Source organism: Dyella sp., assembly GCF_051954575.1.
Classification (GTDB): Bacteria; Pseudomonadota; Gammaproteobacteria; order Xanthomonadales; family Rhodanobacteraceae; genus Dyella_B.
This window is the reverse complement of the sequence record NZ_JBQCHP010000107.1, coordinates 1-110,050: the sequence shown is the minus strand read 5'-3', so window position 1 is coordinate 110,050 and position 110,050 is coordinate 1. Positions and strand designations below refer to the sequence as shown.

General features: G+C 63.1%; 76 protein-coding genes. 37 read left to right on the top strand and 39 right to left on the bottom strand.

The window, feature by feature from the left end; all coding sequences use genetic code 11:
* The first annotated feature begins 19 nt into the window (after positions 1 to 19).
* The 10 genes from ACTHNE_RS14740 to lpxC all read left to right on the top strand — a co-directional run bounded on the left by ACTHNE_RS14740 (position 20) and on the right by lpxC (position 11,820).
* Complete coding sequence (locus ACTHNE_RS14740; RefSeq protein WP_440269649.1) at positions 20 to 1,387, top strand: UDP-N-acetylmuramoyl-tripeptide--D-alanyl-D-alanine ligase; 1,368 nt, start codon at positions 20 to 22, stop codon at positions 1,385 to 1,387.
* The gene (mraY, locus tag ACTHNE_RS14735; protein WP_440269647.1) at positions 1,377 to 2,459 is read left to right on the top strand and encodes a phospho-N-acetylmuramoyl-pentapeptide-transferase; all 1,083 of its coding nucleotides are present in this window, start codon (positions 1,377 to 1,379) and stop codon (positions 2,457 to 2,459) included. The genes ACTHNE_RS14740 and mraY overlap by 11 nt, the downstream gene beginning before the upstream one ends.
* Before the next feature lie 3 nt (positions 2,460 to 2,462).
* A complete protein-coding gene (gene ftsW / locus ACTHNE_RS14730) occupies positions 2,463 to 3,701 on the top strand; it encodes a putative lipid II flippase FtsW (protein ID WP_440269646.1) in 1,239 nt (412 codons plus the stop codon).
* A complete protein-coding gene (gene murG, locus ACTHNE_RS14725; protein ID WP_440269645.1) occupies positions 3,698 to 4,771 on the top strand; it encodes an undecaprenyldiphospho-muramoylpentapeptide beta-N-acetylglucosaminyltransferase in 1,074 nt (357 codons plus the stop codon). Before ftsW ends, murG begins: the two co-directional genes overlap by 4 nt.
* Positions 4,768 to 6,207: a UDP-N-acetylmuramate--L-alanine ligase gene (gene murC / locus ACTHNE_RS14720; protein WP_440269644.1), complete on the top strand. Its 1,440-nt coding sequence runs from the start codon at positions 4,768 to 4,770 to the stop codon at positions 6,205 to 6,207. Before murG ends, murC begins: the two co-directional genes overlap by 4 nt.
* On the top strand, positions 6,204 to 7,145 hold the full coding sequence (locus ACTHNE_RS14715; RefSeq protein ID WP_440269643.1) for a D-alanine--D-alanine ligase: 942 nt from the start codon (positions 6,204 to 6,206) through the stop codon (positions 7,143 to 7,145). The genes murC and ACTHNE_RS14715 overlap by 4 nt, the downstream gene beginning before the upstream one ends.
* Entirely contained in the window at positions 7,142 to 7,888 is a 747-nt protein-coding gene (locus ACTHNE_RS14710; protein WP_324943549.1) for a cell division protein FtsQ/DivIB, read from the top strand. The genes ACTHNE_RS14715 and ACTHNE_RS14710 overlap by 4 nt, the downstream gene beginning before the upstream one ends.
* On the top strand, positions 7,885 to 9,117 hold the full coding sequence (gene ftsA / locus ACTHNE_RS14705) for a cell division protein FtsA (protein WP_324943546.1): 1,233 nt from the start codon (positions 7,885 to 7,887) through the stop codon (positions 9,115 to 9,117). Before ACTHNE_RS14710 ends, ftsA begins: the two co-directional genes overlap by 4 nt.
* A 124-nt stretch (positions 9,118 to 9,241) precedes the next feature.
* A complete protein-coding gene (gene ftsZ / locus ACTHNE_RS14700; protein ID WP_324943542.1) occupies positions 9,242 to 10,423 on the top strand; it encodes a cell division protein FtsZ in 1,182 nt (393 codons plus the stop codon).
* Positions 10,424 to 10,905: 482 nt separating this feature from the next.
* Complete coding sequence (gene lpxC / locus ACTHNE_RS14695; protein WP_324943539.1) at positions 10,906 to 11,820, top strand: UDP-3-O-acyl-N-acetylglucosamine deacetylase; 915 nt, start codon at positions 10,906 to 10,908, stop codon at positions 11,818 to 11,820.
* Between the two features lie 211 nt (positions 11,821 to 12,031).
* Here the strand turns inward: lpxC and ACTHNE_RS14690 are convergent, their stop codons facing one another.
* Positions 12,032 to 12,511 carry a DUF721 domain-containing protein gene (locus tag ACTHNE_RS14690; RefSeq protein ID WP_324943537.1) on the bottom strand — a complete coding sequence of 160 codons (480 nt, stop codon included), beginning with the start codon at positions 12,509 to 12,511 and terminating at the stop codon, positions 12,032 to 12,034.
* A 71-nt stretch (positions 12,512 to 12,582) separates the two neighbouring features.
* Between ACTHNE_RS14690 and ACTHNE_RS14685 the strand changes: the two genes are divergently transcribed.
* Positions 12,583 to 13,470 (top strand): M23 family metallopeptidase, encoded by an 888-nt coding sequence (locus tag ACTHNE_RS14685; protein ID WP_414649751.1) that lies wholly within the window; start codon positions 12,583 to 12,585, stop codon positions 13,468 to 13,470.
* Between the two features lie 281 nt (positions 13,471 to 13,751).
* Positions 13,752 to 16,481, top strand: coding sequence for a preprotein translocase subunit SecA (secA, locus tag ACTHNE_RS14680; protein WP_440269642.1), 2,730 nt, complete (start codon positions 13,752 to 13,754; stop codon positions 16,479 to 16,481).
* A 78-nt stretch (positions 16,482 to 16,559) separates the two neighbouring features.
* Here secA and ACTHNE_RS14675 read toward each other — a convergent pair whose 3' ends face one another.
* From ACTHNE_RS14675 to ACTHNE_RS14650, 6 genes are all read right to left on the bottom strand, one after another.
* Positions 16,560 to 17,408, bottom strand: coding sequence for a symmetrical bis(5'-nucleosyl)-tetraphosphatase (locus ACTHNE_RS14675; protein WP_324943528.1), 849 nt, complete (start codon positions 17,406 to 17,408; stop codon positions 16,560 to 16,562).
* A gap of 52 nt (positions 17,409 to 17,460) precedes the next feature.
* The gene (gene apaG / locus ACTHNE_RS14670; RefSeq protein ID WP_324943525.1) at positions 17,461 to 17,844 is read right to left on the bottom strand and encodes a Co2+/Mg2+ efflux protein ApaG; all 384 of its coding nucleotides are present in this window, start codon (positions 17,842 to 17,844) and stop codon (positions 17,461 to 17,463) included.
* A 98-nt stretch (positions 17,845 to 17,942) separates the two neighbouring features.
* Positions 17,943 to 18,734, bottom strand: coding sequence for a 16S rRNA (adenine(1518)-N(6)/adenine(1519)-N(6))-dimethyltransferase RsmA (rsmA, locus tag ACTHNE_RS14665; protein ID WP_324943521.1), 792 nt, complete (start codon positions 18,732 to 18,734; stop codon positions 17,943 to 17,945).
* On the bottom strand, positions 18,731 to 19,735 hold the full coding sequence (gene pdxA, locus ACTHNE_RS14660) for a 4-hydroxythreonine-4-phosphate dehydrogenase PdxA (RefSeq protein WP_440269641.1): 1,005 nt from the start codon (positions 19,733 to 19,735) through the stop codon (positions 18,731 to 18,733). Before pdxA ends, rsmA begins: the two co-directional genes overlap by 4 nt.
* 23 nt (positions 19,736 to 19,758) lie before the next feature.
* The gene (locus ACTHNE_RS14655) at positions 19,759 to 21,114 is read right to left on the bottom strand and encodes a peptidylprolyl isomerase (RefSeq protein WP_324943515.1); all 1,356 of its coding nucleotides are present in this window, start codon (positions 21,112 to 21,114) and stop codon (positions 19,759 to 19,761) included.
* 113 nt (positions 21,115 to 21,227) lie between these two features.
* Complete coding sequence (locus ACTHNE_RS14650) at positions 21,228 to 23,693, bottom strand: LPS-assembly protein LptD (RefSeq protein ID WP_440269640.1); 2,466 nt, start codon at positions 23,691 to 23,693, stop codon at positions 21,228 to 21,230.
* A gap of 82 nt (positions 23,694 to 23,775) precedes the next feature.
* On the opposite strand from ACTHNE_RS14650, the gene msrB reads away from it, so the two are divergent.
* A complete protein-coding gene (gene msrB / locus ACTHNE_RS14645) occupies positions 23,776 to 24,192 on the top strand; it encodes a peptide-methionine (R)-S-oxide reductase MsrB (RefSeq protein WP_324944121.1) in 417 nt (138 codons plus the stop codon).
* Between the two features lie 47 nt (positions 24,193 to 24,239).
* On the opposite strand, the gene ACTHNE_RS14640 is transcribed toward msrB, so the two are convergent.
* Genes ACTHNE_RS14640 through ACTHNE_RS14630 form a run of 3 tightly spaced genes read right to left on the bottom strand, consistent with a single transcriptional unit; the run spans position 24,240 to position 26,342 of the window.
* Positions 24,240 to 25,160: a histone deacetylase family protein gene (locus ACTHNE_RS14640; RefSeq protein WP_324944118.1), complete on the bottom strand. Its 921-nt coding sequence runs from the start codon at positions 25,158 to 25,160 to the stop codon at positions 24,240 to 24,242.
* 8 nt (positions 25,161 to 25,168) lie between these two features.
* The gene (locus ACTHNE_RS14635) at positions 25,169 to 25,738 is read right to left on the bottom strand and encodes a cob(I)yrinic acid a,c-diamide adenosyltransferase (RefSeq protein WP_324944115.1); all 570 of its coding nucleotides are present in this window, start codon (positions 25,736 to 25,738) and stop codon (positions 25,169 to 25,171) included.
* A gap of 7 nt (positions 25,739 to 25,745) precedes the next feature.
* Positions 25,746 to 26,342: a hypothetical protein gene (locus tag ACTHNE_RS14630; protein WP_324944113.1), complete on the bottom strand. Its 597-nt coding sequence runs from the start codon at positions 26,340 to 26,342 to the stop codon at positions 25,746 to 25,748.
* Between the two features lie 247 nt (positions 26,343 to 26,589).
* On the opposite strand from ACTHNE_RS14630, the gene ubiH reads away from it, so the two are divergent.
* The 3 genes from ubiH to ACTHNE_RS14615 are packed head-to-tail and all read left to right on the top strand — an operon-like array spanning position 26,590 to position 29,852.
* The gene (gene ubiH, locus ACTHNE_RS14625; protein WP_440269639.1) at positions 26,590 to 27,822 is read left to right on the top strand and encodes a 2-octaprenyl-6-methoxyphenyl hydroxylase; all 1,233 of its coding nucleotides are present in this window, start codon (positions 26,590 to 26,592) and stop codon (positions 27,820 to 27,822) included.
* Positions 27,819 to 29,021, top strand: coding sequence for a UbiH/UbiF/VisC/COQ6 family ubiquinone biosynthesis hydroxylase (locus ACTHNE_RS14620; protein WP_440269638.1), 1,203 nt, complete (start codon positions 27,819 to 27,821; stop codon positions 29,019 to 29,021). Before ubiH ends, ACTHNE_RS14620 begins: the two co-directional genes overlap by 4 nt.
* 36 nt (positions 29,022 to 29,057) lie before the next feature.
* Complete coding sequence (locus ACTHNE_RS14615) at positions 29,058 to 29,852, top strand: dienelactone hydrolase family protein (protein WP_440269637.1); 795 nt, start codon at positions 29,058 to 29,060, stop codon at positions 29,850 to 29,852.
* 320 nt (positions 29,853 to 30,172) lie between these two features.
* Here ACTHNE_RS14615 and ACTHNE_RS14610 read toward each other — a convergent pair whose 3' ends face one another.
* Positions 30,173 to 31,177, bottom strand: coding sequence for a polyprenyl synthetase family protein (locus tag ACTHNE_RS14610; protein WP_440269636.1), 1,005 nt, complete (start codon positions 31,175 to 31,177; stop codon positions 30,173 to 30,175).
* Positions 31,178 to 31,310: 133 nt separating this feature from the next.
* On the opposite strand from ACTHNE_RS14610, the gene ACTHNE_RS14605 reads away from it, so the two are divergent.
* From ACTHNE_RS14605 to ssb, 6 genes are all read left to right on the top strand, one after another.
* Positions 31,311 to 32,087: a DeoR/GlpR family DNA-binding transcription regulator gene (locus ACTHNE_RS14605; protein ID WP_324944100.1), complete on the top strand. Its 777-nt coding sequence runs from the start codon at positions 31,311 to 31,313 to the stop codon at positions 32,085 to 32,087.
* A 159-nt stretch (positions 32,088 to 32,246) separates the two neighbouring features.
* Positions 32,247 to 33,755 (top strand): glycerol-3-phosphate dehydrogenase, encoded by a 1,509-nt coding sequence (gene glpD, locus ACTHNE_RS14600; protein WP_324944097.1) that lies wholly within the window; start codon positions 32,247 to 32,249, stop codon positions 33,753 to 33,755.
* Between the two features lie 221 nt (positions 33,756 to 33,976).
* A complete protein-coding gene (locus ACTHNE_RS14595; RefSeq protein WP_324946893.1) occupies positions 33,977 to 34,822 on the top strand; it encodes an MIP/aquaporin family protein in 846 nt (281 codons plus the stop codon).
* Positions 34,823 to 34,833: 11 nt separating this feature from the next.
* The gene (gene glpK / locus ACTHNE_RS14590; RefSeq protein ID WP_440269635.1) at positions 34,834 to 36,330 is read left to right on the top strand and encodes a glycerol kinase GlpK; all 1,497 of its coding nucleotides are present in this window, start codon (positions 34,834 to 34,836) and stop codon (positions 36,328 to 36,330) included.
* A 294-nt stretch (positions 36,331 to 36,624) separates the two neighbouring features.
* On the top strand, positions 36,625 to 37,911 hold the full coding sequence (locus ACTHNE_RS14585) for a carbohydrate porin (RefSeq protein ID WP_324946889.1): 1,287 nt from the start codon (positions 36,625 to 36,627) through the stop codon (positions 37,909 to 37,911).
* A 158-nt stretch (positions 37,912 to 38,069) separates the two neighbouring features.
* Positions 38,070 to 38,597, top strand: a complete 528-nt coding sequence (ssb, locus tag ACTHNE_RS14580; protein ID WP_324946887.1) for a single-stranded DNA-binding protein — start codon at positions 38,070 to 38,072, stop codon at positions 38,595 to 38,597.
* A gap of 220 nt (positions 38,598 to 38,817) precedes the next feature.
* Here the strand turns inward: ssb and ACTHNE_RS14575 are convergent, their stop codons facing one another.
* Both ACTHNE_RS14575 and ACTHNE_RS14570 read right to left on the bottom strand, forming a co-directional pair.
* Complete coding sequence (locus tag ACTHNE_RS14575; RefSeq protein ID WP_440269634.1) at positions 38,818 to 49,380, bottom strand: autotransporter-associated beta strand repeat-containing protein; 10,563 nt, start codon at positions 49,378 to 49,380, stop codon at positions 38,818 to 38,820.
* Positions 49,381 to 49,461: 81 nt separating this feature from the next.
* A complete protein-coding gene (locus ACTHNE_RS14570; RefSeq protein ID WP_324945338.1) occupies positions 49,462 to 50,277 on the bottom strand; it encodes a sulfotransferase family protein in 816 nt (271 codons plus the stop codon).
* A 393-nt stretch (positions 50,278 to 50,670) separates the two neighbouring features.
* On the opposite strand from ACTHNE_RS14570, the gene ACTHNE_RS14565 reads away from it, so the two are divergent.
* Positions 50,671 to 51,366, top strand: coding sequence for a response regulator transcription factor (locus ACTHNE_RS14565; RefSeq protein WP_324945336.1), 696 nt, complete (start codon positions 50,671 to 50,673; stop codon positions 51,364 to 51,366).
* Positions 51,332 to 53,314: a sensor histidine kinase gene (locus ACTHNE_RS14560; protein WP_324945333.1), complete on the top strand. Its 1,983-nt coding sequence runs from the start codon at positions 51,332 to 51,334 to the stop codon at positions 53,312 to 53,314. The genes ACTHNE_RS14565 and ACTHNE_RS14560 overlap by 35 nt, the downstream gene beginning before the upstream one ends.
* 121 nt (positions 53,315 to 53,435) lie before the next feature.
* On the opposite strand, the gene ACTHNE_RS14555 is transcribed toward ACTHNE_RS14560, so the two are convergent.
* On the bottom strand, positions 53,436 to 54,899 hold the full coding sequence (locus ACTHNE_RS14555) for a phytoene desaturase family protein (RefSeq protein ID WP_324945329.1): 1,464 nt from the start codon (positions 54,897 to 54,899) through the stop codon (positions 53,436 to 53,438).
* 199 nt (positions 54,900 to 55,098) lie between these two features.
* Here ACTHNE_RS14555 and ACTHNE_RS14550 point away from each other — a divergent pair, with 199 nt between their 5' ends.
* Positions 55,099 to 55,629: a TetR/AcrR family transcriptional regulator gene (locus ACTHNE_RS14550; RefSeq protein WP_324945326.1), complete on the top strand. Its 531-nt coding sequence runs from the start codon at positions 55,099 to 55,101 to the stop codon at positions 55,627 to 55,629.
* A 138-nt stretch (positions 55,630 to 55,767) separates the two neighbouring features.
* Positions 55,768 to 56,358, top strand: coding sequence for a LysE family translocator (locus ACTHNE_RS14545; protein ID WP_440269633.1), 591 nt, complete (start codon positions 55,768 to 55,770; stop codon positions 56,356 to 56,358).
* On the opposite strand, the gene ACTHNE_RS14540 is transcribed toward ACTHNE_RS14545, so the two are convergent.
* The 8 genes from ACTHNE_RS14540 to ACTHNE_RS14505 form a co-directional block, all read right to left on the bottom strand.
* A complete protein-coding gene (locus ACTHNE_RS14540) occupies positions 56,355 to 57,131 on the bottom strand; it encodes a 3-keto-disaccharide hydrolase (RefSeq protein WP_324945320.1) in 777 nt (258 codons plus the stop codon). The two genes, ACTHNE_RS14545 and ACTHNE_RS14540, sit on opposite strands and share 4 nt — an antisense overlap.
* 14 nt (positions 57,132 to 57,145) lie before the next feature.
* Positions 57,146 to 58,048 carry a hydroxypyruvate isomerase family protein gene (locus tag ACTHNE_RS14535; RefSeq protein ID WP_324945317.1) on the bottom strand — a complete coding sequence of 301 codons (903 nt, stop codon included), beginning with the start codon at positions 58,046 to 58,048 and terminating at the stop codon, positions 57,146 to 57,148.
* A gap of 2 nt (positions 58,049 to 58,050) precedes the next feature.
* Positions 58,051 to 59,106 carry a sugar phosphate isomerase/epimerase family protein gene (locus ACTHNE_RS14530; RefSeq protein ID WP_440269632.1) on the bottom strand — a complete coding sequence of 352 codons (1,056 nt, stop codon included), beginning with the start codon at positions 59,104 to 59,106 and terminating at the stop codon, positions 58,051 to 58,053.
* Between the two features lie 241 nt (positions 59,107 to 59,347).
* Positions 59,348 to 59,935: a gluconate 2-dehydrogenase subunit 3 family protein gene (locus ACTHNE_RS14525; protein WP_324945310.1), complete on the bottom strand. Its 588-nt coding sequence runs from the start codon at positions 59,933 to 59,935 to the stop codon at positions 59,348 to 59,350.
* A gap of 11 nt (positions 59,936 to 59,946) precedes the next feature.
* On the bottom strand, positions 59,947 to 61,641 hold the full coding sequence (locus ACTHNE_RS14520; protein ID WP_324945307.1) for a GMC family oxidoreductase: 1,695 nt from the start codon (positions 61,639 to 61,641) through the stop codon (positions 59,947 to 59,949).
* A 16-nt stretch (positions 61,642 to 61,657) separates the two neighbouring features.
* A complete protein-coding gene (locus ACTHNE_RS14515) occupies positions 61,658 to 62,548 on the bottom strand; it encodes a sugar phosphate isomerase/epimerase family protein (RefSeq protein ID WP_324945305.1) in 891 nt (296 codons plus the stop codon).
* A 25-nt stretch (positions 62,549 to 62,573) separates the two neighbouring features.
* Complete coding sequence (locus ACTHNE_RS14510; RefSeq protein WP_324945302.1) at positions 62,574 to 63,776, bottom strand: MFS transporter; 1,203 nt, start codon at positions 63,774 to 63,776, stop codon at positions 62,574 to 62,576.
* A complete protein-coding gene (locus tag ACTHNE_RS14505; protein ID WP_440269631.1) occupies positions 63,773 to 64,966 on the bottom strand; it encodes a Gfo/Idh/MocA family protein in 1,194 nt (397 codons plus the stop codon). Before ACTHNE_RS14505 ends, ACTHNE_RS14510 begins: the two co-directional genes overlap by 4 nt.
* A gap of 487 nt (positions 64,967 to 65,453) precedes the next feature.
* Here ACTHNE_RS14505 and ACTHNE_RS14500 point away from each other — a divergent pair, with 487 nt between their 5' ends.
* Positions 65,454 to 66,530, top strand: coding sequence for a LacI family DNA-binding transcriptional regulator (locus ACTHNE_RS14500; RefSeq protein ID WP_324947883.1), 1,077 nt, complete (start codon positions 65,454 to 65,456; stop codon positions 66,528 to 66,530).
* A gap of 70 nt (positions 66,531 to 66,600) precedes the next feature.
* On the opposite strand, the gene ACTHNE_RS14495 is transcribed toward ACTHNE_RS14500, so the two are convergent.
* From ACTHNE_RS14495 to ACTHNE_RS14475, 5 genes are all read right to left on the bottom strand, one after another.
* Positions 66,601 to 67,878, bottom strand: a complete 1,278-nt coding sequence (locus ACTHNE_RS14495; RefSeq protein WP_440269630.1) for a TolB family protein — start codon at positions 67,876 to 67,878, stop codon at positions 66,601 to 66,603.
* Positions 67,879 to 67,995: 117 nt separating this feature from the next.
* On the bottom strand, positions 67,996 to 69,414 hold the full coding sequence (locus ACTHNE_RS14490) for a hypothetical protein (RefSeq protein ID WP_440269629.1): 1,419 nt from the start codon (positions 69,412 to 69,414) through the stop codon (positions 67,996 to 67,998).
* A gap of 364 nt (positions 69,415 to 69,778) precedes the next feature.
* Entirely contained in the window at positions 69,779 to 70,969 is a 1,191-nt protein-coding gene (locus ACTHNE_RS14485) for a glycoside hydrolase family 27 protein (RefSeq protein ID WP_324947877.1), read from the bottom strand.
* Positions 70,970 to 71,208: 239 nt separating this feature from the next.
* Positions 71,209 to 73,059 carry a beta-galactosidase gene (locus tag ACTHNE_RS14480; RefSeq protein WP_440269628.1) on the bottom strand — a complete coding sequence of 617 codons (1,851 nt, stop codon included), beginning with the start codon at positions 73,057 to 73,059 and terminating at the stop codon, positions 71,209 to 71,211.
* A 41-nt stretch (positions 73,060 to 73,100) separates the two neighbouring features.
* On the bottom strand, positions 73,101 to 75,986 hold the full coding sequence (locus tag ACTHNE_RS14475) for a TonB-dependent receptor (RefSeq protein ID WP_324946202.1): 2,886 nt from the start codon (positions 75,984 to 75,986) through the stop codon (positions 73,101 to 73,103).
* Positions 75,987 to 76,892: 906 nt separating this feature from the next.
* On the opposite strand from ACTHNE_RS14475, the gene ACTHNE_RS14470 reads away from it, so the two are divergent.
* Positions 76,893 to 78,425, top strand: a complete 1,533-nt coding sequence (locus ACTHNE_RS14470) for a lytic polysaccharide monooxygenase (RefSeq protein WP_324937830.1) — start codon at positions 76,893 to 76,895, stop codon at positions 78,423 to 78,425.
* Between the two features lie 65 nt (positions 78,426 to 78,490).
* Here ACTHNE_RS14470 and ACTHNE_RS14465 read toward each other — a convergent pair whose 3' ends face one another.
* The 4 genes from ACTHNE_RS14465 to ACTHNE_RS14450 all read right to left on the bottom strand — a co-directional run bounded on the left by ACTHNE_RS14465 (position 78,491) and on the right by ACTHNE_RS14450 (position 83,219).
* Entirely contained in the window at positions 78,491 to 79,699 is a 1,209-nt protein-coding gene (locus tag ACTHNE_RS14465) for an AGE family epimerase/isomerase (RefSeq protein WP_440269627.1), read from the bottom strand.
* Positions 79,696 to 80,676: a carbohydrate kinase family protein gene (locus tag ACTHNE_RS14460; protein WP_440269626.1), complete on the bottom strand. Its 981-nt coding sequence runs from the start codon at positions 80,674 to 80,676 to the stop codon at positions 79,696 to 79,698. Before ACTHNE_RS14460 ends, ACTHNE_RS14465 begins: the two co-directional genes overlap by 4 nt.
* A gap of 159 nt (positions 80,677 to 80,835) precedes the next feature.
* Positions 80,836 to 82,080 carry an L-fucose:H+ symporter permease gene (gene fucP / locus ACTHNE_RS14455; protein WP_324937881.1) on the bottom strand — a complete coding sequence of 415 codons (1,245 nt, stop codon included), beginning with the start codon at positions 82,078 to 82,080 and terminating at the stop codon, positions 80,836 to 80,838.
* Positions 82,081 to 82,169: 89 nt separating this feature from the next.
* Positions 82,170 to 83,219, bottom strand: coding sequence for a LacI family DNA-binding transcriptional regulator (locus ACTHNE_RS14450; RefSeq protein ID WP_440269625.1), 1,050 nt, complete (start codon positions 83,217 to 83,219; stop codon positions 82,170 to 82,172).
* Positions 83,220 to 83,456: 237 nt separating this feature from the next.
* Here ACTHNE_RS14450 and ACTHNE_RS14445 point away from each other — a divergent pair, with 237 nt between their 5' ends.
* The 5 genes from ACTHNE_RS14445 to ACTHNE_RS14425 all read left to right on the top strand — a co-directional run bounded on the left by ACTHNE_RS14445 (position 83,457) and on the right by ACTHNE_RS14425 (position 89,993).
* Positions 83,457 to 85,787, top strand: coding sequence for a GH92 family glycosyl hydrolase (locus ACTHNE_RS14445; protein ID WP_440269624.1), 2,331 nt, complete (start codon positions 83,457 to 83,459; stop codon positions 85,785 to 85,787).
* A 274-nt stretch (positions 85,788 to 86,061) separates the two neighbouring features.
* The gene (locus tag ACTHNE_RS14440; protein ID WP_324937840.1) at positions 86,062 to 87,825 is read left to right on the top strand and encodes a sensor histidine kinase; all 1,764 of its coding nucleotides are present in this window, start codon (positions 86,062 to 86,064) and stop codon (positions 87,823 to 87,825) included.
* Complete coding sequence (locus ACTHNE_RS14435; protein ID WP_440269623.1) at positions 87,822 to 88,262, top strand: response regulator; 441 nt, start codon at positions 87,822 to 87,824, stop codon at positions 88,260 to 88,262. Before ACTHNE_RS14440 ends, ACTHNE_RS14435 begins: the two co-directional genes overlap by 4 nt.
* 205 nt (positions 88,263 to 88,467) lie before the next feature.
* Entirely contained in the window at positions 88,468 to 88,851 is a 384-nt protein-coding gene (locus ACTHNE_RS14430; protein WP_440269622.1) for a response regulator, read from the top strand.
* Positions 88,852 to 88,880: 29 nt separating this feature from the next.
* Positions 88,881 to 89,993, top strand: coding sequence for an ATP-binding protein (locus ACTHNE_RS14425; RefSeq protein ID WP_440269621.1), 1,113 nt, complete (start codon positions 88,881 to 88,883; stop codon positions 89,991 to 89,993).
* A gap of 80 nt (positions 89,994 to 90,073) precedes the next feature.
* Here the strand turns inward: ACTHNE_RS14425 and ACTHNE_RS14420 are convergent, their stop codons facing one another.
* From ACTHNE_RS14420 to pgmB, 7 genes are all read right to left on the bottom strand, one after another.
* Positions 90,074 to 91,513, bottom strand: coding sequence for a sigma-54-dependent transcriptional regulator (locus tag ACTHNE_RS14420; protein WP_440269620.1), 1,440 nt, complete (start codon positions 91,511 to 91,513; stop codon positions 90,074 to 90,076).
* Between the two features lie 80 nt (positions 91,514 to 91,593).
* Positions 91,594 to 92,655, bottom strand: coding sequence for an alpha/beta hydrolase (locus tag ACTHNE_RS14415; RefSeq protein ID WP_440269619.1), 1,062 nt, complete (start codon positions 92,653 to 92,655; stop codon positions 91,594 to 91,596).
* A gap of 88 nt (positions 92,656 to 92,743) precedes the next feature.
* Positions 92,744 to 94,387, bottom strand: coding sequence for a trehalase family glycosidase (locus tag ACTHNE_RS14410; protein ID WP_440269618.1), 1,644 nt, complete (start codon positions 94,385 to 94,387; stop codon positions 92,744 to 92,746).
* Between the two features lie 200 nt (positions 94,388 to 94,587).
* Complete coding sequence (locus ACTHNE_RS14405; protein ID WP_324937852.1) at positions 94,588 to 96,837, bottom strand: glycosyl hydrolase family 95 catalytic domain-containing protein; 2,250 nt, start codon at positions 96,835 to 96,837, stop codon at positions 94,588 to 94,590.
* Positions 96,838 to 96,872: 35 nt separating this feature from the next.
* Positions 96,873 to 98,135: an MFS transporter gene (locus ACTHNE_RS14400; RefSeq protein ID WP_324937853.1), complete on the bottom strand. Its 1,263-nt coding sequence runs from the start codon at positions 98,133 to 98,135 to the stop codon at positions 96,873 to 96,875.
* Positions 98,136 to 98,376: 241 nt separating this feature from the next.
* Complete coding sequence (locus ACTHNE_RS14395) at positions 98,377 to 100,926, bottom strand: TonB-dependent receptor (RefSeq protein WP_324937855.1); 2,550 nt, start codon at positions 100,924 to 100,926, stop codon at positions 98,377 to 98,379.
* Positions 100,927 to 100,993: 67 nt separating this feature from the next.
* Positions 100,994 to 104,008, bottom strand: coding sequence for a beta-phosphoglucomutase (pgmB, locus tag ACTHNE_RS14390; protein ID WP_440269617.1), 3,015 nt, complete (start codon positions 104,006 to 104,008; stop codon positions 100,994 to 100,996).
* Positions 104,009 to 104,307: 299 nt separating this feature from the next.
* On the opposite strand from pgmB, the gene ACTHNE_RS14385 reads away from it, so the two are divergent.
* Both ACTHNE_RS14385 and ACTHNE_RS14380 read left to right on the top strand, forming a co-directional pair.
* Complete coding sequence (locus tag ACTHNE_RS14385) at positions 104,308 to 105,273, top strand: LacI family DNA-binding transcriptional regulator (protein WP_440269648.1); 966 nt, start codon at positions 104,308 to 104,310, stop codon at positions 105,271 to 105,273.
* 15 nt (positions 105,274 to 105,288) lie between these two features.
* A complete protein-coding gene (locus ACTHNE_RS14380; RefSeq protein WP_324937859.1) occupies positions 105,289 to 105,501 on the top strand; it encodes a hypothetical protein in 213 nt (70 codons plus the stop codon).
* A gap of 224 nt (positions 105,502 to 105,725) precedes the next feature.
* Here ACTHNE_RS14380 and ACTHNE_RS14375 read toward each other — a convergent pair whose 3' ends face one another.
* The gene (locus ACTHNE_RS14375; protein WP_324937861.1) at positions 105,726 to 107,345 is read right to left on the bottom strand and encodes a sensor histidine kinase; all 1,620 of its coding nucleotides are present in this window, start codon (positions 107,343 to 107,345) and stop codon (positions 105,726 to 105,728) included.
* 426 nt (positions 107,346 to 107,771) lie between these two features.
* Here ACTHNE_RS14375 and sucC point away from each other — a divergent pair, with 426 nt between their 5' ends.
* Both sucC and sucD read left to right on the top strand, forming a co-directional pair.
* Entirely contained in the window at positions 107,772 to 108,932 is a 1,161-nt protein-coding gene (gene sucC / locus ACTHNE_RS14370; protein WP_324937863.1) for an ADP-forming succinate--CoA ligase subunit beta, read from the top strand.
* Between the two features lie 13 nt (positions 108,933 to 108,945).
* Positions 108,946 to 109,821 (top strand): succinate--CoA ligase subunit alpha, encoded by an 876-nt coding sequence (gene sucD, locus ACTHNE_RS14365; RefSeq protein WP_284331928.1) that lies wholly within the window; start codon positions 108,946 to 108,948, stop codon positions 109,819 to 109,821.
* Positions 109,822 to 110,050 lie beyond the last annotated feature (229 nt).

The following is a 110,050-nucleotide window of genomic DNA, read 5'->3' as shown; positions in this document are numbered from 1 at the left end:
CGGTGAAGGAGCCCCACGCATGATGCGCCTCTCCGAGATCGCGCTGTGGACCGGCGGCCGCCTGCTCGGCGCCGACCTGCAGGTCGACGGGGTGGCGATCGACACCCGCCGGCTGCAGGCCGGCGAACTGTTCGTCGCCATCAGGGGCGAGCGCGTCGACGGACACGACTTCGTGCGCGAGGCCGCCCTGCGCGGCGCCTCGGCGGCGCTGGTCACGCGCCGCGTCGACGTGGACCTGCCGCAGGTGCTGGTCAACGACACCCAGCTTGCGCTCGGCGACCTGGCCAGCGCGGTGCGCGCCCAGCGCGACGTTCGGGTGATCGGCATCACCGGTTCCAACGGCAAAACCACGGTGAAGATGCTTACCGCCTCCATTCTTTCGCGCCATGGCCGCACGCACGTCAACACCGGCAGCTACAACAACGAGATCGGCCTGCCTCTGACCCTGTTGTGGATGCCGGAAGACACCGAATACGCCGTGCTCGAAATGGGCGCGGGCAAGCCCGGCGACATCGACTATCTGGCTGCCATCGCACGGCCCGATATCGGCCTCGTGAATCTCATCGCGCCGGCGCATCTTGAGCGCATGGGTACGATCGAAATGGTGGCCGAAACCAAGGGCGCGCTGTATCGCGCGCTGCCGGCCGACGGCGTGGCGGTGATCAATGCCGACGACGCCTTCGCCAGCTTCTTCAGCGGCCTGGCCGGCGGGCGCCATGTGCTGCGTTTTGGCCTCGATCACAAGGCCGATGTCGGCGCGGAAATCCTGGAGCAGCGCGTGGATGGCTCGCGCTTCGTGCTGAGCACGCCGCATGGCGATGCCGAAGTGCACTTGCCGTTGCCGGGCCGCCACAACATCGCCAATGCGCTGGCGGCCAGCAGCATCGCCCTGGCGCTGGACGTGCCGCTGGACACCATCGTCGCGGGGCTGGAGCAGGCCAGCGCAGTCGAAGGGCGCTTGAAGCGCATCGCGATGCCGGATGGCTGGACGTTGATCGACGACAGCTACAACGCCAACCCGAGTTCCATGCACGCGGCGATCGATACGCTGGCCCTGGCCGGTGGCGAGCGCTGGCTGGTGCTGGGCGACATGGCCGAGCTGGGCGCGGATGCGCGCGCGCTGCATGCGAGCGTCGGGCGCCATGCGCGCGAGCAGGGTATCGATCAGCTGTACGCGGTGGGGCCGCTGAATGCGGCTGCGGTGGAGGCGTTCGGCACAGGCGGCAGACATTTTGCCGACAAAGCCGCGTTGATCGACGCGTTGCGCGCCGGGCTGCAGGCCGGCGTCACCTGCCTGGTGAAGGGCTCGCACTCCTCGGGCATGGACCAGGTCGTGGCTGCGCTCAAGAGCGCTCATCCGAAGGAGGGCGCGCACGATGCTGCTTGAGCTGGCCGAGTGGTTCGCACGGCATTTCGCCACGCCGCACCTGTTCCAGTACATCACCTTCCGCACGATCATGGCGGCGCTGACCGCGATGGCGATGTCGCTGCTGTTTGGTCCCGCTCTGATCCGCAAGCTGACCGCGCTCAAGGCCGGCCAGGTGGTGCGCAAGGAAGGTCCGCAGACGCATCTGTCCAAAGCCGGCACCCCGACCATGGGCGGGGTGATGATCCTGCTGTCGGTGGCGATCGCCACGCTGCTGTGGGTGGATCTCAACAACCGCTACGTGTGGCTGGTGCTGTTGGTGCTGCTCTGCTACGGCGCGATCGGTTTCTACGACGACTACCGCAAGCTGGTGCTGAAGGACAGCCGCGGCCTGGCCTCGCGCTGGAAGTATTTCTGGCAGTCGGTGTTCGGCCTCGGCGCGGCGTGGTTTCTTTTTCACACGGCGACCATTCCGGCGGAAACCGCGCTGTACGTGCCGGTGTTCAAGCACGTGGCGGTGCCGCTGGGCGTGTTTTTCATCGTGCTCGCCTATTTCATGATCGTGGGCTTCTCCAACGCGGTGAACCTTACCGACGGCCTGGATGGCCTGGCGATCATGCCGACGGTGCTGGTGTCCGGCGCGTTGGGTGTGTTCGCGTATCTGGCCGGCAACCGCGTGTTCTCCGAATACCTGGGTATTCCCTCGATTCCCGGTGCGGGTGAACTGGCGATCTTCTGCGGTGCGTTGTCCGGCGCGGGCCTGGGCTTTCTGTGGTTCAACACCTATCCCGCGCAAGTGTTCATGGGTGACGTCGGCGCGCTGGCGATCGGTGCGGCGCTGGCGGCGATCGCGGTGATCGTGCGGCAGGAGATCGTGCTGCTGATCATGGGCGGCGTGTTCGTGATGGAAACCGTGTCGGTGATGATGCAGGTGGCCAGCTTCAAGATGACCGGCAAACGCATCTTCCGCATGGCGCCGATCCATCACCACTTCGAATTGAAAGGCTGGCCCGAGCCCCGGGTCATCGTGCGCTTCTGGATCATCAGCGTGGTGCTGGTGTTGATCGGTTTGGCAACGTTGAAGGTGCGTTAGCAGATGTTTGGTTTCGGCACATCGCAAGCAAAGCGCCGGCAGGGCCCGCGCGGCAAGTTCGACTTGCCGTTGCTGGTGGCCCTGGTGGCGCTCGCCTGCGTGGGTGTCGTGATGGTGACCTCCAGCTCGATCGCCGTGGCCGATAGCGCGCACATAGGCGACTTCTACTACCTGAAGAAGCACCTGCTGTTTCTTTCGCTCGGCGCCGTGGCGGCGGGCGTTGCCATGCGCACCGAGCTCAAGGAAGTGGAAAAACATGCGTTCTTCCTGATGCTGGTGGCGTTCATCATGTTGCTGGCGGTGTTCGTGCCGCACTTCGGCATGAAGATCAACGGTGCGCGGCGCTGGCTCAACCTGATCGTCACCTCGTTCCAGCCGGTCGAGGCGGTGAAGCTGATCCTGGTGGTGTACCTGGCCAGTTATCTGGTGCGTCACCGCGAAAGCATCGAAACGCGCTTCTTAGGTCTGATCAAACCGCTGGCGGTGTCGGGCGTGATGGTGCTGCTGCTGCTGGCGCAGCCGGACTTCGGCTCCGCTACGTTGATCATCGCCGTCACCATCGCGATGGTGTGGCTGGGTGGCGCGCGGCCGGTCTTCCTGTTCCTGATGGGCTTGCCGCTGATGCCGCTCTTGGCGATTGCGGCGACCAGCGAAAGCTATCGCATGAAGCGCCTGACGTCTTTCATGAACCCTTGGGCGCATCCGTTCGACGACGGTTTCCAGCTTACGCAGTCGCTGATGGCGATCGGCCGCGGCGAATGGCTGGGCGTGGGGCTGGGCTCGAGCGTGCTGAAGTTGTCGTACCTGCCCGAAGCGCATACCGACTTCATCTTTGCGGTGATCGGCGAGGAGCTGGGCCTGGCCGGCATCGTGGCGGTGATCGGGCTGTTCGCGATGGTGGTGTGGCGCGGCCTGCACGTGGGCCTGAAGGGCGTGGAGATCGGCCAGCGTTTCGCCGGCTACGTCGCCTTCGGCATCTCGCTGATGATCGGCTTGCAGACGATGGTATCGGTGGGTGTGAACCTTGGCGCGCTGCCGACCAAGGGCCTCACCTTGCCGTTGATCAGCTACGGCGGTTCGTCGATCGTGCTGACCTGCGCGATGGCAGGCGTATTGCTGCGTGCGACGTTCGAAATCTATCGCGCGCTCGATGCGCGGCAGATGGCCACGCGCGTACCGGCGTCCGCCGTGCCGGATGCGAACCCGAACACCGCGCGCGAGTGCGAGGCGGTGGCGGCATGAACGCGCAAGCACCCGTGCTGATCATGGCTGGCGGCACCGGCGGCCACATCTTCCCCGGCCTGGCCGTGGCCGAAACGCTGCGCGCGCAGGGCGTGCCGGTGGTGTGGCTGGGTGCGCAGGGCGGCATGGAAACCAAGGTGGTGCCGGCGCATGGCATCGAACTGCACACCATAGCCGTGGGCGGCCTGCGCGGCAAAGGCATGAAGACGCGCCTGCTTGCACCATGGATGCTGTTGCGCGCGTTGTTGTCGTCGCTCGCGGTGCTGCATCGACTGAAACCGCGCAGCGTGCTGTCGATGGGCGGCTATGTGGCCGGTCCCGGTGGCGTGGCGGCGCGGTTGTTGCGTCGGCCGCTGCTGGTGCACGAACAGAATCGCGTGGCGGGTTTCACCAATCGCAAGTTGGCGCAGCATGCGCGCCGGGTGATGGCCGGTTTTGCCGATGCCTTGCCGAACGCGCAATGGGTGGGCAATCCGGTGCGCGCGGCGATTGCGTCGCTGCCGTCGCCTGCGCAACGCATGGCCGAGCGCAGCGACAGGCCGCGCTTGCTAGTGCTCGGCGGCAGCCTCGGCGCACGCGCATTGAATACCTCCTTGCCGCAAGCGCTCGCGCATATGCCGGTGGAGCAGCGGCCGGATGTGCTGCATCAATGCGGCAATCGCGGCATCGATGAAGCGCGCAGAGCCTATGCCGATGCAGGCGTGGAGGCGCGCATCGTGCCATTCATCGAAGACATGGCCGGCACTTATGCATGGGCCGATCTCGCCGTGTGCCGTGCCGGTGCGCTCACGCTTGCCGAACTTACCGCCTGTGGCCTTGGCGCCGTGCTGGTGCCGTTCCCGCACGCGGTGGACGACCACCAGACCCGCAACGCCGAGGCGCTGGTCGCCGCTGGCGCGGCCGAATTGATTCAGGAACGTGATTTGAAGACGAATGATCTGGCGCAGCGTTTGACTGCGCTGCTGAGCGATCGCACCAGGCTGATCGCGATGGCGGAAGCCGCGCGTACGCTGGCCAAGCCGGACGCTGCCGTGGACATCGCGCGCGCCTGCGTGGAGGTGGCTGCATGACGCCGCGACGTTTGCTTGCGCACGAAGACTTGATGAGCACCTTCCGCCGCGTGCACTTCCTCGGCATCGGCGGTGTGGGCATGAGCGGCTTCGCCGAAGTGCTGCACAACCTCGGCTATGCCGTGTCCGGCTCGGACCGTAGCGAATCGCCAACGGCGCAGCGCCTGCGCCAGCTCGGCATCGACGTGCGCATCGGCCATGCCGCGGCGCATGTCGGCGATGCGGATGTGGTCGTCACGTCGAGCGCGATCAAGCTCGACAATCCCGAGCTGGTCGCCGCGCGCGAAGCGCGCATCCCGGTGATTCCGCGCGCGGAAATGCTGGGTGAGCTGATGCGCTTTCGCCGCGGCATCGCCATCGCCGGCACGCACGGCAAGACCACCACCACCAGCCTGGTCGCCAGCGTGCTGGCCGAAGCCAACTACGATCCCACCTTCGTGATCGGCGGGCAGCTCAATGCCGCGGGTGCGAATGCGCGCCTCGGCACCGGCCAGTACATCGTGGCCGAAGCGGACGAATCGGACGGTTCGTTCCTGCTGCTGTCGCCGGTGATCGCGGTGGTCACCAACATCGACGCCGATCACCTGGAGAACTACCAGGGCGACTTCGCGCTGGTGCGCAAGGCATTTTCCGATTTCCTGCATCGCCTGCCGTTCTACGGCCTGGCCGTGCTGTGCGTGGACGATCCGGAAGCGGCTGAGCTGGCGAAGATCACCGCGCGCCGCGTGATGACCTACGGCATCGATAGCGCACATGCCGATGTGCGCGCTGCCAACGTACGGCAACAAGGTTTCGAGATGCATTTCGACCTGCTGCTGCCGGGCATGGCCAAGCCGATGCCGATCACCTTGAATTTACCGGGTCGCCATAACGTGCTCAACGCGCTCGCGGCAGCGTCGATCGGCTGGCAGCTTGGCGTGGAAGCGGATGCGATTGCGCATGCGCTGAAAAATTTCCAGGGCGTGGGACGGCGTTTCCATCGTCGCGGCGAGATCGCGCTCGATCACGGCACGGCGATGCTGGTCGACGACTACGGCCATCATCCGCGCGAGCTTGCGGCGGTGTTCGCTGCCGCACGCGGCGGCTGGCCGGATCGTCGCCTGGTGGTGGGCTTCCAGCCGCATCGCTACAGCCGCACGCGCGACTTGCTGGATGACTTCGCCAACGTGCTGGCCGAAGCCGATGTGCTGGTGCTGACCGAGGTTTATCCCGCCGGCGAAGCGCCGATCGCGGGCGCGGACGGCCGCGCGCTGGCGCGCGCGGTGCGTGCGCGCGGCAAGGTCGATCCGGTGCTGATCAGCCATCCGCGCGAACTGAAAGACACCCTGCCGACGCTGCTGCGCGACGGCGATCTGCTGCTGCTGCTTGGCGCCGGCGATATCGGCGCTGCAGCGGTGGAGCTGGCGCAGACCGGTCATCTGAGGACGAGCGAATGACGAAGAAGATCAACGATCCCGCCCAGTTTGGCCGCGTCGCCGTCGTGATGGGCGGCAGTTCGGCCGAGCGCGAGGTATCGCTCGACTCCGGCCGCAACGTGCTCGCCGCGCTGCAGGCGCGTGGCGTGGATGCGCATGCGATCGATGGCATTCCGGCCTTGCTGGATGCATTGCGCGCAGGTCATTTCGCGCGCGTGTTCAATATCCTGCACGGCCAGCATGGCGGCGGCGAGGATGGTGTGCTGCAGGGTGCGCTGGAATCGCTGCACGTGCCCTACACCGGTTCGGGCGTGCTGGGTTCGGCGCTGTCGATGGACAAGACGCGCTCCAAGCGCGTGTGGCAATCGCTCGGTTTGCCCACGCCGAAGTTCGTGGCGCTGCCGCGCGGCGCCGACGTGCATGCGGCGGCGAAGGAAATCGGTTTTCCATTGATCGTGAAGCCCGCCTGCGAAGGTTCCAGCGTGGGCGTGACGCGCGTGTTCGAAGAGAAGGATCTGGATGCCGCGGTAGAGCTGGCGCAGAAGTATCCCGGCGATCTGTTGATGGAAACCCTGATCGTCGGCGACGAACTCACGGTCGGCATTCTTGGCCGCCAGGTACTGCCGAGCATCCATATCGTGCCCAAAGGCGCGTTCTACGATTACAACGCCAAGTACGTCGCCGAAGACACGCGCTATATCTGCCCCGGCCTGGAAGGTGAAGCGGAAGCATCGTTGCGTGCGCTCGCACTGGAAGCCTTCGATGCGCTTGGCTGTTCCGGCTGGGGCCGTGTCGATGTGATGCGCGACCGCGAAGGCCGCAACTGGCTGCTGGAAGTGAACACCGCGCCGGGCATGACCTCGCACTCGCTGGTGCCGAAAGCCGCCGCCGTTGCGGGTATCGATTACCAGGAGCTGTGCTGGCGCGTGCTGGAAACCAGTTTCAGGGAGGCGCAATGAGGGGAAGCATTCGCCTCGTCGCCTGGTGCCTGGCCATCGCTTTGGTGGTCATGCCGATCGTCGGCGTGTTGAGCGGCTGGTTTGCCGCCGACCGCTGGCCGGTCACCCAGTTGACGCTGCAGGCCGAGTTCAAGCACGTGAGCGCGGAGCAGATCCGCGCCGCCGTGCTGCCGCGCCTGGGCAAAGGCTTCTTCGCATTGAACCTGGACACCGTGCAGAAAGCGGTGGCTGCGTTGCCGTGGGTGGAGTCGGTGGAGGCGAGCAAGCGCTGGCCCGATACCTTGCTGTTGCGTGTCTACGAACGCCAGCCGTTTGCGCGCTGGAATACCAGCTCCTTGATCAGCCGCGAAGGCAAGGTGTTCACCGTGCCGGACGCGGTCGACTACAAGCAGTTGCCCGATTTGCATGGTCCTGACGATCACCTCGCCGAGGTGGTGAGCTTCTTCGCCGATGTGCAGAAGGCGTTCACCGGCACGCATCTGAAGATCACTGGCGTCACGCTGACCGAGCGCGGCAGCTGGAGCGTCACCACCGATTCCGGCGCGCAGATCGTGATCGGCGATCGCAACCAGGCCGGCCGCCGCCTGCAACGTTTCCTGGATGTGTACCCGCAAGTCGCCGCGGCGCATCCGCAGGGTTTCGAGTACGCCGATCTTCGCTACACCAACGGCTTCGCCGTGAAATGGCCGCAAGTGACGGCCGCCCCGACCGCTGCCAATGCCGGAGGCACGCCACGCACATGAAAGGCAAAAGCGATAAGCAATTGGTTGTAGGCCTCGACATCGGCACTTCCAAAGTGGTGGCGATCGTGGGCGAGTACGAGCCGGGCGAGCCGATCGAGGTGATCGGCATCGGCTCGCACGTCTCGCGCGGCATGAAGCGCGGCTCGGTGGTGGATATCGAATCGACCGTGCATTCGATCCAGCGCGCGGTGGAAGAGGCTGAGCTCATGGCCGGCTGTGACATCCGCTCGGTATACGCGTCCATTTCCGGCAGTCATCTGGAAACGCGCAACTCGCACGGCACCGCGGCGATCCGCGACCGCGAAGTCGCGCCCGGCGATCTGGACCAGGTACTGGAAGCGGCCAGCGCGGTGGCGATCCCGGCCGACCGCAAGGTCTTATATAAAGAGTCACAGGAATACCGCATCGACGGCCAGGACGGCATCCGCTCGCCGGTCGGCATGAGCGGCGTGCGCCTGGAAGCCTCGGTGCACTTGGTCACCGGTGCGGCCGCGGCGGTACAGAACATCAGCAAGTGCATCCAGCGCTGCGGCTTGTCCGTCGATGAGTTGGTGCCCTCCGCCGTCGCCAGCGCGAAGTCGGTGCTGACCGACGACGAACGCGAGCTGGGCGTGTGCCTGGTCGATATCGGCGCCGGCACCACCGATATCGCCATCTACACGCAGGGTGCGATCCGCTACACCAAGTCGCTGCCGGTGGGCGGCGACCAGGTCACCAACGACATCGCCTATGGCGTGCACACGCCGACCGCGCACGCCGAGGAAATCAAGATCAAGTATGCCTGCGCGCTGGCGCAGCTGGCGCATGCGGAAGAAACCATCCAGGTGCCGAGCGTGGGCGATCGTCCGCCGCGCCGTCTGGCGAGGCAGTCGCTCGCGCAGAGCGTGCAGGCGCGCTACGAGGAAATCTTCGAGATGGTACAGGACGAACTGCGCCGTTCCGGATACGACAGCCTGGTCGCCGCGGGCGTGGTGCTCACCGGTGGCGCCTCGCGCATGGAAGGCGCGCTGGAACTGGCCGAAGAGATCTTCCACAAGATGGTGCGCATCGGCGTGCCGCAGCACGTGGTGGGCCTGGGCGAAGTGATCGCCAATCCGTTGCATTCCACCGGCGTGGGCCTGCTGTTGCACGGTGCGCGCTCCGGCGGCATGCGTGCGAGCGGACCGGCCGGCGGCAGCGTCGGCGGGCTGGTCGACAAGTTGCGTACCTGGATCACCAAGAATTTCTAGAAACGAAAGGGTTAGGCGGCGCAGGAGGCGCAGCTCGGGCGAATGGAGGTTCGCTCACCACCACGGCGAGGCAGGAGTCGAACCGCGGTTACAACGACAACGAAAGCTCTACGGAGGACGGGAAATGTTTGAACTGGTCGAAAAACTGGCACCGAATGCGGTGATCAAAGTCATTGGCGTGGGCGGCGGCGGCGGCAACGCGGTTGCGCACATGCTCAACTCCAACATCGACGGCGTCGATTTCGTCGTCGCCAACACCGACGCGCAGGCCATGAAAGGCTGCGGCGGGCGCATGCATCTGCAACTGGGCGCCAACGTCACCAAGGGCCTGGGCGCAGGCGCCAATCCGGAAGTGGGCCGCCAGGCCGCGCTGGAAGATCGCGAGCGCATCGAGGAAATGCTCGAAGGCGCGGACATGGTGTTCATCACCGCCGGCATGGGCGGCGGCACCGGTACGGGCGCGGCGCCGGTGGTTGCCCAGCTCGCCAAAGAGAAAGGCATCCTGACGGTCGCGGTGGTTACCAAGCCGTTTCCGTTCGAAGGCCGTCGCCGCATGCAGGTGGCGTTGAAGGGCATCGAGGATCTCTCCCAGCACGTCGATTCGCTGATCACCGTGCCGAACGAGAAGCTGCTCTCGGTGCTGGGCCGCGAAGTGACGCTGCTCAATGCGTTCAAGGCCGCCAACGACGTGCTGCAGGGCGCGGTGCAGGGCATTGCCGACCTGATCACCAGCCCGGGCCTGATCAACGTCGACTTCGCCGACGTGCGCACGGTGATGAGCGAAATGGGCCTGTCGATGATGGGTTCGGGCACCGCTCGTGGCGACGACCGCGCGCAGGCGGCAGCCGAAGCGGCGATCAACAACCCGCTGCTGGAAGATGTCAACCTCAATGGCGCCTGCGGCATCCTGGTCAACGTCACCGCCGGTCCGAACCTCACCATGCGCGAGTTCGATGAAATCGGCCGCATCATTCACGATTTCGCCAGCGAAGACGCCACGGTGGTGATCGGCACCTCGCTGGATCCGGAAATGCAGGACGACGTGCGCGTGACGGTGGTGGCCACCGGCCTCAACCGTGCGACGGCCCGCCAGTCGGTGCGCCCGGTTGCTACCCAGCAGGTGGAGATGCGCCAGCGTCCGCGCCCGATGGTGCTGCGCACCGGCACCGGCAACGAAGTGGTCGATTACGCCCAGCCGGAACTGGCGGCCAGCAACCCGCGCGGGGGCGAAGGCCCGTCCAAGAGCGCCGACCCGAGCTTCGACTACCTCGACATTCCGGCGTTTTTGCGCCGTCAGGCCGACTAAGAGGCACTCATTATGTGAAAACGTAGAGAGCGTATGAACTAACGACGCATTAACTTGTCCATGTTCCCTGTGCCGGGCGAGGAGGGTATCCTCCCTGTCCGCTGCCTGATTGCCGCCGGAATGCCGGCCGTGATAAGGGGAACATCGCAAGTCGGCTGGCGTCGCGTTCATGCGTTGAATGCGATAGGCAGTGCGAACTTAAGGATGGCGCACGACGGGTGAAGTGGGCTTTTGGAGCCGCCTCACCGGTCCAGAATCCCGTTGCCGGATCTTCCCGTCCCCGGCCGGGGTTCTGTGTCGAGTCGCAAGTGCTTGATCTACCTATAGTGCTTGCAGCATCGGGATGCGAATGACTCGCATTATTTGATGAAAGGAAAATGAAGGATTGTCCGTTCGATACGGTACGGTTTGTTTTTCCGCAGGTTAAGACTGTGTTAGCATCCCAGCTTGAATTGGCTGCTGCCCCTATAGGTACCCAATAAATGATTAAGCAGCGTACGTTGAAGAACATCATCCGTGCCACCGGCGTCGGTCTGCATACCGGCGACAAGGTCTATATGACGCTGCGTCCGGCGGCGCCGAACACCGGCATCGTTTTTCGTCGCACCGATCTCAATCCTCCGGTCGAGATCCACGCGCGTCCCGACCACGTGGGTGACACGCGTTTGTCCACCACGCTGGTCAATGGCGACGTACGTGTTTCAACCGTGGAACACTTGCTGTCGGCGATGGCGGGCTTGGGCATCGACAATGCTTACGTCGATCTTTCCGCGCCGGAAGTACCGATCATGGACGGCAGTGCCGGTCCCTTCGTATTCCTGCTGCAATCGGCCGGTATCGAAGAACAGTCCGCGCCGAAGCGCTTCATCCGCATCAAGAAGCCGGTGAAGGTGCAGGAAGGCGACAAATGGGCCAGTTTCGAGCCGTTTGAGGGCTTCAAGGTCGGTTTCTCGATCGAGTTCAACCACCCGATCATCTCCAGGCGCACCTCGCGCGCCGAGATCGACTTCTCCACCACCTCGTTCGTGAAGGAAGTGAGCCGCGCACGCACCTTCGGCTTCATGCGCGACATCGAGATGCTGCGCGAACACAATCTCGCGCTCGGCGGTTCGATGGACAACGCGGTGGTGCTCGACGACTACCGCGTGCTCAACGAAGACGGTCTTCGTTACGAAGACGAATTCGTCAAGCACAAGATCCTCGATGCGATCGGAGATCTGTATCTACTCGGCCACAGCCTGATCGGCGCCTACTACGCGCACAAATCCGGTCACGAGTTGAACAACAAGCTGCTGCGCACGCTGATGGCCGACGCCTCCGCGTGGGAAGAAGTCAGCTACCAGGACGATCCGGCCACCGCCCCCATCTCCTACGCCCATCCGGCCCAGGCGATCTGAAAACCTTCAAAACGGGTTAACCCCTACCCCAGACCGAGTCCCTTGGACTCGGTCTGTTCATTTTTGTGATCGAAATCACGCTTTCCTCGTCCCGGGGTTCACGTTATCACCACAGGTCATAGAGACCTGGGTAGGCCATGCCGTGGTATAAAACCGCCTCCGCACCGGAGCAGGCGATTGCGTGCCTTGCCTCGGATATGACGTCTGCAGCTCAGGGCGTTGCGGGTGAGGTGGAATTCGCGGTTTCGGCGACGGACGCCAGCTCCAGGAACATTGCCCGCAATTCGGGGTCGTTGATGGAACCTGCGGCAGCCTTCAGATGAAGCGCCGCGGCAGGCGAAAGCGGTTTTGATTGCTCCGGCTGTGGGTCAGGCGGAGGAAGGGGGGCCACTTTCACGGTGATTGAGCTGGCATTCGCGCCGATGGCGCGTGCGGCAGCGAGGATCTGTGTCTGTTGCAGACGCAGGCGCGATGCCCAGGCCGGCGAGGAAGCCAGGAAGACAAGACGGTCGCCGCGGAAATTGGCGAATCTCACCTGCTCGCGCAGGGGCGATGACAACGTCTGGCGTAGTGCGCGGTCCAACGCCTCGAGCTTGCCGGCCTGTTTGGCCAGCGCAGCGACAGGACCGACATCGGTGATGGGGCGGGGCCCATGGCCGGTGCGGAGAGAGGCGGGAACGTCGCGCTGCATAAGTAAAACTTTAAACCGGTAACGACATGCAAATCATACTCGTCTCACGCGCAGGGAAGGTGCCCAAAACCTTGGACTTCACCCACCCGCATCTGCGTTGGCGTGTATGGAGCATCGGAGCGGCGATCGTGCTCGCCCTGGCAAGCATCGGCGCCGGCGTGGCATTGGCGGTGGCCAGCCCGCGCGATCGCGCCTTGGCCGAGATCAACGCGCTGCACCAGCAGGTGAAGATGCAGGACAAGCAGCTGGGCGACCTGCGCGAAGACGCGCACCGGCAGCTCGATGCGCTCGCCATCAAGCTTGGCCAGTTACAGGCCCAGGCCACCCGCATCAACGCGCTGGGCGAGCGCCTGGTGCAGGTCGGCAAGCTCGATAGCAACGAATTCAACTTTGACCAGCCGCCGCCGGTCGGTGGCGTCGAGGTGACGGACGGCAGCGGCGCCTACGCATTGCCGCAAACGCTGGACGTCGGCATCAGCCAACTGGCCACGCAGTTCGAAACCCAGCAGGCGCAACTGAAAGCGATGCAGAGCCTGTTGATGAACGCGCGCATCGATTCCAACTTGAAACCCACCGGCATGCCGGCGGACGGTTACATTTCCTCGTACTTTGGCACGCGTGCCGATCCCTTCGACGGTCTTGCCGCCCGCCATACCGGTCTGGACATCGCCGTGCCTTATGGCAGCCAGGTGCGCACGGTGGCCGAAGGCATGGTCACCTACGCCGGCGTTCGTAGCGGCTACGGCAACGTGGTGGAAATCGACCACGGCAACGGCTACATGACGCGCTATGCGCACAACAGCAAGCTGTTGGTGCGTCCCGGCCAGCACGTGCGCGTGGGCGAGGAGATCGCCCAGGCCGGCTCTTCCGGCCGTTCCACCGGCTCGCACGTGCATTTCGAGGTCTGGTACAACGGCCGCGTGGTCAATCCGTTGGCATACGTGAAGAACCATCGCTGAGCCAAGCGCAGTTCACTATCGGCGGCACCCTTGAAAGCGGGCCGCCGTACCGCCACCCCTTGGGGCGGGAATCGCGAATAGGGAATCGGGAATCGTTAAAGGCAGGTGCGCCGCAAACCTGCGGCATACGGGTTTCCCACTATTCCCGATTGACGATTCACGATTCCCGTCCACGGGCGTTCCCGCGTTTGGGATACCCGGCGGACCCTAGTATCATCAAGCCTTTGTCCGGCGGGACTTACCGCCTGGCGGACATCCCCATTTCCTGATCCGGAAGATCGATGCTTAACCGTGCCCTGACGAGCCTCTTTGGCAGCCGTAACGATCGAGTACTGCGCCAGCTGTCCAAAACCGTCGCGCGCATCAATGCGCTGGAACCTGAGTACGAGAAGCTCAGCGACGAGGCCCTGCGCGGCAAGACCGACGAATTCAAGCAGCGCATCGCCGACGGCGAGTCGCTCGACAAGTTATTGCCGGAAGCCTTTGCCGTGGTGCGCGAGGGCGCCAAGCGCGTGCTCGGCATGCGCCACTACGACGTGCAGCTGATCGGCGGCATGGTGCTGCACATGGGCAAGATCGCCGAAATGCGTACCGGCGAAGGCAAGACGCTGGTGGCGACCGCGCCGGTGTACTTGAACGCGCTGGAAGGCAAGGGCACCCACGTCGTCACCGTCAACGACTACCTGGCCAAGCGCGACGCCGCGCAGATGGGCAAGCTCTACAACTTCCTCGGCATGAGCGTGGGCGTGGTGTATCCGGGCATGGATCACGCCGACAAGCATTCGGCCTACGCCGCTGACATCACCTACGGCACCAACAACGAATACGGCTTCGACTACCTGCGCGACAACATGGCGCTGTCCAAAGACCAGCGCGTGCAGCGCGGCCTGCACTACGCCATCGTCGACGAAGTGGACTCCATTCTCATCGACGAAGCGCGCACCCCGCTGATCATCTCCGGTCCGGCCGAGGATTCCCCGCAGCTATACATCGCGGTGAACAAGATCGTGCCGCGCATGACCCGCCAAGCAGTGGAAGATGGCCCAGGCGACTACTGGGTCGACGAGAAGCAGAAGCAGGTGCATCTCTCCGAAGAAGGCATGCAGCACGCAGAAGAACTGCTGCAGCAAGCCAAAGTGATCGACCCGGAAAGCAGCCTGTACGACGCGCGCAACCTGGCCATCGTGCACCACCTCAACGCCGCGCTGCGCGCCAATGCGATCTATCAGCGCGACGTCGACTACATCGTGCGCGACGGCGAAGTGATCATCGTGGACGAATTCACCGGCCGTACCCTGCCGGGTCGTCGTTGGTCCGACGGCCTGCACCAGGCGGTGGAAGCGAAGGAAGGTGTGCCGATCCAGCGCGAGAACCAGACGCTGGCCACGGTCACTTTCCAGAACCTGTTCCGCATGTACAAGAAGCTGGCCGGCATGACCGGTACGGCCGACACCGAAGCGTATGAGTTCCAGACGATCTACGGCCTGGAAGTGGTGGTGATCCCCACCCACAAGCCGATGATCCGCAAAGACAACGCGGACATGGTGTTCCTCAGCCAGGACGTGAAGTACAAGTCGGTGATCGAGGACATCCGCGACTGCCACAAGCGCGGTCAGCCGGTGCTGGTCGGTACGGCGTCGATCGACGTATCCGAACTCCTGTCCGGCCTGCTGAACAAGGAAAAGATTCCGCACGAAGTGCTCAACGCCAAGCAGCACGAGCGCGAAGCGCACATCGTGGCGCAGGCCGGCATGCCGGGCGCCGTCACCATCGCCACCAACATGGCCGGTCGCGGCACCGACATCGTGCTGGGCGGCAGCCTGGAAGCGGCGCTGCACGCGCTGGGCGAGGACGCCAGCGAGGTCGATCGCGCACGCGTCAAGTCCGAATGGCAAAAGCGCCACGAGCAGGTCATCACCGCCGGCGGCCTGCACATCGTCGGCACCGAGCGTCACGAATCGCGCCGTATCGACAACCAGCTGCGCGGCCGTTCCGGTCGCCAGGGCGACCCGGGTTCCTCGCGCTTCTACCTGTCGCTGCAGGACAACCTGCTGCGCATCTTCGGCGGCGAAGGCCTGGTGCGCTGGATGAAGCGCTTCGGCATGAAGGAAGACGAAGCGCTGGAAGACCGCATGATCAGCCGCCAGATCGAAAAGGCGCAGCGCAAGGTCGAGCAGCACAACTTCGACATCCGCAAGAACCTGCTCGAATACGACGATGTCGCCAACGACCAGCGCAAGGTGATCTATCGCCAGCGCGACGAGCTGCTGGAAGAGGAAGAAGTCTCCGCCACCATCGCCGACATCCGCGAAGACGTGGTCACCGACCTGGTGCGCCGCTATGTGGCGGCCGACAGCATCGACGAGCAGTGGGACATCGCCGGCCTGGAGCGTGAGCTGGAAAGCGACTTCGGCATCTCCGCCGAGCTCAAGTCCTGGCTGGAACAGCAATCAGAAGCCGATGCCGGTACCGTGCTGGAGCACGTGCGCGCGCTGGTCGAGGAAATGTTCCAGGCCAAGGAAAAGCAAATTGGCGCCGACACCATGCGCCAGCTCGAAAAGCACATCATGCTGAGCGTGCTGGACAACGCCTGGAAGGAACATCTCTCGAGCATGGATTACATGCGCCAGGGCATCTATCTGCGCGGCTATGCGCAGCAGGATCCCAAGCAGGCGTTCAAGCGCGAGTCCTTCGAGCTGTTCTCGCAGATGTTGGCGCGCATCAAGACCGAAGTGATCCAGATGCTGGCGCGCATCCGCATCCGCAGTGAAGAAGAAGTCGCCGCGATGGAAGCCGAGCAGCAGCGCATGGCCGAACGCCTGGCGCGCCAGATGCAGACCACCGGCGGCGGTGCCCCGGCGGGCGGCGCGCTCGGCATGGATGCACCCGCCATGCAGTCCGAGGCCGCGACCGTGGAACCGCTGGTCAACGGTCCGAAAGTGGGCCGCAACGATCCATGCCCGTGTGGTTCGGGCAAGAAGTACAAGCACTGCCACGGGCAGTTGAACTGATCGTAGGTTGGGGTGCAAACCCCAACTCCCGCATGTCCGTGTAGAAGGCGACGTTGGGGTTTTGCACCCCAACCTACGTCAATCCGCGCCAGGCGTGCGCTTGCGATGCGGTTCTGCATCCACCGTGATGTACTGCGGCTCTTCGCTATCCAGCCGCAGCGCGGTGAGCTTGCCGCCCCATACGCATCCGGTATCGATGCCGTAGATCCCCAAGCCTGCAAAACGCCCGAGCGCCGACCAGTGACCGCATACGATGCGGTTGTCGCGTTTGCGCATGCCGGGCACTTCAAACCATGGATACATGCCGGGCTTCTGCGTGCCGGGCGCGCCCTTGCCTTCGAAATCGATGCGGCCGTTGACGTCGCAATAGCGCATGCGCGTAAGCGTATTGATCGACGCGCGCATGCGCTCGATGCCTTGCAGGCGACTGCTCCATGCCGCGGGCCGGTTGCCGAAAAGATTCTTCAGCAGGCGCGGATGACGCGGGCTGGCCAGCTCGCGCTCGATTTCCGAGGCGCAACGTTGCGCCTGCCGAAGCGTCCAGCTCGGCGCAAGGCCGGCATGCACCATCGTCCAGCCGATCGTTTCATCATGATGCAGCAGCTTCTGCGTGCGTAGCCAGTCGAGCAGGGTGGACGCGTCTTCCGCGAACAACACTTCGCGCAGCTCCGGATTCACGCGCGCCTGCGCATCCTGCTTGCGCTGGCCGATGGCGAGCAGGCTGAGATCGTGATTGCCGAGCGTGACTACCGAGTTGTCGCGCAACGAATACACCAGCCGCAGCGTTTCCAGCGACTGCCCGCCGCGATTGACCAGGTCCCCGCAGAACCATAGCCGATCGCCGGCCGGATCGAAGCGCAGCTTGTCCAGCAGACGCTGCAGCTCCGGATAGCAACCCTGGATGTCGCCGATTGCGTAGGTGGCCATCAGCGCATCACCTCGAAGCTCTGCCGCGCGCCTGTCATGAGCGGATCCTCGATCAATGCAGCGTGCGGGGGATGGACAGCGTGAAAGCCGGGATCGGCGCTTCGAAGCGCGTGCCGTCGTCGGCCACCATCTGGTAGCTGCCCTGCATGGTGCCGACGGCCGTTTCCAGCACCGCGCCGGAGGTGTACTCGTAATCGTCGCCCGGACGCATCCACGGTTGTTCACCCACCACGCCTTCGCCGAACACCTCCTCCACCTTGCCATTGGCGTCCGTGATCACCCAGTGACGGGTGAGCAGGCGCGCGGGCACGAATCCGGCATTGTGCAGCTTGATCGTGTAGGCGAAGACGTAGCGATTCTCGTTGGGGGCGGATTGATCGGGAACGAAACGGGTCTGCACCCGCACGTCGATCGTGTAGGGGGTTTTGGCTTTCATGGTCCGCATTGTAGCGGGACTCGTTGCGGGACGCGGGCTCGTCGATTACCTGCCGGCAACGGCGAGCGCGGTACGCGAAGGCCCAGATATTCGACGATTTATGCGTCCCGCAGCTTGGCTAGCGCCACAAAGTCCATCGGCGCCAGCACTTCCGCGCGCGCCTTTGGATCGATGCCGGCCGAGCGGATGGCGTCGGCATCCATTAGCTGGCGCAACGCATTGCCGAGTGTCTTGCGGCGCTGTGCGAAGGCCGCTTTCACCACGGCATGCAAACGTGCGGGATCGGCATCGTGCCGCGCATCCGCCGGCAAGGGCACGAGGCGCACCACCGAGGAATCCACTTTCGGCGGCGGCCGGAACGCGCCGGGCGGCACGTCGAACAACGGCTCCACGCGGCACGCGAGCTGCAGCATGACAGATAGACGTCCATACACTTTGCTGCCAGGTTCGGCTGCCATGCGATCGACCACTTCCTTCTGCAACATGAAGTGCATGTCGGCAATCGCCGCGGCATGGTCGACGCAATGAAACAGGATGGGGCTGGAAATGTAGTACGGCAGATTGCCCGCGATGCGCAGTCGCGCGACGCCCGCACGCTGCGCCATCGCGGTGAAGTCCACCTTCAGCACGTCGGCATGCACGATCGACAATGCGCCGACGCTTGCCGCTTTGGCCTCGAGGGTTGGAATCAGATCGGTATCGAGTTCGATCGCCGTGAGCTTGCCGGCAGCGGCGAGCAGCGGAAAGGTGAGCGCGCCTTCGCCGGGTCCGATTTCCACCAGGAAATCTTCCGCGCGGGGTGCGATGACGGAGACGATGCGATCGATATAACGGCGCTCGTGCAGAAAGTGCTGGCCGAAACTTTTCTTGGGGCGGGCAGGAGCATTCATGAGGTTTTGTCGGCGGCGCTGCGCGTGACCAGGTCCAGCGCCATGCGCGCCGCGGCGATCAGGCTGGCGGGATCGGCCTTGCCGGTGCCGGCGAGATCCAGCGCGGTGCCGTGATCGACCGAGGTGCGGATGAAGGGCAGGCCAAGGGTGATGTTCACCGTGCGATCGAAGGCTTCGCTTTTCAGCACCGGCAATGCCTGGTCGTGATACATCGCCAGCACCGCGTCGTAGCGCGCGCGCTGCGCGGGCACGAAGGCGGTATCGGCGGGAACGGGCCCAAGCAACTGCATGCCTTCCTGGTGCAGCTTGTCCATCACCGGAATGATCGTGTCGATTTCTTCGTGCCCGATATGGCCGCTTTCGCCGGCGTGCGGATTGAGGCCGAGCACGGCGATGCGCGGTGCAGCGAAACCGAATTTCGCCCGCAGCTCCTGGTGCACGATGCGCAGGGTGCGTTCCAGCGATTGGGCATCGATGGCGGCCGATACGGCGTGCAACGGCAAGTGCGTGGTGGCCAGCGCTACGCGCAATTCGGGGCTGGCCAGCATCATCACGACCTCGGCGCGGCTTTGTTCGGCGAAAAACTCCGTGTGGCCGCGGAAGGGAATGCCGGCTTCGTTGATCGAGGATTTCTGCAGTGGTGCCGTCACGACGGCAGCGTAGCGCCCGGCCATGCTGCCGCTTGCCGCTTCGCTCAAGGTGGCCAGCACATGGCGGGCATTATGCGGATCGGGCCGGCCGGGCGCTTCGGTGGCGGCGAGCGGCATGTGGCGCACGCGCAACACGCCGGGCGGTCGCTCGGTGATGGCTTCGCCATCATCGTCGATCAGGCGAACGGATGTGGCGCAACGCGCGGCGGCACGTTCGAGTAGGGCGCGATCGGTGATCGCAACGAAATTGGCCGCCAACGACGTGGCGGCCAATCGAACGAGCAACTCCGGACCGACACCCGCCGGCTCGCCGGCGGTAAGGGCGAGCCGCGGCAGCACGAGCGTGGCCATGGCTTACCCGCGCGGCATCGCCATTACGACGACGCCTTGCTGTTGTTGTCGGCGGCAGGCTCTTCCAGTTCCGGCGCGAGAATCTTCACGTAGGAACTGGAGCGCAGATCGCGCAGGAAGTCGTCGTAGGCCTGGTCCGCCTTGCGGTTGCCGATGGCCTGGCGCGCCTGGTTGCGTGCGATCTCGTTGGTCATGTCGCTGTTGCGCGTGCCCAGGCGCTGCAGGACGTGCCAGCCCGCTTCGCTCTGGAACGGCTGCGCGACCTCGCCATCCTTCATGTCGGCAAGCTTCTGGCCGATCAGCGTGCCCCAGTCGCCCTGCTGGAACCAGCCCATGTCACCGCCGGCATTGGCAGTGGTGTCGTCATTGGAGTTGTCCTTCGCCAGCTTGGCGAAGTCTTCGTGCTTGTTGACGATGCGGTTGTAGAGGTCCTGCGCCTTCTGCTGCGCCTGCGTGGGCGAGAGCAGCTCGCTGGGGCGGATCAGGATCTGGCGGGCGTGGTACTCGGTAACCATCTGCTTGGACTGCGCGCGCTGGTCAACCAACTGCAGAATGTGGAAGCCGGTCGGGCCATGCAGGATGCCGCTGACGTCGCCGGGCTTGAGGCTGCTGATGGCATCGACGAACGCCGGCGGCACCTCGTCCATGCGGCGCCAGCCCAGGTCGCCACCATCCAGCGCGTCCGGCGCGTCGGAGAAGCGGATCGCCGCGGCCTTGAACGGCATGCCGCCCTTGATGGCGGCTAGTGCCTGCTCGGCCTTCTTCTGCGCGGTATCGATATCCGCGGCGGAGGCGCCGCCGGGGATGCTGATCTGGATATGCGCCAGATGCACTTCACCGGCCTTGTAGCTGGGACTGTTGAGCAGGTTGTTGATTTCGCTTTCGGTCACCGACACGGAACTGCGCACCACGTTCTCGTGCAGCTTCTGCACCACCAACTGATCGTGCAACTGCTGGCGGTAGGCGGCGTAGCTCATGCCACTCTGTTCGACGGCGGCACGCAACTGGTCGGGGCTCATCTTGTTCTGGGCGGCCACGGCCTGCACGGCCTGGTCGACGTCGGCATCGGACACGCGGATGCCCTGTTCGTCGGCGCGCTGCAACTGCAGCTTCATCAGGATCAGGCGGTCGAGCACCTGCCGGCGCAGCACGTCGATCGGCGGCAGCTGGCCCGGCTGGTTGGCGTATTGCTGCTGGATCGCGGCGACGGCGTCGTTGAGTTCGCTCTGCAGGATCACCTCGTCTTCGACGACGGCGACGATACGGTCGATCGGCTGCTGTCCGGAGTTCGAATCCTGCGGCGCCAGGAACTGGGCCTGGGCCAGCGACGGGATCGCCATGACGATCGTCAGCAGGAACATCGCAAAAATCTGCTTCATCAGTGAACAGCCTTCTGTCGCCCGGGGGCGAAGGGGTTGGTGACGGTATTGCTCAAAAACCAGCCGGGGCGGCCGCTTTTCCGAGGGCGCGCCCAAAACCGGCCGGAACGCGCTTATTGATAGCCAAGGATATCACGCCGCAGCACGCTCTCCGTCTGGCCGCTGAAAGTGCCCAGGCCCTTGAATTCCAACTGGAACATGACGGCCGTGTCGCTGCGCGGCGCGGTCTGCCCCGGAGGCAGCGTGGCGACCACGCCGTAGTAGCCGGTGACGTAGTGGCGGGCCACCATGCTGACCTTCACGCAGCATCCTTCGTACTGCACGCCGGCCAGGGCTTCCACGGTGCGCTTGTCCATCATCGAGTAGGTCCACTCGCCGATCAGGCGCCAGCGTTCCGTGAGCGGATAGACCGCCGAGGCCTGATATTGTTCCACCAGCCCGCGGCGATAGCGGTAGGAGAAGTTGAGGATGCCGTCGAAGCCCAGCCGGCGCTGCAGCGCGAAGGTGCCCAGGTCAGTGCGGCGGGAGTTGGGGTTCCACAGATACTCGGTGCTGGCGGTCCACTGGTCGTTGAGCTGGGTGCTGAGCTCGGTCACGTAGTCCGAGCCGCGCCAGTCGGTGGTGGCGGTGCAGCCGGCGACAGTGCTGTTGGAAACGATGGTGCACGGCACCTGCACCTTTTGCGGAGTGAAGTAGCGGATCTGGCCGAAGGTGGCCGAGAGCCGCTCCACGCCGCCGTCGTCGAGCAGGCGCGTGGTGACCGCGGCGGTGAGATTGTTCGCATTCATCTGGCGATCGGCGCCGGAGAACTGGTTGGGCGCGAACAGCATCCAGTCGTCGAACGACATCGGCATGGTATCGAACAGCGGCAGGTTGTTCTGGTTGCGGTACGGCACGTACAGGTAGTACAGCCGCGGCTCCAGTGTTTGCGTGTAGTGCGTGTCGAACAGCGAAGTGCTGCGTTCGAAGATCAGGCCCTGGTCCAGGCTGACGACCGGCAACGAGCGGCTCGGGTTGCTCTGCGTGAACGGCGTGGTGCCGCTGCCGAGCTGGCCGAAATAGCTGTAGCGCTGATAGCCGCTGTCGAGCGAATAGCCGGTGTAGCGGTAGGCCAGCTTGGGCCGAATGAACCAGGCCGCCCCCTGGAAATCAGCATCGACGTATGGATACAGGTCGACGCGCGCGCCTTCCACCTGGTTGAACTTGTGGAACTTCACCGCTTCGCTGGTCATGCCGACGTCGTACCAGCGCGCGAACGGGATATCCATGTTGAAGGTGGCGCGCGGCAGGCGCTTGTACGGTTCCACGCCGTTGGACTGCGACGGATCCACGTTCTGCCACATATCGCCGCCGACCGACGCGCTCCACCAGTTGCCCGAGCCGTTGAGATACACGCTGGAGTACAGCAGCGCGGTGGAGATCGAGAACAGGTCATTGCCGAAGTCGCGCAGGTAATTCTGGTCCGAGGCGCGATTGATATTCGTGTTCAGCGACCAGCCCGGCAATACGCTGGTGTTGTTGACGATGCGGTAGAGATATCGCTGCTGGCCCTGCGTATCGATCGAGGTGGAGGTGAGCTTCTGGTCGTTGTAGTTGTCGCGCGGCAGGAATTCGAACTGGAACTCGCCGCTGGTCCTGGAGAACAGGTAGCGGAACTCGCCGGACAGCATCGCGCCGCGCTGGGTGTAATAGCGCGGCGTAATGGTGGCGTCGTAATTGGGCGCCAGGTTGAAGTAGTACGGAATGCGGAACTGGTAGCCCGCACGGCCGGTGTGCTCGAAATACGGATACAGGAAGCCGCTCTGGCGCTGGTTGCTGAGCGGAAAGCTCATCCACGGGAAATAGAAGAACGGCACGCCGTACATGCTCATCGTGGCGCTGTGCGCGATGCCGCGGCCGGTGGTGTCGTCGGTGTCGATCTGCTTGGCGCGGATTTCCCAGATATGCCGCCCGATGTCGCAGGTGGAATAGGTGGCCATCGAGTAGCGGTTGCGGTCCGCATCCAGCATTTCCGCGCGCACCGCAGTGCCGTTGCCGTGCGAATCGAGCATCTGGTAGCGCACCGCGCCGGTCGCAAGGCCCGTGCTGTTGTCGGTATTGCCGGTGATGTGGTCGGCCGACACCAGGTGCGTGGCTTCCTGGTAATGCACGTTGCCGCGCGCGTCGTAATCGGTGGTGTCGCTGTTGTAGTCGGCGGCGTCCGCGTGCAGTTCCTGGTCGGCGCGCACGGTTTTGACGTGGCCGCTCAGGTGATAGGTGACCTGGTCGGGGCTCTCGACATGGTCGGCCCACACCTGGGTGCTGGCCGATGCGCGCAGGGACGAATCCTTGCTCAGGAACGGATCGTAGAATTCCAGCATGCCGTTGGGCTTGCACAGCGCGAAGTTGTCCGGACGCGGCGGGCAGATGAAGCTGCCGAGCGGGCAGATCACTTCGGTGCCGTCGAGCGTGGCCTTCGGATGCTTGGTCTGGGACGAGGCATGGACGCCCTGGCTGCTGAACAGGGCAGCGGCAGCAGCGATTGCTAGCAGGCGGCGTGGAGGCAGAGAACGCGAGGGCGAGAGGCTCTTGGGCTTCACGGAGGCAATCAATCGGCGACGAAGGGGCGTTAAGCTATCAGAAAGGCCCTGTCGACGGCACGCATCCGTAACGAGGAAGCGCATGAACCAGCACAAGCCCTACAAGTCCGACGAGCAATGGCGCGCGACCTTGACGCCGGAGCAGTACGCGGTTTGCCGCTGTTCGGCCACCGAGCCGCCTTTCAGCGGCAAGTGGTGCAAGCACAAGGAAGCGGGCGCCTACGTATGCGCCGCCTGCCACGCGCCGCTGTTCGCGTCCGAAGCCAAATACGAATCCGGTTCCGGTTGGCCGAGCTTCTTCCAGCCGATCAAGCGCAGCGCGGTGGGCCTGGCGCCTGACGCCAGCCATGGCATGAACCGCACGGAAGTGCGCTGCGCGGTCTGCGACTCGCACCTGGGGCACGTTTTTCCGGATGGCCCCAAGCCGACCGGCCTGCGCTATTGCATCAATTCGGTGGCGCTGGATTTCCAGCCCGACCAGCATGGGCTATCCCCATAGGCTGGGGTGCAAACCTCAACGTCGCCATGCTTTTGGGGTTTGCACCCCTACTCCATCAAGGCACTGACGTGTGCACTGGCGCTGGCGGCCAGCGCCTGCAGGTCATAGCCGCCTTCCAGCGTGGAGACCAGCCGGCCGCCGGCGTGCGCATGCGCCAGATCGACCAGGCGCTCGGTGATCCAGGCATAGTCCTCGGCCTGCAGCTCAAGATTGGCCAGCGGATCGCGCTGGTGAGCGTCGAAGCCGGCCGAGACCAGTACCAGTTGCGGCTTGAACGCATGCAGGCGGGGCAGCAGCACGTCGCTCCACAGGGTGCGGAATTCGTACGAACCTTCGCCAGGCGAAAGCGGTGCGTTGATGATGTTGCCCACACCGTGCTCGTCCGCGCCGCCGGTGCCTGGATACAGCGGCTGCTGGTGCGTGGAAATGAAGAGCACGCGCGATTCGCGCTGGAAGATGTCCTGTGTGCCGTTGCCGTGATGCACATCGAAATCGGCGATCGCCACCCGTTTCAGGCCATGCGCAGCCAAGGCATGCGCGGCGCCCACGGCGATGTTGTTGAACAGGCAGAAGCCCATCGCGGTATTGGGCGTGGCGTGGTGGCCGGGCGGACGCACCGCGCAGAACGCGCGCAGGGCCTGGCCTGTCATCACCGCATCCACGGCGGCCACGACGGCACCCGCCGCACGCAGGCCGGCTTCGGCCGAGGCGGGGGACATCAGGGTGTCTTCGTCCAGCCGCACCGTGTCCGATTCGGGCGTGATCGCCAGGATACGGTCGACATGGGCCGGAGTGTGGACGCGCAGCAACTGCTCGCGCGTGGCGCGCGGCGCTTCGATGCGGTCCACGGTGGCGAAGCGGTCCTGGTCCAGCGCCTCCAGCACCGCGCGCAGGCGCGCCGGCGATTCGGCATGGCCCGGACCGGGATCGTGCTGCAGGCAGACGCTATGGGTGAACAGCTGCAGCATGCGCCAACTCAGCCGGCAGCGGGCTTGCGGCGACGCTCATGCTGCCACAGCACTTCGCCATGGCCGCTGCCGCGCGCCAGTACTCGGCACAGCACGAACAGCAGGTCGGACAGGCGATTGAGATAGCGCTGCGCCTGCGGCCGGATCGCTTCGACCCGGCCCAGGGCGATCACTTCGCGCTCGGCGCGGCGGCATACCGTGCGCGCCAGGTGGCAGCACGAAGCGGCCATGCCACCGCCCGGCAGGATGAAATCCTTCAGCGGCGGCAGCGGATCGTTGAAGCGATCCAGCACCTGCTCCAGGCGATCGATGTCGGCGTCCTCGATCATCGCCATGCCGGGAATGCACAGCTCCCCGCCCAGGTCGAACAGCTCGTGCTGCACCTGGGTGAGCGTTTCGCGGATGTCCTCGCCGACACCGTCGCAGGCCAGCACCATGCCGATCGTGCTGTTGAGCTCATCCACGGTGCCGTAGGCGCCGACGCGCGCCGAATCCTTCGCTACGCGCGAACCGTCGCCCAGGCCGGTGCTGCCGTCATCACCCGTGCGGGTGTAGATCTTGGAAAGACGATTGCCCATGACTGGCTCAATGTTGCACTTCGCCGCCATGCGACAGACGCGCAAGCTGCGTGGCCAGCACGTGCAGCACCGCGCCCAGGCCAACGTAGGTGGCCGTGGTGGCGAGGAACGGCAGGTACCAGTCGCCGAAGTTGGCGAACCACGCCGTGAAGCTCTTCGGCGCCGGCACGTGCGCGCTTAGCCAGTAGAAGCTGCCATTGGAAATGGTGTAGCACGCCGTTTCGCTCACCAGCAGCACGACGGCGGCCAGCGCCAGGGTGGAAAGCGTCAGGCCGCGCTGCTGCCTGGCCAGCCAGCTGCCACCCATCCACAGCGCGCCGTAGGCGGGAACAAGGAACCAGTAGCCCAGCGACACGCAGTAGTGATCCCAGAAGCTGATGCCCATGTGCGTGATGACCAGGTAATCGACCAGCACCGCTTCGGCCATCAGCAGCGGGAACGCCCAGCGGCCAGTGCCGCGCAGCCAGAAGCCGGCCAGGAAGAACACGCCCCAGGAGGCGTCCCAGATGTCGTGATGAAACAGCGACAAATGCACGCGGGTCGCCGCCATCACCAGGGCGAGCGCAGCAAGGATGCCAAGGCGCTGGGTTTGTGTCGTAGCCATGAAGAAGAACTCCCTGGGAAGCAGACGGCTTGATAAGAAAGTTGCAGTTTAGCCCAATGCGGAGTGACGCAGGCACCGCGTATCATCCGCGCATGATCAAGAGCCTGCCTTCATACCCCAAGCACCTCGCGTTGCGCCCGAGTGGCTGCCATGCGGCAGCGCGCGGCTTGGCCAGACGGCCAGTCTGGCGCTGCGCCACGCGTTACTACCTGGCGACCACTCAAACGCGACGCGAGGCACTTGGAATATGAAGGCAGGCTCTTCCCCCCCCTTTGCAGCCGAAGGCAACGTGCTGGTGGTCGGCGGCGGCCTGGTCGGCGCCAGCCTGGCGATCGCGCTGGATGCGGCCGGATGCCGCGTCACCCTGGTGGAAGCCGCCGCACCGCGCGCGAACGCCCAACCCAGCTATGACGAACGCAACCTGGCGCTGGCGCGCGCCACCGTCAACGGACTGGACGCCATCGGTGTATGGCCGCTCGCCGTCGCGCAGGCCACGCCGATCCGACACATCCATGTCAGTCGCGCGGGTGAATTCGGCAGCGCGCGCCTGGATGCCGCCCGGCATGGCGTGGATGCGTTGGGCTGGACCTTGCCCGCGCGCGAACTGGGCGCGGCTTTGCTGCGCCGGCTGGATGGCTGTCGCCGGCTGAGGCGTCTTGCACCGGCCAGCCTCACCGGTCTGGAGAAGTTCGACGGCGGCTGGCGTGCGCAGATCCAAACGCCGGAAGGAACGGAACATATCGATGCCGCCTTGCTGGTCGGCGCGGACGGTACGGATTCTTTCGTGCGTGCGCAGCTGGGCATCGAGGCTGACGTGCACGATTACCGCCAGACGCTGTTCGTATCCACGGTGACGCCCGAGCGCGATCACGCCAATCGCGCATGGGAGCGTTTTTCCGACGAAGGTCCCATCGCCATGCTGCCGCTGGGCGAACGCCGCTGCGGCCTCGTGCTGACGGTGGATGCGGATACAGCGGTCGAGGTGGCGAGCTTGAACGATGCGGATTTCATCGCGCTCGCGCAACGGCGCTTCGGCTGGCGGCTGGGTCGACTGAGCCGTCCCGGCAAGCGTCACCCCTATGTGATCAAGCGTGTCGCTGCGCGCAACCTGGTCGCGTCGCGCGCGGTGCTGGTAGGCAATGCTGCGCAGACCGTGCATCCGATCGGCGCGCAAGGCTTCAACCTCGGCTTGCGCGATGCCTTGACGCTCGCCGAGCTGATCGCCGGCCGCGACGATCCGGGCGCGCAGGATCTGCTCGAGCATTACGCCGCACGCCGTGCGCCGGATCGCGAAGGCACCATGGCGATGAGCCACGATCTGGTGCGTTTCGCCTGCATGCCGCAACCCTTGCTGGCGCCGCTGCGCTCGCTCGCCTTGCTGGCCTACGACCGCGTGCCGCCGCTGCAGCAGTTGCTGGCGCGACGCGGCATGGGTTTCCGTGGCGAACCGCCGCGTGCGGTTTTGGAGCGCACGCCATGAGAACCGTTCCCGCAACGCAACGCCGCGCGCCGGCGCTGGATATCGCCGTGGTCGGCGGCGGCATGGTGGGCGCCGCCGCGGCGCTCGCACTGAGCCGCGCGGGCTTCAGCACCGCCCTGCTGGAAGCGCGTCCACCGTCGCCGTGGCAGCCGCAGGACGACGTGGACCTGCGCGTGGTCGGCCTCGCGCCGTCGTCGATCAAATTGCTGGATGAACTGGACGTCTGGACGTCCATTCGCAATGCGCGTGCCTGTCCGTATGCGCACATGCAGGTGTGGGATGCCGAGAACGGCGCGGCGATCCATTTCGACGCCGCCGACGAAGGCCGCGATCAGCTCGGCTACATCGTCGAGAACAACCTGGTGCAGTGGACGCTGTGGCAGGCGCTGGACGCGGCTGGCGTGCAACGACTGTGTCCGGCCGCGGTGCAGGATTTCGAAACGCGATCCGATCGCGTGGTGCTGGCCTTGGCCGATGGCGAAAGCGTGGCGGTGCGCCTGCTGGTCGCGGCCGATGGCGGTGGTTCGCCCTTGCGCGAGCGCGCCGGCATCGGCACGCGCGGCCGCGATTACACGCAGCGCGCGGTGGTGGCGCACGTCAGCACCGAACGCCCGCATGCGCAGACCTGCTGGCAGCGTTTTCTGCCCACCGGTCCGCTCGCGTTGCTGCCATTGCAGGATGGTCGCAGTTCCATCGTGTGGTCGTTGCCAGAAGACGAAGCGCGGCGCGTGCTGGCGCTGGACGACGAGGCGGTCCTCGACGAACTCGGTGTCGCCAGCGATTTCCGGCTTGGGCGCATCACCGCCACTACACCGCGTACCGCGTTTCCCTTGAAGCTGCAGCTTGCCGAACGCTACCTGGCAGAGCGCTTCGTGCTGCTCGGCGATGCAGCGCACGTGGTGCATCCGCTGGCCGGGCAGGGCGTGAATCTCGGTCTGCGTGATGTTGCCGAACTGCGCGACAGCTTGGCGGCTGCCCGCGACACGGGCCGCGATTTCGCTTCGTCGCAGGTATTGCGTCGCTATGCGCGCCGCCGCCGCAGCGCTGATACGCTCGATGCCTACGGCTTCGATGCGCTTGCGCGTATTTATGCGTTGCAGGGCGCGCCGTGGGTGGCGATGCGAGGTCTTGGCGTGCGCATGGTCGATCGCCTGCTGCCATTGAAACGACGCTTGGCTGCGCACGCGGCGGGGTTGTGATTGTACGAACGCTTCTTCCCACAAAGGAAATCACGTATGCGTTTCATTCGAGCGGTCTGTCTCGCATTACTCGCCGGCCTGAGCTTCGCCGCGCACGCCAAGATGGTGCATCGCCCGGTGGAGTGGACCCTGGACGGTACGCATTTCAAGAGCGTGTTGATCTATGACGACGCCACCCACGCCAAGCGCCCTGGCCTGGTGATGGTGCCGAATTGGTTCGGCGTAAATGACATCGCCATCAAGAAAGCCGAAATGATCGCCGGCAAGGATTACGTGATCTTGCTCACCGATATGTATGGCGAGAATGTGCGGCCGCAGGTCGGTAACGCCGATCAGGCGAAGGCTGCCGTGGCGCCGCTGTATGGCGACCGCGCGTTGATGCGCAAGCGCATCAACGAGGCGCTTGCGCAGCTGAAGGCGCATGCGGCGAACGCGCCGATCAACGCGAGTAAACTTGCCGCGATCGGCTTCTGCTTCGGCGGCTCGGCCGTGCTCGATCTGGCGCGCAGCGGTGCGGACGTGGCGGCGGTGGTGTCGTTCCATGGCAACCTGGCCACCGACAATCCCGAGCTGGCGAAGAACATCAAGGCACGCGTGCTGGCAATGAACGGCGCCGACGACAAGGGCACCATGCCCGACGCCGACAAATTCATGGATGAAATGCGCGCCAGCCCGGCGGACTGGGAATTCCTGGTGCTCGGCAACGCGGTGCATTGCTTCACGGAAACGGAAGAGAACTCCGCAGGCTGCAAATACGATGCGCGCGCGGCGGCACGCAGCTATCGATTGATGCATGACTGGTTGCGGGCGGCGTTCAGCGGCACGCCCTAGCGCTTGCCGTTCGGTAGGTTGGGGTGCAAACCCCAACATCGAATCGCGTGTGGGCGGCGGTGTTGGGGTTTGCACCCTGAGGTATCCCCACGTTTTTGCTCGTCATTCCGGCGAAGGCCGGAATCCAGTGTGGATGCGTGCGAAGCACTCAACATGGGTTTTGTGTGCTGCGCACAGCGTATTTAACTGGATTCCGGCTTCCGCCGGAATGACGTCATGATCTTTTGATTTTGATCGACCAGCACACAGCCGCCTGATTTCCCCGGGATTCCAAAGCAAAAGCGTGGGGATATATCAGGGTTTGCACCCCAACCTGCTAGCTAGAACGTGCGCTGCACCGAGTAATCGGCGAGCGACGCCAAGGCATCCCGATACGAAGACGGCGGCAGCGAGGCCAACGCTTCATGCGCGGCGCGTGCGTGCCGCATGGCGCATTCGCGGGTGCGCTCGATGGCGCCCGATTCGCGGATCGCGGCAATGATGTGGTCGAGTGAATCCAGGCCGCCGTGCTCGATCGCATGGCGCATTTCGCGTACCTGCTGCACGCTGACGCGCTGCATGGCGTAGATCAGCGGAAGGGTCGGTTTACCTTCGGCCAGGTCATCGCCGATGTTCTTGCCCAGGGTGCGGGCATCGCTGACATAGTCGAGCAGGTCGTCGGCGATCTGGAACGCATAGCCGAGCTGCATGCCGTAACGGCGCAGCGCCGCGACCTGCGTTTCCGACAGGCCGCCCAGCAGGCCACCAAGTTGCGTGGCGGCGGCGAACAGCACCGCGGTCTTGCGCTCGATCACGGCCAGATACGCCGCTTCGTCCACATCCGCATTGCCGATGTTGAGCAGCTGCAGCACCTCGCCCTCGGCGATGGTGTTGGTGGTGTCGGCGAGGATGCGCATGATGCGCATGTCGTCCAGTTCCACCATCAGCTGGAACGAGCGCGAATAGAGGAAATCCCCCACCAGCACGCTGGCCGCGTTGCCCCACAGGGCGTTGGCGGTCTTGCGGCCACGGCGCAGGTCCGACTCGTCCACCACGTCGTCGTGCAGCAAGGTGGAGGTGTGGATGAACTCGATCACCGCCGCCAGCTTGATGTGCTTGTCGCCGCTGTAGCCGGCCGCGCGCGCGGCCAGGGCATGCAGCATCGGGCGCAGGCGCTTGCCGCCGCCGGCGATGATGTGGTCGGCGATCTGGTTGATCAGCACCACGTCGGAGGCCAGCCGCTGCCGGACCAGGGCATCGATGCGCTGCATGTCGCCCTCGGCAAGGGCGCGCACCCCGGCAAAATCGCGTGCGGGGTCGATGGTCTGCAGGACGGAGGTGTTCATGCGGCTGGGGCTGGACATAGAACCTCGATTATAGAGGCGGCGACCGCACTACGTGTGATTCTTCCGAAGCCTGGCCGTCAGACGGGCGGATCGGGCACGCTACCATGGCGAAGGCTGTCCGGATGGAGCAACGATGAGCGACCTGGTACTCAACCGCAGGCAGGAGCAACTGGTGGCGCGCGTGCGCGAGCAGGGCTTCGCCACCGTGGAGGATCTGGCCGGGCATTTCGACGTCACCCAGCAGACCATCCGCCGCGATCTGGCCGCACTGTGCGACGCAGGGCTTTTGCGCCGCTATCACGGCGGCGTCAGCCTGCCTTCCAGCGTGGAGAACCTCGCCTACGCCAAGCGCCAGAATCTGTGGCAGGAAGAGAAGCTGCGCATTGCGAGCCTGCTGGCCCAACACATCCCCGACGACGCCTCGCTGTTCATCAACCTGGGCACCACCAACGAGGACGTGGCGCGCGCGCTGATGAACCACAAAGGCCTGCGCGTGATCACCAACAACCTCAACGTGGCGATCATGCTCAGCGAAAACCCCAGCTTCGAGGTAATCGTGGCCGGCGGCGTGGTGCGCGGACGCGATCATGGCGTGACCGGCCAGCCGGCGATCGAGCTGATCCGTCAGTTCAAGGTGGACTTCGGCGTGATCGGCATTTCCGGCATCGACCTGGACGGCACCTTGCTCGATTTCGATCTCAACGAGGTGCGGGTGGCGCAGGCCATCATCGAGCACTCGCGGCAGGTGTTCCTGGCGGCCGACCACAGCAAGGTGGGACGCAACGCCCTGGTTCGCCTTGGCCCGGTTTCCGCGGTGCACGCCTGGTTTACCGACCGCGCGCCGCCGCCGGAGCTGGCGGCCGTGCTGGCCGAAGCGGGCACGCAGGTGCATGTCGCCGATGCGGCCTAAGGCTCGCTGCGCTGCAGCGTGCAATCATCGAAAATGTTCGAATACGCTCACGTACTGAGCAAATATGTACTTTTCTCCGAGACAAATGTTCGTTGATGCGCTTTTGATATTTGGCTGATTGAAAACGAACATCTGCAAGGCAGGTTCACAGGACAGGCGATGACGGAGCAGTTCGATCTACTGGTGGTCGGCGGCGGCATCAACGGCGCCGGCATAGCGCGGGACGCGGCCGGCCGGGGCCTGTCGGTGTGCCTGTGCGAGCGCGACGACCTGGCCGCGCACACCTCCAGCGCCAGCACCAAGCTCATCCATGGCGGCCTGCGTTACCTGGAGCAATACGAATTTGCCCTGGTCGGGAAGGCGCTGGCCGAACGCGAAGTACTGCTGCGCGCCGCGCCGCACATCATCTGGCCGCTGCGCTTCGTGCTGCCGCACCAGTCGCACCTGCGGCCGGCTTGGATGATCCGGCTGGGCTTGCTGCTGTACGACAACCTGGGCCGCGGCCGGCGCACGCTGCCCAAATCGCGGCGCGTATCGCTCAAGCGCCACAAGTCGGGGCTGCCGTTGCGCGACGAATTCCATATCGGCTTCGTCTATTCCGACGCCTGGGTGCAGGATGCGCGGCTGGTGGTGCTCAACGCGATGGATGCGATGGAGCGCGGCGCCACCATCTACACGCGCACGCGCTGCGTCAGCGCCAGCCGCGATGCGCAAGGCTGGACCGCGCAACTGGAATCGGCGCACGGCGAACGCTCGACCATCCGCGCCAAGGCGCTGGTCAATGCGACCGGGCCGTGGGCCGTGGATTTTCTCGATAACGTCGCCAAGGTCGGCCATGATCACGCGCTGCGCCTGGTCAAGGGCAGTCATATCGTGGTGCCGCGTTTGTTCGAACATCCTTATGCGTACATCTTCCAGCAGCCCGATCGCCGCATCGTGTTTGCCATTCCCTACGAACACGACTTCACCCTGATCGGTACCACCGACCTGGACTATCGCGACGATCCTTCCGCGCCGCATATCAGCGAAGAGGAAACACGCTACCTGTGTGATGCGGTAAATCGCTATTTCAAGCGCAGCATCACGCCGGTTGATGTGGTGTGGAGCTACAGCGGCGTGCGTCCGTTATTGGATGACGAGGCAGGCAACGCGTCGGAAGTGACGCGCGATTACCTGCTGGAACTGGATCAGCAAGGCGCGCCGCTGCTCAACGTATTCGGCGGCAAGCTCACCACCTATCGCAAGCTGGCGGAAGAGGCGATGGATCGTCTCGCGCATGTCTTTCCGCAGGCGTCGGAAGCATGGACGGCCGAAGGCCATCCGCTGCCCGGCGGCGAGCGGCAGGACGTGAACACGCTGCAGCGCGAACTGCAGTCGGCGCATCCGTGGTTGCCCGAAACGATGGCCTGGCGCCTGGTGCACAGCTACGGAAGCCGCACCATGCGCATACTCGGGCAGGCCCGTTCGCTGCAGGATCTTGGCGAACATTTCGGCGCGGATCTCTATCAGGCCGAAGTGGATTACCTGCGCGCGCTGGAATGGGCGGTGGACGCCACCGACGTGCTCTGGCGCCGCAGCAAGCTGGGTTTGCGCCTGACGCCCGAACAGGCGCAACGCTTGACGGCGTATCTTGCCGACGCGCCGCCGCGCCGGGCGTCATTCGCTTGAGTCAACGTCGAAGGTAACCATACCCCCATCCATGAAATCCCTCTTCTCCACCGTCATTCCCGCGAAAGCGGGAATCCATTTCCGCTCTTCCGCTTCGGAGCAAGATGGATTCCCGCTTTCGCGGAATGACGGCCAGTTGAGTGGGATCGCCAAGGGAGCAATGCCATGTCGAACTGCACTATCCACTTATCCACCGCCACGCGAAAGCCCGAGGTAAACGCATGACCCGGCAAAGCATCGGCGAGCTGATTTCCGAAGCGCTCGCCACCTTTATCATCATCGGCCTCGGCGATTCGGTCGCCTGCATGTACGTGCTCTACGATCCCAGCCCTTATGCCAACGCGTACTGGGGCGTGTGCATCGCGTGGGGCCTGGCGGTCACCATCGCCATCTACGTCACCGGTTCGGTTTCCGGCACGCATGCGAACCCGGCGGTAACGCTCGCGCTCGCGCTGTTCCGCGGTTTTCCGTGGAAGAAAGTGGTTCCCTACAGCATCGCGCAGGTGATCGGCGCCTTCCTGGGCGCGGCCATCGTGTACGTGCTGTTCCAACCGGTGATCGATCACTACAACACCACGCACCAACTCACGCGCGAAGCGGGCGGCGCGGCGGGCGTGTTCTTTACGCATCCGGGTCTTGCGATCACGCCGATGCACGCGCTACTCGACCAGATCATCCTCACCGCCTTCCTGCTGTTCGGCATCTTCGCCATCACCGAGCAATACAACGAGCTGGCGCCGGGCGCGAATTCCGGTGCGCTGATCATCGGCTTGCTGGTGGCCACCATCGGCGCCTCGATGGGTTACCTGGAAGCGTGGGCGATCAACCCGGCGCGCGATTTCGGCCCGCGCCTGTTCGCCTATTTCGCCGGCTGGGGTTCGTCCGCGCTGCCGTCACCGGACAACTATTGGTGGATTCCCATCGTCGGCCCGCTGATCGGCGGCGTAGTCGGTGGCGCCGCGTATCAGTGCTTGGTGTATCCGTTCCTGCCGGCGCGCCTGCGCGCCCTGCAGCCGCCGCAGGCAGCCAGCGGCCGCGACGCCGTGGTGGCCGACTCAACCCGTTGAAGGAGCCTTGCATGGACAAGTCATACATCCTGGCCATCGACCAGGGCACGACCAGCTCCCGTGCGATCCTGTTCGATCGCGCCGGCAGCATCGTCGGCATCGCACAGCGCGAATTCGGGCAGATCTTTCCGCAACCTGGCTGGGTGGAACACAATCCGCGCGAGATCATGACCAGCGTGCTCACCACCATCACCGAGGTGATGAACAACGCACAGGTGGATGCGCGCGCGATCGCCGGCATCGGCATCACCAACCAGCGCGAAACCGCGGTGGTGTGGGATAAAGCCACCGGCCAGCCGATCTACAACGCCATCGTGTGGCAATCGCGGCAGACGCGCGAGATCTGCGATCAACTGATCGCCGCCGGTCACAACGACATGGTGCGCGCCAAGACCGGTTTGCTGATCGATGCGTATTTTTCCGGCACCAAGGTGAAGTGGATCCTCGACCGCATCGAAGGCGCACGCGAACGCGCCAAACGCGGCGAACTGCTGTTCGGCACCATCGACAGCTGGCTGATCTGGAACCTCACCGGCGGCAAGGTGCACGTCACCGATTACACCAATGCGTCGCGCACCTTGATGTACAACATCCATGAGCGTCGCTGGGACGACGATCTGTTGAAGATGCTGGACGTGCCACGCGAAATGCTGCCCGAGGTGCGCTCATGCAGCGAAATCTACGGCAACACGTTGGGTCAGCATTTCTTCGGCCAAGAAGTACCGATTGCCGGTGTTGCCGGCGACCAGCAGGCGGCCTTATTTGGTCAAGCCTGTTTCGAACCGGGCATGGCCAAGAACACCTACGGCACCGGCTGCTTCATGTTGATGAACACCGGCGACCAAGCCGTCGCATCCAATAACGGCCTGCTCACCACCATCGCCTGGGGCGTGGATGGCAAGGTGGAGTACGCGCTGGAAGGCGCGATCTTCGTGGCCGGTTCCGTCATCCAATGGTTGCGTGATGGCTTGCGCATGCTCGGTCGCGCGAGCGATTCGGAAGAATACGCCGAACGCGCCAAGACCAACGAAGGCGTCTACATGGTGCCGGCCTTTGTGGGCTTGGGCGCGCCGTACTGGCGCAGCGACGTACGCGGTGCCGTGTTCGGCCTTTCGCGCGGTACCACCAAGGAACACTTCGTGCGCGCCGCAGTGGAATCGATGGCTTATCAAACACGCGACGTGCTCGCCGCGATGGAAAGCGACGCCGGCCTGAAACTGAAAGAGCTGCGTGCCGATGGTGGTGCGATTGCGAACGGATTTCTCGGCCAGTTCCAGAGCGACATTCTCAACGTGCCCGTGCTGCGTCCGAAGGTGGCCGAAACCACCGCGCTGGGCGCAGCGTATCTGGCTGGCCTCGCCACCGGTTTCTGGTCCAGTCGCGAAGACATCGCGCGGCATTGGGCAGTCGATCGCAAGTTCGAACCGACGATGCCCGAAGCGCAGCGCGAAGAACTTTACGCAGGCTGGAAACAAGCCGTGGAGGCCACAATGGCTTTCAAGATCTGACCTTTTTACTCCCTCTCCCCATTCAACAAATTGGTAAACGGGGGAGAGGGCCGGGGTGAGGGGCCAACCTCGCCTGAAGTTACAAAGCAAAAAAACTTCCCCGCGTCACTGAGCTTCCCCACAAGCCTTGACCCATCACCCTAACCCTCTCCCCGGAGGGGAGAGGGAATAAAAAAAGCCAGCACGCCGGAAGTCGATCCACCGCTGCGACACCCCAGCGAGCACAGCCGTGCCCGCTCGATCCCCTCATGCCCGTCGCCAGCAAAAACGATGTTGTTCCGAAGGAGAATCCGCATGCGCAAAAAAATCATTGCCCTGATCGCGATGGCCGGATGCATCGCCAGCACCAGCACCAGCGCCATCGCCGACGACCCCGATTACGCCCACACCACGCTCACCGGCGATTGGAACGGCGCGCGCCAACGCCTCTACGACCATGGCGTCGACATCGGCCTGGATTACCTCGGCGAATTCGCGCACAACACCAGCGGCGGCATTCGCAACACAGATGCCTACGCCGATCAGATCCACCTGCACGCCGCCTTCGATTTCGAAAAACTATGGGGCTGGACCGGCGGCTCGCTGCATATGGACATCAACAACCGCAACGGCAGCCAGATCGATGCGAAAGCGCATCTGGGCACCTTGCTGGAATCGCAGGAAATCTACGGCGGCGGCAATGTCACGCGCCTTACTCGCTTCTATCTCGAACAGGCGCTATGGAACGGCCTGGTCGACCTGAAGTTCGGCCGCATGGATATCGGCGTGGATTTCTTCCCGTTCGCCTGCGACTACCAGAACCTCAACTTCTGCGGCGCGCTGCCCGGCTGGATTTCCAAGGGCGTGAATGCCTGGCCGCTGGCGCAGACCGGTGGCGTGATCGCGATCAATCCGTCGTCGGCGTGGTCGATCAAGTTCGGCGGTTTTGAAGTCAATCCGAACAACGCATCCACCTCGCAGGGTTTGAAGCTGTCAGTGCCAGGGCCGAACACCGGCACGCTGATGCTGGCCGAACTGGACTGGCGCACGAACCTGGGCGATGCGCAGGGTGCACTGCCCGGCGTGTGGCGCATCGGCGGCTGGCGCAATACCGCCCGCTATAGCAACGTGTTCTATAGCGTGGATGGCGCGCAGCAACTGCTGGGCAGCGATGCGCCCATCCTGCAGAGCAGCGTGTCCGGCAGCTATTTCATGGGCCAGCAGCAGATCACACGTGGCCTGAGTGTGTTCGGCAACATCGTGCAGGCCGATCCGCATACCGACCTGATCGACCAGATGATCTCCATCGGCCTGCTCTACGACGGACCGCTGGCCTCGCGCCCGGACGATCGCCTGGGGCTGGCCATCGGCCGTGACAGGGTCAGCGGACGCGTCGCCAGCGCGCAGCGGTTGCTCAACGCCGCCGGAGCCGGTCCCGTCCCGGTGCAGGGCTACGAATACATCGCCGAACTCAACTACCAGTTCCAGCTCTGGCACGGCCTGGCGCTGATGCCCAACGTGCAGTACATCCGCCATCCCGGCGGCAGCAATGCCAACCGTGACGCCACCGTGTTCGGGCTGCGGACGGTGGTCAAATTCTAAGCAGCGGGCATCGGCCGGGGCCGGGCATGTATCATGGCGGGCCATGGGCTTACGCTCGGCGGCTCCGGCAGGCGCTGGAGGCGGCCCGGGCAGCGTCCTAAGCTCATCGGGCGCACGACGCAAAGCCCTTATCCCGATTCAGTTTCTCGAGGTTATTCATGGCACGCGGTATCAATAAAGTCATCCTGGTCGGCAACCTCGGCGCAGACCCCGAAGTGCGCTACACCGCCGGCGGCACGGCCATCGCCAGCCTCAGCATTGCCACATCCGAACAATGGACCGACAAGCAGAGCGGCCAGAAGCAGGAACGCACCGAGTGGCACCGCGTGAAGCTGTTCGGCCGCCTCGCCGAAATCGCCGGCGAATACCTCAAGAAGGGTCGTCAGGTGTACGTCGAAGGCTCGCTGCGCACCGACAAGTACACCGACAAGCAAGGTGTCGAGCGCTACTCCACCGACATCATCGCCAGCGAACTGCAGATGCTCGGCGGCATGGGCGGTGAAGGTGGCGGCGGCGGTGGTGGTGGCGGTTACCGCGAACGCTCGCAAGGCGGTGGCGGTGGCGGTGGTGGCCAGCGCCAGCAGAACCGCGGCGACGACTACGGCAGCGCTCCGCAGCGCCAGTCGGCTCCACCGCCGGACATGGGTGGTGGCAATCAGTTCGATGATGACGATATTCCGTTCTGAGACCATATCTCCCAAAGTGGGGATGGAAGTAAAGAAAAGCCCTTTTTTGAGGGCTTTTTCTTTTTCAACATACAAGCTGTAGGTAGATCGCCGGGGCAGATAGATGAAAGCAGGGCCGCTTGTGCCTGAGATTCTTTTAGATCGCTAACCCTGCGGCAGTTAAATAACCAAAGAGACAAAAGCCTCTTTGGTTATTCCTGCTGCAAACGCTCACATCCGCTCAGAACGAATAAGTAAGGCTCAGATGCGCAGCCTGATCGTTCACTCGCGCAGCAAACTGCCCGTTGTAGGTTGCATCCAGCGAGAGCTTTGGCGTAGCGATGATACGCAAGCCCGCCGCGATGGCCATCGCATTGCGTGCGACAGGTACGCCTTGCACGGTGAATGCATCGCTGCCGCTGAGCAACTGCAGGGTGGCGGTAGAGCGCGTGTCGCCCCAGGCATGCTGCCAACCCAGGCTTGCGTGCGCTTGCACGGTATCCTGCGCGTTGAGCTGCAGTGCGCCGCGCAGACCCAGTGTGCCGTAGGTCTGCGTGTCGCCTTGCGCATGGCTGGTGAGCGCCGCCGGTGTGCCGGTTTCACCGAACGCGTCGGTGTGCAGGCGTTGCGCCGCCAGGCCGACGAACGGCGCCAGCGTGCCATGGCTAAGCGTGAACGCATAGCTGCCATCCACGTAGGCCTGCACGGTATTGGCGTGGTAATGGCTGCCGGCGGTGCCGGCTGCGGCGGGAAAGCTGATGTGGCGGTCGGTGTCCACGTTCTGCCAGCCGTAGAACGCGCCGCTCATCAGGCGGAAGCTGCCGGCTTGCACGCTGGCGTATAGACCGGCGTGGCGGGTATGCAAGTGTGCGGAAGAAGCTGCCCACGCGCCGATGCTATCGGAAAGATTACCCGTGCCGATCAAGCCGCCGATGCGTGCGACGTCACCCACCGGCGCGTCCATGCCCAGCAACATGCCGCTGCCGTTGGCGTCGAGCGTGGATGCATTGCCGTCGCCCTGATGGCTGCCACCGCGAGCCGTCGCCATGGCCCACACGGCGGCGCCGTTGTCCATCCGGCCGGCTTGGCTGTTGTCGAGTGGCCAGTCCAGCAGATGATTCGTCACGGCATCGCGCAGGCTGCGTTCGTCGTCCATGATGGCGGTGCGGACCGAGGCATGGATTTCACCGCTCATCTGATTGAAGGCCTTGCGCGCCGTATCGGCATTCGACAGCAGCAGCGCGTCGTAGATGACATTGCCGTCGCTCAGCTTGTTGAGGCTGGTTGCGACGGTGAATTCGTTGGGCGTTTTCGCTACGGCATTGAAATCGATGGTGTTCCGTTGCAGCGTCAGGTTCACTGCATTGCTGCCGTAACTCAATGTCGGCGTCAGGAACACGAAGTTGCTGCTGGCAGAGGCGAACTGCCCGCTCACGCCGCCTGCCGCGGTAAGAATGGTGTACTGGGTGCGCGGCAGCCAGGCGCCGTTGTCGGCCACCACCAGGGCGCTTCCGGCCAGGTTGGCGGTGCCGCTCACGCTGACCAGGCTGGCCTGCCCATCCGGCGTGGCTTCCACTTCCAGCACGCCATGGGCGGCTTGCACGTAGTTGCCTCGCACGGTGAGCGTGCCGATCGAGCCGCCCGCCCATACGATGCCGCTATTGCTCACGTCGCCGCCGATCGTGCCGTGGCCACGCAGCACGCCACTGCTGTCCACCGTGACGTTGCCGCCGAGATAGGCCGATGGCGTGGTCGCGTCGCCAATTTCCAGCGTGCCGTTCTGCACGGTGGTGGCGCCGCTGAAGCTGCTGCTGTTGCCGTCCAGTATCAGCAGACCTGCGCCGGTCTTGGTGATCGTGCCGTTCCCGTTGATAGCGCCGTTGAACGTGCCTTGGCTGGCCTGGTTGAACACCAGAGCTGCGTTATCGGTAACCGCTCCAGACAGACTGCTGCTGTCGGCGATCAGCGTGCCGGCGTTGATCGTGGTGACGCCGGCATAGCTGTTCATACCCGATAGCGTCAGCGTGCCTGCACCTTCCTTGGTCAGCGAGCCGCGACCGGAGATCGCGCCATTGAAGCTCACCGCATCGCTGCGATCGAAAATCAGCGCGCCATTGTTGACGATAGGGCCGCTCACCGAACCGGTGGTGCCGCCGTCGCCGATCTGCAGGCTTCCCGCACTGATCGTGGTGCCGCCGGCATAGCTGTTGTCGCCCGTCAGCACGAGGCTGCCTGCGCCGGACTTGGTCAATGCGCCACTCCCGCTCAAGGCCTGGCTGATCGCGAAGCGGTTGGCGGTATCGGTGATGTCCAGGGTGCCGCCGGCATGACCAAGCGTGATCGCACGCGACGTGCTGCCGAAGGCATGACCGGTGATAGCCAAGGCGCCGCCATCGATGCTCACCGCACCGCTTGCAGCGCCAAGATTCGCGTCGCTGGACACCGACAATACGCTGTTGTTGATCGATGTGCCGCCGCGATAGGTGTTGATGCCGGTGAGCGTCTCGCTGCCGTTCGACAGCACCAGGCCACCGTTGCCTGCGATGACGCCGGTATAGCTGCCGTTGACGTGGTTCAAACTCAGCGAATGGTTGCCGAGCAACAGCGTGCCATCGCCGCCCAGATTGTTCATCGATACATCTGCCGTGCTGGCCGATACATCGAGCGTACCGTGGTTGATGACGCTGCTGGATGCGAGGTCGCTCGTCAGTATCAGTGTGGCGTTGCTGGCGATCGTTGTGGCGCCGGTATAGGTATTGGCGCCGGCCAGCGTTTCGCTGCCACTCGCCAGTGTCAGGCCGCCGCTGCCATTGATGGCACCGCTGAAATGGCCATTGGCCTGGGTGAGCGTGAGCGTTTGGCTACCCAGGTTCACGTTGCCGCTGCCACTGAGCGTAGCGATCGACGCGCCACCGGTGCTACCACTTATATCGAAACCCGCGCCGCCAGCTACGCTGACACCACTGGAACTGGCAATGCTGCCGTTCCCTGACAAAGCCAGCGTGCCTGCCGTGATCGATGTACTGCCGGTATAGGTGTTGGCGTTGGAGAGCGTGATATGGCCCGCACCGATCTGGCTGAGCGAACCGCTGCCGGAAACCACGCCACCAAAGCTGACCGCATCGCTGCGGTCGAACACCAGCGCACCGTGGTCGACGACGTTGCCGACGATCGCGCCGGTAGTGCCGCCGTTGCCGATCTGCAAGGTGCCGCCGTTGATCGTGGTACCGCCGCTATAGGTGTTGTTGCCCGCAAGCACCAGTGTGCCCAGATCGCTCTTCACCAATCCGTCGCTCCCGGTAAGCACATTGTTGATCGTGGCCGTCATGTTCGCGCTGGCGCTGCTGCCGTCGCCCACGCGAATCACCGGTGCGCTGCCGTGGTTGCCGATCAGATTCAGTGTGTCGCCAGTAAGAACGTAACCGCCCACATCGAACTGCATGCCGGCCGCGGCGACGCTGCCTGCGCTGCCGTCCAGCATCACCGTGCCCGCGGTCCCACCAAATACGGCGAAGCCCGGTTGTGGCTGAATTGCTACGTTCGGTATGTCGCCATTCGCATCGGTCCACATCTGCGAGGTGACTGACCAGGTGCCGCTACCGCCACCCATCTGGCTGCTGGTAGCCTGGCCATTGGCATTCCACACGTCGAGCGTGAGGCCGCTAGTGTCGACCAGGTTGATCTGCTTGCTCGCCGTAAGGTTTTGCAATTGCAGCGTCTGGCCGGCCGGCATGCTGCCCAGCGTGATGCCGCCGTTGCTTTCGCTCAACGTGCCAATGTAAGTGAACACGTTATAGATGCCCGGCCCCATGCCGCCGGCATCGGTGACGTTGAGCGTCATGCCATCGAGCGTGAGATTGCCGCCCACCACGACGCTGGTGCCGTTGCCATAACTATGGAAGTTCGCGGTGGGCGCGCCGAACGATTCGTTCAATACGCTGTTCTGCGCAGCGGTGAAGTTGCCATTGACGCCCAGCACGCCGAACGCGGTGCCGGGCGTGACGATGCCGCCGGATTGCACATTGACGTCGCCGCCGATGGTGCCGAGGCCGCCCAGTGTGGCGCCGTTGTCGACAATCACGTTGCCGCCCAGCACCGCCGTGTTGCCCACGGTGCTGCCCACGATCAGGCTGCCGTTGGCGACGGTGGTGGTGCCGGTGAAGGCGTTGTTGTTGCCGTCCAACGTCAACGTACCGCTGCCTTGTTGCACCACGGCGCCGTTGCCGGAGATCGTGCCGCCATAACTCACCGCATCGCTGCGATTGAAGATCAGCGTGGCGTTGTCGACGATGTCGCTGATGACGGAGCCGGTCGTGCCGCCGTTGCCGATCTGCAAGCTGCCGTTGCTGATGGTGGTCACGCCGCTGTAGTTGTTGACGCCCGTCAGCGTCAAGGTGCCAGTGCCGACCTTGGTCAGGCCATCGTTCATGCTTTGCCCGGCGAACGCGGTGTCGTCGATGATGCCGCTGATGGTGTCGTTCCGGTTCAGTGCGCCAAGCGTCAGGGTGAGCGGGATGTTGTTGTTATTGGCGTCATCGTTGCTGCCCAGCAGAATGTTGCCGCCGCCGGATAGTGAACCGATGGAGATAGTCGCGTTGTCACCCGGAACGCCGGTGATGAATACAGCGCCGCCGGCGTTGTCCACCACCGTGGCGTTGGCCATATCGCTGTTGCCGAAAAACCCAAGCGCACCGCCCGTATAGGCAAATGGATCGCCAATCTGGCTTCCGCTCGGCGCGGTAACGCTGCCGAGATTGGTCAGCACGGCGTTGCCGGCGGTGGCATCGGCCACCATCACCATGCCGGCATTGTTGAGATGGGCATTGCCGAGGTCAGCGCCGCCGAGGGTGCCCGACGAGCCGGCAGCCATATTGATGACAGAGGATCCCAGCGACGTGCTGTTGCCGAAGCTGATCGACGCGGTACCGTCGACGTTGATCGTGCTTGAACCTGCACTGACGATCGTACTGCCGCGACCAATGAAGTCGAGTGCGCTGGACGCGCCGACCGTCACATCTCCGCTGCCCAGGGCACCGGTCGCCTTGACCTCGACCACGGTGGTGCCGCCCAACACGTTGTTGATGAGCGTACCGCCCTGATAGTTGCTGTTGGTGTTGGTCAGTATCAGGGTGCCGCCGCCGATACCCACAAGGGTGAGGCCGCCGGCGCCACCGCTGACCGCGCCATCCAGTTGCAACGTATTGCCCCCTCTGACGGTGAGCACACCACCATCATCGCCGAGCACCACCGGCGCCGAGGTCGTGAAGTTGGTGTTCGACAGACTCAACCCGCCGCCATTCAAATGGATGGCCGTTGTGCTGGCCAGTGCTTGCGCCGACGCATCGATCAATGTGGCACCGCTGCCGATCGTGGTGGTCCCGGTGTATGTATTGCTACCGGAAAGCGTCAGGCTGCCGCCGTTGAGCGTCAAGCTACCGCCGCCGTCGATGGCGCCATTGAAAGCACCGCCGTTGGCGTTCGTAAGGGTGAGCGTCTGTGCTCCAAGATTGACGTTGCCGTTACCCGTAAGCGTAGTGATCGAAACGCCGTTGCTGCCGCTGATATCCAGCGTGGCACCACGGTTGATCGCCACGCCGCTGGAGCTGGCGATGCTGCCGCTGCCCGACAGCGCCAGCGTGCCCGAGTCGATGCTCGTGAGTCCCTGGTAAGTATTGGTGCCGGTGAGTATCTCCGTACCGCCCGACAGCTTAAGCGCGCCGTAGCCGCCGATCACGCCGCTGAACGTATCGTTTGCGTTGCCAAGCGTCAGTGTTTGCGCAGAACCTCCAACGTTTACGCTACCGTTGCCTCGCAACGAAGCAATCGGTGCACCGCTGTTGGTACCCGCAATGCTGAAGCTGCCGCCCGCGAGCACGTCGACTGTGCTATTGGCGAGATTGCCGCTGTTCAACACATCGAGTTCGGCTCCGGCATCGATCGTGGTGATGCCGCTGTAGGTGTTGGCGCCACTGAATTGTGTTACGCCGTTGACGAGCGTCACTCCGCCGGAACCTTCGATCACCCCGTCGAATCGGCCCGGGCTGGTCAACACAAGCGTCTGGCCGCCAAGGTTCACATCGCCTGTGCCCTGCACCCACGGAATCGAAATGCCTTGCGTCGCGTTGCTGATATCGAAGCTGGCGCCGCTGTCCACTTCCACATAATTCGTGTTCGCGATGCTGCCATTGCCGGCAAGCGCCAGCGTGCCTTGCTGGATGATGGTGTTGCCGGAATAGGTGTTGGCCCCGCCCAGGATCAGCGTGCCGTAATCGGTCTTCACCAGGCCAGTGCTGCCCGTCAGCACATTGTTGATGGTCGCCATCGTGCCGGCGCTGGCGGTAGTGCCGTCGCCCACGTTGATGGTGACCGGGTCGCTGCCGCTCTGCGCGATCAGCGTCAGCGCGTCGCCATTCAACACGTAACCGCTGGTAAAAAACTGCATGCCGGTAGCACTCACCGTGCCGGCGCTGGCATCAATGGTTACCGTGCCCGGCGTGCCACCGAAGATGGCGAACCCTGGCTGTGGCTGCATGGCCGAGTTCGGCACGCTGCCATCGCTGTTGGTCCACATCGGTGAAGTGGCAGACCACGTGCCGCTGCCGCCGCCCATTTGCGCCGCCGAGGCCTGGCCATTCGCATTCCACATCGTGAGCGTGAGGCCGGTGGTATCGATCAGATTGATCTCTTTGCTGGCGGTGAGATTCTGCAGCGACATCGTTTGGCCCGCCGGTGTGCTGCCTAGCGAGATGCCGCCGTTGCTTTCGCTCAGGTTGCCGCCATAGGTGAGCACGTTATAGATGCCGCCACCCATGTTGCCGAAATTGTTGACGTTGAGCGTGACACCGTTGAGCACAAGATCGCCGCCGACATGCAAGCTGCTGCCGCTGCCGAAAGTGTGCAAGTTCGCGCCAGGGGTGCCGTAGGTCTCATTCAATACGCTGCCTTGCGCGGCGGTGAGATTGCCGTTCACCGTCAACGTACCGCTCGAGCTACCCGGCGTGACGATGGCGCCGCTTTGCAGGTTGACGTTGCCGCTGATCGTGCCAAAGCCGCCGAGCGTGGCGCCGCTGTTGACGACGACCTGACCGCCGAGCGTGGTGTTGCTGGCGGAGCTGCCTACGAACAGACTGCCGTTGGCGACCGTGGTCGTGCCGGTAAACGCGCTGGCGTCGCCGCTCAAGGTCACGCTGCCGGAACCTTGTTGAATCAAACTGCCGCTGCCGGAAATCACATTGCCGGCATTCAATGCATCACTGTGATTGAACACCAGCGTACCGTTATCGGTGATGCCATGGACAATTGAACCTCCGTCGCCGAGCTGCAGCGTGCTGCCACTACCGATCGTGGTGGCGCCGCCGTACGTGTTGGCGCCGGCAAGTACCAAGGTGCCGGCACCGGACAGCACAAGACCGCCACTGCCGGAGATCGCCCGGTTCAGCGTAAACGTGTTGGCCGCATCGGCGATGTCCAGGCCGCTGCCGAGCGCGTTAACGCTGATCGCGCGGATGGTGCTGTTGAACGTATGCCCGTCGATTTGCAGCGTGCCGCCGTTCAACGCCAAAGCGCCCGTGCTGGCGCCGAGATTGCTGTCGCCGGATACCGACAACGTGCCGCCACTGATTACCGTGCCGCCCGTATACGTGTTAGCGCCGGTGAGCGTCAGCGTCCCCACACCCTGCTGCACCAGTGCGCCGTTGCCGGAAATATTGCCGCCGAAACTGATCGCATCGAGGCGATTGAAAATAAGGCTACCGTTATCGACCACATCACCGGTGATCGAACCCGCGGTACCGCCGCTACCCAATTGCAGGCTGCCACCGTTGATCGCGGTACCGCCGGTATAGGTGTTGGCACCGGTGAAAACCTCTGCTCCGCCGGATACTGCGAAACCGCCGGTGCCGCTCATGATGCCTTTGTAGGTATCCATGGCATCGGTGAGTGTCAGAGTCTGATTGCCGAGCACCACTTTGCCCTTGCCGGCGAGCGTGGTGATCGACGCGCCGTTGTGGGTGCCCGATATATCCAGCGTGCTGGAGCTGCCGACCAGCACGGAGCTGGACGCGGCGATGCTGCCATTCCCCGATAGCGTGAGTGTGCCGCTGTTGAGCGTGGTCGCGCCGGTGTAGGTATTGATGCCCTGGAGATCGACGCTGCCGCTGCCTAGTGTCGTAAGGTCGCCATTGCCTGAAATGGCGCCGGCCATTGAAATGCTATCGCTGTTGACGAAGGTGATGCCGCCGTTGTTGGCGACGTTGCCAAGCATCGCGCTTCCGGTTTCGACTTGCAGCCCATTGTTCGAGGTAATGGTCCCCGATGTGCTCAGCGTGCCGAACAGGTCGGTAAAGCCAGTGGGGGAAAGGTTGATGTTGGCGCCGGTGACCGTGGCGGCCTGGTAGACATAGATATTGCCAGCGGTGGTGGCGAGCGATACGCCGCCTGCGCCGCCGTCGAGGGTGGAACCGCTCAGCACGAGCACACTTTCGCTGTTGACGAGCGTAAAACCGTTGGCGGAAAACGGGCCGATGCTCGCGATGGCGTTAGTGCTGGTGTCCAGATGGGTCGCATCGGTCGAACTGCCGGTCAGCAAGTTGGCCGAGAGCGCGGCACCGGGCATTTCGTCGATGCCACCGCTGCTGTTGAGCGTGGCAGTGCCATTGATGTTCCACGACTGATAAAGCGGAATGCCGGCGCTTGTCACGGTGATGTTGTTCAACGCCTGCGTGGCACCGATGGAACCTTGGAAGCTGGTCATCCCGCCTGTCGTGATCGTCAGGTCATGTGCACCATCGATCGTCGAATCGAAATTGATGCTGCCGGACTGGTTATCGCTGAGCGTTATATCGCTGGTGATGCTTACCGCATTGCCGAAACCCTGGCCACCGCCGCTTGTGGCTACGTCCGCGGCCAATACAGTGTTTCCACTGCCTTCCGAAACAAGGCTGGACAACCGGGTCTGGCCGCCCACGGCTTGATCGAACGTGGTTGTGCCGCCTGCATTGACGTCCAATCCGAATGCGCCGTCGACGGTCGATTTGAATTCAACATTGCCGGTCGAAGCGCGCGCCGTAACGGCGCCGCCCAGCGTGACGGGTCCGCCATACGACTGGTTGCCGACCGTGGAGACATTGCCATCGAGCGTGATCTTGCTCGCATCGTTCACGGTCAGGCTATTCAGCGCGCGGCTGGCGCCTACCGGGCTATTGAAAAAGATGGTACCCGTGGTATCGGCGATGAGATCGTAAGGCCCGTTGATCGTACTGAAACGGATGCTGCCGCCCTGCGTGTCGCTGGCCGTGATGGCCGCGCCGAGCGTGACAGGTGAGTTGTAGGTTTGGCCGCCACCGCTGGTGGTGACGTTATCGTCGAGCGTGGTCGATGCGCTGCTGTTCAGCCCGCCAACGTTGACTGTGCCCAGCGTGATCGCGCCGGCGCCTGCGATGTTGAGTGTGCCGCTGCCGTTGATGTTTCCCGAGACAGCGAAGGTCGGTGTATTGACGTTGATATTGGCGGTGCCGTTGACCAGCAGCGCATTGCTGCCGAGCGAGCCGCCGTTGAGATCCAGTCCGGCTGCATTCGCGTACAGGGTGGCGGTGCTGCCGCCGTCGATCTCCACCATGCCGTTCAACACCGAGCCGCTATTGAGCGTGAGCGTGCTGGTACCGCCGGTGAAATGCACGGCATCGCCACTGACGCCGGGTTGGCCGGCCTTGATGCCGTTCGCAGCGACGGCGGGTCCGGCCGCGCCGGCCTGGCCGCCGCTGATGCTGCCGCTGTTGGTTACCGTCAGGTTGCTGCCAAGAATGCCGTCGCCACCGTTGCCGCCGCTGCCGGAGGTTCCGCCGAGATAGGCAACGCCACCCGCACCACCGGCGCCACCGGTGATGCTGGCGGTGTTGTCGAGCATGAATCCATCACCGGCAACCCCCGCGCCACCGCCGCCTCCGCGCTCGGTTCCGTGGTAGTCCGTGCCGCTGGCGCCCCCCGCGCCACCGACGATGCTGCCGCTATTGCTGATGTGGCTGGCGCCATGGCTGTTGATGGCAGCGCCGCCTTGCCCACCTGGGCCTGCCTCGCCGTAAAAGGTGCCAGCGCGGAAGCCGCCACGCCCACCGGCGCCGCCGGCACCACCGGTAATGACGCCGGTGGAGAAGTTGTTGAGGATGAAGCCGGTACCACCGACCGCCGTACCTCCCGCGCCGCCTGTACCACCGTTGCCGCTGTAGGCGCCGTCACCGCCGGCAAGAGACGCTTCCCCGCCGATGCCCCCGTTACCGCCCGCGCCGCCGGCGATACTGCCGTAGTTGCCCAGCTGGAAAGCGCCCGTGCCGCGGATGCCGTACGCGCCCGCGCCACCGTTGCCTCCGTTACCGCCAAAGCTCGGCCTTCCGGTAGCCGCCATGCCATCGCCGCCATTGCCGCCGGCGCCGCCAGTGCCACCAGCAACCTGGCTACCGACATCGACGCAATAAAAAGTGGAACCAACCGTTGTGGCATCGCCACCATTGGTGCCAATCCCTCCGGCATGGCCGTTGGGGGCGGCGCTTGTACCGTCGGTACCCGCCGTTCCGGCCGTACCTGTCACCGATGGGATGACGGTAGGGGCGCAACTGGCGCTCGATATGGTTGGAATGAGCGACAACGTCAGGCCCAACGCCGCGGCGCAAGCCATCGGCAGTGCGTGGCTACGCAGCGGCTGCGTGTCCGCCGTGCCTTGCGCGCCGCCGCGCGCTGCGCATGCGAGTTCGGAAGCCACCTGCACGGTGCCCAGGGCACGGTTCCAGACCAAACGGTAGATACGGTTCACGGTGTTGCCCCTGTCATGGATGGTGACGCGGATCGGCGCGTCGTTTATTGATTTGTTGGAATGCCGCGCTGTCGTTTGGAATCAGACGATGCGCACGCCGCGCGGATTGAGTTGCGGATCGCGCCAGAACGGATCGCTTTCGAAGCGGTGGAACAGATCCGGCGGCAAAATGGTTTGCCGCGCTGTGGCAGCGACATGCGCGCGCACGTGATGCAAACCCGGTGTGCCGGCGCGCTGGTCGAAGCCTTTGTCGTCGAAACTGACGCGCTCGAAGTCGTGCGCGTAGCGCGGTTCGCCGATGAAGTCGTACACCGCGGCCAGCGCGCGTGCGGGATCTTTCGCCAGCGTGTCGTACTGCAACAGCATCAGGTTGCCGCTGTCTTCGCCGAAGTACGCTTCCTTCAGCGCGTTGTAGGCATAGCCGATCATGCCGTCGCCGTTGACCAGGCCCTCGGTGCGCGAGTACACCGTGCCCCCGGGCTGAAAATTGAACATCGAAGAAGGCTGGAACGCGTTGTCGCGCACCAGCCGTTCGATGCTGTCGACGATCCACGCCGTGTCCCGCACGCAGGCGATGACGCGTGCATCGGGAAACAGGGTCTTCAGTACAGGAAGCCTGCTGCACCACGCCCGGTTGGTATCGAACACGACGTCGGCGCTGACTTCGTCCTCGTAATAGTTGGCGACCAGGCCGCGCAAGATGCGTTGGCGCTGCGCATCGTTGATGAACACCGAAAACTCGTTGCGTCCGCTCAATTCGCCAAGCATGGTGGTGACCATCCCGGCCACCGGACTGCTCATGCCCGCATGGAAGCGCGGGTTCTGCTGCAACAAGGCAGACAGCAGCGTGGACCCGGACCTGGGCAGGCCCGAGATGAAATGAATGCGGCGATCCATGTGGTCCCCTGTGGATAACGATGGAGCGTTAGTCGATGACGGCTACCCACCCTTGCAGCGCGGCCCTCCGGATCACGCGGTCGACGCGGCTCGCGGGGTTGCCCTGCAACATGAGGAGCGCGAGTGGGAGCGCGCGGCCATGGCGGGGTATCGTGAGGACAACCGGCAAGGCTGTCTGTAGAACAAAGACGCTACACACGTGCTTGCCTGTCAGGCGGCAAAATGACGTCCTTTTAGGGGCCGCGCCGGTGCGAAAACGCGCATCGCGTGGCGGGACTTATGGCTGCACCCGGCTATTCCGGTATCGTGGGCTGCCTGTAGAACAAAGGCGCTAATGCGCGTAGCCGCCCGTCGCGTTACACCACGACGCACTTTTAAAATCCTGGACTGTTCATGGAATTACCGGCCGCCGATGCGACTCCGCCCCTGATCCACGTGGCCATCGTGGAAGACGATCTCGGTTTCAGGCGTGCCCTGACGGAGGCGATCGAGAGTGCGCAAAACATCCGGCTTGCCGGTATCGCCAGAACGCGCGCCGAGGGGCTGAGGATGCTCTTGAGTGCGCCGGCCGACGTGCTGCTGGTGGATCTGGGCTTGCCGGATGGCTCCGGCATCGATGTCATCAAGGCCGCCGTGCAGCAGTGGAGCAGTTGCAGCGTCATGGTCGCCACCAACTTCGGCGACGAGACCCATGTGATCCGTTCGATCGAGGCGGGTGCATCGGGTTATCTGCTGAAGGACAGTTCCCCCGCAAAAATCGTCGATGAAATTCGCAGCTTGGCCAGCGGCGGCAGCCCGATCAGCCCTATCATTGCGCGACAGGTGCTGGCACGGTTTCGGCAGGGCGGGACAGGGGGCGCAAGCCAAACGATCGGGTCGGGCGAAACGCCGCAACTTCTGTCCGCGCGCGAGAAAGAAGTACTGGAACTCATTACCAAGGGTTTTACGGCCCCTGAAATCGCCAGGCTGATGTCGTTGTCACCTTTTACCGTGCGCAGCTTTGTGCGGCGTATTTACAGCAAATTGAATGTGACATCCAAGGCGGAAGCGATTTATGAAGCCAGAAATCAGGGGATTCTGGGCGGGTAGTGCGGCACGCGTGGCCACGGCGCAGGAGGTGGCGAAACCTGATCGCCCTTTACGCCCTTTTTCTGCCTTCGCTGCGCTGATTTTTTCGCTGGCGCTGCTGGCCGCGCTGGGCGCCTTTCTCTCGCTGGCGGTAAGCGGCATCCAGCGAGCAGATGAATGCCTGCATTTGACCCAGGCCAGCTGGCAGGAAGTGGCATCGTCCGGCTTCAGTGCGCCGCCTGCTTCGCTGGACAGCCGCAGCTTGCCGGACGAGTGGCGTGCTACCGCGCTGCCGCTGTCCTTGCATGCTGCATCGCCGGCCAACGCGCACCGCATCATATGGGTGAGGCTGTCGGTGACCGGACCGCAGTCGGTCACCGAATCGCTGGCGTTGTATGGCGCGCGCCTCAAGACCGACGGCCCCGTCGCCCTCTACGTCAACGGCAAGCTGGTGTATCGGGGCCAGCAACGCGGCCAGCAATGGAACAGCCTGTTTACGCCGCTATGGGTGCCGCTGGAGCCGGGGGTGAGCGAGGCGCCTGTGCGGGAAATCCTGGTCAGGCTGGAGCACACCGCCCAATACCCAGTGGCGGTGTCCTCACTTTGGCTGGGGCCAGCCGATGCCTTGCGCGGCCGTTACCAGACCCGGCAGTGGCTGCAGCAGGGGCTGCCGGCGATGTTGAATGCGGCGTTTCTGGCCGTGGGCGTCTTTGCCTTGTTCGTATGGTTCAAGCGCAAGCACGAGCCGGGCTATCTGTTGTTCTTCAACCTGGCGGTGATCGCCTTTGCCGCGCATCTGCACTATTACGTGGATCTGCCCATCGCCAACGACTGGTTCGGCTGGCTGGTGGTCAATTCGCTTTGCTGGCTGCTGACGGTGGGGCATTTCTTCTTGAGGCTGCTGCACGGCCGACCGCTGCGTTGGCTCAGTCGCGGCATGATTGCCGCGCCGGTGCTGATTGGGGTCGCGACGATGCCGGTGTCGTGGGCCTTGCCCAACACGCAATTCATGCTCGCGGTGATCTATGCATTGGAGCTGATGATGGCGATGGTGGTGGGCCTGGTAGGCGGTATTTGCACCTGGCGGTCCTCGCGGGAAGGGCGGCTGGTGGTCGTCGCGGTCGCCATCTGTGTGTTGCTCGGCGTATCCGATTGGATGATGCACAACAACGTCGTCAGTCCGGAAGGTTGGTTTCTGGGTGCCTACACCAACGGTGTCACCTTCATCTTTTTCGGACTGCTGATGTACCGGCGTTACATGCATGCGATCGAAGAAGTAGAGCGGGTCAACGCCAGCCTCGCGGAGCGATTGCGTTTGCGTGAGGTCGAGCTGGAACAGAGCCACCAGCGCTTGCGCGAAATCGAACAACGCCAGTTGCTGAGCGACGAACGCCAGCGTCTGATGCAAGACATGCATGACGGGCTCGGCTCTACCCTGATCAGCGCCATCCGCTCGGTGGAGCAGGGGCGCATGGGCGATACCGAGGTCTCGCAAATCCTCAAGGACTGCATGGACGACCTGAAACTGGCGATCGATTCGATGGAACCGGTCGAGGCCGACCTGCTGCTGTTGCTCGCCACGCTGCGCTTTCGCCTGGAGCCGCGCATGGAGGGCGCCAACGTTGCATTGGTCTGGGACGTCGGGGAATTGCCGCCGCTGGACTGGCTGGATCCGTCGAGCGCGCTGAACATCCTGCGCATCGTGCAGGAAAGCGTGGCCAATATCCTGCGGCACACGCGCGCCACGGTCATCCGGGTGGCCACGGCCGCCGAGAGTGCCGGCGTGCAAGTCATCATTGAAGACAATGGCCAGGGTTTTGACGTGGCGACGGCCCTGTGGCGCAGCACTGGACGCGGCCTGCAGAACCAGCAGCGTCGCGCGCAGGCGATCGATGGGCGTGTCGATTGGAAGTCAGGGGACACCGGTACCCGATTTACGCTGTGGCTACCGCTGCAACGTGGCATTTAGCGTCGAGGTGAAGTCATTCGTCGCTTCGTTGCATTCTGGGCATTTGGTTGACGGAACGTAACAAACCCAGCGGCCTGTTGTAGGGCGGCTCAGCCACAAGATTTATCCCCGATGCGGCCGTTCAACAATCCGCCGCCAGCAGGCCTTCCGCGGCCTGAAGACCCGAGTACATCGCCGATGGCACGCCGAAGCCGGGAAACGTCGTCTGTCCTGCGAGGTACAGGCCAGGAAGCGGGGTGCGGTGTGGAAAGTACAGGGCGGGGTTGGCGCCAGGAGCGATGCCGTAGAGCGCGCCCTCGTAAAGATGCCGCTGCTGCGCGAAGTCCTGCGGGTCGAGTGTGCGGATGGTTTCGACGCGCATGCCGGGAAGGTGCCGTTGCAGCGCCGCCACGTGCCGCTCGACCGCGTGTGTCGTCATGCTCGGTGTCCATTCCTGCGCACGGGAGATCCCCGATACCGGCGCGAAAAGCTCGACGACTGCCTTGCCGGCCGGCGCGAGCTCCGGTGAAACGCTGCTGGGTGACGTCCAGGAAAGCCAGCGTGGTTCATCCAGAGTCACCCGGTGCATGTCGCCCTGCCGCGTCATGTCCGGAACATGGTTGACGATGAAGGCGCCGGATGTCGGCGCTATCTGGCCGCCAAGCTGGATCGCGACCGCACGGTGCGATAGCGGCGCCTTGCCAGCCAGGCGCCGCATGGCCCGCGGTCTGGATGCGGGTGGAAGCAACTGATTGACGACGCTGAAACCGGCACAGGTGGCGATGACGTCACGCGCGGCCATGCGCTCACCGCTATCCAGCAGCACGCCGCTCACTGCGCCGCGTGAAACCTCGATGTGCTCGACCTTGCTGCCGCATCGTATCTCCACGCCAGCGCTGTGAAGGGCGCGGTGCAACGCAGCGGTGATCGCGCCCATTCCTCGGCGAGGCAGGTGAAAGCCTTCGTCCAGCAAGGCAAGCACGCCGATCAGTTGCGATGCGGGCAGGCGCTGCGGCGCGGTGCCGGTGTAGAGCAGCATCGAGGCGACCGATGCCTGCAGTGCGGAATCGGCAAAGTAGCGACGAATCAGCCGATCCGCATGGCCGCTCATCTTCGGCAGGTGACGCCATAGGAGGGCAAGCGTGCGCATGGTGGAGAGCTCATGCGGCAGAATGTCATCAACCAGGCGGCGATAGAGCGGTTGCCAGTCGCGCTGCAGTTTGCCGAGGCCATCGCGCAGCTGCATCGAGCGGAGCGCGGCTTGCGAGCCTTCGACCCGACTTGCATCCAGCGATCCCAGGTGAACGACCGTGCCATCATCCAGATGCGTCTCGTGCGGCTGGGTGATGGGTATCAATGGCACTTCGTCGTCAAGATCCAGGCCCAGCCGGGCGAACGCTCGACGAAGCAGCGAGGGAAGCGCTACATAGACGGCGCCATTATTGAACGTATAGCCGTCCACCGTGGTGTTGGAGCAGCAACCACCGACGCCGCAGGTAGCTTCTATCACGGTGACGTCGCGTCCGGCCCTGGCCAGGGCCAAGGCGGCGGAAAGGCCGGACAGTCCGGCTCCGATCACGATGGTGGGCGCAGAACGTGTGGACATGCAAAACCTCACTGGGCTTGAAGCTTCCTGGCTACGAGACAGACGGTGGGGCCGGTTTGAAACCCTCGTCTTTGGCGAGACCTAAAATTAAACAATGTACAATTATGGACATTGTCCAGTTATGAAGGCAAGCGCACCGATGTCTACTGATTCCTATCGCAAACGCGATCGCACGCGCGCGCACCTGGCTGAAGTGGCCATGACGCTGTTCGAGGAGCACGGCTTTGGCGGCGTGACCATGGAGCAGATCGCGGCGGCCGCAGGCGTTGCGCGCGGCACGCTGTACAACCACTTCGCCGTGAAAGAAGCCGCGCTGGTGCATGCCGTGCATGCGCGGCTGGCGGGCGACATCGGACCTCTTCTGCAACAGGTGATCAAGCGCCGGGGCCTCAAGGCGCAGCTCACCGCCGTGTTCAAAGCGTCTGCGGATTGGTGGGAGGCGCACCGCGACTATGCCGCACCGTATATCCGTTTCCGCTTTCAGACGATCGGTGATGGCCAGGCGGGGCAGGGCGATTCGGACATGCAGGCGCTGTATGCACAGTTGATTGCGCGGGCTCAGGACGGTGGCGAAATCCGCAATGACATCGCATCAGGACGCCTCGCCAGCCACCTGCATTTTCTCTACCTGGGCGCGGTATTGCGGTGGCTGGAGAATGATCGGATCACCCTGGCAAGGGAGCTTGCGGGTGTGCTGGCGTTCTTCATGGACGCTGCGAAGCTGGGTTAGGGGAATCATGTTTGCGGCGGCGGGCCCATCTTCGGTATTGGAAACGCGTATCCCAGCGACCGGATCTTCACGCCCGAACGGCCTGGCTTATAGTTGACGCCTTGCCCTCGCGTCCGCTGTTGGCCAGCTATGCATCCCATGTCGAATACGCTGTTGTTCGCGCTGGGCGTCGCCATCGTGCTGATCACGCCCGGCCCCACCAACACGCTGCTTGCCGCGGCGGGATGGCAGCGAGGTGTGCGGCGTGCGGCGCCGCTTGCCGGCGCCGAGCTTGCCGGTTACGTGGTGTCGATCTCGGTGTGGGGCGGCTTTCTCGTGCATGTCGAGCACTCGCTTTCCTGGCTACCCTTGCTGGTGCGGATCGCCAGCTGCCTGTATGTCGCGTACCTTGCGGTTCGCATGTGGCGCACGAGCCTTATGGTTCGAGCCTCCTCGCAAGCGGATATCGGGCCGCGTACCTTGTTCGTCGCGACGCTGCTCAACCCCAAGGCGCTGCTGTTCGCCGGCACGGTTTTTCCGCCTGCGGCGTTTGCGCAAGAGGCCGATTATCTGGCGGCGATGAGTGTTTTCTCGCTGCTGCTGTTGCCCATTGGGCTGGCCTGGATCGCGTTCGGCGCGGCATTGGGCAGCGGCCGATTGACGTGGATCAGCGCCAAGGGCATGCAGCGTTGCGCTTCGCTTGTACTGGCTGCGTTTTCCCTGTCGCTGGCGTGGAGCCTGTTGCCTTAATCCAGCGGCCGCACCCAGATATTGCGAAAACTGATCGGAGGCGAAGGATCGCCATGCGCCTGCAGCTTGATCGGCGCCGTATCGTAGGATTTGTATTTCGGTTTGCCGATATAGAACGTTTCGCCGGCAAGCCGGGTATGGTTCTGCACGAGCACGCCATTGTGGAACACGGTGACGTAGGCGGGTGACTTGAGCGTTCCGTCGGTGGCGAATACCGGTGCGGTCCACACGATGTCATAGGTCTGCCATTCGCCCGGCGGACGCATCGCATTGGCCAGCGGAGGCGTCTGTTTGTAGATGCTGGCGGCTTGCCCATTGACATAGGTTTTGTTGTGGTACGAATCCATGATCTGGACTTCGTAGCCTTCGTCGCCCGGTCCGGTGGAGGCGAGGAACACGCCGCTGTTGCCGCGCTTCTGGCCTTCGCCGGTGATGGTGGTGGGAACGGACCATTCCAGATGCAATTGGTAGTTCTTGAACCTCTGCGTGGTCTGGATGTTGCCGCTGGCTTTGTCGACGGTGACCACGCCATCGTGCACCTTCCAGCGTGCTGGCGAGTGGTCCTTGGAAGTTTCCCATTGCTTCAGATCGTGACCGTCGAACAGCACGATGGCATCGGACGGTGGCGCGCTGTCCTGCTTGCCGGGCGCGACGATCTTCGGCACCGGTTGCCATTGCTCGGTGGCTTCGGGGGTAGTCGGCTCAGCCGTTTGCGCCAACAGCGGCGAGGAAATCATGGCTGCGAGCAGGAGGGCGGTGACAAGTAGCTTCATGACGTTCTCTCGCATCAGACCGTGCACAGCTTGAATGCCTCGGCGAACGAGGCGAAGGGATCGGCTTGCGCCGGCATGAACTCGTGCGCGATATAGCCCTGGAAATTCAGATCGGCGATCGCCTTGGCAATGGCGTGATAGTTGAGCTCCTGCGTGCCGTCGATCTCGTGCCGGCCTGGTACGCCCCCGGTGTGGAAATGGCCGATCCACTGGATGTTGTCGCGGATGGTGCGGATCACGTCGCCTTCCATGATCTGCATGTGATAGATGTCGTAGAGCAGCTTGACGTTGGGCGAGCCGATGCCTTTCATCACGGCGACGCCGAAGGCGGTGTGATCGCCCTGGTAACCGTGGTGATCGACCTTGCTGTTGAGCAGTTCCACGCACAGGGTGATGCCATGTTCGGCCGCCAGCGGCGCGATCTTCGACAGGCCTGCGACGCAGTTGTCGATCGCCTGACTGTCGTCGATGCCGGGCTTGCGATTGCCGAACATCGTGATCACGTTGGTCACGCCTGCTTGCTTGGCGAGCGGAATGGTCGTCTCCAGTTCCTTCAGCAAGGTGGCGTGGTTGGCCGGATCGTTGAAGCCCATCGTGATGAAATCATCGCGGCGCGCGGGATAGCCCATGGAAACTTTCAGTCCACTGTCGTTGACCACTGCCCATTCATCGGCATACAGCAAGTCGACCGCCACAAAGCCGATCGCCTTGAGGCGCTTGCACAGTTCGGGCAATGGCGCCTTCGAGGTCCAGCGACTCAATGATTGCTTGAGGCGGCCGGGAGAGGTTTTCTCGGGAGCAGGAGCGGCGAACGCGCTTTCCATCGGCGCCAGCGCGGCGGTGGCGCCGAATGCTGCGGCAGCAGCTATTCGGCCGAGCGCCTCGCGGCGGGTGATGCCTTGCGTATCGTCGGACATGGTTAGTCGAGTCCCAATAGCTGGCGGTTGAAGGTGCGGTCGGCGCCGCTCGCAGCGAAATCATCGAACGCGCGCCCGGTCACCTTGATGATGTGATCGCGGATAAAGGCGGCGCCTTCCTTTGCACCTTGCTCCGCATCTTTCAGGCAGCACTCCCATTCCAGCACAGCCCAGCCCGGATAGTCGTACTGCGCGAATTTGCTGAACACGGCTCCAAAATCGATCTGCCCATCGCCCAGCGAGCGGAAGCGCCCGGGGCGGTCGATCCAATTTTGATAACCGCCATAGACGCCAGCGCGTCCGTTCGGGCGGAACTCGGCATCCTTCACATGGAAGGCGCGGATGCGCTGGTGGTAGATGTCGATGAACTCAAGATAGTCCATCTGCTGCAGCACCATGTGGCTGGGGTCGTACAGGATGTTTGCGCGCGGGTGATGATCGACCGCATCGAGAAAACGTTCGAAAGTCGCGCCATCGTGCAGGTCCTCGCCCGGATGCAGCTCGTAGCAGACATCCACGCCGGCATCGTCGAAGGCATCCAGGATCGGGCGCCAGCGTTTGCCCAGTTCGTCGAAGGCTTCCTCGATCAATCCCGCGGGACGTTGTGGCCAGGGATAGAACAAATGCCAGGCCAGTGCGCCTGAAAAAGTTGCGTGCGAAGAGAGGCCGAAATTCCGGCTCGCCTTGGCCGCCAGCTTGAGCTGTTCCACTGCCCACGCCTGGCGTGCCTGCACGTTGTTGCGCAGCGCCAGCGGTGCGAAGCCATCGAACAAGCAGTCGTAGGCGGGATGGGAAGCGACCAGTTGCCCTTGCAGATGCGTGGAAAGCTCGGTGACGGCAAGGCCATGCCCGGCCAGCATGCCGGCGATGTCGTCGCAGTACGTCCTGCTCGCCGCCGCCTGCTCAAGATCGAACAGGCGCCGGTCGTTGGAAGGGATCTGCACGCCGACGAAGCCCAGCGATGCGACCCAGCGGGCGATTTCCGGCAGCGTATTGAACGGTGGTGCGTCCCCGGCGTATTGGGCGAGGAAAATGCCTGGGCCCTTGAGTGTCTTCATGCATGGGTACCTGGTGTGTGCGCGGAGGCGTGCATCTGGGTAGTGCGCTCCCTCCCCTGCGACAGTAGGGGAGGGTTGGGGTGGGGTTGCTTGTGCTTTAGCGTGTAGCTACATGTCGCCAGGACATGCGTCGGGGCGATGACTTCTTTCTGACGCTCGCTGCGCTCGCACCCCACCCTAACCCTCCCCTGCAAGCAGGGGAGGGGACGACTTTTCGCAACGATAGAAATGCGCGCTTCGTTCATATCGTCAATTCCGCCTCGATCGCCCAGGCCTTGCCATTGCCCGCCTGCGACAGCGGAATATCGGCATGGTAGGCGCCCGGCACGGCGACGTACTGCAGCACTTCGGTGCATCCAGGTTGCGACATGAAGAAGCCCAGCATCGCCAGTTTCTTTGTCATCAGCACGAACGCAGGCGCCGAGGCCGGCTTGAGGTTGTTCTTGGCCAGCGCTTCCTCGTGAAGCCTAGTGACCAGTGCCTTGCGCTGCGCGGGGTCGAGCTGGAGGAACGGTTTGCTGCTCTCCTTTTCGAAGGCCGCGAGCGCCTGCACGTAATGCTGCTGTTCTTCCTTGGTGTAGACGTCCCGGAACATCAGGTCGATAAAGCGCGGCACGCCCGCTTCGACTGCGCCCGGCGTATCGGACTGCGGAAGGATGATGTCGACCACCGCGACCACCACGTCGCTTTGCGCCTGGGTAAAAAAAGGTGGGGTCGTTTCGGTGCGTTGTGCTGCGGCGTGCGCGTTGAGCACCGCCAGCAGCGATGGTGCGGCAACTGCACCTACGGCCAGCGCGGACATGCATTTCAACCATTCGCGACGATTCATGGCGAGCTCCTTCAGATATTGCCGCGCTTGAGTTCTTCCACCGCATGGCTGGCCGCGCGTGCGGTCAGCGCCATATAGGTCAGCGATGGATTCTGGCAGGCCGACGAGGCCATGCAGGAACCATCGGTTATGAACACGTTCCTGCACGCGTGCATCTGGTTCCATGCGTTGAGCACCGAGGTCTTCGGATCGCGTCCCATGCGTGCGGTACCCATTTCATGGATGCCAGCGCCGACGTTGGCCTGGACCTTGAACGATTGCACGTCGCGATAGCCGGCGGCGGTGAGCATTTCCATCGCGTCGTCGATGATGTCCTTGCCCATCAGGATCTCGTTCTCTTCGTGCGCCGCGTCGAAGTTGAGCAGGGGCAGGCCGTATTTGTCCTTCCGGTTGCGGTCGAGCGTGACGCGGTTGCGATGGGAGGGCAGCATTTCGCCGAAGCCCATCATCGATACGCGCCACGGCCCGGGCGTTTCGGCGGCGCGCTTGAGTTCGTCGCCGATGGCGGGCATGTCCGCCAGCCGTGTCCAGTCTTCGCGCCGTGCGCTGCCCTGGTAGCCGAAGCCACGCAGGTAGTTGCGCTTGTCCTTGCCGATGTTGCGGTAGCGCGGAACATAGAAGCCATTGGGCCGGCGGCCGCTGTAGTAGCGATCTTCATAGCCTTCGGCCAATGCTTGCGCGCCGCTGCCGAACAGGTGATCCATGATGTTGTGGCCCACTTCGCCGCTGTCGTTGCCGAAGCCGTTGGGGAAGCGGCTGGAGGTGGAGTTGAGCAGGATCTGCGTGGTGCCGAAGGTGGATGCGCACAGGAAGATCACGCGCGCGAAATAATCGGTCTGCTTGCCGGTTTCGGCATCCTGCACGCGCACGCCGGTCGCCTTGCCCTTGGCGTTGTCGTAGATCATTTCGTAGACGATGGCGTTGGTTACCATGGTCATGTTGCCGGTTTTATCGGCCGCGGGCAGGGTGGAGGAATTGCTGCTGAAATACGCGCCGAATGGGCAGCCGCGCATGCACAGGTTGCGATACTGGCACGGCGCGCGTTGCGGGCTCTTGTCATGCTTGAGCGGCGCGGAAAGATTGGCGGTGCGGCCGATGATCAGCTTGCGGCCGAACTTGTCGGCCAGCTTGTCGCGAAAATCCTTTTCCACGCAGGTCAGTTCCATCGGTGGCAGGAATTGCCCGTCCGGCAGTTGCGGCAGGTGCTCGACCGAACCGCTGACGCCGATGAATTCCTCCACGTAGTCGTACCACGGCGCCACGTCTTCGTAGCGGATCGGCCAATCCACGCCGACGCCTTCCTTGGCGTTCGCTTCGAAATCCATCTGGCTGAAGCGATAGCTTTGCCGTCCCCACATCAGCGAGCGGCCGCCGACGTGGTAGCCGCGGAACCAGTCGAATGGCCGCGTTTCTTCGTATGGATTGTCGATGTCGTCGACGAACCAATGCTTGGTGGATTGCTTGATGCCGTAGAACGAAGGGCGCGTATGAATCGGGTGGCGCGCGATATCCTCGCGCGTGGGCTGATCGGCATACGGCAGCTCCCATGGCGCCTTCATGGCGGTGGGGTAGTCGCCGTGCCTGACCATTGGGCCGCGATCCAGCACCAGCGTCTTGAGGCCTTTTTCGGTCAGCTCCTTGGCGGCCCAGCCGCCGCTGACACCCGTGCCGACGACGATGGCGTCGTAGGTATGCTTGTTGTCCATGCCTGTTCCCTTTCGGCTATGCCATTGAGCGCAGTGGTTGCAGGTAGCCATAATCGACGCGCGCGGCATCGAGCTGGCTCATGCGGCTGTACGGTCCTTCCTGCTCGACGAAGCAGTGCTTCAAGCCGGCGCGATTGGCCGCAATCAGGATCGGCTTGTAGTCGATCGTGCCGCGCCCGAGCTCGGCGCCCGGGTATTCGCCGGGCCCCGGAGAGGGCAGGAAATCTTTGGCATGCATCAGCGGGATGCGGCCGTGATTGGCGTTGAAGACATCCACCGGATTCTTGCCGCCGATATGCACCCAGCCGCAATCGAGTTCGAACTTGACCAGGTTCGGATCGGTTTCCTTCAGCAGCACGTCGTAGAAGGTTTGGCCCTGGCCGACATCGGTAAATTCGCGGTGATGGTTGTGATAGGCGTATTGCAGTCCCGCCTTCTTCGCTTTCTCGCCGACCTGGTTGGCGAAGGCCGCGGTGCGCTTGGCATCGTCGCGCGAATACGTCGGCTGTTCGCTCTTGCCCGCCATCTTCTGCATGAAGGACGGCAGCATGCTGCTGACCAGATATTGCGCGCCTAGCACGTGCGCCGCCTCAATGCCCGGTTCGACGCCGAGGCTGTCGAAATGCAGGCTGGGACATGCCAGACCGGCTTCGTGCAGCTGATCGCGCAGCGTCTTGGCGGTGCTGGTCACGATCGCTTCGATCTCGCCGTAGCCGATCGTCTTGAGCGTCTTCAGCGTCCCTAGCGGATCGTCCTGATAGGCCTTGAGCACCATGTAGAGCTGGATGCCGAGCGGCTTGCCTTGCGAGGTGCCGGCCAGGAGTTTTCCGGGTGTGCTGCCGGCCAGCCATGCGGCGGTGCCGAACAGTGCGGAGCGGGTGAGGAACTGCCTGCGAGTCATCGTCATATGGGGTTTCTCTCGGGGCGTTGAGTCAGTTGATCACCGTGGCGGCGCTGCCGACGGTGCTCTTGCGATCCTTGAACAGCAGCACGAACAGCACCAGCACGAAGGCGGCGCAGGCGCCGGCCATCAGCCAGATCGGTCGCCAGTCGTGCCCCGCCGCGGTGGTGTGAGCATCGACCACGGTGCCGGAAACCCACGAGCCGACGAACATGCCCAGGCCGTAGGTAAGGAAGGTGATCAGGCCCTGCGTCGCCGCGCGCAAGGCAGGCGGCGCTTCGCGATCGATATAGATCTGGCCGACCACGAAGAAGAAGTCGAAGCAGATGCCATGCAGCACGATGCCGGCCCACAGCATCCACACCAGCTCGCCGGGCGCGCCGAAGGCGAACATCACGTAGCGCAACACCCAGGCCAGCATACCGACGGCGAGCATGTACTTCACGCCGAGGTGGCGGAAAAACCAGGGAATCAGCAGCATGCAGAACAGCTCGGACATCTGCCCGCCGGTCATCTTGCCGGCCGCGTTGACTACGCCGATTTCGTTGAGAAACAGGTTGGTGAACGCATAGTAGAACTGCAACGGGATGCAGATCAGGAACGAAGCCAGCGCGAACACCGCCATCGAGCGGTTGCGCAGCAGCGTGATGGATTCGAACGGAAACGCGTGGCGCAGTTCGAAACGTTGATGACGCGCCAGCGGCGGCGTTGCCGGCAAGGTAAGGCAATAGCCGGCCATCACCAGCGACAGTGCGGCGGCCAGGTACAACGGCGATGCGGTGGCTTCCACACCCCAGGCGCCCACGATCAGGCCCACCACGATCCAGCCGATCGTGCCGAACACACGGATCGCACCGAATTCCTCGCCGGGATCATTGATGTGGCGCATCGCCAGCGAGGTGGTCAACGCCAAGGTCGGCATGTAGCACAGGCTGTAGATCAGCAAGACCGTGTAAAGCATGGGGAATGCGCTTTGTGTCGCAGCGACGGCAAGCAGTGCTGCGCCGAGCAGATGCAGTATTGCCAATACGCGCCGCGTGTCGAACAGGCGGTCGGCCAGCAAGCCCACGAACAGCGGCGAGATCATCGCGCCGATCGCGGTGGTGCCAGCGACCGCGCCGATTTCCTGGCCAGTGAAGTGCAAGGTCTTGCCGAGCCAGGTGCCGACCGTCACGTACCACGCGCCCCAGATCGCATACTCGAACAACATCATCAAGCGAAGGCGCCATTTCATGCGCGTTTCCTCTTTTTGGTTGATTCACCGGGCGCCTCGACGTTCTGCCAGACACCGCCTGCCGCATGGCTGCGGAGCATCGCGTCGATTACCAGGCTGTTGCGGTAGCCATCGGCAAAGCTGGGCAGGGCGGCAGGCTTGGTATCCGGCGTGCCGCCTTTGCGAATCCACGCATACGCATCGCTGATCAGGTTGCGGAACGCATCGGCCCAGGCTTCAGGATGGCCGGCGGGCAGGTGCGCGTAACTGCGTGCCAACGTATCCAGCAGCGCCGGATCGCGCGTCAGCAAGGTATTTGCCTGCGCGTGATGGCCGATCCATAGTTCATTGGGTTGTTCCTGCTGCCACGCCAGCGATGCGAGACGGCCATTCACTTCCAGGCGCAGATCGTTCTTGTGGCCAGGCAACACTTGTCCGACAAGGAGGCTGCCACGTGCACCGTTATCGAAACGCAGCAGCACGCAAGCGAGGTCTTCGCTGCTGATGGTGACCTTGCGCCGCTGCGTGGATTTGTTCTGTTTGGCGAAAGCTTTGGCCGAAGCGAGCGGCGCCTCGCGTACCGGCACGGCGGTATGCAGATCGGCCAGCACCGCGGAAATGCGCGCGCCGGTGACGTGTTCGGCAAGATCGCACCAGTGCGAACCGATATCGCCGAGTGCGGAACTGGCGCCGCCCAGCTTGGGATCGAGCCGCCAGGTATAGGTGCGCTCGTCGGTCAGCCAATCCTGCAGATAGCGGCCATGCACCAGCACCGGCGCGCCGAGCTTGCCCTTGGCGATCATCGCGCGCGCCTGCTGCACCAGCGCATGCCCGCGGTAGTTGAAGGTGACCACGTTCGCCACGCCGGCGTCGCGCGCGGCGTCGAACAGCTCGCGGCTTTCCTGCACGTTGGCGGCAAGCGGCTTGTCTGAAATCACGTGCTTGCCGGCGCGCAGGGCCGCCAGGGAAATTTCCTTATGCAGATGGTTGGGCGTAGTGTTGTGCACCACCTGCACGGCCGGGTCGGCGAGCAGCTCGCGATAACTTGCATAGGCGTGCGCAACGCCGAGTTCGCGTGCACGTTTCTTCGCCGAATCGGGACTGGAGCCGGCGATGCCGATGATGTCCACGTCAACCAGCCGGCGCACGGCATCGAGGTGATGGGCAGCAATGAAGCCGGGGCCGACCAGGCCCATGCCGAGTTTGCTCATCGGACGGTTTCTCCGGAGCCAGAAAGAGGCCATGGGCTCGACTGCAAGAGCGATGAAGCCTTCAGGCCGTCATTCCCGCGAAAGCGGGAATCCATCTGCATCTTCGCGTCAGGGCAAAATGGATTCCCGCTTTCGCGGGAATGCCGCTGCGGGAAGGCATCCGCATCGGCTGCATTACCGATTGTCCGCGGTCTGCCGGTTGATACAGGTACTGCCATGTCCCCTCCCCAGTGTGATGTCGAAATGTATTCGATTACATTTTCAGGACATCAAATTTCCGATCAAGACGATGCTTGCGTGGACGTTTCCGGAAAAGCAGCGTAAAAGCCGGAAAGACTTGTAACAGGTGCGCTTGGGCCTATGCAACAATTTCATGTAATCCATTACATTGCACCGCACAAAGATGGGCTAGACTGGTTGCCTGGGCGCTACTCGCAAGGCGGGTGGTATCGTCCTGAATACAAAGGCGATGAGAGGGGATCAACGGGTGAGTGCGGACGGATCCAGGCGTAAGCGGCAGCGCGGCAAAGGTGATCATCCGGTCGCGGCGCAACCTGTCCGTGGCAAGACGGTCAAGGAGATTGCCGCCGCGGCGAACGTGTCGGTGGCGACCGTATCGCGCGCCTTGCAGCGGCCGGAGATCGTCAGCGAAGCCACGCGCCAGCATATCCAGGAAGTGGTCAAGCGCCTGGGCTACACGCCCAATGCGCTCGCGCGCAACCTGCGTACGGCGCGCACGCGGCTGATCGTTGCGTTGTTGCCCGACATCGCCAACCCGTTCTTCTCAGAGGTGATCCGCGGCATCGAGCAGGTGGCACACGAAAGCGGCTATTCGGTGCTGCTGGGCGAAACGCAGGGTAGCCTGGTGCGCGAACAAGCCTATGCCGACATGGTGGCGGCGCGCCAGGCCGACGGCATCATCACCATGTCGCCGCGCGTGCCGGCCATTCCCATTCAAGGCCGGCTGCCAGTGGTCAATGCCTGCGAGTACGTCAAAGACAGCCAGATCTGCAGCGTCTACGTCGACAACGTCACGGCGGCGGCCACCGCGGTCGACTATCTGCTGACACTGGGTCATCGCGAGATTGCATTCATTGCCGGACCGCCTTCCAGCCCAATCTGCGTGGATCGCGAGCTGGGTTATCAGCGCGCATTGCAGCACGCCCGCATCGCCGCCAATCCCGCGCTGACCGCGGTGGGCGATTTCTCGATCGAGGCGGGCGAACGCGCGATCGAACTGCTGCTGTCGCGTGGGCAATCGTTCAGCGCAGTGTTCTGCTCCAACGATGAAATGGCCATCGGCGCAATGCGCGCCTTGATCTCGCACGGACGGCGCGTGCCGGAAGATATCTCGGTGGTCGGCTTCGATGACATCCGCTTCGCGCGTTATACGTCACCGGCGTTGACGACCGTCGCCCAACCGAAGAATGCATTGGGTCGCGAAGCGACGACCATGCTGATCGAGCTGCTCAACGATCCGGCCGTGCCGCCGCGCAAGCGTGTGCTGTCGGCGGATCTGGTGGTGCGTGGTTCCACCGCGCCGCGATCGCCCAAACCGAGGTAAACCCTGCCCAAAAAGAAAGGCGCTTCACGCTCATGAAGCGCCTTCGGTATGCGCGGCAATGAAAAGCGACTTACGGCTTGTGCCAATCCAGTGCGTAGCCGGTGGTGACCTTCCAGTCCCTGAGGCCATCCGCGGTGAGGATATGAACTTCGCTGGGCCAGGTCTGGTCCGTAGCGCCGTATGCAGGGGTTGTAGTGCGATTGACCAGAAGCTGCTTGCCGTCTGGCGACCATGCGACCGGTACCCATTCCACCGCCAGCGGGTTTTGAATGGGGCCTTGTGCAGTGAGCTGGCGCAGATTCGTTCCGTCCGAGTTGATGACATAGACGTCCGCCTCGTACACGCCGGTCGATTGATACATGAACGCTACCTGCGAGCCGTCCGGCGACAGCAGCAGCGGGAAGTCCCAGTGACCTGCCCACCAGACGCCGTACTGTCCCCAGGTTTTCCATATGCCCTGCGGCAGGACGGAATGGATGTGGCCGGTGCGCATGTCTCTTACGCACAGGTTGATGCTGACGGCCTTGGGGTTCCAGTCGGCGCAACTACCGCCATATTTCTGGTAGAGAATTTTCGTGCCGTCGTAGGAAATGTCGCCGCTGGCAGCATCGACCGCATTGGTGTCGATCAAAGTGCCCACGCCCGTTTGAACCTCGATCCGAAAAACCGCTGCATGTTCGTAGTAGCCACCGTTGGGCATGTAGCGGACGAATGCGAGCAAGCGCTGGCCATTGCCAGCCCAGCGGATCGTGTCGATGCCCGCGGTCGGAACGGCTCCGCCTGATACGGTCACTTGCATTGGTGTGCACCACAAGGAGTGCTTATTGCTGCCGTCAGGCTGCATCAAATAAACGCAGGCGGCGGTCGTCCCATCGATCGGACTGGCATAGGCAATAGCGTTGCTGCTCTCCGGACCCCATGCAAGATAACCCAATCCCGGTGCGGCATTGTCGTTGCCGCCGTCGAACAAGGCCTGCGTGGCGCCCGTGCCCAAGTTCATCGTGTAGTACTTGCCGCTGGTGGGGCCGCCGGCGCTCGGATCGGTGGCCTGGCCGTAGAAGTACTGGATGCTTAGACCGTCGGGCGAGAAATTCCTCGTCAACCATTGACCGGGACCATAAGCAGCCACGCCACTCGGCACGTACCATGCATTCGCCGCCAGTGGCGTGCGCTCCTTCAAATTGGTGCCGTTGTCGTTGATGGTGAAAAGCGCCGACCCTGTTTGTACGAGTTGGCCGTTGTAGGCGCCATTGATGGGGCGCGCGAACAGAATAGTGCCGCTGCCATATGCAGCCGCGCACGAACATGTCATCGCAAGCGCGATGGCAACACAAGATAGTGATCGCATGTCACTCTCCTCGATGTTGAAGTAGCAGAACGAAATACCCGCGTTTTGCTCCAGCACGGGCTTGTCAGCGAAGAACCCTCAGGTTCGATCTCGCCGCTTCGCTTTACTGTCTTGTGGCTACGGCCCCTGGTGCCAATCAACGGCATAGCCGTTGGTGACTTTTGTGTCGTCGCCGTTGCTCGCGTTGATGATGTGAACCTCGCACGGCCAAGTCTGGTCTGTGCTGCCGGCGATGGGAGCGGTGCAGCGATTGGCGAGAATTCGCGTGCCGTCAGACGACCATGCCACGGGCGTCCAACCTGTGGGGATGGTGGACGGGTTGGCATTGGGGGTGAGCGGCCGGAAGTTCGTCGTGTCCGTTCTTATCGTATAGAGGTCTGCTTCATTGCTGGTTGTCGATTGCATGGAGAACACAGCTTGAGAACCGTCCGGAGACAGCAATATCTCGGCATACCAATCGGGGTAGTAGAAGTTGTTCCACCAGCTTTGGTAGTCGCCATAGTTGTTCCAGACCGTCGGCGGGAACAAGTCGGTCACCGTGCCCGTGGTCAAATCGTTGAAGCACAAGCTGGCGCCGAGCGCCTCCTGGTCTTCATCGCCGCACTGGGCATAGTCGTATTGCTGGTAGATCACCTTCGTGCCGTCATAAGAGATATCGCTGGCTGGCGGATCGATCACGTTGGCGGCGACTTTTACGCCCGTGCCCGTCGCCACATCAACGACAAACAGGGCCGACCAGCCGAAGTCTTGGCCCTCGACCGGACCGGTTGCGTCCGTTTTGTAGAGCGCCGCCGGCTTGGGCCGAACGAACATCGAACGCAGCGCGGCGGTGGGGGGCTTTTTCGCTACCAAACCCAACGGAGGCGGTTCGTAAGAGGCAAATACCATCAGCTTCTTGCCGTTTCCCGACCACCGGATCGACTCCACCGCGAGCAATGACCATCCCGGATAGTCCGGCAGGTCGATGGTGGCTGGCGCGCACCACAATTGATGCTGATTGCTGCCGTCGGCATGCATCAGATTGACGCACGCAGGTGAGATGGGATATTCGCTAGTCGAGTTGGTATAGGCGATGGTATTGCCATCGGCTGGATCCCGGGCGAGATAACCGTAGCCGGGCGCAGCGTTGTCATTGCTTCCGGCAAACAATGGTTGCGTCGTGCCGGTGCGCAGGTTCTTTACGTAGTACTTGCCGCTGTATGGGCCGCCTGCAGGGTCTGCCGATGGATTTTTGAAATACAGAACGCTTTGGCCGTCCGGCGAAAAATTCTTCGTCAGCCAGTAGCTGACTCCCGTTTGGTAATTCACGAAAGCCAGCCAGCTCGGCATGTAATACGAGCCGGCCACGAACGGCGTAATTTGCCGCGGATTTTCCCCATGGTCGTTAACGGTAAACAATCCGGTGCCTGCCGGGGCAAGTGTGCCGTTAAAAACCGCATTAACAGGGCGAGTTAGCAAAATGGTGCCGTTCGCATAAGCGGACGCGCACGTACAAGCCATCGCGAGCGCGACGGTAGCGCTTGAAATAAATCGCATATGACCCTCCACGTATCGTAGTTGACGCCAGACAGTTGGAACGCAGTACCCCTGCCAAGCCGCAGATTTCTGCGGAATGTCGTTGTGTAGCCCAGTCATCCCCGGGACGCGAAACTACGCTGGCGCAAGTCTATGGAACGTGAGAAAGCGTTTACATTATTTTTGTGGATGAGCTTGTTCGATTGGTTTTCTTTTTCAGCGACTTGCGTAACTGGATTGAAGGTGAAAGCGAGGGCGATTCGGTTATGTGAATAAAATAAACCGTCGTTTTTCCTGGATATATGAATAAATAAAAAACCCCGTATTAGAAAATACGGGGTTATATGCGGCACCATCGTGGCAAAGCCCACGATGGCAGGCGTGATCAATGATTGCTGATGCGGTACATCGCCGTCGCGTGCGGCTGTAGCGACATCTTCAGCGTCCCGTCGCCATTGGCCTGCGTATGCGCCCACAAGTCACGCACGGTGTAGTTGCCGCCCGCCTTGAGGCCGATCTCGGTGGCCGAAACGGCGACGTCATGCGGCGCGTCGCCTTCGTTGAACACTGCCACGGCGCGGCTGCCGTCCTTGAGCGGCTTGACGATCACATGGATCCCATCGGCATCGCGCACCTGCTTGCCCTGCACCCCGAGCGGATCCTGATCCACCGCAATCACGTCCTTGTTGAGCAGGATCTCCAACGCGTCCGGCTTGATCGTGCGCAAGTCGGTGCCGATCAAGAGCGGTGCGGCCATGATCGACCACAGGCTGAAGTGGCTGCGATATTCGACGTCGGTCATGCCGCCATTGCCTACTTCGAGCATGTCCGGATCGTTGTAGTGGCCGGGCGTGGCGTAGCGATCCAGCACGACGTTCTGCTTGAAGTTCTTCAGCATCGACGCGTAGCTGTCGCTGATGTCGCCGGTGGTGCGCCAGGAGCCGGCGTCGACCGGCGGCTTGCCGGCCCACAGCCAAGGTTTGTTTTCGCCCCATTCGCACACGCTGAAGAAGATCGGTCGGCCGGTGCTGCGCAGCGCCTCGGCCATGGCGGTGTAGCGCTTCAGGGCCGGGACTTTCTGGTTGTTGCAGTTGTCGTACTTCAGGTAGTCGACGTCCCACGAAGCAAACGTGGCGGCGTCTGCTTTTTCATGCCCCAGGCCACCGGGGAAGCCGCGGTTTTCCTGCAGCGGTTCGCAGGTGGAAGTGCCTGCACTGGAATACAGGCCGAACTTCAGGCCGTGCTGATGGATGTATTGGGCCAGCGCCTTGATGCCGCTGGGGAAGCGCTTGGGATTGGCTTGGAGCTTGCCGTCCTTGCCGCGCTGCCAGTTGGCCCAGCAGTCGTCGATGTTGACGTAGCGGTAGCCGGCGTCGCGCAGCCCCAAGCTGATGAACTTGTCGGCGATGCCACGGATCATCTGTTCGTTGAATTCGTCGCGGCAGTGCGTGGAGTTCCAGTTGTTGAAACCCATTTGCGGCGGTGTCGGCGCGGGCGCTGCGCTGGCGCCGGCGGCACACACAACGAACGCAAGGGAAGCGGCGGTGCGCCGCAGGGATGCAGGGGAAATGATCATGGATGTTTCTCCACCACTAGGAAAATGGGTGTTGTGATGTGTACTCCCTCCCCTTGCGAGCAGGGGAGGGCTGGGGTGGGGTTGTGCGAGCTTGCTGTAAGCTTTAATTCGACGCGAGATTGCTTCACCCCACCCCACCTCCTCCTGCTTGCAGGAGGAGAAAGCTAGGTATGTTCCCCTACTGCACGTAGGGGAGGGAACAGATTTTCGTTTGATTGAGGGCAACGCCATTGGCTGGCTTACGGTGCGTTCTTGGGCGTGCCCAATAGCGGGTGCTTCAACGTATGCAACGTGGGCTGGCCTTCCGTCAACAGATCCAGCACCACCAACTCATTGCCGCTCGGCTTCAACCAGGCGCCCGGCACATACAGCGTGCGCTGCGGGCCGATGTTCCAGAAGCGACCCAATGGATGGCCATTGAGCCAGATCATGCCTTTACCGAGGCCGGCAGTATCCAGGAAGGTGTCGGCATCCGCGCTGCCGGAGACGGGTGCATTGAAGGTTGCGCGATACGTGCAGGGCGCGTGCTTGCAGGGCCCGTGCGCATACTTGAGATTGTCGTTGAGGGCGAAGGGCAACGCGTAGATCTGCCAGTCCACCAGCGGCTGGCCTTGCAGGCTCACCGAACCGACGATGCCTTTGCGCTCATTCACCAGCTTCTCGCCGAAGTTGATGCGGCCATCGTTCTGCACCAGCAGGTCCAGCGTATCGCCCTTGGCCAGCTTCACTGGAAGCGAATCCTGCTTGAGGCGACGATCGAGCGTGCCAACGCGCTTGCCGTTGACGTAGACGATGGCGTAGTCGTGCAGGCCGTCGATATGCAGTGTGCCTGCGGTGGCGGCGTCGATGTGCTTGCGATAAAGGATGTCGCCGTAGGACTCCCCCAGTTCCTCCATCGTCTTGAGGTCGTGTGAGGCGACGGGCGTCGGCAATGCATCCCATAGCGATGCCGACTCGTCCAGCTTGATGTCGGCGATGGCCTGCGTGCCGGGTGTGGCGGGCACGGGTGGCGGCGTCACGCCGGTGTCCTGCGCGATCACCTTGCGCAAGGCGTCGTACTTCGCTGTGGGACGTCCGCTTTCATCCAGCGGACTGTCGTAGTCGTAGCTGGTGACGTCTGGCTGGTAGCTGTTGTCGTCCCAGTTGGCGCCGCTCATCCAGCCGAACGAGGTGCCGCCGTGGAACATGTACAGGCTTACCGAATAGCCTTGCTTGAGCATGCCATCGAGTTCTTTCGCCACTTTTCCGGCATCGATGACGTAGTGCGGTCCGCCCCAGTGATCGAACCAGCCGACCCAGTATTCGCCGACCATGTACGGGCCGCCCGGCTGCCACTGATGCAGTTTGGGAAGTTTTTCCGGCGCATGGCCGACGCCGAAGTTGATCACCTTCAGCAGGCCGGGGAGGGAAGCCGGCTCCGGCGCGCTGTCGGAGGTGTACAGCAGCGATGCATCGAAGCCGCTGTCCACGATGTCCTTGCGGATCTGTTGCAGGTAGGCGTCGTTGTCCTTGCCGAAGCTGCCGTATTCGTTCTCCACCTGTACGGCAATGATGTTGCCGCCATGCGTGTATTGCAGCGGCGCCAGTTCCTGGCCGAGCCGATGCAGCCAGCGTTGCGCCGGCTGCATGAAACCAGGATCGGTACTGCGGACATGCGCGTTACGGTCTTTCAGCAGCCAGGCGGGCAATCCGCCGAAATCCCATTCCGAGCACACGTAAGGGCCGGGCCGCAAAATAACGTACAGGCCCTCTTGCTGTGCTTCGCGAATGAACTCGGCGATGTCGTTCTGGCCGCTGAAGTCATATTGCCCCGGCGTTAGCTCGTGCGCGTTCCAGAACACGTAGGTGGTGATGGTGTTCAGGCCCATCGCCTTGGCCATCTTCAAGCGCGCGCGCCAGTATTCACGTGGCACGCGCGTGTAGTGCATGTCGCCGGCGATGATGCGCAGCGGTTGTCCGTCTAGCCGAAGCTGGCCATTCTGTGTGGTCAGGCCGTGCTTTGCCATTTTGATGGGCTGCGCTGCAACCGTCTGGCCGGCAAGGAGCAGGCCAAGCCCGATACCCATCGACATACTTTTCAATGCATTCATTGAAGTCCCTTGCGTTTCGCTATGACGCCGCTACGCGGCACTTAGAAAGTGCCGCGCACGCCCACGGTATACACCGTGCCATCCGCTTCGGCGTAAAGGAAGCGATTGGGATAAGCAGAGTAGTCGTACAGATGCGACTGCGTCAGGTTGGTGCCGGATACGAACAACGAAACGTGGTTGTTGATCTTGTAGCTGGCGCTCAGATCCAGTTCGCCGTACGAGGTGCGCGTGGCGGGCTGCGCGCCTGATCCGTACGAAATGCTCTCCAGGTATTTTCCGCGCCAGTTATACGCCAGGCGCACTTGCCAGGGGCCCTTCTCGTAATACCCGCTGAGGTTGGCCGAATCGCCAATGCCGGGTACCGCGAACTTGCCGGAGGTGCTGATCGTGCCCGGGCTCAGGTTGGCGCTGCTCTGGACGTGGGTGTAATTGAAGGCCATGCCCAGGCCATCGAACGGCGCCGGCAGCACATGCTTGAACTGGTAATTGAAGGTCAGTTCTTCGCCGTAGATCTTCGCCGAGTTCAGGTTGATCGGTTCGCTCAGCGACCAGGTCTGGCCGAGGAACGACACTGGCGTGCTCACGATCGTACTGAAGTTGCTGACGTGCTTGTAAAAGGTTTCCAGCGCCAGGTAGCTGGCGTCGTCGATGTACCACTCCAGGCCGGTGTCGAAGTTGGTCGACGTATACGGCTGAAGATTGGGATTGCCCTGGTTGATCGTCAACGATTCCGGACGCGTGCCGAAGCTCTGGTTGTAGTACAGGTTGCTCAGCTGGGGCGGCGTCAGGGTCTTGGAGGTCGAGAAGCGATAGATCAGGTTGTCGAGCAGGTTGATCTTGAAGTTCAGCGACGGCAGCCATTTGTGATAGCCGCCCTTGGCGGACTGCGGTTGCAGCGGCCCGTACGCGACCTGGCTCGCGCTGCTGTCGTTGGGATCGACGCGATAGCTGATGGGTTGTTGGAAGATCGCCTGGGAATTCGAATCCATGTGCACGTAGCGCGCACCGACATCCAGCGCCCAGGGCTTTTCCCACATCGTGCCTTCGAACACCGCCTTGGCGAAGGCCGCCTTCTCGACTTCCCGCACCTCGTTGAAGCTACCGGGATTCACCTTGGGCCCGAAATTGCCATACTGGGCAAGCGCCGCGAGCAGAGCGGTGCGCTTCTCAGGCGTCAATTGATTGTAAGCCGCCGGCGTGGTCAGCCAGTTCATGAACTGGGGTACGTTGTATTGAATCCATTGCGTGGGCAGGCCCGGCTGCGACACGCCATCGATCGGTGCGGGCGGCGTGTAGATGTATGCGCCGACGGCGCTGGCGGGTACCGATACGGCATAACCGCAATACGCGTTGCACAGGATGCCGTTGGGCGTGGCCACGTTTACCGATTTGTTGTAATCGCGGTTTTCCTGAACGCCGAACTGAAGGCTGGAAAGCACGCCGCTTTCGAAGTTCTTGGCGAAGTTCAGCTGATACTGAGTGACGCCAGAAGTGATGTTGTTCGACTGGCCGCCTTCGTTACAACAGTGCGCGTACAGATCGTCCAGGTTGGTGGTGGAAATAATGTTGGTGTAGCTCGGCGGCTGGCTGCTGCCGTTATTGGTCCAAGTGGGATTGACGCCGATATTGCGTGCGCCGATCACCGCAAAGTAGCCGTAAGGACTTTGCTTGTTCCAGGCCTTGGAGTTGGAGACGTCCAGGCTGATGGTGCTTGATGGGTCGATGTTGAACGCCACGTTCAAGCCGTTCTGCACCATCTTTTCGTTGCTTGGGTTGTAGGCGACGACATAGTCGTTCGCCATATTGCCGGTACCCTTTCGCACATAGTTCAACACGGTGCCGTTGGCGTCCGTGTTGAGCGACTGGAAGTCGCCGGCATTGCCGTATTCGCCGAATTCGTGTTCGAAGGGCTTGATCTGGTAGCCCGCATACAAGGTATCGAACTTGACGGTCAATTGATCGGTCGGACGCCAATCGACGGCGCCGGTGAAACTCTTGCGCGTGCGCTCCTCGACGAGCACGTTGTTGGCCAGCGTCTCCGGGATGGCGACGTTTGTGTAATTGGGATTGCTTAAGTTGGAAAGCTTGGAAATATTCTGGTTGGCGTACCAGGAATTGGCCTGCGTGTTGATCTGCGTGTCGTCACGCTTGTAGTACTGCACGGAGGCCAGCACGCCGAAGGTGTGATCGGCATTGGTCCAGCCGGCCAGGCCCGATACCTTGGGCGTGGTCTTGCCGGCCCAGCTGCCGGTGAGGTTGCTGTTGACGCCGGCGGCGGAACCGGTCGCGTGGAAGCCGCTGAAATCCAGCGGCCGCGCGGTCTGGATGTCCACGACGCCGCCGATGTCCACTTCGGAAATATCCGCCGACGAAGTCTTGTTGACCTGTGCGAGGCTGATGATGTCCGCCGGTAGTACGTTGAAATCGAACGCGCGGGTGGAAGTGTTCGAACTCTGCGAAGCGGTGGCCATCTGGCGGCCATTGATCGTCACCGCCACGAAGTCGGGGCCGAAGCCGCGGATGGCGATCTGGCTGGATTCGCCGCCGCTTCGATTCACCGATACGCCAGGCACGCGCTGCAAGGCGTCGGCGACGTTCGGATCAGGAAATTTGCCGTTCTCTTCCGCCGAAATCGAGTCGACGACGTTGACGGCGTTCTGCTTGATCGACTCGGCGCGCTGGATGGCGGCGAGCTGGCCGGTGACCGTGATCGCGGTGAGATTGGTGGCTTTTTTCTTGTCGTTCTTGTTCGTGCTGCTGCCATCATCGCCCGCACCGTTGCCTTGGGCAGGTGCCGCAGTGGCTGCTGTGGATGGCGCCGGTGCACTCGTTTGTGCGTGTACCTGCATGCTGTAGCCGAACGCACTGGCCATACCTACTGCTGCCAGCGCCAGGCGCACCGAGTGTGCCATTGGGTTGCGTTGCATCGATTACCCCTCCGCGTGGAACTTCAGTTACCAATCACGAATGCGATGTTGCGTGACACAGTGACGCTTCCCGCCGCCATGGTTCACGTCGACGCCGCACCCATCCCCACTGGAAAACATCTTGGCCCTGAGGCCGCCCCTTCGATGTTTGCCAGTCAAGGCGCGAAAACAGGCTTTGTGGAACCCAGAATCAAAGCCAGTTCGAGCCAGGTCTTCAATTGTCGTATTTTAGGATAATAAGAGGGAATTGACCCGGACAAGCTGCGCTGCAGCATTTCCTGATGGCATGAAAGGGCCCGCATTCAAGCGAGCTTTCTTTGCCTTAAGTCCCCATGAAAGCGGATATGGCAGGTAATTGATGGACGCCATCGTCCGTTGTTTTGATGGAGAGCCCACCGTTGGATAAGGCGTCGCGTATCCGCCGTGAGCCTGTCGAAGATGAATCTGCGTGGCGGCGCATATGCATCGCGCAATGCAAGAATGGTTTACGCCCGCAGGCTGTTAATTGTCGTGAGATAAAAACGAGCGGCATGTCTTATGCAACATTCGGAGAAGGTTGCTTGTTTGCGAAATCGAGCAACCATTCGTCGATGTGCAAAGTGGGACATGGGCGAAAACCAAACGTGAAAGAAATCGCTTCATGCCTCAACAAAGACTATACGTGGCGCCGCCTATGGTCGCCGTGCGTCATTTCGTTTGCAGGTGCTCGCAGCGAAGCTTCCAACGCTTTCCCAGAGTGTCCGGTTCGGATCCGGTCCGCAAACTTCCAGGTCATAACAAGCTAAACGCAACCTCTGAAAAACGGCTGCTTTTTTTGTTATTTCACCTACGGCAAAGGAGATGCATGTCATGACGATTCAATTTTCCACGCCACGCAGGCCGTGGTCGTGGTTCACGCACGTGTGGATGATCGCCATGCTCGCCAGCGCGATCATCGCCCACGCCCCGCAAGCGCTCGCGCATGGCGCAGTGGGAGTTCCCATTTCCCGGCAATACCAATGCCGCCTCGAGGGAAATTATTGGGGCAATCCTTCCCAGGTTCCGAGCGCCGATTGCCGGCAGGCATACATCGAAGGTGGCGCTTCCAGCGGCGGCGCGTGGCCCTTTCAACAATGGAATGAGCTTTCGGCCAATCCAGAAGGCTGGGGCAATGATCCGGAAGAGTTGGAAAAGGCGGTGCCCGACGGGTTGCTGTGCGCCGCTGGTGATCCCAGGAAAGCCGGGCTTGACCGGGCTCCGGCCAACTTGTGGCGAAAGACCAGGATAACGCCGAAGGATGGGAAGATCGACGTGGTGTGGGAAAACACGCAAGCCCACAATCCGGCGCGCATGCGCATCTATATCAGTAAATCTTCCTACGATGCGTCCCGTCCGCTGCGGTGGTCGGATCTGCAAAAAATCTACGACGAACCGGCGCCCGCTCCCATCCCCTCCCATGGCGAGGGGCATCTGCCCGGCACAACGACCTTCTATGCACTGCGCGTGCCGGTTCCGGCCGGTCGCACTGGCGATGCAGTGCTGTACAGCTACTGGCAACGGGAAGATGCCGGTAACGAAGGCTTCTTCAACTGCAGCGACATCACCATCATGCCGGACGAAGTCGATCCCGGCTTTCCCTGGTACCAGGAGCGGCCTTACTTGCCGCATGGCTTTGCGCCGAAGGCCCGTGATCAGGTTCGCTTTCGGGTGATGGGCGGTAGCCCCACGGGCCTGGAGGTGGTCGACATCCATCATCCGATTACGCCGCAAAACGTCGACCCGGTTATCTGGACGAAAGAACTCGCCGACAAGTTGAATGCCGGCCATCAGCAGTATGTGCAGGTGGGCGTCCGTGACGGCAGCACGATTCGCTACGACGCCAGCCATCCCCAAGAGAATTGGGTATGGCTGAAAGCCAACTACAGCAGCGCGATGAGTATCGTTCCCGGTACGCCCGAGCCGGGCAGGCCAGAAGCTCATATCCAGGGACCCAATTCCGTACAGGAGGGCGCGTCGGCCACGTTCTCGGGAGAGCATTCCCAGGGCGATGGACTCGCCTATCAATGGGCGTTGCCCTTCTTCAAGCCGGATGGCGGCAGCACGCCGACGATAACCGCCATTGCGCAGCATCCGCCTAAATCGAACCGGGTGACGATTTCGCTGACCGTGACGGATCGCCACCACAACAAGGCCGTAGCGCATGAGACGGTCAGCATCATTCCCGGTGGCTCCGAGCCGGTTTATCCACCCTGGAATCGCAATGACGTGGGCAGCTATTTTGCGGGGACCAAGGTCACCGGCCTGGATGGACGGGTATGGGAGTGCAAGCCGTTTCCGCAGGAGGGCTGGTGCCGGATAACTCCCAACGTGCCGGATAATCAGTGGCCGTATGCCGCAGGCGGCCCGGCTACGCCTCAAGCCGAAGACCAGCGTGCCTGGAAATTGGCGCCCGGCAAGTAACGATGGTTGCGGATCATCGATGACGGCGGGCATGCTCATGCCCGCCGTTTTTCATCTGGAGCGGTTCAGGGCCTGCCGCCGTGGCGGAGCAATGCCAGCACTTCGTAGCAGGCGCCCATGGTGTGGTAATCCACCTTGCCTGCGGGGCTTTTCTCGTTGCTGTATTTCTGGTTGTCCTGAGTGAGGATGCGATACCACGCGCCGTATTGGTGATCGACGAAGTGCTCCCAGGAATACTTCCACACATTGATATACCAGTCGTCGTATTTGATATCGCTCGTGCGCGCATGCAGCAATGCGGCCGCCGCCAGCGATTCGGCCTGCACCCAGAAATACTTGTCGCCGTCGCAGATGCTGCCGTCCGGCGCGAAGCCGTAGCAGATGCCGCCGTTGTCCGGATCCCACGCGCGCGCCAGCGCCGTGTCGAACAGATGCTGCGCCGTGGGCAATATCCACGCTTCCTGCTGACCGCGTTCCTGCAGCAGCGGTTCCATGATCATCAACAGCTTCGCCCACTCGGTCTGGTGGCCGGGCTGGAAACCCCACGGGCGGAACAGGTGCTTGGGATCGTCGCGGTGATAGTCCCAGTCGATGCTCCAGTCGACGTGGTAGTGCTCCCACACCAGGCCGTTGGCGAGCTTGGCCTGACGCTGCGTCATGGTTCGTGCGAGCGTCAGCGCGCGATCGAGATAGCGCGGCTCGCGGCTGGCCTGATACGCGGCCAGCATCGCCTCGCACATGTGCATGTTCGCGTTCTGGCCACGATAGGTGCTGAAGCGCCATTGCGCATCGGCTTCGTCGCGATAGAGGTTGGCTTCAGCGTCCCAGAAATGTTTTTCCAGCAGGTTCCAGGTTTCGTCCATCCACGCGGCGGTTTCGGTGATGCCGGCCTTCAACGCGGTGGAATAGGCGAGCAGCACGAAGGCGACGCCGTAGCAGTGGTTGGTGCGGTCTTCCGGCTTGCCGTCGCGCAGCGTCCAGGCGTAGCCGCCAGTGCTGGCGTCGCGATGCACGTCGCGCAGATAACGCAGGCCATGGCGGGTGGCGTCGAGGTATTCGGGCTTGCCGAATTCGATCGCCGCCATCGCGTAGTTGAAGACGAAGCGCGTGCTGCTCACCAGGTGGCGATGGCTGGCGTCATACACCGTGCCGTCGTCGAGGAAATAATGGAAGAAGCCGCCAGCCGGATCGATCGCGCGCGGATGATAGAAAGCCATGGTTTGCGCGATGTGTTCGCGCAGGAAGGTTTCGGAACGGAAATCCGGCGTGGTCATGCGTACGTCTCCATGAATTGTTCGACCTCGGTCGCGTGCGGCATCGCGGCGAACGAGCCATGCCGCGTCACCGCCACGGCGCCGCATGCGCTGGCGAAGCGCAGCGCGGCGTGCAAGCGCGGCAGTGTGGCCACCCAGGCGTCGAGGTGGGCGGCGGTGAGGTTCTGCTCGGCGAACTGGTACAGCAGGCCGCCGACGAACGCATCGCCGGCACCGGTGCTGTCGACCATCGGCACGTCGTAGCATGGCAACTCGCCGTCCGCATCGGGATGGAACCAGCGCAGCGGCTTGGAGCCATCGGTGACGATCAGCAGGCGCGCATTACCGGTCCACAAGCGCTCGAGCACCGCTTCCTCGCCTTCACTATCGGCAAGCCAGTGGAATTCCTCGGCGCTGAGCTTCACCACGTCGGCCAGCAGCAAGGCCGGCCACACATGCGGACGCGCTTCCACGCCGCGCGGCCACAGCGCCGGGCGCAGGTTGAGATCGAAGCTGACCAGCGCGCCGGCCTGGCGCGCGCGGCGCATGCCGGTAAGCGTGACGTCGGCGAGGTCCGTATCGGTCATGCTGTTGGAACAGATGTGGAACACCGCGGTGTCGTTGAACGTCTGCGGGCGGAAGTGCTCGATGCGGAACAGCAGGTCGGCCGACGGCGGACGGTAGAACGCGAAGCTGCGTTCGCCGCGCGCATCCAGCGTGACGAAAGCCAGCGCGGTGTTGGCTTCTCCGGTGCGCACGACGTCGGCGGTATCCACGCCGGCCTGCTGCAGGCTGTGCAACAGAAAGTCGCCGAAGCGGTCGGTGCCCAGCATGCCGGCAAAGCGCGCATGGCTGCCGAGCTTGGCGATGGCGACCGCCACGTTGGCGGGTGCCCCGCCGGCGAACGGTACGAAATGGCGTGCAAAGCCGTGGCCATCGCTGCCTTCGCCATGCATATCGATCAAAGCCTCGCCGAAGCAGAGGATGGAACGTTTCATCAAAGACCCCGAATAGAAAACGTATGTGGTTTTTTGTTGTTCTCCCCGGTGGGGGAGATGTGTGTATCGGGGCGTGCCCAGGCGTTCGGCAAGATTCGCCCCTCACCCCAATCCTCTCCCCGCGAACAAATCCGTAAACGGGGAGAGGGTGTCGATGTGTTACTGCGGTGCGACCGGTGCGCTACGGATGGCCGAGCCGCGCAAGCCGTAGAACACGATGTACGCGTAGCAAAGTGCTGGCAGCACGAAAGCGTGCTGGATGCCGATGCTGTCGGCCAGTGCGCCCTGCAGCGTGGGCAGCAGGGCGCCGCCGACGATCGCCATGATCAGCAGGCTGGAGGCCTTGCCGGTGAGCGGGCCCATGCGCTCGATGCCGAGCGAGAAGATGGTCGGGAACATGATCGAGTTGAACAGGCCGATCGCCACCACGCTGTACACCGCAGCGGTGCCGCTGGTGGTCATGGTGGTGATCAGCAGCAGCATGTTGACGGCGGCGAACGCGCTCAGCAGCTTGCGTGGCGACATCTTCGCCAGCAGCACCGAGCCGATGAAGCGGCCGACCATCGCGCCGCCCCAATAGAACGACACGTAGTGCGCGGCATCCTGTTCGCTCATGTGGCCGATCTGCGGCTCGGACAGGTAGTTCACCAGGAAGCTGCCGATCGACACTTCCGCGCCCACATAGAAGAAGATGCCGAGCACGCCGAACAGCACGTGCGGATAGCGCAGCGCGTCCAGCAGGGTGTGGTGGCTGGTGTCGGCCTGCTCGGTGCTTTCTTCCAGCGCGGGCAAGCGGAACAGCCACACGAAGATCGCCAGCAGCACCAGTACCACGGCCAGGCCGATGTAGGGAGTCTGCACCGACTGCGCTTCCTGCGCGCGGTAGAGCATCTGCTCGCTGGCCGAAAGGCCGGCGATCTCCGCCGCGCTCTTCACCTGGGTGGAAAGAATCAGCAGGCTGCCGAAGATCGGCGCGATGGTGGTGCCGAACGAATTGAGCGCCTGCGCCAGGGTAAGCCGGCTGGAGCTGGTCTTTTCAGGCCCGAGCAGCGCCACGTAGGGATTGGCCGCAACCTGCAGCAGCGTGATGCCGGTGGCCAGCACGAACAGCGCGCCGAGGAACGCCGGATACCAGCGCAGGCCGGCCGCCGGCCAGAAACCCAGCGCACCGATGCCGGCGATGATCAAGCCCGTCACGATGCTTTTCTTGTAGCCCAGGTGCGCCACTACGCGACCTGCCGGCAAGGACATCAGGAAATACGCGCCGAAGAAGGTGAACTGCACCAGCATCACCTCGGTGTAGTTCAGCTCGAACACCGCTTTCAGATGCGGGATAAGAATATCGTTGAGGCAGGTGAGAAAGCCCCACATGAAGAACACCGTCGTGATGACGGTGAGCGCCATGGGGAAGTAGGTGTAGCGGGTATCGTTGGAGGCCGTCGACGATCCGGAAGACGGCGGAGTAACTGCAGTAAAAGCCATGAGGAAATCCGTTAGTCGTGTGGCGGACAGCTGCTCGCGCGTACCAGCAATTGCACGGGCGCGATGGTCTGATGGGGTGGTGGAGACGGGTCCCGCACGCGTTGCAGGATCAATTCCGCGGCCTGGCGGCCGCGGTCGCGTGGCGTCACCGCCAGCGTGGTCAACGGCGGCGCGCTGACCGCCGCTTCGGCGATGTCGTCGAAACCGGTGAGGGCGAAATCGGTGCCCGGCTGCAGGCCGCGCTGGTGCAGGCCCAGCATCAGGCCCAGCGCCACCGCGTCGTTGTAGCAGACGGCGGCGGTCGGCGCGCTCTTGCCCTTGAACAACTGGTCGCTCTGCGCGACGGCGTCCAGGCGATTGGGCACGCACTCCACGATCCAGCTCGGATCGATCGGTAAGCCCGCGGCCTTCATCGCTTCGGTGTAGCCGGCGCGGCGCTGGCGGCAGGAACTGGAGCTCAGGTGTCCGCCGTAGAACGCAATGCGCTGGTGGCCTTGTTCGAGCAGATGCTCCGTGGCCAGGCGTGCGCCACGCTGGTTGTCCAGGAACAACCGATCCCAGTGATCGCATGCGGCAACATCGCCGTTCACTTCACGGTTGAACAGCAACAGCGGCGTGAGCGAACCCACCGCAGAAAGAATCTGCTGCGCATCGCTGCCTTCGGCAGGCGACAGGATGATGCCGGCTGGGCCGTGCTCCATCAGCGAACCGAGTACCGCCAGTTCGCGTTCGGTCGATTCGCCCGTGCTGCCCAGCAGCGTCACGAAACCGGTGTCGCCGAGGATCTCGTCCACGCCGGCGGCGAATTCCGCAAAGAACGGGTTGGCCAGGTCGTTGAGCACCAGCGCGATGCTCGAAGAGGTGCGTCGGCGCAGGTTCGCCGCCGCGCGGTTGTAGACGTAACCCTGGCGGCGCAGTTCTTCCTCGACGCGCGCGCGGGTGTGTTTGTTGACCAGCGGGCTGCCCCGCAGGACAAGCGAAACCGTCGCGCGGGAGACGTCGCAGCCCGCGGCAATATCGCTCAGGGTGACCTTGCGGCCGACTGGCGGTGTGTTCCCCATTTATGCCAGAACCTCGCCTTTGTAACGATCCAAATGTACCCGAACCTGGAAATTCGTGATCCTGCAGTGCAGCATGCCAAGCCTCCTTCCCCAGTGTTAGCTTCCGGACGCCTTGGAACGATCCAAACCGTCCGATCCCACCGGCCTTTTCCCCAGCGGGAACACAAGCGCCGTGGAGGGATTTCTGCGGGCTCCCCAGCCCGTTTCCAACCAAAGACATTAACAGGCCCCTATCCAATGAACCATCGCCTGCTTCGTTCCTGTCTTGCCCTCTTCGTCGCCGCCGCGCTGGGTGCCGCCAACACGGCCCAGGCCGCCCAGCCGCACGCGCCGGAGGTCGATCCGCGCATCGGCACCGGCGGCGACGGCCATGTGTTTCCGGGCGCCACGGTACCGTTCGGCATGGTGCAACTGTCGCCCGACACCGCCATGCCGGATTTCAAGCACGCCTACAAATGGGCCGCCGGCTACCAGTACAACGACCCCACCATCATGGGCTTCTCGCACACGCATTTCTCCGGTTCCGGCCATTCGGACCTGGGCGATGTGCTGGTGATGCCGATCGCGGGCGAGGTGAAGCTCGATCCGGGCGATGAGAAAGTGCCGGGCAGCGGCTACCGCTCGCGCTTCGACCACGCCACCGAAGTGGAACAGGCCGGCTATTACGCCGTGACGCTCGCCGACTATGGCGTGCGCGCGGAACTCACTGCCAACCGCCGCGTGGGCTGGCATCGCTACAGTTTCCCTGCCGGCAAGCCGGCGCACCTGCTGATCGACCTGCGCCCGAGCATCTACGACTATCCCGGCAAGGTGCTGTGGTCCAACCTCGAGGTGCGTGCCGACGGCACCGTGACCGGTTGCCGCACTACCCGCGGCTGGGCGCCGGGCCGCGAGCTGTGCTTCGCCATGCGCTTCAACCAGCCCTTGCGCTCGCGCGAGCTCTACAGCCGCGAAACCGACGTGGTCTACAAGGGTTTCAAGGGGCCGGGCTACCAGCCGCAGGACCAGAACGCGCAGAAGGGCCGCGCCCTCGTAGGCGTGTTCGACTTCGGCGAACTGAGCCAGCCCTTGCTGGTGAAGGTGGCGATCTCTTCGGTAAGCGAAGCCAACGCGATTGCCAACCTCGACCAGGACGGCAAAGGCTGGAATTTCGATGCCCAGCGCCATGCCGCGCTGGAAGCCTGGAACCGGGCACTCGCGCCGATCGACGTGGATGGCCCCAAGGCGCTGCGCACGCAGTTCTACACCGCGCTGTACCACGCATTGATGTCGCCGAGCCTGAGCATGGACGTGAACGGCGAGTACCGCGGTCCCGACTATCAAGTGCACCGCGCCGACGGCTTCGATTTCTATTCGAGCTGGTCGGTCTGGGACGTGTACCGCGCACAGCAGCCGTTGCTGATGCTGATGCATCCGGCCCGCAGCAGCGAATTCGTGCGCTCGCTGCTCGCCGCGCAGCAGTCCAGCCCGTTCGGCATGCTGCCGGTGTGGTCGTATCAGGGGCTGGAAACCTGGTGCATGACCGGCTACCACTCGGTGGCGATCATTGCCGACGCCTACCTCAAGGGCATCCGCGGCTTCGACGCCGACCAGGCGCTCAAGGCGATGGTGTCCACGGCGACCTACGGCGATTACGGTGACCTGGCCGACTACATGAAGCTCGGCTACGTGCCGATCGACAAGGAAGTGGAAGGCGGCTCCAAGACCCAGGAATACGCCTACGACGACTGGGCCATCGCGCAGATGGCCAAGGCGTTGGGCAAGCACGATGTCTACGACACTTTCGAGAAGCGCGCCGGCTACTGGCGCAACGTGTGGGACCCGAAGACCGGTTTCATGCGCGCGCGCCTTTCCAACGGCCAGTTCCGCGAACCGTTCGACCCCACCAGCGCCGGCTACGGCGATGACTACACCGAAGCCAACGCCTGGCAGTATTCCTGGTACGTGCCGCAGGACGTGGCCGGCCTGATCACCGCGATGGGCGGCGACGCGGCCTTCGTCCACAAGCTGGACGAACTGTTCGACGCCAAGGTCGATCCATCCATCTTCAAGAACGTGGAAGACATCACCGGCCTGATCGGCTGGTACGCGCACGGCAACGAGCCCAGCCACCACATCGCCTACCTGTACGACTACGCCGGCGCGCCGTGGAAGACGCAGGAACGGCTCAAGCAGATCATGGACAACGAATACGGCCCCGGTCCTGCCGGCCTGATCGGCAACGATGACTTGGGCCAGATGTCCGCCTGGTACATCTTCACCGCGCTGGGCTTTTATCCGGTCACCCCGGCCAGCGATGAGTACGCCATCGGCCGGCCGTTCGTACCGCGTGCGGCCATTCACCTGGGCAACGGGCGCACCTTCACCGTGACCGCCACCCCGTTCGACAACGCGCACCCCTACGTGGGCGAAATCACCTTGAACGGCAAGCCGCTGGATCGTGTATACCTGAAACACGCCGACATCCTCGCCGGCGGCGAACTGCATTTCACGATGCAGGCGACGCCGAACAAGCACTGGGGACAGGCCATTTCCGCGCGGCCGACGGCGATGAGCCCGTACCGGTAGCAAGGCCGCCCCCTTTCCTGCACGTCGCGGAGGTAGCAGCAAGAGGTAGGGATCGAACCGGTGTCGCCGTCTGTTTCTCCGAGGTCGGTATGGTTTGCGGGCGCTGCCGAAGCTCCGGAAGCCAGGACAATCACTTCGAAGCGCATCTGCCTGTAAGGAAAGCGCTTTCGCACTGGTCAGTTGTCGCAAAACATGCGCAGAATGCATGCATCATGCCGGAGCGTGCACGGATCAAGGGCCGATGATTCCAGGGGGAATGCGACAAGTAGCGACGATGCCCTGGCGCACCGGCGGCCTGCTGTTTGCGGTGCTGGTGATCGTGGCGCTGCCTTACATGATCACGCGCGGCAGCTCGCGGGAATCGCTGCGCGCCGGCGAACTGGTGACCCGCTCCGCCGAGGTGCAGGCGCTGGTCTATCGCATCGCCGACCAGACGCATGCGGCCGAATCGGCGATCCAGCACCTGCTTGCGGACGATCCCTCCAGCCACGCCGAAACGGTGGCGCTGAAAGCGGAAGCCGCCATCCCCGGCCAGCTTGACGCATTGCGCCGCCTCACCGCCGACAACCCTGCACAGCAACATCTGGTGGAGCAGCTAGGCGCAGTGGAGAACGGTCGCCTGGCGTTGTTGCACCAGGCCGTCGAGCGCTACCGGCACAACGACCGCGGCGGCGCCGAGCAGGCCCTGCGCGACGCCGGCGCGCTGTTCCACATCGACGAGATCGCCGACAAGATCGTCGCCAATGCGGAACAGGCGCTGCAGCAGCGCCGCGACGCCGCCCGCCGGCAATCGGACAACAGCCGCCTGGTGTTGTCGCTCACCGCGTTGGCGCAACTGGTGATGCTGACGATCGTGGTGATCGTGTCCGAGCGCCAGATCGGTCGGCGCCTCCGGGCCGAAGTGCGCGAACGACAGGCCGTGCAGCGCTCGCAGATGATCCTGCAGGCGGTGCGCGAACCGATCGCGCTGCTCGATCACAACCTGCGCACCTTGCTGGTGAATGCGGCCTTCAGCGAACTCTATGGGGTGGCCGAAGAAAGTCGCGCCGAATACCTTGAAGACATGGGCCAGGGTGCATGGGCGGACGAAGTGCTGCTGCAGCGCCTGCGCGACGTGCTTTCGCGCGATCGCGAGCTGTGGGATTTCGAACTCACCCAGCGCACCATCGACGGCGTCGAACGCCACGTGGTGATCAACGCCCGCCGCCTGCAGCAGCAGGACAGCGAAAGCCCGGTGCTGCTGCTGACCGTCAGCGACGTCACCGCGCGGGCGCTGGTCGAGCAGCAGGTGAAGGAGCTCAACCATCAGCTGGAAGGCAAGGTGGCGCAGATTTCCGACGTGAACCGCGAACTGGAGGCCTTCAGCTATTCCGTCTCGCATGACCTGCGCGCGCCGCTGCGACACATCACCGCATTCGCGCAGAAGCTGGAAGACCACCTGGGCGAAGAAGTCGACGGCACCAGTCGCCATTACCTCAGCGTGATACGCGACGCTTCGTTCCGCATGGCGCAACTGATCGAAGACCTGCTGGTGTTCTCGCGCCTTGGCCGCGGCGCATTGCGCCTGCAGGCGGTGGACATGAAGGCGTTGGTGGAGGAAACCTGCGCGCTGGCCGAATCGGAAGCCCCCGGCCGGCGCATCATCTGGCGCATCGACGCGCTGCCGGTGGTGGTCGGCGACGAGAACATGCTGCGCACCGTATGGCAGAACTTGATCGGTAACGCGGTCAAGTACACCGGCCAGCGCGAGATCGCGCACGTGGACGTATCGGTGCGGCAAGCCGGCGGCGGCGACTACGAATTCACCGTGGCCGATGACGGCGCCGGCTTCGATATGCGCTACGTCGACAAGCTTTTTGGTGTATTCCAGCGACTGCACAAAGCCAGCGAATTTCCCGGCAACGGCATCGGGCTGGCCAACGTGCGACGCATCGTGATGCGCCACGGAGGCAGGGTCTGGGCCGAAGGCGAACCGGGACGCGGCGCCCGTTTCCACTTCACCTTGTCGGCCATCGAGCCGCCGTCGTCCACGCTATGAAACACGCCCCACTGCGCCCTATCCTGCTGATCGAAGACAGCCCCGTCGATGCGGAGATGACGGTGGATGCGCTGCGGCAGGCGCATCTGGCCAATCCGGTGGTTCACGTGGAAGACGGCGTGGACGGGCTGGACTGGTTGTACGCGCGCGGCAGCTTCGCCGGACGTCCCGAGGACGATCCGGTGGTGGTGCTGCTGGACATCAAGATGCCGCGCATGACCGGGCTGGACGTGCTCAAGCAACTGCGCGCGGATGAACGTTTCCGCCATCTGCCGGTGGTGATCCTGTCTTCGTCGCGCGAGGAAACCGATCTGGCGCGCAGCTGGGACCTGGGCGTCAACGGTTACGTGATCAAGCCGGTGGACGTGGGGCAGTTTTTCCAGGCGGTGCGCACGCTCGGGCAGTTCTGGGCAGTGCTCAATCAGGGGCCAGGGTAGGGGAATTGCCAGGGGAATCGGGGCCGGGAATCGTAAATCGCCAATCGGCAAAGTAGGAGCCAGGTCACGGCAAGCCTGCCGGATGGCCGCTCTTAACTATTTGCGATTGACGATTCCCGATTTACGCCGCATCAATTGAAATATGATGATCAGGCCACTTAAGAAAACTTCAAGGATGCCCGACAAGTCCAGCCAACAACGCGCCTTGCCCCGTATCCGGGTCTTGCAGGTGGAGGACAGCCCGCTCGACGCGGAGCTGGTGCTCACCGAACTGCAGGCCGACGGTATCGATTACGAGGTGCGCCTGGTCGACGACGAGCCGGCGTTCGTGGAAACGCTCAGGGCGTTCAAGCCGGACATCGTGTTGTCGGACCTGAGCATGCCCGGCTTTTCCGGACAGCGCGCGCTGGAACTGCTGCGCGGTCACAGTGCGGACATTCCCTTCATCTACGTATCGGCCACGCTGGGCGAGGAAGCGGCCATCGCCGCGCTGCGCGAAGGCGCGACCGACTACATCCTCAAGCAGAACCCCGCGCGCTGCACGAGGCCGACGAGCATCGCGCCCGCGCCCATGCGGAGGCGGAGCTGATCCGCATCCAGCGTTTCGAAAGCCTGGCCATGCTGGCTGGCGGCCTGAGCCACGATTTGCGCAACCTGCTGCAGCCGCTGCTACTGGCCGGGGACAGCCTGCAGGACTACCAGGACGATCCGCGCCTGGCGCGGTTGGGCGCGCTGGTGCGCGACTGCGGGCGCCGTGGACTGGAAATGGTGCAGTCCATGCTGTCGTTTGCGCGCGGCGCGCGCCGCGCCGAGCAGGTGAAGGTGCAGGCGCTGGTCGACGCCTTGTCCTTGCTGCTGCAGGGCAGCGTGCCGCGTGCGGTGACGCTGGACATCGAGGTATCCGATCCGCAACTTACCTTCGAAGGCAATCACACCGAGCTGCAGCAATGCCTGCTCAACCTGTGCCTCAATGCGATCCAGGCCATGCCGCAGGGCGGCGTGCTGCGCGTGGCCACCAGCAAGGCGAAGCTGGAGCAGGGCTTTTTCCTCGACCATGAAGACGTGCAGCCGGGCGATTACGTGCGCCTGACGGTGACCGACACCGGCGTCGGCATGACCGAAGACGTGCGCAAGCGCTTGTTCGAACCGTTCTTCACCACCAAGGAAGGTGGCACCGGCCTGGGCCTCTTGTCGTGCCGGCGCATCGTCTACAGCCATGGCGGCGTGATGCGCCTGGACAGCATCGTCAACGAGGGCAGTTGTTTCGATCTTTATATTCCGCTGGCCCGCCCGCTGGCCGAACCATCGAACGTGGCCGAAAGCGACGCCAACCTGCACGGCAACGCCGAGCATGTACTGTTGGTGGTGGAAGAGGCCGGCCAGCTCACTTTGCTGAGCGATACCTTGGATGCCTGGGGCTACGAAGTGCACGGCAGCCAGAGCGGCACCGCAGCGTTGCAATGGATCGAAGCCTGCGGTCTGCCCGACCTGGTGGTGATGGATGCGGACATGAGCCTGTTCACCAGCGAACGCACGCTGGCGGCGCTCAGCCAATACGGCTATCGCAGCGGCGTGGTGGTGCTGTGCCGTGCGGATGACCCGCCCGATTCGGCGAAATTGCGCATGCCCGATGGCAATCGCATGCGGCGCTTGAACAAGCCGGTGAGCACGCGATCGCTATTGCATGCCGTGCGCGATGCGTTGCGCGATGCGCTGCGCAATACCCGCTGATTCGTAGGTTGGGGTGCAAACCCCAACGCGGTCATCTTCCACACATTGCGATGTTGGGGTTTGCACCCCAACCTACGGCATCAATCGATGCCGAGCTTCTTCAGCTTGTAGCGCAGCGCACGGAACGTGATGCCCAGCTTCCGCGCCGCCGCCGTCTTGTTGTAGCGCGACTCTTCCAGCGCCTTCATGATCGCGGTGCGTTCGAGATTGCTGATGTAGTCGTCCAACGGTAACTCGCTGGATGGTGTATGCGCCGGCGCTGCAGCGGGTGGCTGGCTCTGCGCATAGGCCGCCACCGGTGCGTGATGGCTGGCGTGCGCCGCAGGGCTGATTTCGGCGGCATGGCGGGCCGGGCGTTGCGGCAGCATCAGGTCGCTGGCGTCGATGCGGTCGCCGTCGCACATCGCCACGGCGCGTTCGAGAATGTTTTCCAGCTCGCGCACGTTGCCGGGAAAGTCATAGTCCTCCAGTGCCTGGCGCGCTTCGGGAAGCAGGCGCACAGGCGCGCCGCCGCCGCTTTTGGCGGCGAGCTGGCGCAGCACGTAGTCGGCCAGCAGCGGTACGTCGCCGCGGCGTTCGCGCAAGGGTGGCACGCGTAGTTCGATCACGTTGATGCGGTAGAACAGGTCCTGGCGGAACTGGCCCTGGTCGACCAGCGCGGCGAGGTTCTTGTGCGTGGCCGACAGAATGCGCACGTCCACCGCGACTTCTTCACGCGCGCCGATCGGACGCACGGCTTTTTCCTGGATCGCGAGCAGCAGCTTCACCTGCATGTGCAGCTGCAGCTCGGCCACTTCGTCGAGGAACAGCTTGCCGCCGTGCGAGGCCTGGAACAGACCTTCCTTGTCGGCGACTGCGCCGGTGAAGCTGCCTTTGCGATGGCCGAAGAATTCGCTTTCCATCAGCTCGGAGGGAATCGCGCCGCAGTTCACCGGCACGAACGGACCGCTGGCGCGCGGCCCCTGCTCGTGGATAAGTCGCGCGACCAGCTCCTTGCCCACGCCCGATTCGCCGGCGATGTAGACCGGCGCCTGGTTGCGCGCGAGCTTGGTGATGGTGCTGCGCACCTGCTGCATGGCGGTGGAATCGCCGATCAGGCGATCGCTCGAGCCGGTCGCCGCGGGACCTGCGCCGGCGCCGGTGCGCTTTTCCTCGGCCAGCTTCAGTGCAGTGCGCACCAGCCGGCGCAGCATCTGGATGTCCACCGGCTTGGACACGAAATCGAACGCACCGGCCTTCAGCGCCGTGACGGCGGCGTCAACGTTGCCGTAGGCAGTGATCATCGCCACCGGCGTTTCGTCGTATTCAGCCGCGATCAGCTCGATGATTTCCTGGCCGCTGCCGTCGGGCAACCGCATATCGGTGAAGCACAAGTCGTAGCTGCGTTCGGAAAGCGCCTGGCGAGCTTCGGCGACCGTGCCGACGGCATCGACCTTCAGGTCCATGCGGCCGAGCGTGATCGTGAGCAGCTCGCGGATGTCGCGTTCGTCGTCGATGACCAGTACGGTCTGTTGGCTCATGATTCAGAGGCGATAGGTTGAGTTTCCGTTCAGGATACTCGCCGCACCCGCAAGTGCAAAGCGCGGCGTGTTTGTGTCCGTCAACGGCTGAGGTGGTGGAGGAAGAACCTCACGATCACGCGATAGGCATCCTGTGACTCGGGCAGCTCCGGATCGGAGAAGAAGGAATGCCACATGCCTTCCCATACGTGCAGCTCGGTCTGCACTCCGGCCTGGTCCAGCCGTTGCTGGCTGGCCAGCACTGAGCTCAGCACTGCATCGCGGGTGCCGCTGATCAGCAGCGTGGGCGGAAACTTTGCCAGCAGCGTCGGCGACAGGCCGGGCTGCACCAGCGGATCGCGCGGATTGGCGCCGTGAAAATAGGGCAGGTCGGCGAGCATCAGTCGGTGCTCGGGCACGCCCTGACCGTTCAACAGCGGGCCGATGTAGGACGCATCGCCGTCGATATCCAGCAGCGAACCGCAGAAGGTGCCGATGGCGCCGGGCACCGGCAGCTTGTCGGTGATCAGGCGTGCCACCGCTTCGGCGGTGAGAATGCCGCCGGCGGAGCAGCCGTAGATGCCGATTTGCTCAGGCCTGTATTGCTTGAGCAGGGCGCGATAGACCGCTTCCACGTCCTCGCTGGCCGCGGGGAAGGTGTGCTCCGGCCCTTGCCGGTAGTCGACGGTGATCACCTTGATGCGCCCGATGCTGGCGATCGGGATCGCTTCGACCAGCCCGCCGCTATGCGCGCCCCACAGGAACGCGCCGCCATGCAGATTGATCAGTACGCGATGGCTGTTCTGCGGTGACACGCCTTGCGCCGGCAATACCACGTCCGTGTTGACGCCGGCGATCGTTTCGCTGTGCATCTTTATCGGATAGAGCTTTTCCATGCGGGTGACGCGATCGCTGTTGAGGCGATCGTAGAAGGCACGGCTCTGTTCGATGGGTGCGGTGATCGGCGGTGCCTTGCTGCCGGCGGCGAGCATCTTGGGAAAGAATGCCTGCGCTTCGGGCGAGGCGTAGGCGGAATACGGAATGCTGATGGCGGGCGAGGTGACGGTACCGTCGGGTTTGGCGCTAGGCGCAGTGCCTTGCGCAGAAGCCGCCGCACCAAGCAAGGCGGCTGTTGCAAACCATAAGCTGCGCAATGTACCCATGATTCCTCCCCATTGGCATCAACGTAGGTTGGGGTGCAAACCCCAACATGACCGTGCGTGAATGTCGCGGTTTGACCCCGACATTCGTTCACTGCGCGACAGCAGCCTTCGCCTTCGCGCCGCTCAATAATTCCTCCATCATCAAATACACGCCATTGGTCCAGCCAAAGCCGATCACGTTGGCGGTGTAGCCCGCGCTTATCTTCACGTCGGCATTGCCGCTGGCCATATTGTATTTTTCGCGGATGGTGCCGTCCTCGGCGATGCCACGATCGATCGTTGCGTTGAACTTGGCGGCGATGCGATGCGCATCGTCATGAAAGCCGTATTTGTCGAGACCGGCGACGGCGAGCCAGTTGGTCGGCGCCCAACCGAACGGCGCATCCCATTGCGCACCGCTGGGCTTGTTGTCCATGGCGAGCCCGCCGGCCAGTTCGAAGATGGAAAGCTTGCCGCGCACCGAGGCGGCTTGCTGCACTGACGCCGCGCCAGCCCACAGCGGATAGAACGTGGTGAGGTAGGGTGAATCGGATGGCTTGCCGGCGACGAAATCGTAATCGCGGTACATGCCGAATTCCGGACGCCACAGGTATTTGTCCATCGCCTGCTTGCGCGCCGCCGCGGCCTGCGCCCAGCGTTCGGCATCGGCGGCCTTGCCCAGCTGCTGCGCGAAATCGTGCAGGTCCAGCTCATAGCGATACAGCAGGCTGTTCAAGCTCACGTCCGCATAGTGATGGGTGGAACCGCCGAACGGGCCGTAATGGAAATTGGTATCGAAGCCCGATTCGCGCATCGCGCGATCGCCATGGTAATAGTCGGCGGTCAGGCGAAAACCGCCCAGCCAGTTGCCGGCGCATACCTTGGAAGCCTGAGTATCGCAGCTCGCCGTTTTCAGGCGTTCGGTTTCGGCTGCGTCCGGGTGCTCCGGTGCCTTGAGCAGATAGCCGGGATTGTCATTCGGATGCGCAAGCAGCCACTTGATCACGCCGCGGTAATACTCGCTGGTCTGCGCTTCCAGTACTGGCCCGCTGCCGAAATCATAGTAGCGCGCCAGGCCCGTATTGCCGGCCAGATGTTCCGGACGCACCCAGATGTCGTGATTGCGTACGGCGAGCGGATACGCCGCTTCGAGCCAGGCGCGTTTTTCGTCGGCGCTGTGGAACGCGGTCGGATCATTCAGTACCGACACCATCATCTGCGTGAGGAACGGTGGCTGCGACCGGCTGAGATAATAGGTGCGGTTCGCGTTCAACACGCCACCGTAGTACTGCACTTCGAACAGCGCGTTGTCGACCATGTTGCGCGCCAGCTCGATGCGATGGTCGGCGACCAGGCCCAGCAGGATGAAATAGCTGTCCCAGCCGTACATTTCATTGAAGAAACCGCCCGGCACCACATAAGGATGTGGAAGATAGAGCAACCCCTGCACCGGCAGCGCGTGGGCGTCCACGTCACCAAGCTGCTCGATGCTGCGCGGCAAGGTGTGCACGTCGATATTGCAGCGCTTCTGTGCTTGCAGCAGATCCTTCGGTGCGGTGAATTGCGCGGGTATATACATCACCGGGCGCGTCTTAATCTTCGGATCGACCAGCGATTTGCATTCGTCCTGCGAACGCGTGAGCGTGCTCCAGGCCTTGTCGATGTAGGCGCGGGTCTTGGCCGGGTCGGGCTGGGCGGCGGAGGCGGTGGCAATGAAGGTGGCCAGCAGTAATGAAAGACACGTGGCTTTCATGTTGCTGAATCGTTCTTTTCCGTCATTCCGGCGTTCGCCGGAATGACGGTGAGGGGTGTCTGGACGTTGCGATGTGGTGTTTGCTTCGTTGTTCATGCGAATCCCCACTCAGGGCCATCAGCCGCAAGCCAATGGCGTAAATCAAAGAATATGGCGCGTGATGGTGGCGTCTCAGCGCGCGCCCGGCAGGCAGGGGATCATCATTGCAAAACCTTGCGAACCAGTGCGGCTTTTCCTTGCGTATCGCGCTCCACGGTGATGTCGTACTGCTTGCCCTGAAAATTCACCCGCTTCAGGGTCAGGGACTTCCAATTGGGCGGCAACGTCGGCGCATACGCCGCATCGAGCCCTTTGTCATCGATGCGCAAACCGGTCAGGCCATAAATCATGCTCTGCAGAAATCCGGCCGAGGTGGCGAGGATATAGCCCGCATTGTTCGCCACCGTCTCGGTGCGCACATTGAACGGCGGTTTCAGAAAGCCGACCAGATTGCGTTCGATCCAGTCGCCGGCGGATTTTGCGTCGCCGAGTTCCGACGCGCCCACGGCGAGCATCACCATCATCATCTCGTTCGGGTCGTCGCCGTGTATTTTCAGTTCGTGCAACTGGAAGTCGAAATCATTGCGGCGCACCGTTTCGGACATGGGCAGGTCGAGGTTCGGATACATCAGCCACGCGAGCGACGAACCCATCCAGGTGATCTTGTCGTGCGGCACGGATTCATCGAAATCCAGATGACGCTGTTCCTTGTCGAGGAACGGGACATACATCTTGCTGGCGATCGTCGACCACTGCTGATCGGCGGGTTCGCCCACTTTTTGTGCCGCTTCGATCGCGATCTCGAGCGCCTTGCGCGCGGCGGCGTTGGTGAACGAATCGTTTGGCACGTCGTCGTATGCCTCATCCGGCGAGGTGACGTGCATGATTTCGTAACGATCCGCGGCCTTGTTGTAGGTGACGCGGCTGGCCCAGAACTGCGCGATCTCGCGGATCACCGGCCAGCCATACTGCTTGAGCCATGCATCGTCGCCGCTGGCCAGGTAGTACTGCCATTGCGCGATCGCGATGTCGGCGTTGACGTGGATCTCGCGATATACGTCGTAGGCGAAGTGCGGCGTGTTGTCCACGCCGGTCTGCGGATCGGATTCCCACGGGTACATGGTGCCTTTCGCGCCGTATTGGATCGCGCGCTCGCGTGCCGGCTGCATGGTGCGATGGCGGAACATCACGATCGGCTTGGCGCGTTCCGGATGCAGCAGCAACAAGGCAGGGAACACCCACGAGTCGCTGTCCCAGAAGGCGTGGCCGGCATAGTTGGGCGTCAGTGCGCAGGCGCCCATCGGCCAGGCGGTGCCGACGGTGCTATTGGAGAGCAGGTAATACAGATCGGAGTGCACAGCTTTCTGCACGGCCGGATCGCCGTCCACCACGATGTCGGATTTCCACAGCTCATGCCACGCGGCCTGATGGCGCGAAAGCAGATCATCGAAACCGGTGGCGCGCGCCTGCTTGGCCAACGCCACGTCGGCCTGCGCATCGCCACCCCAATCCTGGCGAGATGCGGCGAGGTACTTGGTGAAGGTGTACGTATTGCCCTGCTTGACTTTCGCCGTGACGTGCAGCGACAGAAGGTTCGATGTCTTCTCCAGCTTTACGCTCTGGATATCCAGCGTCTTGGGCAGATCGATCGCAGCGGCTTCGGCCATGTTCAAGCCTTCTTTGGCGCGGCCGTTCAACCATAGCGTCAGCGTCTTGGTGTCGCCGTCGCTGGAGAGCACTTGCGTGTAGCCCGGGTACCACACGGCTGCACGGTCGGGTGTCGGTATCGGTTTGTTGCCGAGGTTCTGTCCGCTGGCGATCACGGCGGCGATCATCTCATCGCCGGTCATGCTGCCGATCGGCAGGCGTGGCTGGTATTGGGACCATAGGCGGATCGGAAAGGTGAGTTCAACGCCGCCGTCGAAATGCGGTGTGATGGAAAACTGCGTGGCGGCGAGATGGTTGTCGGCCTGGCTGACGAAGGTGGTGACCTTCACATCGGTAGACTTGTTCGCGTAGTCGAAGCGATAGCGTGTGGTCAGCGTGCCATCGTACATGTCGAGCGTCTGCGCGTAGCCGGCGAAGATCTTCTTGTCCAGGCGCGTGGCGTTGATCCAGCCGCCGCCCGGGTTGTAGTCGACTTCGCTCCAGCCGGGAATGGCGGCGGGGCGCGAGACATCGCTCTTGTCGTAGTCCATGAAGGCGACCATGTACGCACGCGTGGGCTCGGTGCCGCGCGGCGAGGTCATGGTCGAGAAATAACCGTTGGCGAGGTAACTGGGAAAATAACTACCGAAGTTGTCGGCGGTGGCGGTGAGCGTGAAACTCGGGTCGCTCGCGGCTTGCGCGGCGGAGGCGGCAGCCAGCGCCGCGAACAGCAAACCGGAAAGGCCAAGATGGCGAAAGCTCATGGAAACTCCAGCGGGGAAGCGGGGCGTGCCTGGGTCTATTTGCCGGCCAGCGTGATGGTGATCGTCGCTGTGCCGGCACGATCGGTTTCGCGCTTGAAGAAGAACAGCGTCACCAGGATCAGCAACATCGGCACCAGCGAAAAATAAAACGCATGGATGCCGTCGAAGCGTGAAAACACGATCGCGGTGATGCGCGAACCGAGCGTGCCGCCGAGCGCGGAGAAGATCACGATCAGGCCGGTCATTGCCGCGTGCGCCGGCTTGGGCAGCGAACTGAGCGCCACCGAATTGATCACCGGATAGATTGGCGCCATCAGCAAGCCGATCAACGGAATCAGGTACGCGGCGGCCGGCGCATTCATCCAGCCGACGTTTGCACGCGCCACCACGCCCTGCGCCAGCGGCAGTGTAAGCATCACCAGCAGGCCCATGCCTAGCACGCAGATATTCAGCAGCGCGTACCAGCGCATGCGGCGCAGCAGTTGCCCGGCGACGATGCGGCCCACCGCCGACGCGCCGGCGAGGATGGTGGCGAGCTGGATACTCATCGCGTTGGGCAGCTTGAGGATCTCGTTGTTGAAGGTCGGCAGCCAGGTGCTGAAGCTCTGCTCGATCAGCACGTAGAGAAACGCGGAAGCAAGAAACACATACACCAGCGGACGCAGGAACAGATGCAGCATTTCCAGCAGCGAACCGCGCATCGATTTGGTAGCGATCGTGCGCGCCGCCGATTCGTCCAGGCGCGAAATGGCCAACAGTACGATCACCAGCACGCAGATCGCGGCTAGCACCCAGTACACGTTGAGCCAGGATGGATTGGCGGGATGTTCGTGGTCGACGAAGGCGCTGAACAGCCAGCCGCCCAGCAGTACGCCGATCATGAACAGGCCTTCGATGGTATTGGTGAGCCGTCCATGCTCGCTGCGATCGCTGGTAAGCAGGCCGATCGAGGCATACACCGCCACCTTGGTCAGCGCGAACGACACGCCAACGCAGGTAAATAAGAGCTCCGTGGTACGGAAGCCTGGATACAGCGGCATCAGCACGCAGGCGCTGGCAACGATGCCCAGCGCGATCATCATCGCGCGCCGAAACCCGAGCAGGGGAAGAAATGAAGCAACCAGGAAGGAGGTGACCGCAATCGGCAGATCCTTGAAGAACTCCAGCAGGCTTGCCTGTGGCTTGTCGACGCCGAAGGTATAGATCGATTGCAGGATGACCGTGCCGACGCTGTTGAGCAGTATCGCGAAGACCATGTAGATCAGGGCGAGCGCGGCGATCATGCGGAATCGGTTCATGGCGACCTGCCTGGTGACGAATTGATGGCCAACAAAACCCTCTCACCCGCCGTAAGCGCCGTACCCGTGCGTGGCCGAAAGACCCGCCGCGGCGGCACAGACGAACGAACTCTACAACGTGTCGTGAGTGGAAAGTCCATGGCCGGATTCAGCGCCCGGCCATGGGTGCCCAAGGAGGGGAGGGGCGAATGCTTGATTCAAGAACTCCCTCTTCCCGAACGGGAGAGGGAGCCAAAGGACATCAGAAGTTGTACTTGATCTGTCCCTGCACCTCGCGGCCTTCGATCGAGCGCGCCAGGATCACGCCGCCGCCGCTGGCGAAGCCGAACAGGCGGGAGTTGCCTTCGGTGATGCCGATCTGGTTGGTCAAGTTGGTGCCTTGCACGCTGTATACCCAATGCTGGCCCACGTTGGCCTGCACGCCGAAGCTCAGATCGTAGTAATTGCCCAACGGCTGCTGCTGGATCAGATCGCCGTAGCGATTGCCGATGTGCTCGTAAGTGATCCACGCCTTTATGTCACCCCAACCCATCGGCATATCGTACGAAGGTGTCAGGCGGAACTGGAACTTCGGCTGGCGCTGCAACTGCATGCCGTTGATGCTGGTGCACTGTGCACTTCCGTCCTGTGCGGTGTAGGACACGCAGCCGATATAGCGGTTGTAGTGGCCGTCCATGTAATCACCGGAGAAGGTAATGGCGGCATGTTCGAACGGCTTGACGGTGGTCGTGAAATTGACACCCTTGGTCTGCGATCCGTACACGAAGCTCTGTTGCGTGCCGTTGCCCAGGGTAATGGTGTACGGCACGTTGTAGAACAGGCGACGGTAGGCGCTTACGTCCGCATAGATCCAGTCGGCCTGGTATTTGACGCCGATTTCATAGTTCTTGACCTTCTGCACCGGCGTGGAGGGCAGGCCGCGCAGATCGTCGAAACCAGGGAAGTGAATACCCAGGTTGGCGCGCACATAGGCACTGAAGTTCGAGTTGAACTCGTAGTTGGCGCCAAGCGTCCAGGACTTCGCGGTTTTCAGGTAACGCTGATACGTCAGCCCGGGTATGAGATAGCTCGAACTGTTGTTGTAAAGGGTGTAGGGGTTGTTATCCAGGTCGCCCTTCGTGTTCTGGGAGAGCCCGCCGCTTGCCTGTTGCCGTTCCACGCGGATGCCGCCGTCGATCAGCCAGTTGCCGATCTTCCAGCTATCGGTGGCGAAAAACGCGGTATTGAAGGCGTTCCACCGTTCCTTCAGCGCAAACGACGGTCCGCTGGTGAAGCCTTGCGGATCGGTAAGTTGCCAGGTGTTGACGCCGTTGCTCAGGTCGACCACGACCGGGTTGGGGTTGTTTTGCGCCTGCAGCAGCATGTTGTTGCCGAGGTACCAGGTGTCGTGGTCGCTGTAAACGGCGCTGTAATTGCCGAGGGTCAGGGTATTGCCCTCGAACAGCTCTTTGCTGACATGGAATTCGTTGCTGATCGCTTTGATGTCTTTATGCACGTACCACAAGCCCTGCGTGGTCACGTTCTGGTTCATGTCGGCCGCCTGGCCATTGGTATAAGTGGCCGTGGCGGTCGTTCCGGCAAGGCTTGCATTGCCGGCTTGCGCATTGGCGATGTAATCGGCAAGGGTGGTGGGATTGTCGCCAGTGCTGAAGAACGAAACCGTATTCATCTCGCCGCTGGTGAAACCCAGCTTGTTGGAAATCGCCCAGCCGTTGCCGAAATCCCAGTCGAAGTTGGCGCCGAACAGGCGGATGTCCGCACCGCGGCCCTTGGCCAGGTTCACATCCACGCCGCCCGGCCGGCAACCCGGCGTGGTGCAAGGTGTGGTCTCGATGAATTCGCGCTGGTCGGCCTTGCTGCCGAAGGTGCCGGTGAGCGCATCGAATCCCGGGTAGTTGGAGAAGCTGCCCGCGCCTGGGTTGAGAATGGGCGTGTCGGTGACGAACTGGTTGTGATCCTTCAACGCGCGCGCATAGAACATCAGCGAGCCGCTGTCCCAGTCACGTGTCAGCGTGGCGGTGAGCTGGCCGCCGTTGTCGGCGGGGAATTGCGGATTGCGCACGCCATCGGAGCGACGCCAGAAGCCGCCGATGCTGCCATACCAGTTGTTGGCGACCTTGAAGCCGATGAAGCCGTCCAGGCGATACATGCCTTCGGAGCCGTAGGTGAAGCCGATGTCGCCGGAGGGCACATCCGTGCCTTCGCGCAGGATGAAGTTGGCCGTGACGCCAGGCTGGCCATTGCCGTACAGCACCGACGGGCCGCCCTGGACGATTTCCGCGCGATCGATGGTGTCGTCAAGGCGGAACATCGAGGAGTTTTCCATGAACGACAACGTCGACATCGGATACAGCGGCGTGCCGTTCAACTGATACGTCGCATACGGTGCATCGCCGCCGCCTGGGAAGCCGGCCACTTCGATGTTCGCACCGGTCTGGCCGCCGGAGGATTCCGGATACACGCCAGGGGAGGCTTTCAGCAGGTCGGCCGCGCTCTTGGGATTGGCTTCCTTGATCTGTTGCGCGGTCATGGACGTGATCGAATAGCTGGCGTCGATCTTCTTGATACCGCCGAAGCTCGCGGTGCCGGTCACCACCACTTGTTGCAGGGTCTGGGCATTTTTGGCGTTGGCGTTCTGCTGTGCACCGGGGCTGGCTTTCACCGCGGCGGTGGTGGGCGCTGTCGTGGAATTCTGGGTCTGACCGTTGTCTTGCGCATAAACGGCGCCGGACATGAGCGTGGCCGCGATGGCCGCCGATAACGCTACGCGTGTGAGTGGCTTGGTCTTCATCGAACGTTCTCCCCAACTATTTTGATTGTGATGGCGCGACGTGTCGTCGTGCCTGTTGTTAGCCGACTTATGTAAACAGGCTGATGTCGAACGCGGCGACGTTCGGCAGCAGCAGATCCGCCTCGGCCAGTGCAGGCGCCTGGCCAATGCCTACAGCTTTCATTCCCGCAGCATGGATGCTGGCGATCCCTGCCGCGGCGTCTTCCACGCCGATACATTCGCTCGGCTCCAAGCCGAGGCCGCGCGCGGCGGCCAGGAAAATCTCCGGATCGGGCTTGGCGCGACCGATGTGGTTGGCGTCCACCACGTAGTCGAACAAGTCGGCGATGCCGAGTCTTTCCAGCAAAAGCGGTGCATTGCGGCTGGCCGAAGCCAGCGCGGTCTTCAGGCCGGCGCGACGTACCGATTCGACGGCGTTGCGTGCGCCCGGCAAAAGGTTGTGCGGACCGAAGCTTTCGATCTGCTGCCGGTAATAGTCGTTCTTGCGCGAGGCGAGGGCTTCTTTTTCGTCCTCGGAATAGGTGCGGTTGGCGCGCTCGAGCAAGATGTCGAGCGAACCGCGCCGGTCCACGCCCTTGATCCGTTCGCCGATCGATTCATCGAACGCGATGCCGATATCGCCCGCCAGGCGTTTCCACGCGGCGTGATGCACCACAGCGGTATCGGCGATGACACCATCGAGATCGAACACCACACCTTTTACCGATGGGTGCGCTGGCGCGTGCAAGGGCAGCTTCACCGTGTGGCCGGCATGCAACACCACAGTCTTGCCGCGATGGAATATCTCCAGCTGCGCGCCTTCGGTGAGCGCGTATTCCACGCGATCCTTTTTTACTACGACGCGAATATGGTGATCGCGCCAGCGCACGCCGAAACGATAGCTGCTCCATGTCGGAGGCAAGGTCGGCGCGAACGCAGGGCGGCCATCCACCACGCGCATGCCGCCGAACCCCCAGGCCAGCGACAACCAGCTGCCAGCCATGGCCGCCATATGCACGCCGTGCGAGGTGTTGCCGTGCAGGTTGTCGATATCCACGCGCAGCGTATCGAGAAAGTAGCCGTACGCTTTCTGTGCGTAACCCACGTCCGATGCGACGATGCTGAAGGTGGATGCCGATAGCGTGGAGTCGTGGACGGTGACGCCTTCGTAGTAATCGAAGTTGCGCCGCTTGCTTTCCATATCGAAGGTGTTGCCGGCCAACACGAAGGCCTGCAGCACGTCGGCCTGCTTGCATACCTGGTGGCGATAGATGGTCAGCGGATGCAATTGCAGCAGCAGCGGGCGATGGCCGTGTTCGCTTGGCCGCGCGATCGGCAGGCGCGGCTTGTCGAGGAAATCATCGTCCTGCGGAAAGATGCCGAGCTCCGGATCGACTGGCAGATACATCGCATCGGCCGCTGCCAGCCACGCAGCAATTTCCCTGTCGGACAGCTCGAGCATCGCCGCGATGCGCGCATACTCCTGCGGCCGCTCGCGTCCCAGTTGCGAAGCTACCGATGCGGCGTAGCGAAGATGCTGCTGCGCCATGTGGTTGGTGTAGTAATTGTTGTCGACCAGCGCGGTGTATTCGTCCGGCCCGGTCACCTGGCAAATGCAGAAGGCATGGCCGCGACGCGGGTTGTAGTTGCCCACGTTGTGCCACAGGCGCGCGGTTTCGAACAGCACTTCGGCGCCGCCGCGCACGAGAAAATCCACATCGCCGGACGATTCCACATACAGGCGGATCGCGAACGCAATCGCCGCATTGATGTGGTATTGCGCGGAGCCGGAGGGGAAATACGCCGAGCATTCCTCGCCGCTGATCGTGCGCCACGCATACAGCGCGCCGGTCGGATGATTCATTTCGCGAGCGTGATTGCGTGCGCGATCGAGCGTGTTCACGCGGTACTCGAGCATGCTGCGCGCACGCTCGGGAGAGGTGAAGGCGAGCACGGGCAGGATGAAGGCTTCCGCGTCCCAGAAATAATGGCCTTCGTAGCCTTCGCCGGTGAGGCCTTTGGCCGCCGCGCTGCCGCTGCCGTCGCGCGGCGTGGATTGCAGCAGGTGGAACAGGTTCAAACGCAGCGCCTGTTCGATCGCCGCATCGCCGTGGATTTCCAGATCCACCGCCTGCCAGAATTTCGCCAGCGAACGCGCCTGCTCGGCGCGATGGGTGTCGAAATCCACCGTCAGCGCGTGTTCCAGCGTGGTGGCGACGGCGTCCAGCAAGGATGCTTCGGTGTCGCCACCTTCGGGCCGGCTGCAGGCATAGGCGACGAATTTTTCCAGCACTACGCTGTCGCCCGGATGCAGGTTCGCCACGTAGTGCTGCTGCACGCCTTCGCTGTCTTCGATCACTGCGCGGGCGAACACCAGGTTCGATTGCGTAAGCCGATGCCGTTGGCCGCTGGCCAGGCGAATATGGCTGTTCTGCGTGCGCTGGCAGATCGAGGCCAGGGTGCGATCGGCATCGGAGGCCGTAATGCTCAAGCCGCCCTTGATGCGTGCGCCGATGCGGGGGTCGTCGCCCTGCTCGGCGGCGCCGATGCTGGCGACCAGCGCCGATTCCAGGGTAAGCGGCCCGCTGTAGTCCACCGAAGTGACGCGGTAGCGGATGCACAAGAGGTTGGGGGCATGCAGCGGGACGATGCGCTCGGCGTCGATCTGCAAAGTGGCGCCAGCCGGCGAGCGCCAGCGTAGCGTGCGTTCCAGGCAGCCGCTGCGCAGATCCAACGCCTGTTCGAAGGCCAGCCACTCGCCTTCGCGCAGATGCACCGGCGCATCGTCCAGGCGCAGGCCGATGCGTATGCCATCGGGTACCGGAATGCGGGTATCGGTGCTGCGGGCGAAGCCGGGAAAGCGCTCGTGATATTCGATCGGCGTACGTTCCCACACACCAGTCAGGAAGCTGCCCTGGCTGGGGCTGCGGTCTTCCTCCAACCCGCCGCGTACGCCGAGCGTGCCGTTGGCGAGCGCGTACAGGCTTTCCAGCTTGGCCAGCTCGAACCCCAGCGGGCGCCGCGAATGCACCAGGCGCCAGGGATCGGGGGATGCCTGGACGGCCGGCTCCATGGCTATGGCTTGCGCATCGTGGCTGTGCACGCATTCTCCCCTGGGCATTTTCTGGTTGGTCTTCTCATCGGCCGGCCGGCCTGTGGTGGGCGAGGATAAGATTGAGTGATATCGATATCAAGATATCGATATCATCGTTGCGGCGCACCATACTGCGCTCGTTCGCGTGGGGAAAATGTGGTCGGTCCGGCGGCTGCATTGGAGGAACAGGCAGTACTCGGGCACACTTGCGCGGCCGTAACGATCACCGCACCCACGCACCGGATAAGGGGTTCCGCTTGACGCAGGCCAAGAAGAAACAACCTCTTGCGCAACGTCCCAGCCTCACCATGGCGGACCTGGCCGAGCTGGCGGGGGTATCCAAGATCACCGTATCGCGCGCCTTGAGCGAAAGCCCTTTGGTCAATGCGCAAACCCGCGAGCGGGTGCAGGCGCTGGCGCGCAAGCATGGCTACAAGTTAAACGTCAGCGCCCGCAACTTGCGCCTGCGTCGCAGCCACACGGTGGCGGTGATCGTGGAAATGAAACCGTCGTCCGAGCGCACCATGTGGGACCCTTACCCGCTGTCGCTGCTCGGCGGTATTTCCCAGGAACTCACTTCGGCCGGCTACAGCGTGTTGCTGACCACCCGCCAGGGCGCATCCAATGCCGCCGTGCAGGCGGCCGACGGCCTGATTCTGCTGGGACAGGGCGCGCGCCAGGACGCAGTGCGCCTGTACGACAAGCTGGGTTTGCCGATGGTGGTGTGGGGTGCGCCGGAAGAAGAAGGCGGCGACAACCACATCGTGGTCGGCAGCGACAACCGCCAGGGCGGCATCATCGTGGCCGAGCGCTTTCTTTCCATCGGCCGGCGCCATCCGGTGTTCATCGGCAATCCCGATCACCCGGAAATGGCGCAGCGCCTGTTCGGCTTCGTCGACGAACTCGCCCATCACGGCATCAAGCCGCTGTTGCTGCGGCGCGCGGACTTCACGCTGGAATCGGGTGTCGATGCAGTGCGTTCGCTGGCGGCGCGCAAGGTGCGTTTCGACGCCATCTTCGCCTGCAGCGACTTGCTGGCGATGGGCGCGATCCGCGCACTGGTCGAACTCGGCCAGTCGGTGCCGAACGATGTCTCGGTGATCGGCTACGACGACACCCCGCTGGGCGCCACCTTCCTGCCGCCGTTGAGCTCGGTGCGGCAGAACTGGCAGGAGGGCGGCGTGTTGCTCGCGCGCAAGGTGCTGGCGATGATCCAGGGGCAATCGGTGCAGTCGCAGACGATGGCCACGACGTTGGTGGTGAGGGCTACTTGAGGAGAAGGAATGGTGATGGCAAGGAACGAGAGTCTGTCCAGCATTGACGATGACTCGATGTGCGACCGTCGGGTCCGCAAGGCATTTCTTCTGCGTGGCCTGCGATCGAAGGTACAAGCGGAGAAGACGGATACGTATTACATCGCTGACGAAGCGATGCATCACATGGGCGAGATTTTGACCAAGGCCCGGGCAAAATTACGCGTGACGTTCAAGTCGTCCGTTTAATTCGCGCCGGCAGTGTCCTTAATGCAACACGATGTTGGGGTTCGCACCCTGATATATCCCCACGTTTTTGCTCGATAATTTCAATAAAATCAGCGAGCTATACACCTTGCATGATCTTCCAGTTTACTGGGCCGTCATTCCCGCTTTCGCGGGAATGACGGCATTTCGGGCACATATGCACCAAACGAAAAAACGTGGGGATATATCAGGGTTCGCACCCCAACCTACGCCGTCGGCTCGATCCGCACCGGCGGCGTCAACACCAACCGGAAACAGCTGCCACCGCCGGCCACGCGCACGTATTCCAACGCCGCCTGGTTCGCCTCGGCCATCTGCCGCGCAAGATAAAGCCCAAGCCCGGTGCCGTATTCGTGCGTGGTGTAGAACGGCTCGAAGATCTGCGCCGCCACTTTGGGCGCGATACCCGGGCCGCGGTCGATCACCTCGAGAATGGGCACGCCGTGTTCGCCATGGCGCACCACCACCAGCACGCGCGCAGGCTCGCCCGGCATGCGGCCGTAGCGCAGCGCGTTCTGCACCAGGTTCCACACCACTTGGTGCAACTGCTGCGAGTCGGCCACGGCAATCACCGGCTGGGCGCTGTTGTCGATCACGCGCAGCGAATCGTTGCCTAGGTCGTTGCCCAGCTTGTATTCATCGACGAAGTCGTGCGCCCACTCGCCCAGGTTCAGCGTTTCCGGACGCGAGCGTTCGCGCCGCGACAGCTGCAGGATGTTTTCGATGATGTCGTTGAGACGGCTGCAGTGGTTGTTGATGATCTCCACCATGCGCAGGTCGGTGGCGCTCATTTCGTGCGATTCGGCCAGCAGCTGCGCGGAGTAGCGAATGGCCGCGAGCGGGTTTCTGATTTCGTGCGCGATGGAGGCGGACAACCGGCCGAGCGAACCGAGCGTGAGCTCCTCGGCGCGACGCGACACCAGCGATGTGTCGTCCAGGAAGATCAGCACCAGCGAATCGTCGTTCGGCGCCAGGCGGCTGAAGCGCGGCACCACTTCGGGCATGCCATCGGCCAACTGGGTAGCGGTTTCATCCAGCTTGCCCGAGGTGATCCAGTGGTATAGCCGGCGCGACAGCTCCGGCGCCACGCGCCCCAGGTCGCGCTGGTCGGAGGAAGGGTTGCCCAGCAGCATCCACGCCGCTTCGTTGATCTGGTGGATGCGGTTGGCGTCGTCCACCAGCATCACGCCGGTCTTCATGCGGCGGATGATCAGCTCGTTGACCTGCGCCAGGTTGACCAGGTCGATGCTGCGCTGTTCGGCCAGCGCCTCGCTGGCGCGCAATTGGCGGCCCAGCACGTTGCACAGCACGACGATCGCGAAATAGGCCATGCCGAACAGGCCCGATTCCAGGAAATCGCGGTCGTCGACCGAAGGCGTATGGGGCAGGGCGAACAGGGTACGACCCAGCACGCCCAAGGTGGCGAGGGCGGCCAGGAACAGCGCCAATCGTAAAGGCAGCAGCAGCGCGCCGGCGGCCAGGTTCACCGCCAGCATCATCGCGATGCCGATGCGCGCCTCGTTCATCGCCGCGATCGCCAGCACCGCCGCGACGATGTCCAGCAGCAGGGTACCCAGGATGCCCAGCCAGCCCAGCGACTTGGTCAGGTGGGTGATCGAGATCACCGCCAGTGCGAACAACAGATAGCCGGCGGCCACCAGCCGCGCCAGCTCGCTGTTGTCCAGGTGCGGCCAGCCCATGCCCGAGGGGGTGAAGGCCAGTCCGACGTAGACCAGCGCCTGGGCCAGCCTGAAATAGTTCAGAAACAGCAGCTCGTGGCGGGTGGTCGTGCTGTTGGGCGAGTCGACGATCGCGCGGCTGGACACGGGTTTGGACGCTCACGAAGAGAAGTGGCTGCCACGCCTCTCCCCACCGGGAGGGGCCGTTAAGGGCCATCGTGCGATCGAGCGCCATCGAAGCGAACTCCGATGCACGCCTTTGGCAACATGCCCCTTCGGCGCAATCCTAAAGCTTTCTCTAGGGATAACGTAAGGCAGATGGCCTCATCATTCCCTTCTTTTCCCGGAGGGTGAAGTGGGCGGACACGGACCGGCCATGCGCGTGGCCCCTTTCCATCCCATCTCGCTTCCGCGAAAATACCGGGCCGTATTGCGCGGTTTTCCCCATGTTGAGGCATGGCCACGGCGCACTGCACGCGCGCCGGCAGTGCGTAACACCGCCGTCCGTTCTCCCAAGCCTGTGCTGTGGCTACCGCGCAGGCTCGATCCTTCCCCATTCACTCGAGGTAGCGAATGAATTTCCACGAGTACCAGGCCAAAGAGCTGTTCGCGCAGTACGGCATTGCCGTGCCGCCGGGCAAAGTCGCCAATTCCCCCGACGCCGCCGTCGATGCCGCCAAGCACCTGGGCGGCACGCAATGGATGGTCAAGGCACAGATTCACGCAGGCGGTCGCGGCAAGGCCGGCGGCGTGAAGTTCTGCAAGAGCCTGGATGACGTGCACGCCGCCGCCAAGGGCATGCTGGGCAAGAACATGGAAACCTACCAGTCCGCCGGCCGTGCGCTGCCGGTGAACCTGGTGCTGGTGACCGACGCCACCAACATCGCCAAGGAGCTGTACCTGTCGATCCTGGTCGACCGCGACAGCAAGGCCGTCACCTTCATCGCTTCCAAGCACGGCGGCGTGGACATCGAACAGGTGGCGAAGGAAACGCCGGACGACATCCACACCATCGTGGTGGACTTCGTCGAAGGCCTGCAGCCCTACCAGTGCCGCCAGCTCGGCTTTGCGATGGACCTGAACCCCAAGCAGGTCACGCAGCTCACCAAGATCATGCTGGGCCTGTACAAGCTGTTCAACGAGAAAGACCTGTCGCTGGTCGAGTTGAACCCGCTCGCCATCCTCGAAGACGGCAACCTGGCCGCGCTCGACGGCAAGGTCAACTCCGACGACAACGCCGAGTTCCGCCATCCGGACCTGGCCAAGATGCGCGACCTCACGCAGGAAGACGCCGCCGAAGCGGCCGCCGTGCAGCACAACCTCAACTACGTGACCATGGACGGCAACATCGGCTGCATGGTCAACGGTGCAGGCCTGGCCATGGCCACCATGGACGTGATCAAGCTGGCGGGCGGCGAGCCGGCCAACTTCCTCGACGTCGGCGGCGGTGCCACCAAGGAGCGCGTCACCGAGGCGTTCAAGTTGATCCTCTCCTCCGACAAGGTGCGCGCCATCCTGGTGAACATCTTCGGCGGCATCGTGCGCTGCGACCTGATCGCCGAAGGCATCATCGCCGCGGTGAAGGAAGTGGGCCTGAAGATTCCGGTGGTGGTGCGCCTGCAGGGCACCAATGTGGAGAAGGGCCGCGAGCTGTTGGCCAACTCCGGCCTGGCGATCACGCCGGCCGACGATCTCAACGACGCGGCGAAGAAAGCCGTGGCCGCCGCGAAGTGAGGAGCACACAGTCATGAGCGTATTGGTCAACAAGAACACCAAGGTGATCGTGCAGGGCTTCACCGGCCAGCAGGGTACCTTCCACGCCGAACAGGCGATCGACTACGGCACCAAGGTGGTCGGTGGCGTGACCCCGGGCAAGGGTGGTAGCGAGCACATCGGCCTGCCGGTCTTCAACAGCGTGGCCGAAGCGGTCGACGAAACCGGCGCCGATGCGTCGGTGATCTTCGTGCCGCCGCCGTTCGCCGCGGACTCCATCCTCGAAGCGATCGACGCCGGCGTGCGCGTGATCGTGACGATTACCGAAGGCATCCCGGTGCTGGACATGCTGCGTGTGAAGAACGTGCTGGCGCAGCATCCGGAAACCGTGCTGATCGGGCCGAACTGCCCCGGCATCATCACCCCGGGCGAGTGCAAGATCGGCATCATGCCGGGCCACATCCACAAGCCGGGCAAGGTCGGCATCGTGTCGCGCTCCGGCACGCTCACTTATGAAGCCGTGTTCCAGACCACCAACGAAGGCCTGGGCCAGTCCACCTGCATCGGCATCGGCGGCGATCCGATCAACGGCCTGAACTTCATCGACTGCCTGAAGCTGTTCCAGGACGATCCGCAGACCGAAGGCATCATCATGGTCGGCGAAATCGGCGGCAGCGCCGAGGAAGAAGCGGCGGAATTCATCGGCGAATACGTCAAGAAGCCGGTGGTGTCGTTCATCGCGGGCGCGTCGGCTCCGGCCGGCAAGCGCATGGGCCACGCCGGCGCGATCATTTCCGGTGGCAAGGGCACGGCGGCGGCCAAGTTCGCTGCGCTGGAGAAGGCGGGTGTCACCACGGTGAAATCCCCGGCCGATCTGGGCAAGACGCTGGCTGGTTTGCTCAAGAAGTAATCGGCAGTTTCGGTTGTCATTCAAAGAGGCCGTGGCGACGCGGCCTCTTTTTTTTGTAGGTTGGGGTGCAAACGCCAACATCGTGATGTGTGGCGCAGCGTCGGGGTTTGCACCCCAACCTATGTTTCGCACTGTTTCGAGCCCTTGTCGGGCAGCTCATCCACTACCATGTAGCGCCAGTTCAACCTGGATAAGCAACACATGGCCGTTCTCCGCCTGGCCCTGGCCC

Excerpts from the sequence above, each read along its gene's own strand:
- ACTHNE_RS14740 (WP_440269649.1), top strand. The coding sequence starts at position 20 with ATGATGCGCCTCTCCGAGATCGCGCTGTGGACCGGCGGCCGCCTGCTC.
- mraY (WP_440269647.1), top strand. The coding sequence starts at position 1,377 with ATGCTGCTTGAGCTGGCCGAGTGGTTCGCACGGCATTTCGCCACGCCG.
- ftsW (WP_440269646.1), top strand. The coding sequence starts at position 2,463 with ATGTTTGGTTTCGGCACATCGCAAGCAAAGCGCCGGCAGGGCCCGCGC.
- murG (WP_440269645.1), top strand. The coding sequence starts at position 3,698 with ATGAACGCGCAAGCACCCGTGCTGATCATGGCTGGCGGCACCGGCGGC.
- murC (WP_440269644.1), top strand. The coding sequence starts at position 4,768 with ATGACGCCGCGACGTTTGCTTGCGCACGAAGACTTGATGAGCACCTTC.
- ACTHNE_RS14715 (WP_440269643.1), top strand. The coding sequence starts at position 6,204 with ATGACGAAGAAGATCAACGATCCCGCCCAGTTTGGCCGCGTCGCCGTC.
- ACTHNE_RS14710 (WP_324943549.1), top strand. The coding sequence starts at position 7,142 with ATGAGGGGAAGCATTCGCCTCGTCGCCTGGTGCCTGGCCATCGCTTTG.
- ftsA (WP_324943546.1), top strand. The coding sequence starts at position 7,885 with ATGAAAGGCAAAAGCGATAAGCAATTGGTTGTAGGCCTCGACATCGGC.
- ftsZ (WP_324943542.1), top strand. The coding sequence starts at position 9,242 with ATGTTTGAACTGGTCGAAAAACTGGCACCGAATGCGGTGATCAAAGTC.
- lpxC (WP_324943539.1), top strand. The coding sequence starts at position 10,906 with ATGATTAAGCAGCGTACGTTGAAGAACATCATCCGTGCCACCGGCGTC.
- ACTHNE_RS14690 (WP_324943537.1), bottom strand. The coding sequence starts at position 12,511 with ATGCAGCGCGACGTTCCCGCCTCTCTCCGCACCGGCCATGGGCCCCGC.
- secA (WP_440269642.1), top strand. The coding sequence starts at position 13,752 with ATGCTTAACCGTGCCCTGACGAGCCTCTTTGGCAGCCGTAACGATCGA.
- ACTHNE_RS14675 (WP_324943528.1), bottom strand. The coding sequence starts at position 17,408 with ATGGCCACCTACGCAATCGGCGACATCCAGGGTTGCTATCCGGAGCTG.
- apaG (WP_324943525.1), bottom strand. The coding sequence starts at position 17,844 with ATGAAAGCCAAAACCCCCTACACGATCGACGTGCGGGTGCAGACCCGT.
- rsmA (WP_324943521.1), bottom strand. The coding sequence starts at position 18,734 with ATGAATGCTCCTGCCCGCCCCAAGAAAAGTTTCGGCCAGCACTTTCTG.
- pdxA (WP_440269641.1), bottom strand. The coding sequence starts at position 19,735 with ATGGCCACGCTCGTGCTGCCGCGGCTCGCCCTTACCGCCGGCGAGCCG.
- ACTHNE_RS14655 (WP_324943515.1), bottom strand. The coding sequence starts at position 21,114 with ATGAAGCAGATTTTTGCGATGTTCCTGCTGACGATCGTCATGGCGATC.
- msrB (WP_324944121.1), top strand. The coding sequence starts at position 23,776 with ATGAACCAGCACAAGCCCTACAAGTCCGACGAGCAATGGCGCGCGACC.
- ACTHNE_RS14640 (WP_324944118.1), bottom strand. The coding sequence starts at position 25,160 with ATGCTGCAGCTGTTCACCCATAGCGTCTGCCTGCAGCACGATCCCGGT.
- ACTHNE_RS14635 (WP_324944115.1), bottom strand. The coding sequence starts at position 25,738 with ATGGGCAATCGTCTTTCCAAGATCTACACCCGCACGGGTGATGACGGC.
- ACTHNE_RS14630 (WP_324944113.1), bottom strand. The coding sequence starts at position 26,342 with ATGGCTACGACACAAACCCAGCGCCTTGGCATCCTTGCTGCGCTCGCC.
- ubiH (WP_440269639.1), top strand. The coding sequence starts at position 26,590 with ATGAAGGCAGGCTCTTCCCCCCCCTTTGCAGCCGAAGGCAACGTGCTG.
- ACTHNE_RS14620 (WP_440269638.1), top strand. The coding sequence starts at position 27,819 with ATGAGAACCGTTCCCGCAACGCAACGCCGCGCGCCGGCGCTGGATATC.
- ACTHNE_RS14615 (WP_440269637.1), top strand. The coding sequence starts at position 29,058 with ATGCGTTTCATTCGAGCGGTCTGTCTCGCATTACTCGCCGGCCTGAGC.
- ACTHNE_RS14610 (WP_440269636.1), bottom strand. The coding sequence starts at position 31,177 with ATGAACACCTCCGTCCTGCAGACCATCGACCCCGCACGCGATTTTGCC.
- ACTHNE_RS14605 (WP_324944100.1), top strand. The coding sequence starts at position 31,311 with ATGAGCGACCTGGTACTCAACCGCAGGCAGGAGCAACTGGTGGCGCGC.
- glpD (WP_324944097.1), top strand. The coding sequence starts at position 32,247 with ATGACGGAGCAGTTCGATCTACTGGTGGTCGGCGGCGGCATCAACGGC.
- ACTHNE_RS14595 (WP_324946893.1), top strand. The coding sequence starts at position 33,977 with ATGACCCGGCAAAGCATCGGCGAGCTGATTTCCGAAGCGCTCGCCACC.
- glpK (WP_440269635.1), top strand. The coding sequence starts at position 34,834 with ATGGACAAGTCATACATCCTGGCCATCGACCAGGGCACGACCAGCTCC.
- ACTHNE_RS14585 (WP_324946889.1), top strand. The coding sequence starts at position 36,625 with ATGCGCAAAAAAATCATTGCCCTGATCGCGATGGCCGGATGCATCGCC.
- ssb (WP_324946887.1), top strand. The coding sequence starts at position 38,070 with ATGGCACGCGGTATCAATAAAGTCATCCTGGTCGGCAACCTCGGCGCA.
- ACTHNE_RS14570 (WP_324945338.1), bottom strand. The coding sequence starts at position 50,277 with ATGGATCGCCGCATTCATTTCATCTCGGGCCTGCCCAGGTCCGGGTCC.
- ACTHNE_RS14565 (WP_324945336.1), top strand. The coding sequence starts at position 50,671 with ATGGAATTACCGGCCGCCGATGCGACTCCGCCCCTGATCCACGTGGCC.
- ACTHNE_RS14560 (WP_324945333.1), top strand. The coding sequence starts at position 51,332 with ATGAAGCCAGAAATCAGGGGATTCTGGGCGGGTAGTGCGGCACGCGTG.
- ACTHNE_RS14555 (WP_324945329.1), bottom strand. The coding sequence starts at position 54,899 with ATGTCCACACGTTCTGCGCCCACCATCGTGATCGGAGCCGGACTGTCC.
- ACTHNE_RS14550 (WP_324945326.1), top strand. The coding sequence starts at position 55,099 with ATGACGCTGTTCGAGGAGCACGGCTTTGGCGGCGTGACCATGGAGCAG.
- ACTHNE_RS14545 (WP_440269633.1), top strand. The coding sequence starts at position 55,768 with ATGTCGAATACGCTGTTGTTCGCGCTGGGCGTCGCCATCGTGCTGATC.
- ACTHNE_RS14540 (WP_324945320.1), bottom strand. The coding sequence starts at position 57,131 with ATGAAGCTACTTGTCACCGCCCTCCTGCTCGCAGCCATGATTTCCTCG.
- ACTHNE_RS14535 (WP_324945317.1), bottom strand. The coding sequence starts at position 58,048 with ATGTCCGACGATACGCAAGGCATCACCCGCCGCGAGGCGCTCGGCCGA.
- ACTHNE_RS14530 (WP_440269632.1), bottom strand. The coding sequence starts at position 59,106 with ATGAAGACACTCAAGGGCCCAGGCATTTTCCTCGCCCAATACGCCGGG.
- ACTHNE_RS14525 (WP_324945310.1), bottom strand. The coding sequence starts at position 59,935 with ATGAATCGTCGCGAATGGTTGAAATGCATGTCCGCGCTGGCCGTAGGT.
- ACTHNE_RS14520 (WP_324945307.1), bottom strand. The coding sequence starts at position 61,641 with ATGGACAACAAGCATACCTACGACGCCATCGTCGTCGGCACGGGTGTC.
- ACTHNE_RS14515 (WP_324945305.1), bottom strand. The coding sequence starts at position 62,548 with ATGACGATGACTCGCAGGCAGTTCCTCACCCGCTCCGCACTGTTCGGC.
- ACTHNE_RS14510 (WP_324945302.1), bottom strand. The coding sequence starts at position 63,776 with ATGAAATGGCGCCTTCGCTTGATGATGTTGTTCGAGTATGCGATCTGG.
- ACTHNE_RS14505 (WP_440269631.1), bottom strand. The coding sequence starts at position 64,966 with ATGAGCAAACTCGGCATGGGCCTGGTCGGCCCCGGCTTCATTGCTGCC.
- ACTHNE_RS14495 (WP_440269630.1), bottom strand. The coding sequence starts at position 67,878 with ATGCGATCACTATCTTGTGTTGCCATCGCGCTTGCGATGACATGTTCG.
- ACTHNE_RS14490 (WP_440269629.1), bottom strand. The coding sequence starts at position 69,414 with ATGCGATTTATTTCAAGCGCTACCGTCGCGCTCGCGATGGCTTGTACG.
- ACTHNE_RS14485 (WP_324947877.1), bottom strand. The coding sequence starts at position 70,969 with ATGATCATTTCCCCTGCATCCCTGCGGCGCACCGCCGCTTCCCTTGCG.
- ACTHNE_RS14480 (WP_440269628.1), bottom strand. The coding sequence starts at position 73,059 with ATGAATGCATTGAAAAGTATGTCGATGGGTATCGGGCTTGGCCTGCTC.
- ACTHNE_RS14475 (WP_324946202.1), bottom strand. The coding sequence starts at position 75,986 with ATGCAACGCAACCCAATGGCACACTCGGTGCGCCTGGCGCTGGCAGCA.
- ACTHNE_RS14470 (WP_324937830.1), top strand. The coding sequence starts at position 76,893 with ATGATCGCCATGCTCGCCAGCGCGATCATCGCCCACGCCCCGCAAGCG.
- ACTHNE_RS14465 (WP_440269627.1), bottom strand. The coding sequence starts at position 79,699 with ATGACCACGCCGGATTTCCGTTCCGAAACCTTCCTGCGCGAACACATC.
- ACTHNE_RS14460 (WP_440269626.1), bottom strand. The coding sequence starts at position 80,676 with ATGAAACGTTCCATCCTCTGCTTCGGCGAGGCTTTGATCGATATGCAT.
- fucP (WP_324937881.1), bottom strand. The coding sequence starts at position 82,080 with ATGGCGCTCACCGTCATCACGACGGTGTTCTTCATGTGGGGCTTTCTC.
- ACTHNE_RS14450 (WP_440269625.1), bottom strand. The coding sequence starts at position 83,219 with ATGGGGAACACACCGCCAGTCGGCCGCAAGGTCACCCTGAGCGATATT.
- ACTHNE_RS14445 (WP_440269624.1), top strand. The coding sequence starts at position 83,457 with ATGAACCATCGCCTGCTTCGTTCCTGTCTTGCCCTCTTCGTCGCCGCC.
- ACTHNE_RS14440 (WP_324937840.1), top strand. The coding sequence starts at position 86,062 with ATGCCCTGGCGCACCGGCGGCCTGCTGTTTGCGGTGCTGGTGATCGTG.
- ACTHNE_RS14435 (WP_440269623.1), top strand. The coding sequence starts at position 87,822 with ATGAAACACGCCCCACTGCGCCCTATCCTGCTGATCGAAGACAGCCCC.
- ACTHNE_RS14425 (WP_440269621.1), top strand. The coding sequence starts at position 88,881 with ATGCTGGCTGGCGGCCTGAGCCACGATTTGCGCAACCTGCTGCAGCCG.
- ACTHNE_RS14420 (WP_440269620.1), bottom strand. The coding sequence starts at position 91,513 with ATGAGCCAACAGACCGTACTGGTCATCGACGACGAACGCGACATCCGC.
- ACTHNE_RS14415 (WP_440269619.1), bottom strand. The coding sequence starts at position 92,655 with ATGGGTACATTGCGCAGCTTATGGTTTGCAACAGCCGCCTTGCTTGGT.
- ACTHNE_RS14410 (WP_440269618.1), bottom strand. The coding sequence starts at position 94,387 with ATGAAAGCCACGTGTCTTTCATTACTGCTGGCCACCTTCATTGCCACC.
- ACTHNE_RS14405 (WP_324937852.1), bottom strand. The coding sequence starts at position 96,837 with ATGAGCTTTCGCCATCTTGGCCTTTCCGGTTTGCTGTTCGCGGCGCTG.
- ACTHNE_RS14400 (WP_324937853.1), bottom strand. The coding sequence starts at position 98,135 with ATGAACCGATTCCGCATGATCGCCGCGCTCGCCCTGATCTACATGGTC.
- ACTHNE_RS14395 (WP_324937855.1), bottom strand. The coding sequence starts at position 100,926 with ATGAAGACCAAGCCACTCACACGCGTAGCGTTATCGGCGGCCATCGCG.
- ACTHNE_RS14385 (WP_440269648.1), top strand. The coding sequence starts at position 104,308 with ATGGCGGACCTGGCCGAGCTGGCGGGGGTATCCAAGATCACCGTATCG.
- ACTHNE_RS14380 (WP_324937859.1), top strand. The coding sequence starts at position 105,289 with ATGGCAAGGAACGAGAGTCTGTCCAGCATTGACGATGACTCGATGTGC.
- sucC (WP_324937863.1), top strand. The coding sequence starts at position 107,772 with ATGAATTTCCACGAGTACCAGGCCAAAGAGCTGTTCGCGCAGTACGGC.
- sucD (WP_284331928.1), top strand. The coding sequence starts at position 108,946 with ATGAGCGTATTGGTCAACAAGAACACCAAGGTGATCGTGCAGGGCTTC.